Raw genomic sequence first — 107,937 nt, forward strand, 5'->3', positions numbered from 1 at the left:
GCCGCGGCAAAGAAAGTAAGTGCCGCCCCGCACAGGGGCAACGCTAATAGACCGAAAAGACAAGAAATGAAATGAAATGAAGAGGACCCCAAAAAACCCGCCGCGAGGCGCAAAAGCCCGAATGGGCAATAACAAGAGATAGCCCTCAATAACCCTTCTTTTCGACCCATCGCGCCGCAGGCAAATCAACAACAATCACCCTCACCAGCAATAAACGCAAGCAAAGCAAACCCAATGGCAACCACAACCGCAAATCAGCAAGCCGCGCCCGCCTCCCCGGGCCCTTGGAAGCGCATCATCCTGATCGCCCTCATCGCGATCGTCGCCGCAGGTGCAGCCGGCGCGGGGGTGTGGTTCTTCATGTCCAAACACGCGCCGTTCCCGGCACCCTCGGCGGATGCCACGCCGGCACTCGCTCCGGCCCCCCTGTTCTTCCCGCTCGAATCGATGACGGTCAACCTCCAGTCGGACGACGGCCAGCAACACTACCTCCGCGTCGGCCTCACCCTCAAGCTCGGCGACCTGAAAACCCAGCAGGAACTCACCGACCACATGCCGGAAGTCCGCAGCCGCATCCTGCTCGCGCTGTCGAATAAACACCCGGACGACCTCGCGCCCCTCGAAGGCAAGCGCGCGCTCGCCACCGAACTCAAGACGCTGATCGAACAGCCGACCGACAAGGGCGCCCCACCGGTCCACGTCCAGGACGTCCTGTTCACCGAATTCGTCGTGCAGTGACGCCCCAGTGAAACTGATCCGCGCTGCCATCATCAACCGCCACGGGACGCACGAGGAATAAGGAATGGGCCACGAAGAGTTCATGTCCCAGGAGGAGGTCGATGCCCTCCTCAAGGGCGTAACCGGCGAGTCCGACTCGGAAGCCGAGCAGACCGATCGTGTGGGCGTTCGCCCATACAACATCGCGACGCAGGAACGCATCGTACGCGGCCGGATGCCCGGCCTCGAAATCATCAACGACCGCTTCGCGCGTCTTCTGCGCGTCGGTATCTTCAACTTCATGCGGCGCTCGGCGGAAATCTCCGTCGGTCCGGTGAAAGTGCAGAAGTACAGCGAGTTCACCCGCAACCTGCCGATCCCGACCAACCTGAACCTGGTCCACGTGAAGCCGTTGCGCGGCACGTCGCTGTTCGTGTTCGATCCGAACCTCGTGTTCTTCGTGGTCGACAACCTGTTCGGCGGCGACGGGCGTTTTCACACCCGCGTCGAAGGCCGCGATTTCACGCAGACCGAACAGCGCATCATCAACAAGCTGCTCAACCTCGTGTTCGAGAACTACACGACGTCGTGGAAAAGCGTGCGTCCGCTGAACTTCGAATACGTGCGCTCGGAAATGCACACGCAGTTCGCCAACGTCGCCACGCCGAACGAAATCGTCATCGTCACGCAATTCTCGATCGAGTTCGGCTCGACCGGCGGCACGCTGCACATCTGCATGCCGTATTCGATGATCGAACCGATCCGCGACATTCTGTCGTCGCCGATCCAGGGCGAAGCGCTCGAAGTCGACCGTCGCTGGGTCCGCGTACTGTCGCAGCAAGTGCAGGCAGCCGAAGTGGAACTGACCGCCGATCTCGCGCAGGTGCCGGTCACGTTCGAACAGATCCTGAACATGCGCAAAGGCGATGTTCTGCCGATCAACATTCCGGAACACATCACGGCGAAAGTCGACGGCGTGCCGGTGATGGAATGCGGCTACGGAATTTTCAATGGTCAGTACGCGTTGCGGGTCCAGAAAATGGTCAGCGCAGCCGACACGATGAAGGAAGGTGGATATGAGTGACCTGAACGCAAAGACTGAGGCCGAACTGGCCGCTGCCGGCGAGCCGCAACTGGCCGCCGACGCAACCAGCGCCGAAGACGACGCGGCGATGGCCGACTGGGCCAGCGCGCTGGCCGAGCAGAACGACAACACGGAAGTCAGCGCGACCACGGCCGGCGTATTCCAGCCGCTGTCGAAAGTCGAACCGACCTCGACGCGCAACGACATCGACATGATCCTGGACATCCCCGTCCAGATGACCGTCGAACTCGGCCGCACCAAGATCGCGATCCGCAACCTGCTGCAACTCGCGCAAGGCTCGGTGGTGGAACTGGACGGCATGGCCGGCGAACCGATGGACGTGCTGGTCAACGGCTGTCTGATCGCGCAAGGTGAAGTGGTGGTGGTGAACGACAAGTTCGGGATCCGCCTGACCGACATCATCACGCCGTCCGAACGTATCCGGAAACTGAATCGATGAATCGCGTCGCCGCTCGCGCCGTACTGCGGTTTCATCACGCGTCGCGCGATGTTGTCAGGCGCACGGTATGCGCGGCGCTTGCGGCAACGGTTGCGTCCACGCTGGTGCTCGCGTCGTCAGCCGCGCACGCGGCCGACATGAACGCGGTCAATAACGCTGCGAAATTCGCATCGGGTGTCGGCGCCGGCACCGCCGTTCCGGCGCTCGGCGTCGGCGCGGTGTTGCAAACGGTCGTCGGCCTGCTGGTCGTGATCGGTCTGGTGTTCGGTTGCGCGTGGCTCGCGCGCCGCTTCGGTTTGCAGCCGGCCCATCGCGGCGGCCTCGTGAAGACGATCGGCGGCGCATCGCTCGGCGGCAAGGAGCGGGTCGCGGTGGTCGAAATCGGCGATACGTGGCTCGTGCTCGGCACGGCGCCCGGCAACGTCCGTCTGCTTCACACGATGCCGGCCGGTTCCGCCGCGCTCGACACGGCGACAGCGGGCACGCCGACATCGGCATCTCAGGCAGCGTCCACCGGTACCGCATTGCCCGGCACCTTCGGTCAGCGTTTTCGCGATGCAATGAAAGGCGAAATCGGCAAACGTTTCAACGGGCAAGGCGGCGGAGTACGGTAATGCAGTCCAGTTTTCAATCGACGCGCGCCTCGCGCTCCCTTCGCATGCCGGTCATGTTCCGCGGCGCATCGCAAGCGCTTGCGATACTGCGCCGCGTCGCCCGTATCGCACGCTCGGCCGCACCGCTCGCCGTCCCCGCGCTGATGCTCGCGCTGCCGACGCTCTCGTTCGCGCAAACCGCCGGCCTGCCGGCCTTCAACACGAGCCCGGGTCCGAACGGCGGCACCACGTATTCGCTGAGCGTGCAGACGATGCTGCTGCTCACGATGCTGTCGTTCCTGCCGGCGATGGTGCTGATGATGACGAGCTTCACGCGCATCATCATCGTGTTGTCGCTGTTGCGCCAGGCGCTCGGCACCACGACTACGCCGCCGAACCAGGTACTGGTCGGCCTCGCGCTGTTCCTCACGCTGTTCGTGATGTCGCCGGTGCTCGACAAAGCCTATAACGACGGCTACAAACCGTTCTCCGAAGGCTCGATGCCGATGGAAACGGCGGTCAACCGCGGCCTCGCGCCGTTCAAGACTTTCATGCTGCGCCAGACTCGCGAAAGCGATCTCGCGCTGTTCGCCCGCATCTCGCACGCCGCGCCGATGCAAGGTCCGGAAGACGTGCCGCTGTCGCTGCTGGTGCCGTCGTTTGTGACGAGCGAGCTGAAAACCGGCTTCCAGATCGGCTTCACGATCTTCATCCCGTTCCTGATCATCGACATGGTGGTGGCGAGCGTGCTGATGTCGATGGGGATGATGATGGTGTCGCCCGCCACCATCTCGCTGCCGTTCAAGCTGATGCTGTTCGTGCTGGTCGACGGCTGGCAATTGCTGCTCGGCTCGCTCGCGCAGAGCTTCGTCTAACCCGTAACGCTTGCCGGAACTTCGCCATGAATCAGGAATCCGTGATGACGCTCGCGCATCAGGCCATGTATGTCGGCCTGCAGCTCGCTGCCCCACTCCTGCTGGTCGCGCTGGTGGTCGGTCTGCTGGTGAGCCTGTTCCAGGCCGCCACGCAGATCAACGAAACCACGCTGTCGTTCATTCCGAAGCTGCTCGCGATCGCCATCACGATGGTGGTCGCCGGCCCGTGGATGCTCACGACCATGCTCGACTATCTGCGCCAGACGCTCACCAACATCCCGACGCTCGTCAACTGAGCGCCGCCGCGCGTCCCGCACCACCGCTCACGCCATGTTTTCCGTCACCTACGCGCAACTGAACGGCTGGCTCACCGCGTTCCTGTGGCCGTTCGTGCGAATCCTCGCGTTGATCGCCACCGCGCCCGTGCTCGGCAACCGTTCGCTGCCGGTCCGCGTGAAAGTCGGCCTCGGCGCTTTCATCACGATCATCGTCGCGCCGACGCTCGGTGCAATGCCGCAGGTCACGGTGTTCTCTTCCGACGGCGTGTGGATCATCGCCAACCAGTTCCTGATCGGCATTGCGATGGGTCTGACGATGCAGATCGTGTTTCAGGCGATCAGCGCGACCGGCGATTTCGTCGGGCTGGGCATGGGCCTCGGCTTCGCGACTTTCTTCGACTCGCAGGCGGCCAGTTCGAGCCAGGTGCTCTCGAGCTACATGAACACGATTGCGATGCTGGTCTTTCTGGTGATCGACGGCCATCTGCAGATGATCAGCGCGCTGCTGGCCACGTTCCAGTCAGTGCCGATCTCGGCGAACGTGCTCGGCGCGCCGGGCTGGCGCACGCTGGCGAATTTCGGCGGCACGGTATTCTCGGCGGGTCTGCTGCTGGCGCTGCCGGTGGTCGCGGCGCTGCTGATCACCAATCTCGCGCTCGGTATTCTGAACCGCGCCGCGCCGCAGATCGGCGTGTTCCAGATCGGCTTTCCGCTCACCATGCTGATCGGCATGCTGCTTCTGCAACTGATGATCCCGAACATGATTCCGTTCTTCATGCGTCTGTTCGACATCGGCATCGATCAGATGGGACGGGTCGCGGCGGGCTTGCGGTAACGCGTTCAAAACAGGAAGGGCGCAAGCCGGCTCACACCGGCTTGCGCCCTTCTCACGTTTTCCGGCTTTGTCGCCTAGTTCAGGTACTGGAACAGCGAGATGTTCTGAATCTTCGCGAACGCCTGCTGCGCCGCTTGCAGCGAGTTCTGCTCGAGCGTGTACTGGCTGATCGTCTTGATCATATCGGTCTGCGTCAGATTCGCGAGGTTGTTCGTATTCTGCAGCGTGTTAGTGCCGGTGACCGTCTGGATCGCCTGCACTTCCTGCTCACGTCCGCCCACCGCCGCCTGCGCGGTCGTCACGTTGTTCATCGTGTTTTCGAGCTGGGTCATGCTGGTGGTCAACGCGCTCTGATAGGTGGCCGTCGACGCACCGCCCGACAGCGGCGATTGCAGCGTGTTGATCAACTGGGTCAGGTTGGCGAACACGTCCATGCTGCCTTGCGTGGCCGGCGTCACCGAGAAGCTGTCGCCCGCATTCGGCGCGCCGCTGATGCTGACCGACTGGCCGCCGAGCGTGATCGACGAGCCGGCCGTGAACGGCTGCGGTCCGCTGGTCGTCACCGCACCGGTCGCCGGATTGGTCTGGCTGACCGTGTAAGTGGTCGACGACGTGAAGTTGATCGAGTACTTGTCCGCGTTGGTCGGATCGGTCGGGTTATTCAGGCTCACGGTGCTGATCACACCGGTGCCGGTGTTGCCGGCGGCGCCGGCCGGAACCGAACTGGTGCCGATCGGCGCGACGCTGCCGAAGATCGCGAGGCCGTTATCGCCGCTCTGGATGGTGCGCGTATCGCTGATTTGCACGCCCGGCGTACCGGTGTCGCCCGAATAGGTCACCACGCCGGCCGAATTCGTCGTGTACGGCTGCGCGGTGCTTTGATAACCGGCGAACAGGTAGTTGCCCTGCGGATCGGTGGCGTTCGCGAGCGTCAACAACTGGCTGCGCAGGCTTTGCAACTGCGTCGCGAGCGCGCCGCGGTCGCCGTCGTTCAACGAGCCGTCGCCGGCGCGCAGCACCGTCGTGTGAATCGTGTTCAGCACGTCGTTGACGCTGCCGAGCGTCGAGTCTTCCTGTTGCAGCGAAGCGAGCGCGGTGGTCTGGTTGCTCGTGTATTGCGCGAGGGTGGTTCCCGTCGAGCTCAACTGCACGGCCTGCGCCGCGCCGAGCGGATTGTCCGACGGCGTGGAAAGGCTCACGCCGCTCGAAATTTCGGCATACAACTGCGACAACTGAGCTTGCTGATCGCTCATCGTCGCGACGTTCTGGGTGAAGTACTGCGAGGTGGAGATTCGCATCGTCAATGCCTCACTGGAAGATGCCGAGTATCGTCTGGAACATGGTCTGCGCGGCCTGAATGACCTTGCTGTTCGCCTGATACAACTGTTGGTACTGAAGCAGATTGGCTGCTTCCTCGTTGATGTTCACACCCGACACCGACTGCTGCGCGGTGGTAATCTGCGTCACCAGCGAAGTCTGCGCGGTGCTCGCGGTCTGCACCTGGTTGGTCTGGTTGCCGATCTGGTTGACGTAGTTCGCGTAGGCGCCCGTCAACGTCACCGTGCCGCCCGCCAGCACCTTCGCGCTCGACAGATTCGACAACGCCAAAGCGTTGCGGCCATCGTTGCTCGCGCCGGTATTCGGGCCGATCGTGAATTTGTCACCGGCTGCGGGTGCGTTGCTGATCGTCACCGTGACGCCGTTCATGCTGCCGGCCGCGGTGTTGTTGATCGTCAGCGTCGCGCCGTTGGCCGCCGAATACGGAATGACAGGCGTGGTGCCGGTGTCGTAGGTGGTGGTGGTCGGCGGCGTGCCGGAGGTCACCGTCACCGTCGAGCCCGCCGGGAAACCGGTCAGGCCCGTGCCGTTGTACGACAGCGTGGTGGTCGCATTCGGCATCGTGTAGCCGGCCGTCACCGTGCCTTGCGTGATCGTGCCCGTGCCGGTGTTGCTCGACGCAGCCGCGCCGAGCACCGGAGCCGCGGCGGCGATCGCCGAAGGGTCGGTGGTCGCGGTGGCGAAGCTGTTCAGCGCGCCGCGCGTCGGCTCGACCGTGAACGAGTCGCCGGGACGCATCGTGCCGGTCGTCGAAAAATTCAGGCCGTTGATCGGCTGGCTCAGACTGGTGGCCGAGCCCACCACGCTACCCGTCGAGTTGTCGGTCAGCGTGTAGTTGGTGCCGTTGTAGGCCAGCGTGTAGTCGCCGGTGGTCGGTTGCGACGGATTCGCGAACGACACGTTCAGCGACGCATTGCCGGTGTTGCCGGTATTCGCGTAGACCGTCGGGCTGCCCACTGAAAATAGCGCGCCACCCTGCGCACCGGCGAGCGTGATACCGAGCCCGTTTTGCGCGTTGACCTGCGCGGCGAAGCTCACGGCGATCGCGCCGAGTTGCGCTTCGCCCGGATCGAGTGTCTGGCTGCGGAACGTCAGCAGGCCGCCGAGCGTGCCGCCGTTGATCTTGCTGTCGGGCAGGTTCTGCGGTGCGGCCGCCGGGTTAGCACCGGCCTGGCCGAGATACTGCACGGACAATTCGCTGGTGTCGCCGGACGAGGGCGCCGTGCCCAGGTTGAAGCTGTTCGTCGACGAAACGAGCGGCTGGCCGTTGCTCATGAACACGCTATAGCTGCCGTTGGTGTTCACGACATTCACGCCGACCAGTTGCGACAGATTCGACACCGCGAGGTCGCGCTGGTCGAGCAACTGGTTCGGCGGCTGGCCTTGTGCGCTCGCCTGAGTGATCTGGCCGTTCAACTGTGCGATCTGCTGCGTGTAGCTGTTGATCTGCGAAACGGTGTTGCCGAGCTGTGTGTTCACGCTCTGGCGCAACGCGTCGTATTGCTGGCCCGCGGCGTTGATCTGGTTCACGAGCGTCTGCGCACCGCTCATCGCGGTCTGGCGAGTGGCCAGGTTCGACGCGTTGTTGGCGACGTTCTGCAGACCGGTGAAATAGCTGGTGATCGCGCTGCCGACACCCGCGGTCGGCTGGCCGATCAGGTTGTTCAGTTGCGAGATCAGCGAGTTGTACGTCGACAGCGAACTGCCCGAGCTCTGCGCGTTGTTCAGCTCGGTCGTCAGATACTGGCTGTACTGGCGCGTCACGGTCGTGGTCGAGACGCCCTGCGGCAGATAACCGGAACCCGTGTACTGGCCGCCTGCTTCCGCGTAGACCGGCGTTTCGAGTGTATAGCCCGGCGTCGACGCGTTGCTGATGTTCTGGCCGGTCGTATTGAGCCCCCACTGGGCTGCGTTCAGTCCACTGAGGCCAAGATTAATGAGGTTGCTCGACATGCGTCATCCTGAAGGGCGACAGCGTAGCCATGCCGCCGCGTTACTTGAACTTCCTGTTTAACGGCCCTCAAGGGAAAAAATTGAGGGCGGCTTCGACGCGGATTGCTCAGCGCACCAGCGAGCGCCGTTTCATTTCGAGTTGCGTAATCAGCCGTTGCAGCGTGTTTTCCGCGCTGCCGGGCAGCGTCAGAAAACGGAAGCCGAGCTGATAACGCTGCGTGCCGTTCGGCAACGCGGTGGAACGGTGCGACACCAGTTGCAGATCGAGCGACAGCTTGCCGAGCGAGCCGAGCGACAGTTCGCAATCCAGCAGCCTCGTGCCCATCGGCAGTTCGGCCACGCGCTCGTCCGCAGTGCGCATGCCGACGCCGCCGAGCGACAGATCGTGCACTTCGAAGCGGAACGTGTCGCCTTCAGGGAAACGGCCGATGCACATGTACGGATCGAGGATCGGCGCGTCGACGCGAAAATACTCGCGACGCTGCACGTAAAAGAGCACCTCGGGGAAGTCCGCCTCGAACGCGGGCAGTCCTTCGAAACGGGTTTCGCGCGGCGTGTCGGTGGCGAACTCGACGCGCACGCCGTCCGGCGCGGCATGGAACTGGCAGCGCGGCGCCGACAGCAAGCCTTTGTTCTGTTCGGAGAGCGCGCCCCAATCGAACGTGAAGGTGCGTGCGCGTACGTCGACATCCAGCAGGCGCGTGACAAGCTGGCCGCCCGCGTATTGAACGGTGAGGAAATCACCTCGATTCACGAGGTTGCGCAACTGAACGCCGATTTCGAGCGGATTGCGACGACCAAAATCATGACCGCTCTCGTCTTGCGCGGCGTGCAGCTCGCCGGGCGCTTCGGTCTGCGCGTTCGACTGGTTAGTATCCATGGGCTTGCCGGTATGCATGTTCTTGCGGGCGCGTGCCCAGGGCTCCTGCCGAAGCCTTCGCGCGGTCTTGAAACCAGACCGCGGCACGCGCATTCAACCGGACATTACAGCGCTTTCCGGTATCGGGTCTAACTGATTAGCGGCAGCCGCCCGCCAAAATTTAGGGGCCGGTAATGAAATATTTCCCGCAAACGTTAAACGCCGATAAATCCGTGCGCTGAAATCCGCGTGACCGGTTGATTCACAGATCGTACGCGTACTGCACACTATGCGGCTCGACCGGCTGCCCGCAGGCAGCCGGCCTCGTCCGTCTTGTTATGCACCTGGCCCCGTCGCGTGCATGCTTTTCAAGCGGATTAAATCAACTGCGTAAATCGAACTGCTGAATCGAACCGCCGTGCGCATTAACTGCGGTTCAACCCATTTTCTGCATGATCGACATCAGTTTCTTCGCGTAATGCGGGTCGGTCGCATAACCGGCGCGCTGCATGCCGGTGGCGAAGCCGTTCACGTCATGCGCCGAATTGATCACCTGCGCGTAACGCGGATTGCCCTTGAGCAGACTCGCGTAATCCGTCATCGCTTCCTGATACGAGTCGTACGCGCGGAATTTTTCGACCACGCGCTGCGGTTTGCCGTTGATGTACTCGGTGGTGACGGTCGACACCGTCTTGCCCGTCCAGTCGCCGGTCGCCTTGATGCCGAACACGTTGTGGCTGGTCGAACCGTCGCCCTTCTTGATCTCGCTCTTGCCCCAACCCGATTCGAGCGCGGCCTGGCCGATGATGAAGCGCGCCGGAATGCCGGTCGCCGCGCTCGCGGCCTGGGCCGGCTCGGCGAGTTTGTCGACGAATGCGTCGACCTTCGGCGAACTGCCGTCGCCCTTCAACGGCGGCGTGAGCGCGCTGTTGGCCGAGTATCCCTTGCCCATCGCCAACTGGCCGTTCGCCTGCGCGTTGCCGTAAGCCTTCGCGAGCGCGTTCAGCGCGGCGGTCTGGCCTTCATCGCCGCCGCTGCCGCCGCCCAATGCGTTGGCCATGCCGGCGAGACCGCCTGCACCGCCCGCACCGCCGACCTGCATGCCCTGATTGCGCATCAGTTGCTTGATCATCGCATCGGCCACGCCGATACCCTTCTGCGACATCTGCTGCGACAACTGCTGATCCATCATCGACGTGAAGGTCGCGCTGTCGTGCGAGTCGAACGGACCGTCCTGCGGCGTCGCATCGCGCATGCTCTTCAGCATCATCTGCGTGAACACCGCGTCGAATTGCTGCGCGGCCATCTTCATGCCTGCTTGCGGCGAAGCCTTCACCTGCGCGCTCAGCTTGCCGAAGCCCTGAACGTCGAGCGCGAAGCGCTGCGTCAGGTCGTTCGCCATGCTGGCGGCATTGGCGGAGTTCGTGGAATTGGTCGTATCCGAATTCATCTGTTGTCTTCCTTAGATGATTTCCAGGTCGGCGCGCAAAGCACCCGCCGCTTTCATGGCCTGCAGGATCGACATCAGATCCGCGGGCGTCGCACCGAGGGCGTTGAGCGCCTTCACCACGTCGGCGAGATTCGCGCCGGCGCTCACCAGCTTCAGCGCGCCGTTGTCCTGCTTCAACTGGATCTGCGACTGGCGCGCCGCCACTGTCTGACCGTTCGAGAACGCACCCGGCTGGCTCACCACCGGTTGCGTGTTGATCACCACGGAAAGATTGCCGTGCGCGACCGCGCAGTTCTGCAACGTGACCATCTGGTTCATCACGATCGAGCCGGTGCGCGCGTTCAGGATCACCTTCGCGGCGGCCTGGGCCGGCTTCACGTCGAGGTTCTGCAATTGCGCCATGAACGCGACCTGCTGTTCCGGATCGGACGGCGCGTGCAGTTGAACCGTGCGGCCGTCGAGCGCCACCGCGGTGCCGCTGCCGAATGCGTTGTTGACCGCGGCAACGACGCGCTGCGTGGTGTCGTAGTCCATGTCGTTCAGATCGAGCTGCATCGTGCCCGCTTGCGACACCGAGGTCGGCACCGCGCGTTCGACGATCGCACCGCCGGTGATACGGCCCGCGGCCAGCGAGTTCACCTGCACCTTGCTGCCGTTCGCGCTCGCGCCGGCGCCGCCCACTGCGAGGTTGCCCTGGCCGAGCGCATACACCTGGCCGTCGGCGCCCTTCAGCGGCGTGAGCAGCAGCGTGCCGCCGCGCAGACTCTTGGCATTGCCGAGCGACGACACGGTCACGTCGATCGCTTCGCCGGGACGCGCGAACGGCGGCAACACCGCCGTCACCATCACCGCGGCGACGTTCTTCAACTGGATGTTCGACAGCGACGACTGCTGGTTGGTCGAGCCCGCCGCCTGGTTGTTGATCGAGATGCCGAGGTTCGCCAGCATGTTGGCGAGCGTCTGCGTAGTGAACGGTGTCTGCGTGGTCTGGTCGCCGGTGCCGTCGAGTCCGACGACGAGGCCATAGCCGATCAGCGGATTGTCGCGCACGCCCTGGATCTGCACGAGGTCCTTCAGACGCTCGGCATGCGCGGGCGTTGCCGCCGGCAGCGCGGCACACGCGAGCGCGACGACAGCCAGCGCGCGGCCGAACTGCGCGACGCGTCGAAGCAGCGCGAACGAGCGGGGGCGGATGCGGAAAAGAACGGTACGCATGATCACCACGGCGACACGTTGAGGAAGAACCGCTGCAACCAGCCCATGTTCTCGGCCTCGTTGAGATAGCCCTTCGCGGAGTATTCGATTTTTGCGTCGGCCACCTGGGTCGAGTAGACCGCGTTCAGGTTAGAGATCGTGTTCGGATTCACGACGCCGGAGAAACGCACGAATTCGTCGCCCTGGTTGATCAGCATCTGCTTTTCGCCGCTCACCATCAGGTTGCCGTTCGGCAGCACGCCCGTCACCGTGACGGTGATCGTGCCGTTGAAAGTGTTCGACGCATTCGCGCCGCCGGTGCCGTTGAATACGTTCGCGCCGGTCGCGCTCAGATTGGCCTTGCCGAACAGGCCGCCGAGGAAGCCCGCGGTCGGCACGTTGAAATTGGTGCTGCCCGAGCGATTGGCGTTGGCGCCCGACGACTTCGTCGCGTTGACGTTTTCCTGAATCACGATCGTCAGAATGTCGCCGACATTGCGCGGCCGCTGGTCTTCGAACAGCGGCCGGCCGGCATAGCCCGGGTTGAAGATCGAACCCGGCGATTGCGCTTGCGGCGGCATCGGCGGCAGCGCCGTCATCGGCTGCTGCGTGATCGGCTGCTTCGGCGCGAGGCCGCAGCCACCCAGGGCCGCGAGCAGCGTGAGCTGCACGAGCGCCTGAGCGGTGCGCGAATGAACCGGATTGCGAGTGAATTGCGACATCTTGATTACCGCCTTAGAAAACGCCGGGCCGCCCCAAGTTTTCGCGCCCCCTCTGGGAGCTGGCGCGAAGCCACAGGTTGGGGGGCCGTCTTATTGCCCAGGCCCTACGCTTTAAACCTGCATCTGCGTGAGGGTCTGCAACATCTGGTCGGAGGTCGTCACGGCCTTGCTGTTGATTTCGTACGCGCGCTGCGTCTGGATCATGTTCACCAGTTCCTGCACCACGTTCACATTCGATGCTTCCACGTAACCCTGATTCAGCGAGCCGGCGCCGTTCAGACCGGGCTGCGAGACGTTCGGCGCACCCGACGAAGCCGTTTCCGAGAACAGGTTTTCGCCCTTCGCATCCAGACCGGCCGGGTTGATGAAGGTGGCGAGCTGCATCGAGCCGAGCTGCTGGCTGTTGGTCGAACCGGCGACGGTGATCGACACCGTGCCGTCGCTGCCGATGGTCAGCGAGGTCGCGTTGTTCGGCAGCGTGATCGCCGGAATCACCTGATAGCCGCTCGACGTGACGAGCTGGCCCTGCGCGTTGGTCTGGAACGAACCGTCGCGGGTATAGGCGGTCGTGCCGTCGGGCAGTTGCACCTGGAAAAAGCCCTGGCCGTTGATCGCGACGTCTTTCGAGTTGCCGGTCTGCGTCAGGCTGCCCTGGGTGTACAGGCGCTCGGTCGCCACCTGCTGCACGCCGGTGCCGAGCTGGATACCCGACGGCAGTTCGGTTTGCTGCGTCGAATTCGCGCCCGGCTGACGGACGGTCTGATACAGCAGATCCTCGAACACCGCGCGCGAGCCCTTGAAGCCGTTGGTGCTGACGTTCGCGAGGTTGTTCGAAATCACGTCCATCTGCGCCTGTTGCGCATTCATGCCGGTGGCGGCGATGTAGAGCGAGCGATTCACTATTGTTCTCCTTGGTACCCGGGCGAAACCCGAAGCAACCGTTAGCTAAAGCTGAGCAGCTGGTTGGCGGACTGATCGTTCTTGTCGGCGTTTTCCAGCAGCTTGGTCTGCATCTGGAACTGCCGCGCATTGGTGATCATCGCGACCATTGCGCTGACCGGATTCACGTTGCTGCCTTCGAGCGAAGCCGGCGCCAGTGTGACGGTCGGATCGGCGTCGGCGGCATTGCCGTCGGCGGTGCGAAAGAGGCCGTCGTCGCCGCGCGTCATGGTTTGCGGATCCGGATTCACCAGCTTCAACTGATCGACGGTCACCACGGCCGTCGGCGGATCCCCAGGTGTCAGCGCGGACACCGTGCCGTCCTTGCCGATCGTGATCTCCGCGCCCGGCGGCACCGAAACCGGACCGCCGTTGCCGAGCACCACCTGATTGGTGGCGTTCACCAGTTGACCGTTTTCGTCGATGTGCAGATTGCCGGCGCGCGTGTAGGCCTCGTTGCCGTCGGCGGTTTGCACCGACAGCCAGCCCGGCCCTTCGATCGCCACGTCGAGCGGGTTGCCCGTCTGCTGGATCGGCCCCGGCGTGTAATCCGCGCCGGGCGTCGACGACAGCACGAAGGTACGCGTGGTGTTGTCGTTGATCGTGCTGCCGTCGCCGAACGACATCGGCACCGCACGGAAAGTCGCGAGTTGCGCGCGAAATCCGGTGGTCGATGCATTCGCCAGATTGTTGGCGACGATAGCCTGCTGTTCGAGCGCTTGCGCGCTGCCCGACATCGCGGTGTAGATCAGCCGATCCATGATGGGTTAGTCCCGGTCGCTTACAGGTTGATCAGGGTCTGGTCGACGGTCTGCTGGGTCTTGATCGTCTGCGCGTTCGCCTGATAGTTGCGTTGCGCGGTGATCAGATTCACCAGCTCGCTCGTCAGATCGACGTTCGAGTTTTCCACCGCGCCGCCTTGCAGCACGCCGTGGTTGGTCGAGCCCGGCGCCGAAATCTGCGCGACGCCCGAAGCCGAGGTCTGCTGGAATTCGTTGTTGCCGAGGTTCACGAGACCGTTCTGGTTCGAGAAGTTCGCGAGCACGATCTGACCGAGCGCGGCGGTTTGCTGATTCGAGTAGTTGCCGGTCAGCGTGCCGTCGGCGCCGATCGTGAAGCTCGTCAGCGTGCCGGCTGCGTAGCCGTCGGGCTGCAGCGAGTTCACGCCGTCCTTGCCGCCGTACTGCGTCGTGCCGGCGATGTTCAGCGTCAGGTTCTGCGGCGTCGACGAACCGTCGGTGGTCGGGATCGAGAAGTTGAAGGCGAACGGCGTGGTGGTCGCGACACCGGCGGCGTCGGTCGTGCTGAGCAGCGTGCCCGACGAGTTGAAGTTCGCGTGGCCGACCAGTTGCGCGGTGCCGGTCGACGTGCCCGCGTACACGTTCCACGTGCCGGCGGCCGTCTTCGCGAAATACATGTTGACCGTCTGCGAGCCGCCGAGCGTGTCGTAGACCGTCGTGCTGGTCGAGTAGTTGTACGTCGTCGAGCTGTTCTGGTTGAACGCCACGGGCGTCGGCGCGATCGTGTAGCTGTCGCCCGCGAGCGGCGTGCCGTTGAACGTGATCGTCTGGCCGTTGCCGAGCGAGATCGCCGTGCCGGCCGTATAAGGTGCGGCGGCGGTAGTCGTGCCGAGCGTGTTGTCCCTCACCGTGTAGGTGGGCGGCGTGGCCGTCGCGTTGAACGCCACGGTGTAGTTGTCGTTGTTCGTGCCCGACGCGGTGTTCGTGATGGTCGCGCCGGTGGTCGTCAGACCGCTGGGCGTCAGCGCGGAAGTCACGGTCGGCGTGCCGAGCATCAGCGCGTCCTGCGCGTTCAGGTTCAGGCCGGCGGCGATCTTGGTGGTGGCCTGCGGCGCGATGTTCGCGGTCGGCACGGTCAGCGGCACGGTTTGCGCGGTGTTGATGACGCCCGCGCTGTTCGCCGCATAGCCCATCAGTTGCAGGCCTTGCGCGTTGGTGATGAAACCGTTCTTGTCGAGCTGGAACACGCCGTTGCGCGAGTACACCAGCGAGCCGTTGTCCGACAGCTGGAAGAAGCCGTTGCCGTTGATCGCGACGTCGAGTGCCTGGTTGGTGGTGGTGATCGTGCCTTGCGAGAATTGCTGCTGCACTTCGGAGAGCTTCGTGCCGATGCCGACCTGATTGCCCACCGCGGTGGCCACCGAATTCGCGTACATGTCCGCGAATTGCGCCGCGCCGCTCTTGAAGCCAACCGTGTTCGCGTTGGCAATGTTGTTGCCGATCACGTCGAGATCGCTCGACGACGCCGACAAACCGCTCAAACCTTGCTGGTAACCCATGACGGTCTCCGTATCTGGAAAGTCGTAATTGACTGAATCTGAATCAGAGGATGGCGGCGACGCTGGTCAGGCCGACCGTCGTACCGTTCGACAACACGAGACCCGGCGTCCCGTTGGGCTGCATGACGACGCTTTGCACCGTGGCGCCCGCGAGCGTGGTCGCGGTGGCCTGCTGGCCGTTGATCGTGCCCACCGCGCTGACCGTGTAGGTGCCGTCGGGCAGCGGGTTGCCGGCGGAGTCGGTCGGCGTCCAGCCCACCGGAATCGTGCCGGCCGACTGCTTGCCCAAGTCCATCGTGCTGACGATCGTTCCCGCCGAGTTCTTCACGACCACCTGCAGATCGCTCACCGAGTTGGCAAGCTGCACACCGAACGCGCCGGCCTTGCCGCTCGCGACCGACACCGTGCTGCCCGGCGCGAGTACGGTCGAGCCGATCAGCAGCGCGGCCTGCGACTGCTGGCCCGCCGACATCTGCGTGGCGAGCGAGCTGAGCGTGGTGTTCAACTGGCTGATGCCCGACACCGTGTTGATCTGCGCCAGCTGCGAGGTCATCTGCGAGCTGTCCATCGGATTGGTCGGATCCTGGTTCTTCAACTGAGCGACCAGCAGTTGCAGGAAGGTGTTCTGCAGATCGGTCGCCGACGTGCCGGACGCGCTGCTGCTCGTCGAACTCGTGGAGCCCGATGCACTCTTCGTGCCGTTCATCGTATCGAGCAGCGTTTGCGAGACGTTCGTCCCGTTGCTGCCGATGGTGGTGTTGGTGGTCAAGGAGCTCTCCTCAAGATCCGATCGTGAGCGTTTTAAGCATCAGGGTTTTAGCGGTGTTCAAGGTCTCGACGTTGGCCTGGTACGAGCGCGAGGCCGAGATCATGTTGACCATTTCCTGCACCGGGTCGACGTTGGGCAGCGTCACGTAGCCGTCCGGATTGGCCGCGGGATTGCCGGGGTCGTACGCGGTCTTCATCGGCGTCGGGTCGTCGACCACGCCGGTGACCTGCACGCCGCCGATCTGCTGGCCCGAGCCCGAACGCGCGCCGCCGAGCGGGCTCACCGCGAACACGACCTGCTTGGCCTTGTACGGCTGACCGTCAGGGCCCGTCGTGCTGTCCGCGTTGGCGAGGTTGGACGCCGTCACGTTGAGCCGTTGCGACTGCGCGGACATCGCGGAGCCGGCAACACCGAAAATGTTCATTAAAGATGGCATGGTTTCCTGATTTCTCCCGTGTCGATCGGGGTCGGCGCCTGAGTGCCAACCCCCGATCCCATGCAACGCCTTTGTCCCGGCTCGAGCCGGCCCAAGTTAAGTCCCGTAGCGATTGTTCCTGCGTACTGCCTGTCTCTTGCGTGTCTCTTGCGTGCCTGTGCGCGGCGCCGGCTATTACGAGCCCGACTGGATTGCCGCCAGCATCGTTTTGATCTGCCCCGACACCATCGTCATGCCCGCTTCGAAGTGCACGGTGTTGTCCGCGAACTGCACGCGCTCGGTGTCGATGTCGACCGTGTTGCCGTCGAGCGCCGGTTGCGTCGGAATGCGGTACTGCAGGTTGCCGTAGTTGTCGGGCGTGCCGCCTGTCGGCGTCAGCGTCGTCTTGCCGGACATATGTCCGGGCGACGTCGACACCATCGACATGCCGCTCGTCACGCCGGCCGGTTGCGTCATCGCGAGCGGCGCGCTGTTCGACGCGCCGGTACCCACGGTGCCGCCGGTTTTCTTCAGCGCGCCGGCGAGCGACGAAGCGAAGTCGACATCGCGCGCCTTGTACCCGGGGGTATCGGCGTTGGCGATGTTCGACGACAGCAGTTCCTGACGGTAAGCGCGCACGTCGAGCGCTTCACGGCCAAAGGCGAAATCGGCATCGAGTTTGTCCAGCATGGAAATCTCCGGAGTAGGTTCCCGAGGCTTCCCGTGTGCGTCTCTCATGAGACTCGCGCAAAACGGGAAGACCTTTTTGCATGAGGTGCATCTTATGGGCCGAACGCAAGCGGCAATCGGACGAATAACCGGGAAAGGGGGCTTCTATTCAACGTTTGCGCAAAGGGGGCGCTCACTAGAATGCAAGGCGTACTGATGCATTCGACGGAGAAACACCATGGACCACCCCACTTCCGATCTGACGCACCGCGCGCCTCGCGCGGCGGCGGCGCATCGCGTGGGTGCGCTCGCCATGCGGCGCGGCGCGCGCCGGGCGTCCCGGCTGCTGGTTCGCTTGATCGTGAACGTGGCGGTTTGGGTCGCGGGCGGTATCGTGCTGCTGCCGCCCGTCGCGAAGGCTCAGGACGCCGGCGGTCCGATCGTGATCCCGGGTCCGGGCGAAAAGAATCCGGCGGCGCTGGCCGATCTCGCCCAACAGTTGGAAGCCGCGCCGCCGAAGCGCGTCGGCAACGCCGCGACGCTGGCCGCCGCGACCGCGCAGTCGCTGGGCCGCGGCCCGGCTTCGCGCGACACCGATCAGTTCACGCGTGCGGCCAATACGAGCGGCTCGATCGTGATTCCCGGCTCGGACGAAGCCCCCGCCGCGCCGGCGATGATCCGCACCAACTTCAAGCCGGACGCCAACGGCGTGGTGACGATTCCCGCACCCGGCAGCGCGACTGCGGCGGGTGGCGTAGCACGGGTGAACCTCGTGCCGGGCTCGCGTCAGGCGGTGCCGGTCGTGGTGACGCCCGCGCCGCAGCAGAACACCGCCGGGCAAGCGGCGCGCTCGCAGCCGGTGGCTGCCAATGCGCCCGCCAATGTGGCCGCCAGCGCGGCCGCCAGCGGCGTCAACGGTGTCGAAACGGCTTCCAGTGGCGCATCTGCGGCCGGCTTCGACAGTCTCGCGTCGCGCGGTGAACCGCCGCAGTTGGGTGCAAACGGCAAGCCCATTGCGAACCCGGCGGTCGCGGCGCCGAAAGCCGCGACCAGCGCCACCGCAGCGATGCCCACTTCCGCGCCGATGCCGATGCCCGCCACGATCGGCCGCGCTCAGGCGACACGGCCTGTCCCCGCCGCCATCGCGCAACAGAACCTGCGCCCCGCGCCGGTGGCAGCACCCGCCACGCTTCCCGGCCAGCAGGACGCCGAAGCGATCCGCGGCGCGGCGCTCGCCTTCCTGCAACAGCAATCCACCGGCCTGCCCGGCAAGGTCGAAATCACCGTCGCGCCGGCGTTCCCGCGCGGCCTCGCAGCCTGCACGATGCTCGAGCCGTTCATGCCGACCGGCGCCCGCCTGTGGGGGCGCACGACCGTCGGCGTGCGCTGTGCCGGCGAGCGGCCGTGGACCATCTATCTGCAAGCGCGCATCTCGTTGCACGCCACCTACTACCTGGCCGCCCGCGCGATGGCGCCGGGCGAAGTGCTGAGCGCCGCCGACCTCGTCGCGCGCGAAGGCGATCTGGCCGGCTTGCCGCAGGCGATCGTCACGGACCCGTCGCAGGCGATCGGCTCGGTGTCGATGGTGCGCATCGCGGGCGGGATGCCGCTGCGCGTCGACATGCTGAAGAGCGCGTCGTCGGTGTCGATCGGCCAGACGGTGCGCGTCGTCGCGGCCGGCAACGGCTTCTCGATCTCGGCCGAAGGCAGCGCGATGAACAACGCGTCGCCGGGCCAGCAGGTGCGCGTCAAGACCGCCAACGGCCAGATCATCTCTGGCATCGTCAAGGACGGTTCGACGGTGGAGATCCAGTTATGAGCCGGCTCGGCGCGCGGCTCGCCGATGTGCCGGAACGAGTGCCCAAGGGGCCGGATCGTCTTGAAAGACAAGGCAAAACCTCGAGCGATTACGCTAAAGTTTTGATCACCGGTTGCCGTTATCAGGATCAAATCGTTCAGGAAGCCAATCGTGAAAGTCGATTCCACAACCAATTCGAATCTGCCGGCGTTGAAAGACGCCTTGTCCCGCCCGCAAGCCAGCGACGCGGCGGCCGGGAACAACAACGCGCAGTCCGCGAGCACGAGCTCGACGGCCACCACCAGCGGTTCGGGCGACGCCAGCGTCAGCCTGTCGGGTCTGTCGCAGCATCTGCGCAGCCTCGCGGCGTCGGGCTCGGCCGATATCGACACGGCGCACGTCGAGTCGATCAAGCAGGCCATCAAGAACGGCTCGCTGACGATCGACTCCGGCAAGATCGCCGACGGCGTGCTGAACACGGCGCGCGAACTGTTGCAAAGCAAAACCTCGTCGACCGGCAACTGATCGACACATCGAAGTACGGTGAATTGCCGGGCGGCATTCGACCAACCCGGCTCGCGGATTGCGCGCGAGCCGTCGTGCTCAGCGAGTTGTTGAGATGAAAAACGCCCTGCTTGCCACCCTCATCGAAGAACATACGGCCGTCGAGGCGTTCGCCTCGATTCTGGCGCTCGAAACCAGGGCGCTGACCGCGTTGTCGCCGCTGGAACAATTGCCGCCGATCGTCGAGAAGAAAACCGAACTGATCGGTGTGCTCGCCAATCTCGAGACCGCGCGCGACGCGCAACTGGCCGAGATGGGGCTGCCGTCCGGCTGGTCCGGTATGGAGCTGGCGGCCAGCGCCGACGCGCGGCTCTCCGAACAGTGGTCGCTGCTGCAGAAGGCCGCTGAGCGTGCGCGGCGCACCAATACCAGCAACGGCGAACTGATCCGCATCCGGATGGACTACAACCAGCGCGCGCTGACGGCGCTGCAGGTTGCCGTGCCGCAAAAGGCCGGTTTCTACGGACCGGACGGCCGGATTCCGGCGCAAGCGACGGTGTGAGCGGTTTCAGGCTTCGATTCAGCTTCGTTTAGCTAGCGGTACAAAGCTCGCCGATCGTTTTCCCTGTTGCCAAACATAAAGGGCTCGTCTTCGACCGACGAGCCCTTTTGCTTTTCGACCATCCCCACATCGCCCTCTTTCGCCCCGTTGGCCATTCGGCCAGGTGGCGCAAATTGCCGCGCCGCGTTGAAATCACCGATTCCCCCCACTGAGGTTCCTCGCCGCTCTGGACAGCTTCCACGCTACCCGGAGCGAGCAAACGGCGAGGTCTTACCCACTAGCGAGGTTGTGTAATCGTGTGTATGATTCGAGGAATACGCAATGAACAGTACCGAGGTCGTCAAACTCATTCAAGCGGATGGCTGGCGGTTGATCCGGACATCGGGCAGTCACCATCATTTCCGCCACGCGTCAAAAGCCGGTCTCGTGACCATCCCGCATCCGAAAAAGGATCTTCCGCCCGGCACGCTGAACAGCATCCTGAAACAGGCAGGCCTGAAATGAAAAATCTGATTTTCCCCATCGCCATCGAACCGGGTGACTCGCAGCACGCGTTCGGTGTAGTGGTGCCCGATATTCCGGGCTGCCATTCGGCGGGCGATTCGTTGGAACAAGCCTACGCGAACGCGAAGGAGGCAATCGAGGCGCATCTGGACACGCTGCTCGATGAAGGACTGCCGATCCCCGAGCGTCTCACGCTTGAAGAACACCGGCGCAATCCGGACTACGCGGGCTTTGTCTGGGGGTTCGTCACCACCCGCAACATCCCGGCGTTGAAGAAAGCCGTGCGCATCAACATCTCGTTGCCCGAGGCGCTCGTGCACGATATCGACGCTTACGCGCAGGCGCGCGGCATGTCGCGTTCGGCGTTTCTCGCGCTGGCCGCCGAGCATGCAATGGCGGACGCATAAAGCGGGCTTGAAATAGCGCGGGCGCGCCGCCGCCCGAACCTCAACGCAGTTGAACCGCTCGCCGCAACCTCAGGTCGCCTCGGCGTTCGCCCAGGCCATTTCGCGCAAACGCGTGCGCAAGCGGGCCACGGCCTGGCTGTGCAACTGGCACACCCGCGATTCACTCACTTCCATCACCGCGCCGATTTCTCGCAGATTCATTCCGCGCTCGTAGTAGAGCGACATCAGCAGCTTCTCGCGTTCCGGCAAGCGGTCGATCGCTTCCACCAGCGCCGAGCGCAGGCTGTCGTCGAGTAGCGCGGACAGCGGGTCCGAATGATCGACGCAGTAACGGTCGAGAAACGGTTCGTCGTCCGCGGAACGGTCGAAGTCTTCGTAGTAGATCAACTGGCTGCCGTGCAGGTCCTGCAGCATCGACTGATATTCGTCGAGCGGCATTTGCAGATGCTCGGCGATCTCGGTTTCGCTCGCGGAGCGGCCCAGGTTCTGCTCGACCTTGTGCACCGCCGTTTCCACCTCGCGCGAGGTGCGCCGCAAGCTGCGCGGCAACCAGTCGTTGCTGCGCAATTCGTCGAGCATCGCGCCGCGAATCCGCTGGCTCGCGTAGGTCTCGAATTGCGCGCCCTGGTCTTCCTTATAGCGGCCGGCCGCATCCAGCAGCCCGATCATGCCGGCCTGGATCAGATCGTCGAGATCGACGCTCGCCGGCATCTTGGCGACAAGCTGCAAGCCGAGGCGACGCACCAGCGGTGCATACTTGGTCAGAACATCGGCTTGGGAAATCTTTCCCTGAGCGTTATACATCGTGCTCCCCTTGTCTTCGTGCCGCCTCTCAGGCGTGCTGCGCAGACGGTTGGTCGGCGTGTTGCGCCGCTGTAACTGTCGCAGGCGCCATCCAGCGCGTTTGCGACGACATCGCTGGCCGCATCGGCCAGTACTGCAACTCGGCGGCAAGGTGCCGGAAGTCTCGCGCGGCCGGTGTCGACGGAAACGCGTCGACGACACACCGCGACAACTCCTGCGCCCGCGCCGTCCGCACATCGGCGGCAATACAACCGGCGTCTTCCAGCGCCACCGCCAGATAGCGCCCCGCCACGCCGGCCAGGTTGGCAAACGCGGTATGCGCGTCTTCCACGCTGAGCACGTGATTCACCAGCACGCGGAACTGCGCGAGCGCGTGTGCATAGTGCAGGCGCTTCATGCACGCGTAGGCGTCGGTGATCGCCTGCGCGGCCACGCGCGTGACGATCATCACGTCGTGCGCCAGTATCGCGAGCGGCGACAAATGGCCTTGCGGGTCCAGTTGCGCATCGATCAGCACGATGTCGGCCGAGCCGTGCAACAGCACATCCAACTGCGCGGACGAGTGACCTTCGCGATCACTGCGCGAGGCCGTCAGCACGGAAAAGCCGAGCGCGTGACGCGCGGCGGCGTCGTCGAGGTGCATCTCGCCGCGCACCACCGCTGCGATATTGCCGGCGCCGCGCAAGCCGCCGAGCGCCGCGCCCACCGAGCGCGCGCCGAGGCATTCGTCGATCACCAGCACGTCCTTGCCCTGCTGCGCGAGCGCCGCCGCGAGATTCACCACGGTCGTCGTGCAGCCGACGCTCGCCGTGCCGCCCGTCACCGCAATCACACGCGAGCCGCTCTTCGCGAGCAGCCGCCGCAGTCCTTCCGCCTGATCGGAGATGAGCTTATCCAAAGCGCACCTCGTGCAATTCGGCCGTCGAACGCGCGGACAGCGCGGATAGCAACGCCGGAATGTCGTCGTCGTGCGGCACGAACGGCGAGTTGTCGCGCGGAATGCAGAACGCGCTCTTGATCAGGAATTTCCTCGTCGCGACATACAGGTTCTCGGGCACTTTCTGACCGGTCGACACGTAGTGCACCGGCAGCTTGTAGCGGATCACCGTATCGAGCACGCCGCCCAGATTGGTCGCTTCGTCGAGCTTGGTCAGGATGCAGCCGGCGAGCGGCTGCTGATCCGGCGCGCGCTGGTAGGCCTGCACGACTTCGTTCAACGTGTCGCCGTGGCTGGTCGCGTTGAGCAGCAACAGGCGTTGCACCGGCTGACCGGCGCGGCACAGCATCGCGATCTGCTCGGACACGAGACGGTCGCGCTGGCTCATGCCGATCGTGTCGATCAGCACGATGTGCTTGTTGCGCAATTCGGAGAGCGCGAGTTGCAGGTCGGCGCTGTCTTTCACCGCGTGCACCGACACGCCGAGAATCTTGCCGAAGATGCGCAGTTGTTCGTGGCCGCCGATCCGGTAGCTGTCGGTGGTGAGCAGCGCCACCTTGCTTGCGCCAAAGCGCATCACGCAGCGCGCGGCGAGCTTCGCGGTGGTCGTGGTCTTGCCGACGCCCGTCGGGCCCATCAGCGCGAACACGCCGCCGCGCTCCATCAGCGCGTCTTCGTCTTCCATGACCGGCAGGTTCGACTCGAGCACCGAGCGCACCCAGTCCATCCCGCCGTCCAGGTTTTCGACTTCGGCGGGCAGGTTGTCGACCATCATCTGCACGAGCTGCGCGGAGAAGCCTGCCGCGAACAGATGCTTGGTGAGCGCCGCGCGCGCCGGGTTGCGGCGCTGGCGGTCGCCCCACATGAGACCGGCGAAGTGTTCTTCCATCATGCCGCGCATCGACGACAGTTCGCTCATCACGGTGTCGTTGACCACCTGCTCCATGCGCGCCTTGATCGCTTCGGCGACCGAAGCCGGCGTGCGGCTGTCGTCGCCGACGGGTTGCGCCGCGGCATTCTTCAGCGCGGAGCGGCGGGCAGCGACCTGCGCGGCTTCGCGGGCCCATTCGGGTTTGTCGGCGGCAAACGCTGCGTGCGACGCTTGCATGCCGGGCTCGACAGCGGCGCCGAGGCCCTTGGCCATCGCGGCGGCCGGCGTCATCGCGGCAGCGCGCGCGCTGTACGCGCCCTGTTCCTGCTGTTCCGCGGCGATCCGGCGAGCATGGTCGATCAGCCACGGATTCGATTCGGCCATCGTGCGCGGCGTGTCGGCTTTCGCGGCCAGCGCGGCAGAGCCGGCCGGCACGCCTGCCGCCTTCAGCAGATCGGCACGCAGGTCGTCGGTCAGGCGGGTTGCGGCGGCGCGGGCGCTGGGCTGGTTGAGCTTGATCGGTTGCGATGCGGACGGTGCAGCGGATCCGGCTGCTTGCGCCCTGGACACGCCCGGCGATGCGGCTTTCGGTGCGGCGCCCTTGGCGGCCTTTGCTGCGCTCGACGGCGCGGCCGGGACGAGGGCGTCGTCGGCGTCGTCGGCATAGGTGGAATGGCTGCTCAGGTTTTCCGCGCCGGCTTCCGGGCTCGCGCCGAACACTGACGAAAACACATCCGGCATCCCGCTCGCATAAGGATTCGCGTGCATCGAGGGCAACGCGCGCGGTGCGGCGGACGAAGCGGACGTCGTGTGGGCGGCCAGTCCATTCGTCGACGCGAGCGCGCCGTTGCGCGGCACCTTCGGCGAGATCGCCGCCAGCTCGCTATCGGCCAGTGCGACGATCTCGACGCTGCCGTCATCCATCGTGCGATTGGACAGGACGACTGCGTCCGCGCCCAGCGCTTCACGGACGAGACGCAAAGCATCACGACTGGTAGCACCGACAAATTTACGAATGTTCAAGCTGGACCCCCGATGAGGTAAACGGACTAACGGACCGGCAACATACCGCTTCCCATTGAGACCATTATTGCGAAACCCTTCGAGTGACGATCGATGGATAAAGACGGGTAAAGGCGGGCAATTCGGGCGATGGACACGCCCTTCGATTCACACGCACGGCGGTTTGAAACAGACCGCAGTGCGGCGCCGAGCGGCGTCTTCACGCGGGCGGCATGTACTCCGCCAGTCGCTCCCAGCAGGGAAAATCACGCGCCGGAATGAAAACCGGCGCTCGAAAAGCGCCGGTTTTCATTCCGCGGGTCAACGGCCGCCAGCCGGAGTTGGCCACCCGCGTCAGCCGTGCGAGCCGATCAGGTTCACCACCTTGATGTTGCGGGTGTCCGGCACTTCGGCATACGACAGCACCTTCAACTGCGGCAGGCTGCGCCGCAGGAAGCGCGCGAGCATCGGCCGCAGCGCGTGCTGCACCAGCAACACCGGGGAGAGCCCGAGGTTCTGCTGGCGGGTCATCGCCTTCTGCGTCTCGGTGAGCAGCGTATGCGCGAGGCCCGGTTCGAGACCCGGATTCGCGCCGGTGGAAAGCGCCTGCGACAGCACGCGTTCGAGATTCGAATCGAGGCCCATCACCTGCATGTCGCCGGTGCCGGGGAACCATTGCTGCGTAATCGCGCGGCCGAGCGAGAGCCGCACGGCGGCCGTGAGATCGTGCGCGTCGGTGATCTTCGGCGTGTGTTCGGACAGCGCTTCGAGAATCGTGCGCATGTCGCGGATCGGCACGCCTTCTTCCAGCAGGTTTTGCAACACCTTTTGCAGCGTGGTGAGCGGCAGCGACTTCGGCACCAGATCGTCGACCAGCGACGGCGTGTCCTTCTGCATCCGCTCCAGCAGCGCCTGCACTTCGCGGCGGCCGAGCAGCTCGGACGCGTGCGTGACCACCAGATGGTTCAGGTGCGTCGCCACCACGGTGCTCGAATCGACCACCGTGTAGCCATACACCTGCGCCTGCTCGCGCAGATTCGTATCGATCCAGATCGCCGGCAGCCCGAACGCCGGATCTTGCGTCGGCACGCCCGGCAGCGCGGCGGACACCTGTCCCGGGTTGATCGCGAGCCACTGGCCCGGATACGCCTCGCCGACGCCCACTTCGACGCCCTTCAGCGCGATCCGGTAGCCGTTCGGCCGCAATTCGAGGTTGTCGCGGATATGGATCACCGGCGGCAGGAAGCCGATTTCCTGCGCGAACTTCTTGCGGATGCTCTTGATCCGCTTGAGCAGTTCGCCGTCCGAGTTCTTGTCGACGAGCGGAATCAGCCGGTAGCCGACCTCGAGGCCGAGCGTGTCGATCATCGTCACGTCGTCCCAGCTGGCTTCGGTGTTCTCGACCGGTGTCATCGCGGCCGGTGCGACGTCGACCAGCGCGGTGGTGTTCTTGCGGTCCTCGGCGCGTTTTTTCATCGTGCGGCCGAGCTGGATCAGACCGCCGCCGAGAATCAGAAACGCGAAATGCGGCATGCCCGGAATCAGGCCCATCAGCACGAGAATGCAGCCGGTAATCACCAGCACGCGCGGGTTCGTGAACAGCTGCCCGGTCAATTGCGTGCCGATGTCTTCGTTGGTGGCCACGCGCGACACGATCACACCCGCGGCCGTCGAGATCACCAGCGACGGGATCTGCGCGACGAGACCGTCGCCGATCGTCAGGAGCGTATAGGTCTTGCCCGCGGACGCGAAGTCCATCCCGTGCTGCACGATCCCGACGATCAGCCCGCCGACGATGTTGATCACCATGATCAGCAAGCCGGCGATCGCATCGCCGCGCACGAACTTGCTGGCACCGTCCATCGAACCGTAGAACTCGGCTTCCTGGGAGACTTCCAGACGGCGCTTGCGAGCCTGTTCTTCGTTGATGAGGCCGGCGTTCAGGTCGGCGTCGATCGCCATCTGCTTGCCGGGCATCGCGTCGAGCGTAAAGCGCGCGGACACTTCCGCGATCCGCCCCGCGCCCTTGGTGATCACCATGAAGTTGATGACCATCAAGATAACGAACACGACGATACCGACCGCGAAGTTGCCGCCCACGAGGAAGTGGCCGAACGACTCGATCACCTGGCCGGCCGCGTCCGGGCCGGTGTGGCCTTCGAGCAGCACGACCCGCGTGGACGCCACGTTCAGCGACAGGCGCAGCAACGTCGAGAACAGCAGCACGCTCGGGAACGCGGCGAAGTCGAGCGGCTTCATCGTGTACATGCTGACGAGCAGCACCATCACCGAAAGCGCGATGTTGAAGGTGAACAGCAGATCCAGCAGGAACGGCGGCAACGGCAAGATCATCATGCCGAGGATCATGCAGATCAGCACCGGCCCGGCGAGGGCGCGCAAATTGGTGCCGCTCAAGGCATCCGGCCGTCGGGACAGGAATCCGGCGCGAGCGTTCATGCGGAGGCTCCTGAAGCGTCGTCGTTAGCAGAGTTTGCGGCGGGGTTCAGCGTGTCGGCGGCTTCCTCGTTCGCCTCTTCATCCGATACGCCGCCCTTGTCGAGTTCCGCGGGCACGTCGAAGTCGGTCGGCGTGACCGGCTTTTCGCCGCCCTCGGTCTTGAAGCGTCGCAACTGATACACCCACGCGAGCACTTCGGCGACCGCGCCATACAGCGGCCCCGGAATCTCGCGGTTCAATTCGACGTTGTGATACAGCGCTCGCGCGAGCGGCGGCGCTTCCAGTAACGGCACGTTGTTCTCGGCGGCGATCTCGCGAATCCGCGCGGCCACCAGGTTCACGCCCTTGGCGACCACCTTCGGCGCGCGCATCTCGCCGTCGGTGTACTGCAGCGCGACTGCGAAGTGCGTCGGGTTGGTCACCACCACGTCGGCCTTCGGCACGTTGGTCATCATCCGGCGGCGGGCAATCGCCCGTTGCTGCGCGCGAATCCGGCCTTTCACGTGCGGATCGCCTTCGCTTTCGCGGTGTTCGCGCTTCACTTCTTCCTTCGTCATGCGCAGTTTCTTGTGGAACTGCCAGAGCTGATACGGCACGTCCAGCGCCGCGATCACGAACATGCCCGCCACCGTCATCCCGCAGCAGACCGCGATCAGATGCACGGTGTTGGCGAGCGCCAGATGCAGCGGCTGGGTCGCGAGCGCGAGAACCTCCTCGCGGCGATTCCAGATCGCCGTCCCGCCGATGAGACCCACCACCAGCGTCTTCGCGAGCGACATGCCGAGCTGGATCGGCCCGTTGATCGAAAAAATCTTGCCGAGGCCGGTGATCGGGTTGAGCCGGTTGAACTTCGGCTCGAGGCCTTTCGCGGACAATTGCCAGCCGCCCAGCGCCAGCGGCGAGAGCAGCGCGGCGGCGCCGGTAAACGCGAGAATCGGCAGCAGCGCGTAGAGGCCTTCGCGGCCCGCGGCGCCCGCGCCGATCAGCATGCGCCGGGTTTCGAACACGCTCGCGTGATCGAACGTGAACGACGCGCGCAACATCTGCTGCAAATGCTCGCCGATGCTGCTGGACATCCCCCACACGCCGAAGAATCCCGCGCTCAGCAGCGCAAACGTCGACAGCTCCCGCGAACGCACGATCTGCCCTTCCTCGCGCGCCTTCTGCAGGCGCCGGGGGGTGGCTGATTCGGTTTTTTCGAGGTCGCTGTCCTCTGCCACAAAAGCTCTCCATCCGGTGGGACGAGGCACGGCGCCTCTTTCCAGTGAGAGCGATTATTCCCGCTCGATGCAAGCGCTGATCGGCGGATAAGGGCGGAGAAAGGGGGGTATTTCGAGGGATGGAACAGGCGGCCCCGCACCTCGATGCGGGCCGCCGGCTGGCCGCGGCGCGGCTCAGCCGGCGTGCGCGCGGCTAATACCCGACGAACGGCGCCGGGCCGCCGGTCGCCGTCTGGTCGAGGCCGTAATAGACGTACCGGCCATAGAAGAACGGCAGGCCGAGATCGAAGCTGCTGTTGCCGCCGATCTGCCCGGCCAGATCGTTGAACGCGTAGTTGCCCGCGTTGCTGAACAGCGTCGCCGCGCTCAGGATGCCGATGCTGGCGGTAGCTTTCGCCCCGTTCAGTCCCACCAGATTGACGTTGCGGGTCTGCGCCGACGACGGGCAGTAAAAGCCCGGGTAATTGCTGCCGCACAGCGCGAGCGAACTGTCGGCGAAGAAATAGCCGTTCGAGCCCGAATCCAGAAACGCCTGCACTGTCGTGCCGTTATAGACGCTGTTGTTCAGATCGCCATAAGCATCGGTGGTGAAGGTCTGCGCGGCCGCGAGCTGATTGTTCGCCTGCGTGCCGATCCCGAACACCAGTGTGCCGACCGCGGACGGCGAACCGGTATTCGACACCGGCGGCATCTGCACGATCACACCGTTGTTGTCGACCGGGAAATGCGCGACCGGATTGGCGACCTGCTGTGCGAGAGGCACCGCGGTACGCGTGCAGGACGTGCCGCCCGGGCACGCGAAGTAGTTGCTGTACGTGGCAGCGGTTGCCGCGTTCGCACAGGTCGCACCGCAGTCGGTCGGCGACGTGCCGATGCCGAGAATACCGTTCGCGCCCAGATCGCTCACCGTGTTCTCCGCCGAGCCGCTGCCGCAACCGCGCGCGGGCACGGAGCTCGCGGACAGATCGCCGATGATCTGCAACGGGATGGCCGCCGTCGTCGTCTCGCCGCCGATCGACACACTGGCGTTGCGCACCGTGCCCCACGTGTAGCCGTCCGCGAAGGTCGCGCACTCGGCGAGCTGCGCGCCGCCCGTGCCGATCGTGTTGATCGGCAGCGCATTGATCAGCGAGCTGCTCAGCACGGAGCTGACCACCCGCAGCCCGAACGAGCCGGTATCCACCTGGATGTTGTTGATGGTCTGACAGTTCGCGGCCGAGCCCGGCGCGCAGATCGTTACGCTCACCGTCGGAATATTGATCACGCCCTGCACGCCCGGGCCGACCGTGATCGGCACCGTGTTGGCGGCGTTCGCGGCGATCGGCTGCTGGGTCGGGCTCGCGGGTAGCGAACCGCCGTTCAGGCCGCCCGAACTGGAGTTGTTGTCACCGCCGCCGCCACCGCCGCAAGCCGCCACCGCGGATACCAACGCCACGGCCGCTGCGGCCTGCATCCAGCCCTTGAGCTTCAAAGCAATACGCATGGTTCGCATCGTTCTGTCCTCGCGTTACTGGATGTCGGAACCGCTGACGCCGGCGGGCAACGCGGGCGGCAGCCAGGCCTGGCCGTTGAAGGCGCCCATGTGGCCGCCCGAGCGCACCACGAGGCTCGTCTGATCGACCGCAACCGGGCCACGGCCGCCGCCGCGCGCCGCGCGCACGGCTTTCACGCCGGCCACGTATTGCGGGAAGTAACTGCCGAGCAGGTCGTTCAGATCCGGCATTTGCGGACCGCGCCACGCAATGCCGAATACCGAGCCGTCCGCGGCCAGATATTCGCGCACCACGGTGCCGTTGCCGAACGTGGTCTCACGCACGGTGAAAGACGAGGAACTGGAAGAAGAGAGTGAAGCGGTGGCAGAAGCTGAAGAAGCGGCGCTGGACGCGGAACGCGCAACGCCTTGCACGACGCGTGAAGAAACCGACGCGTCGGCCGGGGGTGTCATTGGGGCGCCGCCTAGCGCCGCATGAGCGGCTGGCACGGCGATAAGCGAACAGGGCAAGGCAAACGCCGTGATGCACACGGCGCGGCGTAAACGACTCCGCATAGCAAGGCTCCTCCCGTGAAGCTGCTGCCGCCCGGTGCGCACGTCGTGCGAACCGGCCGCATGTAGGCAGATCATACGACACCGCTTTCGTCACACGGAGGAAGGCTTCTTCAACGTGTCATCGCCCTGTGCCGACCGCTCACCGGAAAGCCGCGCCGCTGCTGGTGCCCGTAGTATGCCTGTGCTTTCATGACGAAAGGAAGCGGCCACGCGCGGGCGCGTGGCTTGCTATGTGTCTGCCTTTGTACTTCCGCTCTGGAGGATTGCCGCGCACCTGGCGAGCCAGTGCCCGCGGCTCATACCCGCTTTATGCCCGCTTCAAAAACCCAGGCTCGCCAGCAGATCATCGACCTGCGACTGGTCCTGCACCACGTCCGTCTTGCCTTCCGGATTGATCTGCGGACCATTGAGCAGACCTTCCGGGCTGCCGGTCGACGACGGCTCCGCCGCCAACGCCGCCGCATTCGCCGCGAACTGCTGACGCCGCTCGAGCGCGATGTTCTCGACCAGCACGCCGAGCAACTGCTGCTCGATCAGGTACACGACGTCCGTGATCTTCTTGATGACCTGGCCGGTCAGATCCTGGAAGTCCTGCGCCAGCATGATTTCCATCAGTTGCGTATTGGTCGCGGTAGTCGCTTCGGGCACGCCGCTCAGGAACGTGCGCGTGTCCTTGATCACCGCGCGCACTTCCTCGCGCTCGATCGGCGCCTCGTACCACTTTTCCCAGCGCGCATCGAGCTCAGCCGCGTCCTGCTGCAACTGCGTCTGGATCGGCTTCGCGATGTCGATCGCCGACAGCACGCGCTCCGCCGCCTGCTCGGTCATGTTCGCGATGTACTTCAGACGATCGCGAGCGTCGGGCACGGCTTCCGCCGCACGCTCGACATGTTTGTCGAGCCCAAGCTCCCGCATCGAGTCGCGCAGCGTGCGCGTCAGTTGTCCAATGCGGGCGAGAATGCGGTCGGACGCGAAGTCGCCGCTATCGTTACCCGCTTCGGCGCCTTGCGCGTCGGTCGGCAGATTCACATCAGCTCCCAGTCTTGGCCATCTTCTCGAGAATCTTATTGAGCTTCTCGTCGAGCGTCGCGGCCGTAAACGGCTTGACGACATAACCGCTCGCGCCGGCCTGGGCCGCCGCGATGATGTTTTCCTTCTTCGATTCGGCCGTCACCATCAGCACCGGCAGGTGCGTCAGGTGCGCGTCGGCGCGGATTTCCTTGAGCATGGCCAGACCGTCGAGGTTCGGCATGTTCCAGTCGGAAATCACGAAGTCGTAAGTACCGCCACGCAGACGCGCAAGACCGGCCTGGCCGTCTTCCGCTTCGTCGACGTTCGAGTAGCCGAGCTCCTTGAGGAGGTTGCGGACGATCCGGCGCATCGTCGGAAAGTCGTCAACCACCAGAATCTTCATTCCCTTATCCATTTCATTCCCTTTGCTTGATCCATGATGCGGCGCATGACCGCCAGTTCAGTCCAACCAGTGTCGACCGGCGTTCTTACTCCGGTCCCGTGCCTGGCGCTCGCCGTCGGGCCCGCGCATCATACCCGCTGTACGCGATCACCCATCGACGACAGACGCGCCATCACACGCCGGCTCATTTCCGGCAGCGACGCAATTTCGTCCGCGGCACCCAGCGCGATCGCTTCGCGCGGCATGCCGAACACGATACAGCTCGCTTCGTCCTGCGCGAGGGTGTACGCCCCCGCTTTCTTCATATCCAGCAGTCCGGCGGCGCCGTCGCGCCCCATTCCTGTCAGGATCACACCGACCGCGTTCTTGCCCGCATGCTGCGCGGCCGAACGGAACAGCACGTCGACCGAAGGACGGTGCCGGTTCACCGGCGGCTCGTCCGACAGGTGAGCAATATAGTTCGCGCCGCTGCGGGCCAGCAACAGGTGAGCGTGGCCGGGCGCGATATACGCGTGTCCCGGCAGCACGCGTTCGCCGTGCTCTGCCTCTTTAACGGTAATCCGGCACAAACCATTGAGGCGTTGCGCAAAAGATTTTGTAAAACCGGGCGGCATGTGCTGCGCGATCAGCACGGCGGGCGCATCCGGCGGCAGCGGCACCAGCACTTCGCGGATCGCTTCGGTGCCGCCTGTCGACGCGCCGACGATGATCAGCTTCTCGGTACTGAGCAGCGGATTGTTGAACAGCGGGGCGGCGGCAGGCGCATGCGCCGCCTGCGTCGCCGCGTGCTGCACCGGCGCGGCCTGGCGCACGCGCGCGCGGGCCGCGGCGCGGACCTTGTCGGCGAGCTTTTCCGAGTAGTCGAGCATGCCGTCGCGAATGCCGACCTTCGGCTTCGTGACGAAATCGACCGCGCCGAGTTCCAGCGCGCGCAGCGTGATTTCATTGCCGCGCTCGGTCAGCGAGGACACCATCACGACCGGCATCGGCCGCAGGCGCATCAGCTTCTCGAGGAAGTCGAGACCGTCCATGCGCGGCATTTCGACGTCGAGCGTCAACACGTCCGGGTTGTGCTGCTTGATGAGATCGCGCGCGACCAGCGGGTCGGGTGCGGTCGCCACGACGGTCATGTCCGGCTGGCCGTTGATGATCTCCGTCATCAGGCTGCGGATCAGCGCCGAATCGTCGACGCACAGTACTTTGATCTTTTGCACAGCGCTCACGCCTCCTCTGTAGTTCTGGCGTTGTTTGAATTGATTGGGCGCGTGCCTGCGCCGTTCGAAAACAATTCGACCTTGGGTCTTGCGGCAGACGAAGAAAACAGCTCGACCTTCGGACGCGCGGCGGCCGGCGTGGCAAACAGTTCGACCCGTTTGCGCGCCGCCGCGAGCCGCTCGGCGCGCGCTTCCGCGCTTTGCCGCACGAGCGCCTGTTCGCGTTCGGCCACGCCCGCTTCCTGCTGCAAACGCAACTTCTTCACCATCACCTGGCCGGTGCGCGGCATGAAGGCGACCTTGCGTGGATGATTGCCCTGCAAGTCCTCGGCGACGATGCGAATCTTTTCGAGCGCCAGATAGCGGCGTACGAATTCCGAATTGCGGTCGCCGATGTTCATCGTCGTCATGCCGGCCAGCACCGCGCCGCCGCCGAACACCTTCGCTTCGAAGCGTTCGCGCCGGCCACCGGCCTTGATCAGTTCGTTGATCAGCATTTCCATCGCGTACGCGCCGTAGCGCATCGAATCCGACGCGGCCTGGCCGACGTCGGCGCCGTCGTCCGGCAGCATGAAGTGGTTCATCCCGCCGATGCCCGCGGTGCGGTCCTGAATACACGCCGCGACGCACGAGCCGAGCACGGTGACGAGGACCATGTCTTCGCTGGTGGTGTAGAACTCGTTCGGCAACAGCTTCACGCCGGGGCGCTGGAAGTGGTTGTCGAAATAAAGATTGGTCGCGATCGGCAGACGGGTGCTCATACGGTCACCCCGCCGGTCGTCGCATGACCCGTGCTGCTCGTGCTACCCACGCTGCCCGCCGCACGTGCCGGCGCGCTCGCCGTGTCGCGCGTGAGTTCGTAGACGGTCTGGCCGCGCAGCTTGAACGCCTGCGTCACATAGGTGAAGTTTTCCGAATGACCGGCGAACAGCAGGCCGCCCGATTTCATCAACGGCTCGAAGCGCGCGAGCACCTGCGCCTGCGTCGGCTTGTCGAAGTAGATCATCACGTTGCGGCAGAAGATCGCGTCGAACTGCGAGCGCAACTGGTAATCGCGGTCGGTCAGATTCAGTTGCTCGAAGCGCACCATCGCGCGCACTTCCGGGCGCACCTTGACCATGCCGGCATGCGCGCCGGTGCCCTTCAGGAAGAAGCGCTTCAGGCGCTCGGGCGACAGATGCTTCACCTGGTCGAACTGGTACATGCCGGCTTCGGCTTTGGCCAGCACCTGCGTGTCGATATCGGTGGCGAGCACCGTGGCCTGACGCGCGGCGCTGTCGCCGAGCGCTTCGATCAGCGTCATCGCGATCGAATACGGCTCCTCGCCGGTCGAGGCCGCCGAGCACCACACCGAAACCGGCTGCGCGCGGCGCGGCACGAACCCGGCGAGAATCGGGAAGTGATGCGCTTCGCGGAAAAACGCGGTCAGGTTGGTGGTCAGCGCATTGGTGAAGGCTTCCCACTCGGCCGGATCGTTTTCCGCTTCGAGCAGATCGAGGTACTGCTTGAACGTGTCGAGTCCGCGCGCTCGCAGACGGCGCGCAAGCCGGCTATACGCCATATCGCGCTTATGATCCGACAGCGAGATGCCCGCGCTGCGGTGGATCAGATCGCGGATACGAGCGAAATCCGCCGACGTGAATTCGAAATCCCGTCCTTGCTCGCCGGCTTTGACCGGCTCCGCCCTGTCAGGGCGTTGTTGTGCGCGCGTTGCCATCATCAGAGTTCCTGCCTGCAATACGAGCCATCCCGCTTTTCGCCGACGTAACCGCCATCGGCGAAAGGGATTTTTTTCGCGGGGCCGCGCTGTTGCGCGAGTACCGCTAACACGCAGTCGGCCCGCGACACGCGTTGCAAGCGTGCTTCGATGATTCGCCCCACGCGGAGCGAGATGCCGAATGACTGCATGTTGTCTGTGCCGCGTTCCTAGAACGTTTCCCAGTCCGAATCCGATCCCGCCGACGCCACGCTTGTCGCGGCCGGGCGTGCTGCGGGTTCGGATGCCGCGCGAGCGGACTTCGGTTTCAGCGCCGGCTCGACGCGTGCGGCGCGCGCTTCAGCCGCTTTTGGGGGCTGAAGCGCGGCCGGACTTTCTGCCGCCGCTGTGTTCGATGCCGCGTTCGATGCGGCTTGCGCGGCCGGATGCGCTGCGGTGTGAGCCGACGCCGCCTTGAGCGCCGGCGCTTTCCCGCCGCCGCTCCTGCGCACCGCGCTCGCATTGACGCGAGCGCTGCCATCGCCGTCGCCGGCCGCCACCTTCCACACGCCCACCACCGCCTGCAACTGCCGCGTCTGCTCTTCGAGCGACGCCGCCGCTGCCGCTGCCTGTTCGACCAGCGCGGCGTTCTGCTGCGTGACTTCGTCCATCTGCACGACCGCGCGATTCACCTGTTCGATGCCGCCCGACTGTTCTTCCGACGCCGCGCTGATCTCGCCCATGATGTCGGTCACGCGGCGCACCGCCTGCACGATCTCTTCCATCGTGGTACCCGCGCGGCCGACCAGCGCCGAGCCGCTTTGCACCTTGTCGACCGAGTCGCCGATCAATCCCTTGATTTCCTTCGCGGCGCTGGCGCTGCGCTGCGCGAGGCTGCGCACTTCGCCCGCGACCACCGCGAAGCCGCGACCCTGCTCACCGGCCCGCGCCGCTTCCACTGCGGCGTTCAGCGCCAGAATATTGGTCTGGAACGCAATCCCTTCGATCACGCCGATGATGTCGACGACCTTGTTCGAGCTGGCCGCGATGTCCTGCATCGTCGTGACGACTTCGCCGACCACCGAGCCGCCGCGCGTCGCGATGTCCGACGCGTTGACGGCCAGCTGGCTCGCCTGACGTGCGTTCTCTGCGTTCTGCCGCACGGTGCCGGTCAACTGCTCCATGCTCGACGCGGTTTCCTGCAACGAAGCGGCCTGTTGCTCGGTGCGTTGCGACAGATCGGTATTGCCCATTGCGATTTCGCGCGCGCCGGTGTCGATCGATTCGGTGCTGCTGTGAACCGCCCTCACCATCGTCGACATGCTGTCCTGCATCCGCTTGATGCCGGCGAAGAGCCGCCCGATCTCGTTGCGGCTGAACACGTCGACTCGCGCGGACAGATCGCCCGAAGCGATCCGCTCGAAGCACGCGGTCGCGTCGGCGAGCGGCTGCACGATCAGGCCGCGCAGCGCGAAGCGGATCCCCACTACCATCAGCAATGCGAGCGCGGTGACGGCCATGATCAGCGTGGTCATCGTCGAGATCTGCGCTTGCGCGCGCGCCTGCTGATCCACCGCGTTTTGCTGCAACGCGTTGACGACACCCGTGGCGGCGGTGTCGTACGCGATGAACATCGGGCTGATCTTCGTATCGGCGATTGCGTGATACGCGGCCATGTCGTTCGCGGTCAGCGCCGCGAACTCCGGATCCACGCCGTCGTGCATCAGGCTGGCCCGTTTGGCGACGACGTCGTCGAGCAGCGCCTGATCGATGCCGGTCTTCGGCGCGTCCTGATAGAGCTGCCAGCTCTGGTTGCCCTTCGTCAGCAGTTCCTGCGCGCGGTTGATCGCTTTCTTCGCTTCGTCCGCGTTGCCCGCGGCCGACAGCGTGTTGAAGCGGTCAATCGCGAGACGGGAACGCAACAGGTACGCAGACGCGTCGTCGAGCGCATGAATGGCGACCAGATCGCCACGCGAGAGCCGGTCGAGCGACCGGCTTGCGCCGTTCAAGGCGGTTAGACCAAGAGAGCCGACCACGACGGTCAGCGCCACCAGAATGACCCCCACCACCGTCAGCGATGTGCGAATCGACCACCTGCTCAGCATCTCGACGCTCCCTGTTACGAACCGACGTGCTACCTGTTGCTGCCCGTTTGCTGCCCGTTTGCTGCCCGTTTTTTACTACCTGCCCACTACCCGAACGAAGCGTGCCGTTACGCGGCGAGCGATTCGATCAGCGCCATTTCCCGGCTGGTCATCAGCTTTTCGATGTCCATCAGGATCAGCATGCGGCCGTCGACGGTGCCCAGACCCGTGAGGTACTCGGTCGTGAGGGTCGCGCCGAATTCCGGCGCCGGCATGATTTGGTCGGTGGCGAGCGTGAGCACGTCCGACACGCCGTCCACCACCATCCCGACCACGCGATGCGCGACGTTCAGGATGATCACGACGGTCTGGTGGTCGTATTCGACGCGGCCCAGATGGAATTTGATGCGCATGTCCACGATCGGCACGATGATGCCGCGCAGATTGATCACGCCTTTGATGAACTCGGGTGCATTGGCGATCCGCGTCACGTTGTCGTAGCCGCGGATTTCCTGCACTTTGAGAATATCGATGCCGTACTCTTCGGCGCCGAGCGTGAAGACGAGGAATTCCTGACCGCCGGCGTCTGCCTGCTGCGCGTCACGGCGGCCATTCGTGCCGCTCGCGTTAGCGCTCGCGTTCGCGACGCCCGAATTGATGGATTGGACTTCTGCCACGTTAGCCCCCAAACGGTTGGGATGAGTTGAGTTGAGTAAGCGTTGCCTGTACTACGTTCGCTGCGTTCATCATGCGAGGCTCATTGCGCCGTGCGCGTTGCGCGTCTCGCGGTTCAGCGCCGCCACGTCCACGATCAGCGCGACACTGCCGTCGCCGAGAATGGTCGCGGCGGAAATGCCGTGCACCTTGCGGTAGTTCGTTTCCAGATTCTTCACGACCACCTGCTGCTGTCCCACCAGCTCGTCGATCAGCATCGCAAAGCGGCGCCCTTCGGTTTGCATGATGGTGACGATGCCTTGCGTCGGTTCCCGCTTGGCGTCTTCGACGTTGAACACTTCGTGCAATGCGACGAGCGGCAGATATTCGCCGCGCACGCGCACCACGCGTTCGCCGTTGGCCACGGTGTAGATGTCTTCGGCGCGCGGTTGCAGCGACTCCATCACGAAGTTCAGCGGCAGAATGAAGATCTCGTTGCCGACCTTCACCGACATGCCGTCGAGAATCGCCAGCGTAAGCGGCAACACGATGCGCGTGGTGCTGCCCTTGCCGGCGTGCGACGTGATTTCCACGTGGCCGCCCATCGACTGGATGTTGCGCTTCACCACGTCCATGCCGACGCCGCGTCCCGAGACGTCCGTGACCTGCTCCGCCGTCGAGAAGCCCGGCAGGAAAATCAGGTTCCAGACTTCGTCGTCGGTCATGCTTTCGCTGACCTGCATGCCCTGCTTGGCCGCCTTCGCGAGAATCTTGTCGCGGCGCAGGCCCGCGCCGTCGTCGCTCACTTCGATGACGATGTTGCCGCCGTGGTGAGCCGCCGAAAGCACCAGTTGGCCGGTCGAATCCTTACCCGCCGCGCGCCGCGCTTCCACGGTTTCGATGCCGTGGTCGAGACTGTTGCGCACCAGGTGGGTCAACGGATCGATGATCCGTTCGATCAGGCTCTTGTCGAGTTCGGTCGCCTGACCGAACGTGACGAGTTCCACTTCCTTGCCGAGTTTCGCCGCCAGATCGCGCACCAGACGCGGGAAGCGGCTGAACACGTAATCCATCGGCATCATGCGGATCGACATCACCGCTTCCTGCAGATCGCGCGCGTTGCGTTCGAGCTGCGCCATCCCGTTGAACAGGCGATCGTGCAGCGCCGGATCGAAGGTGCTGGTGGTCTCGGCGAGCATCGCCTGCGTGATCACCAGTTCGCCGACCAGGTTGATCAACTGATCGACCTTTTCGACGCCGACGCGAATCGAGCTGCCTTCCGCGCCGCCGGCCGCCGCGGCCGGACGTGCGGCCTTGCGGTCCTGTTCGGCCGCGGCGGGTTGGGCCGCTGTGCCCGCGCTCGCCGCGGCAGGCGCCGCTGCGGCCGCAGCGGGTGCCGCGGCCGGTGCGTCGAACAAACCGTGCGTGTGCGCGGGGGCCGCAGTGTGGGCCGCCTGCGCCGACGATGCTGCCTGCCCCGCCGGTTCCGCGTGTGCTGCCTGCGCCGGCGACGAAACCTCAGCGTCCGGCGTTCCAGGTTCGCCTTGCTGGGAGTCGTCCGCCGGTGCGGTGCCGCGGCCGATCACGATCTGACTTTCGTCGATCACGAAACAGCATACGGCGATGATGTCGTCGGAGGTCACATCGGTCTGGAGCCACAGCGTCAGATCGCCGCCGCTCTTGACCTGCCCGACAATATTCCCCAGGTTGCCGAGCTCTTCGGCCAGCAGTTCCTGGTCCTTCTCACCCACGCCCCGTAGCGTAATTTTCAGATGGGGGCCGGCGCCATCCGCGTCGCCGGCTCCTGCGGCTTGCCCGGTCTGTGCCGGTTCGCCGTCGTTCCATTCACCCGTCGCGTCCTGCACCGCCTGGTCGACGACGTGTTCCGGCGGCGTGCCGTTCCCGGCCGCCGCCTCTGTTGCGGGTGCGGCCGGTGTTGCCGGTGCGGCCGGTGCCGCGGGCGCGGCGGCTTGCGCCGGCACACCGCCCTGGCGGCTTTCCGCATGCAACTGTTCGAGCTTCGCGCAGATCGCCTTCGCGACCGCGGCGTCCGGCTCGGCGCTCGCGCGGTAGTCGGCGAGCTGGCCCGACAACACGTCCTTGGTTTCGAGGAACGTGTCGATCATGTCCTTGCGCAGCACGAGTTCGTTGTTGCGCGCGCGGTCGAGCAGCGATTCGAGAATGTGGGTGGTTTCCGTCAGTGCGGTAAAACCGAACGTCGCCGCGCCGCCCTTGATCGAGTGCGCCGCGCGGAAAATCGCCGCGAGGTCCTCGGGGTCCGGGTGTGCGATGTCGAGATTGAGCAGCAACTGCTCCATCTGTGCGAGCAGTTCGTCCGCTTCGTCGAAAAACGTCTGATAGAACTGAGTGATGTCGAGTGTCATGCCTGGGTCACCGCGAGAGTTCCTGTCTAGGCCGGGGCTGCCGTGCCGCTGCTTCGAGAGCTTCTAAAACTGGTTTAAGGGTGGCGCTTACGCGTGGTCCGGTTCGGCCAGCGCCGCCACCAGTTCGGTCAACATGTCGGGGTCGAGTGGCTTTTCGATCCAGCCGGTCGCCCCCGCGGCCCGCGCCGCCTCCTTGAACGGCTCGCCCGATTCCGTCGTGAGGACGAGGATGGGCGTGACCTGATAAGCCGGGTTGGTGCGCAGTGCCGCGATCAGATCGAGACCGGTCTTGCCCGGCATGTGCTGATCGGTCAACACCAGATCGAACGACATCGCGAGCGCGTTCTCGAGCCCTTCGTTGCCGTCCGCCGCGAGCGTCACCTCATAGCCGGCTGTCGTCAGCGTGGCGGCGAGAATTTGCCGCATCGCCGCCGAATCGTCGATTGCCAGGATGTGCCTGATCATAAAAACCTCGCTGCACTCACGCTATGGACCGCCGGACCGTGCGCGCCCGGGAGGCGCCTGCACCGGCCGGGCGGCCGCTATCTGTTACTGGGCCGCCGGCGCCGCCGCCGGCAACTTCGGTGCAACCGTCGCCGGTTGCCCAATCTTTTGCAGCAACGGCTTGGAGCCGGCTGCGTCGTCCGACAAGGTGGTCGTCGTGGAGTCGTCGTGATCGAGCGCGTCCTCGGACTTCTTGTTCAATACGATGATGCTGATGCGGCGATTCTCCGGATCCATCGGGTCCGCCTTGTTCAGGTTCTGCGTCGACGCAAGGCCGAGCACGCGCATCACCTTCGCTTCGTCCATGCCGCCGCCGATCAGCTCCCGGCGCGACGCATTGGCGCGGTCCGCGGACAGTTCCCAATTGCTGTAGCCCTTCTCGCCGCCCGCGTATTGCGCGGCGTCGGTGTGGCCTTGCACGATGATCCGGTTCGGCACGTCGTTCAGCGTGTGGCCGATCTCGCGCAGGATGTCGCGCATGTACGGTTCGACCACGTCTTTCGCGGTGGCGAACATCGGCCGCTTCTGCGAGTCGACGATTTCGATGCGCAAGCCGGTCAGCGTCGAATCGATGCGGATCTGCTGCTTGAACTGGCGCAACACCGGGTTCGCCTCGATCGCGGCCATCAGCTTGACCTGCAGGTCGTGCAGACGCACCTGTTCGCGCCGCTCCAGCTCGCCCTGCGACTGTTTGGACGAATCGTCGTCGTTGTGCGCGACCGTGTGTTCGGCGCGGGTGATCGAACCGTCGGTGGTGCGCGTCACGCCTTGCTGGTCGGTCGAGATGTCGCGGCCGCCGCCATTGATGATGCTCGAATCCTGCGCGCTGCGATCGCCGCCCCACAGCGTGACCTTCAACGGCTGGTTGAAGTAGTCGGCGATGCCCTTCAACTGCACAGTGGAAGCCGAACTCAGCAGCCACATCAGCAGGAAGAACGCCATCATCGCGGTCATGAAGTCCGCGTACGCGAGCTTCCAGGCGCCACCGTGGTGGTTGCCCTTTTTCGGCGCGACGCGCTTGACGACAATGGCGCGGTCTTTATCCTTGCTCATCGATTCGATCCCCGGCGCCGCTTACTTGGCCTTCACACGGCGCACGTGCTCTTCCAGCTCGGCGAACGACGGGCGTTCGGTCGAAAAGAGCACCTTGCGGCCGAATTCGACGGCAATCGCCGGCGCGTAACCATTCAGGCTGGCCAGAATCGTCACCTTGATGCACTGGAACATCTTGGTCGACTCGGTCACGCGCTGTTCGGCGACGCTCGCGAGCGGGCTGATCAGCCCGTACGAAAGCAGAATCCCGAGGAAGGTGCCGACCAGCGCCTGGGCGATCATCTCGCCGAGAATCGCGGGCGGCTTGTCGGCGGAGGCCATGGTGTGCACCACGCCCATCACCGCGGCCACGATCCCGAACGCCGGCATCGCGTCGCCGACCTTGGTCAGCGCGTGCGCGGGCGCCTCGCCTTCCTGGTGGTGCGTCTCGATCTCCTCGTCCATCAGGCTTTCGATCTCGAACGCGTTCATGTTGCCGCCCACCATCAGGCGCAGGTAGTCGGTCAGGAATTCGACGATGTGCTTGTCGGCGAGGATCTTCGGATACTGGGTGAAGATCGGGCTCTTAGACGGATCGTCGATATCCGCCTCCAGCGTCAGCGTGCCTTCTTTACGCGCCTTGGCCAGCAGGACGTAGAGGAGCGCCATCAGCTCCATGTAGACGTCCTTGTTGTACTTCGCGCCCTTGAACAGGGTCGGAATGACGCGCAGTGTCGCCTTGATCGTCTTCATTCCGTTGCCGAGAATGAACGCACCGACCCCGGCGCCCACGATCATCAGCACTTCGACGGGTTGCAACAGCGCGCCAAGATGGCCGCCTTCCAGCGCGTAACCGCCGAAAACGGACAAAAGCGTCACGAGTGTTCCCACGAAAATCAGCACTGCCGAGCCCTCACAAAGAAGCGACGGTGACCGTCGTTAATCTGGTTTACGGCAACGGAGCAGAAAACTTTGGTGGAAAAGCGGCTCGTCGCTCCGGTGTAAACCAGAGGCTGGGGAATCCCGCTTCGCGCGCAGCGAACGGGCCGGGAGGCCCGAGCCGTAAGGATGCGGGCCGCGGCCCACGAGGCAGCGGCCACGCCGCGTGTCAAACCTCTAGCGCGGCAAGACTCTCGCGGGCGCGAGCGTCGGCGAATTTCTTTGTCTTACCGGCACGCGAAGGCGGCTGGCAGAGTCCGCAGATGAACGCGTGCTGCGGATCGTGCGCGTGTGCGACAAAATGTCCGCCGCAGCGGCAGCAGGCGGTCAATTGCAGCATGCCGGAGTCGAAAAAGCGCACCAGCGTCCACGCGCGGGTGAGGCTCAGCACGGGCTCGTCGTCGTGCAACTGGACATGTTCCAGATAGAGCCGGTAGCTCTTCACGATCGACTGGATCGTCGCGCAGCCGCCGTGGTCGGCCATGAAACGGTAGATGTTGTAGAACAGCGAGGAGTGAAAGTTCGGCTGCCAGGTCATGAACCAGTCGGTCGAAAAAGGCAGCATGCCCTTGGGCGGCGACACCCCTTTCAGTTCCTTGTACAGCTTGATGAGCCGGTCGCGCGACAGGCTGGTTTCTGCTTCCAGCAATTGCAGACGCGCGCCGAGTTCGATCAGTTCGATGGCGAGAGTGATTTCCCTGACTTCCAGCACAACACTTTTATAGGCCATCTATTCGCGATTCCCACGTCCTGAGCGCTTGATTGAATGTCGAGCTGCAACCGGCCATCAGTTGAGTTGCTCGACCGGCTGGCTTGCCATCAGGATCGCGGAATGCGCCTGGGCCACGGCGCTGGATTTGCCTTTGTCCGCCAGAGCGGACAGCACGGCATGGTCATCGAAACGGAAGCGGCACAACACCTGATTGGACGCGGCCAGTTTGACGGTCTGCGCCAACGACAGATTGGCGAGCACATCGGCTAGCTGGTCCGAAATCCCCATGCGAAACATGCCCATCGGCTTGTCTTCACGCAGCAGACGCTGCGCGAGCAGAAGATAAGACAGGTTGACTTCTCTTATCTCATTGAGCATTTCGCTTGTCGCGCTCATGATTCCCCCGGGTGTATCTGGCTGGTCAGGCCGTTACGGAAACGTTTGCTCGAACGCGCGCACTCAAACCGCACGAATCGGCTCGTTTCTGGTCTTGCGAGCATTGTGTCGAAAGGGGGAGCGGACGAAAATCGGACAGACACCCAGCCTGTTTGACGGATTAATCCGTCATTCGTGTAGGAGTTTTTCCTACACGATGGCTGCGAAGGGTCGATTAGTTGGGGCCGATGTGTCGTGCAATTCGCGTTTTGCGATGCACCTGGAGTATTTTTTCGGCCTGAAGCGGCTCCAGCCGGTGAGCTCCGGAAGACAGGCTGAGCGCACCTTGAGCGGTGAGCGCGAATTATAAGACGTTTTCACTTCTGCGTAATGTGCGCGTTGTAGACGCGCTCCTCGGCCATCCGGGCCCACGCCTTGCTCACGCCTTTTGCGCTCTCTCGCGCGTTTGAAAATCCCGCGACATGCCGTTCGTACGTGGCGGGAGCGTGCATTAACCGACCTGTAACACCCGATGTTTCGCGCTGTAACAACATTAAGCGTTTGAAAAATAACTCGAATTAGCTCGGCCGATCCCGATAATGAGCCTAAGGGATAACCCGATGCAGTTCGAAAACACCCCCGGGCGGCGGCTTACCGCGCCCAACCGTCCGTCAGGCTATTCGCCTCCGCTCCATTCGAGCGCTGCTGTGCGAAGCCGCTGAATCAGGAGAAAACGCATGCGAATCGCACAAATTGCGCCGTTGTACGAAGCTGTTCCGCCGAAACTTTACGGTGGCACCGAACGCGTCGTGTCGTATCTGACCGAAGCGCTGGTCGACCTCGGTCACGACGTCACGCTGTTTGCGAGCGGCGACTCGGTCACCTCTGCGAACCTCGACGCGTGCTGGCCGCGTGCGCTGCGCCTCGATCCGACGATCCGCGACGCGCTCGCCCCGCACGTGCTGATGATGGAAAAGGTGCGCAAGGTCGCGCATGAATTCGACGTACTGCACTTCCACCTCGACTACATGCCTTTCCCGCTGTTCACCACGATGGACACTCCGTTCGTGACGACGCTGCACGGCCGTCTCGACTTGCCGGAGCTGCAACCGGTGTTCGACGCGTTCTCGAACGTGCCGGTGGTATCGATCTCCGATTCGCAGCGCGCGCCGCTGCCGCAGGCAAACTGGCTGAACACGATCTACCACGGTCTGCCGGATCAGTTGCTGACGCCGCAGGCGCACAAGAAGCCGGAATATCTGGCGTTCCTCGGTCGTATCTGCCCGGAAAAGCGCGTCGATACAGCTATCAAGATCGCTGCACAAAGCGGTCTGCCGCTGAAGATCGCCGCCAAGGTGGACAAGGTCGACCAGGAATACTTCAAGCGCGAGATCGAGCCGTTGCTTTCGATGGCGCACGTGGAGTTCGTCGGCGAGATCAATGAGGCGCAGAAGCCCGAGTTTCTGTCGGGCGCGAAGGCGCTGCTGTTCCCGATCGACTGGTCGGAGCCGTTCGGCCTCGTGATGATCGAGTCGATGGCGTGCGGTACGCCGGTCATCGCGTTCAATCGCGGTTCGGTGCCGGAAGTGATCGATCACGGCGTGACGGGCTATATCGTCGAAGACGTCCAAGGCGCGGTGGCCGCGCTCCAGCGCCTGGACGAACTGTCGCGCACCGAGATTCGCGCGCAGTTCGAACGCCGCTTCAGTTCGAAGACGATGGCGCAGAATTACGTGGACGGTTATTCGGCATTGATCGAAGCGACGCGCCGCCCGATATTGCGTCAGGTTGCAGTAGGCTGAACGGAATTGATCGGCTAAAGCGCCAACAGCCAAAAATGGCGGAAGTGGCGAACGTTTTTTTCGTCTCGCCCTTTCGCTGCATGCAACGCGTTTGACGAAAATTTCCGATTCATACACGAATTCACAACAAATTGGCCTTGTGAATCGTTTGCGCGAACGGCATGTCTCGCTTAACGTCCTTGCACTACAGAAAAGCCGCCTGCGGAAGGCGGCTTTTCTATTGGCGGACTGGATGCGCTTCCATCGCGGATTGACGCTACGCGAATAAGCGCCCGAATACCGTTAAACCTTCAGTTGCCTTTCGCCAGGAAAAGGCTATTCATTCACGCGGCGGCAATCAGATAGCGTTCGCGATTCTTGCCGACAATCCACTTGGGCGGTTTGCCACGCCCGCTCCACGTATTGCCGGATTTCGGATCCTGGTACTTGGCCGGCAGCGGCGCCTTCTTGGGCGGGCGCCCGCGCTTGGCGGCCACCGCAAATCCGAGATCTTGTGCACTCAGACCGTATTCGGCGATCTTTTGGCGGATGTCAGCGACTACATTGTCGACTTCAGTGCGCCGCGCTTCTTCTGCTTGTGCCTGCAATTTGGCGATCTGAGCCTTGAGGTCTGCATATTGAGACATTTGGTTCTCCCGTTTTCTAGAACTCCATTCGCTCGCAGACTAACTGTAATTATAAAAATTCGCAATGGCCAATAATACCGATTCAGGCAAATATCCTCAGATAATTATTAAGTGTCTATGAATTGTAAAACCGGAGTTTTTTATCGAGATGTAATTGGAAAGACCGCCTGCGCATTTGACAAATTTGACAGCCGCTTTGTCCGCGTTTGCCTGGAATTGCGTGCTGGAGCGCATACGTCCGAGTTGCATTGCGCATGCTGTCCCGAGTGCCGGCTTTTTAGGATTACCAATCATGCTGCTGCAAAACGTCTCGTTGCCGAAGGGTCGCCTGTGGCCGCTGCTAGAATCCTCCGACTTCCCAGGCTCGCACAGGTATTCCCAATGAACCGTTTCCGCAGATTCCTTCGTGGCGTAGCGCTCTCGATCGGTGGCCTGGGTGGCCTGTGCTTCGCCGCAGCGGCGCTACCTGCGGCGCACGCAGCGGACGGCAACATTGAAACGCTAGTCTTCGTGCGCCATGGCGAAAAGCCCGCGCAGGGTTTCGGGCAGCTCAACTGCCAGGGGCTGAACCGCGCGCTGGCGCTGCCAGCGGTAATCGCCGCGAAATTCGGCAAGCCAGACGCGATCTACGCGCCCGATCCAGGCCAGCAGAAAGACGACGGCGGGCATCCCTATTACTACATCCGGCCGCTTGCGACGATCGAGCCGACCGCGATCCAGTTCCAGATGCCGGTGCAAACGCCTTACGGCTTCGCGCAGATCGATCAGCTCGGCTCGGCACTCGTCGCGCCGGCCAACCGTAACAAGCTGATCGTCGTCGCGTGGGAGCACAAGCTGATCGTGAAGATGGTGCGGCAGATGATGAGCGCACACGGCGGCAATGCGGCCGATGTACCCAAATGGCAAAGCGACGACTTCGACAGCATTTATATCGTTCGTCTCGACTGGCAAAACGGCACCGCGCGTGTGAGTTTTCAGCATGACCGGCAGGGCTTGAACGGACGCGCCACCGATTGCCCTTGCGCGCAATTGCCGGGCGCTGCAGCGGCGGCATCGGGTACGGCGTCCGGCGCTTCTGGAAGCCGGGCTGATTAAACGGGTAATACAGATGTAAGCCGCGATTACCCAGCGGCCGCGGATATTTCCGCGACGGCGCTCAGTGCGTGGTGATCCTACGGTAACGATCACCTCCAAAGCCTTGCGTGGTAAGGATTCGCGCCGACCTCTCAACCGCCGCGGTGGCTTGGCTCTACGCCTCGCTCGACTCCGCGCCCCTGCGACGATACTTTCAGTCCGTAACATCTGGTCGCAGTTGGGCGCGGCCGGATTGCGTAGATTGATCCTGTGCGACACACATACGTCGCTTCACAGGAGAACAACATGAAACGCATCGTCACTCATTTGCTGGTTGCTGCCGGACTCGCGGCGGGCGCATGCGGCGTCGCGCAAGCACATACGGATCTGAACATCGGCCTGTCGCTCGGCGCACCGGTCTACGCCAGTCCGGCGCCTGTCTATGCGGCCCCGCAGCCGGTCTACTACGGCAACGGCTGGGACCATCGCGGCTACTATCATCGCGACGACCATCGCTACGATCGCGGCTGGTATCACAACGATCGCCGCTGGGGTCACGACGACCGCGGCTACCAGGGCGACCGCCGGGGCGGCTGGCACGGTTGATCGTGACGCAGCTTCGCCCTGCTGACCGGCCCGCATCCGCCAACGTGGATGCGGGCCGGTTTGTTCAGGCCGTCAGTTCGTCGTCGAAAGAAAAGAGCTTGCGCAGATGATGCGCGACACCGGCTTCGAAGTTGTTGCCGATACGCGGCACGTTCGGCAGCCGCGTGATGAGATCGGGGTTCGCGTTGTTCATCATGAACGGATGGCCGGCGGTTTCCAGCAGGTCGATGTCGTTCATGTTGTCGCCGAAGGCCACGCATTGCGCCGCGTCCACACCGAGCCGTGCAAGCACGATCTGCAACGCGCGCCCTTTCGACACGTTCGCGGTCATGACTTCAAGGCAGTCCGGCAGCGAATAGGTGACGTAAAGCGCGTCGCCGAATTCACGCTCGAGATTCGCCGCGACCTGCGCGAGGTCGGCCGGCTCGCCGATGTAAAGCGCCTTCGCGATATCGACGCCGTCGTGGCCCTGCAGATCCGTCACCGCGTAGGTGAAGCCGGAATCCTGGTGAAACGCGAGCAGGTGCGGCGCCTCGCGGTCGATGAGCCACGCCTGGTCGGCGAACAGGTTCACGATCACGCGCCCATGAGCACCGACGATTTCCGGCTGCACGAGGCGTTGCACGATCGCGGGCGGCAGGTCGTCCGCGTGGATCACCGTGTTGTCCGGCGCGTGAATGCGCGCGCCATTCGACGTGATCAGATACGGGTTGATGCCGAGCACGTCACGAATGCCGGCGACGTCGCAATAGTGCCGCCCGGTCGCGATGATGAAATGCAGCCCGTCGCTTTCGAGTTTGCGCACGGTGGCGATCGTGAACGGGTCCACCTGGTGATCCGCGTTGAGCAATGTGCCGTCGAGATCCGTGGCGATGACTTTGTACATGGTGTGGGCGGCCGGGCAGCGTCAAAGCGCGTATTTTACCGTTGCCCGACGCGATCGCAGGACTGCGCCCGTCCATCCGCCGATTTTTATCCGGCAATACGAGCCGCTTCGCGTTGTGCGAGCTGCAGTCCGCCATGCGCCGAGTCGGCCAGCGGCTCGCGCAAGCGCGGCTGATAAACCTGCGGCACGTATTCGCGCAACGGCGTGCCGAGGCCGCCGCACAATGCGACCGGCAGCGTCGCCGACGGGTCGAGCGCGGCGATCATCTTGCCCACTTCGACGCCGGCCTCGCCGAGCAGACGCGCCGCGAACGGATGCGCGCGCTGCGCGATGACGATGGGTGCGAGCCGCGCGTAGGCAGTCTGATTCGCTTCGCAAAGCCAGACCACGAGGCCGTCGCGGTCATCCGCGCCGATATGGGCGAGCAGCGCGTCCACCAGTTCGTCGCGAGGCACGCGGCCGTCGAGCGCCTGTTGCGCATGTACGATCGCTCGCAGGCCGAGCCAGGCGCCGCTCGCTTCGTCGCCGGATGGATAACCGTAGCCGCTGGCAGTGCGGCATTCGCCGTCGCCGTCGAGCACGGCGGCGACGCTCCCTGTGCCGAGCGCGACGACCACCCCGTAAGCGCCCCCGTGCGCACCCAACAGTGTGGTGTACGCGTCGGTCTCTGCCACGAGGCCGGCTACCGCGGGCGCCTTGGCGTGAAATTCGGCGAGCCAGTCGCGATTATTGACGCCCGCCAACCCGCAACCGAGCACGCAACGCGACCAGTCGAGCGTCAAGCCAGCGAGCGCGAACGCATCACGGCAGCCCGCCTCGATAGACTGCCACGCTCGCTCGATGCCGAGGCCGAGCCCCGACGGTCCGCTCGCGGCCTGCGCCAGTTCGCGTCCCAGCGCGTCGCCTAGTACGACACGGGTACCGCTGCCGCCGCCGTCAATGCCGATCAGAAAGAGGTCTTGGTTCATCGAATCGAGTGGGTTCGGGTAGTGAATAACGCATAGCGTGGCAGGTCGGATTTGATTGCGCAATCGGCCGAACGGCTAGCTTGCGGCGAACAGGCATTCCGCTATGCTGGCGGGCGACATCACAACACAGGAGCATGACGTGACACAGCGATGCAACTGGGCATCGAGCGAAGCGCTCGCACAGTATCACGACACCGAGTGGGGCGTGCCCTCGCGCGACGATCGGCATCTGTTCGAGCTGCTGGTGCTGGAAGGCGCGCAGGCGGGTTTGTCGTGGTCGACGATTCTCAACAAGCGGGCCGGCTATCGTCGCGCTTTCGCCGACTTCGACATCGACACGGTGGCGCGCTTCACGCCGAAACATGTCGATGCACTGGTGCTCGACGAAAGCATCGTGCGACACCGCGGCAAGATCGAGTCCGCGGTCACCAATGCGCGGGCGGTGCAGCAGATCCAGGCCGAACACGGGTCGCTGGCCAACTTCGTGTGGTCGTTCGTCGATCAGACGCCGATCCAGAACGACTGGGCATCGTACAAACAGGCGCCGGCGTCGACGGAAATTTCGGACGCGCTCAGCAAAGCGCTGAAACGCTACGGCTGCAAGTTCGTCGGCTCGACGATCTGCTATGCGTTCATGCAGGCGGTGGGCATGGTGAACGATCACGAGACCAATTGCACGTGTCGGGCGAAATGCGCGGCACTCGGCAAGAAAGGGCGAAATCGCAAGGCGGGTTGATGCGGGAAAGGTGGAACGCGAGCGGCAGCTATCGGGAAAAGTACTCTCTACGGCTTTCGCGCGCGAGGTTCGTTATATAGCGGTATCGAGTGTAGACAGCCGCGTCGCGGCTGCGGCGAGCGGAGCCGATCACCGGACAATGTCAAACCCGTGAATTGAAGGCTATTCGCCGCCTTAGTCCGGGTTTCGTCAAATGGCGCCGGCCGGATACTGCAAGTCATGCGCTCGAACAACACAAACAACGAATAGCCGCTACGTAACGCATGGGAGACCAACCATGAAAAGCCTTAGCTTCCTGACGCATCAGGAGATTTTCGACCTGGCCGTCGGCCACCTGCTCGACCAGAAACGCGCGGCGCTGCTGCCGCGCGGCGGCGGCGCTTACCGTGGATACTGCGGCGGCTACCCGGTCGGCAACTTCATCCCCCCACGCGACTACCTGAGCGCGATGGAAGGCGTTCCAGTGCGCTATATCGGCAAAACTTCGACCGAAGTGCCGGCCTATATGGACGTGGGTGTTGCGGCACTAAAGCGGGCGCTATTGCGAGCGCGCATCAACGTATACAACCCGGCTACCGTCACGCTGCTCAGTTGTCTGCAAAACGTGCATGACGTATTCGGCACCTGGGAATGGCCTGAGCGATTGGGCTCGATCGCCGGGCAATTCAACTTGTCTGCCGAGCGGTTGAAAACCGCGGCGTAAAGGATTTGAAGAAGCTTGCAGGGACAGCCGCGCGAGCGGCCGTGAGGCACCCTCCGAGCGCCGAAGCCCAATTCCGCAAAGGCCAAAGCAAAAATCCAAACCCCAATAGCAAAACGGCGATGTGGCTTCTTTCGAAGCTCACACCGCCGTTCGGCGTGCTAGGCGCTCAATGCAGCGCGAAAAAACGTGCTTAGTGCAGCTTTTTCGGCAGCATCTGGCTGCGCAGGCGCTTGTGCAGGCGCTTCACAGCAGCAGCCTTCTTGCGCTTACGTGCCGTGGTCGGCTTTTCGTACGATTGGCGCTCACGCAGTTCAGCGATCAGGCCATTCTTTTCGATTGCGCGACGAAAGCGGCGAATCGCCACTTCGAACGGCTCGTTTTCTTTCAGAAGAATCGTCGTCATGTAATTCCTAACTCAATCACTTGATAGGGGTAAATTGCGTGGCGGATACCGCTCACGCGCCGGCCCTCCGGTCGTTTCGATTCATGGCCAGTAACAGGCAAACGCGGGTAGAAACCCGGCCAAACCACAAATGAAACGAGAGGCATAACGGCCACGGAGGCCGGAAAAGAGAGGTGGGGAGTTCACCGCGGAACGCGGACAGACGTAACGCATATGCCGCGTCTGCTGCCGTTTCGCCAACCTTTCATCAACAGAAAAACACTGACGAAACAGGCAAAGATCTCAATTCACTCCCGATGATATCAGGAAACTCTCCATCCTACCAGGGGTTTAGAGATTGCGCCAGGCCTCGCGCAATCAGGCGCTGGCGTCGTCCAGTTCACGAACGTCGGCGCCGGTAAGCATCAGATGGACTGCGGCCGCGAGGCTCTCGAGCTGGTCGACCGAGGTCGCGCTCGCAATCGGGGCCGTAACGCTGGGCCGCGCGATCAGCCACGCCAGCGCAACGGTGGCAGGCGTGCTGCCATGCCGCCTGGCGACCTGGTCGAGTGCGTCGAGGATCCGCAGGCCGCGTGCGTTCAGGTATTTCTCGACCCGGCTGCCGCGCGCCTTGTTCGCAAGATCGGCGTGCGAGCGGTATTTGCCGGACAGAAAGCCGCTTGCAAGACTGTAGTACACCACTACGCCGAGCTGATTGGCGAGCGCGACCGGTTCGATGTCGCGCTCATAGTCGGCCCTGTCGTACAGGTTGTATTCCGGTTGCAGCAACTGATATTCGGGCAGCCCGTGCTGGCGGGACACCGCGAGCGCTTCCTCGACCCGCGCGCCGCTATAGTTCGACGCGCCGATCACCCGCACCTTGCCCGCTTCGATCAGCTTCTGATACGCGCCGAGCGTTTCGGCCAGTGGCGTCGCGGTATCGTCGTCGTGGGAAAAGTAGACGTCGATGTAATCGGTTTGAAGGCGGCGCAACGAATCTTCCACCGCGGCCTGAATGTTCGCCGCCGACAGCCCCTTGCGCTGCGGATGCTTCGACACCTTGGTGGCGAGCACGATCCGGTCGCGCTTGCCGCTGCGCGCGAACCACTTGCCGATGATGGTCTCCGACTCTCCGCCCTCGTTGCCGGGCACCCACGCCGAGTAAACATCGGCGGTATCGATGAAGTCGAGCCCGGCGTCGACGAATGCATCCAGAATCGAAAACGACGTGGCTTCATCGGCGGTCCAGCCGAAAACATTACCGCCGAACATTAGCGGCGCAACCTCAATTTCCGAACGTCCAATTCTGCGTTTTTGCATGATTTCACCAGGGTTTGTCACAGAGAAAAAAGAGAATACGCCGTCTTTTGAATACCCGCCTCGCCGTCGCCGAACCAGGCTGCATGCGGCTTGCGGACGGGCGGCGCGCCACCGGCCAAGGAAAACAATTGGGTCCCTATTGCATAAAGTTCCTCAAGTTTTTTTTAGTCGGGCCGTCAACCTTCACTGAGGCGGCCAGCAATGAACGAGTGCTTCCGCCGATGCCAACGTGGCGTATTGGGCTCAAGGCTTATTTAGGAGATTTTCCATGCTCGGAATCAATAGCAACATCAACTCGCTGGTTGCACAGCAAAACCTCAATGGCTCGCAAAGCGCCCTCTCGCAAGCCATCACGCGCCTGTCGTCGGGCAAGCGTATCAACAGCGCAGCCGACGACGCAGCAGGTCTCGCGATCTCGACGCGTATGCAAACGCAGATCAACGGCCTGAACCAGGGCGTTTCGAACGCGAACGACGGCGTCTCGCTGATTCAAACGGCATCGAGCGCACTGCAATCGCTGACCGCAAGCCTGCAACGTATCAGCCAGCTCGCATCGCAAGCTGCGAACGGCACGATGTCGGCAAGCGACCAGGCCGCACTGCAGAAGGAAGTTTCGGCGCAGATCTCGGAAGTGAACCGTATCGCGTCGCAAACGCAATACAACGGCACGAACATTCTGGACGGCTCGGCAGGCAGCCTGACGTTCCAGGTCGGCGCGAACGTCGGTCAGACGATCAGCCTGGACCTGAGCCAATCGATGTCGGCAGCCAAGATCGGCGGCGGCCTGGTGTCGACGGGTCAAACGGTGGGTCAGATCGCGGTCAGCCTCGATTCGACCGGCACGTACACCAGCACGGGCGCGGCAATCACGAACGTCAACGTGCTGTCGGACGGCAAGGGCGGTTACACCTTCACCGACCAGAACAACCAGGCGATCTCGTCGGGCGCAGTGGCGAACATCTTCTCGGCCGGTACGGCATCGGGTTCGGGCACGGCAGTCACCAACCTGACGTTGAACGCAACGCTGGCGACGGCAATGGGCGCGACCGCTTCGGGCGTCGCAACCGCGTCGGTCGCTCAGATCAACGCGATCAACAACCCGCCGACGGTTTCGGGCCTCGACATCAGCACGGTCACCGGCGCGAACCAGGCACTCGTGTCGATCGCGAACGCACTGCAAACGGTCAACACGCTGCAAGCTGGCCTCGGCGCTGCACAAAACCGCTTCACCGCAATCTCGACCTCGCAACAAGCTGAGTCGACCGACCTGTCGTCGGCACAATCGCAAATCACGGACGCCAACTTCGCACAAGAAACGGCTAACCTGAGCAAGGCGCAAGTGCTGCAACAAGCTGGTATCTCGGTGTTGGCGCAAGCTAACTCGAACCCGCAGCAAGTTCTGAAGCTCCTGCAGTAAGAGCTGACGCTGTAACGGCGAAGCGCCGCGCGCGAGTGCGGCGCTTCGCCGGGTTGCAAGCGACGGGAGGCATGCCTCCCGCTGTGCATTTCCGTCCCAGACTGATGTAGCATCGCGCACCATCCAATACAGATTTCCAGACGCCCGGAGCCTCTGCAATGTCCTCAATCTCAAGCTCGTCTTCCGCCGCCAGCAACAGCGCCGCACAACAGGCCGCGCAGTCGATCATCGCCGGCTCGACCGGCAATTCGTCGCTCGACGTATCGAGCCTCGTCTCGGCACTGGTGAACTCGAAGATCGCGGGACAGGCCTCGGCTCTGACGGCACAACAAACCAAGGACACCACCACGCTGTCCGCCTTCGGCGCACTGAGCTCCGCGCTGAGCGCGTTGCAGTCGAGCGTCGCAGGCCTTGCGACTGGCAGCACGCTGTCGACCTTCGCGGCCACCGCGAGCGGCACCGGCATCACCGCCACCGCGGGCACGGGCGCGGTGGCGAACAGCTACGCCATCAGCGTGTCGCAGATCGCGAGCGCGCAGTCCTTGTCGTCGGCCGCGTTCGGCGCCACTACGCAACTCGGCACCGGCACGCTGACGATCGGCATCGGCGGCAAGTCGATGAACATCAGCGTCGACAGCAGCAACAACACGCTGGCCGGCATCGCGTCGGCGATCAACGCGAGCAACAGCAATCCCGGCGTGACGGCCACGGTCGTCACCGGCACAGACGGCGCCCACCTGGTGCTGCGCTCGTCGAACACCGGCGCGGCCAACACGATCAACGTGTCGACCAGCAACGTCACGGGCGACAACGGTCTGTCGAGCCTCGGCGTGACCTCGACCCCGAGCACGACCGGCGGCGCGTCGACCATCGTCTCCGCTAACTCGAGCAACGCGTGGACGCAGAGCGCTTCAGCCGAAGACGCGTCCTTCACGGTCGGCGGCATTGCCGCGACCAGCGCCAGCAATTCGGTCACGACCGCAATCGCGGGGGTGACGATGAATCTGACGTCCGCCGCGGTCGGCACCACGCAAACGCTGACCATCGCCGCGGACACCACCGCGGAAACCACCGCGATCAACAACTTCGTCAGCCTGTACAACACCGTCGTCACGACGATGAGCTCGCTGAGTTCCTTTACCGCCGGCGCCTCGTCGCAAGGTCCGCTGATCGGCGATTCGACGCTGCAGACGATCAAGAACGATCTCGCGTCGATCGTCGGCGGCGCGGTCGGCAAGGGCAGCACCGCCACCACGCTGGCGTCCATCGGGATCAACCTGAAAGACGATCCGGCCGACGGCACGCTGGTCGTCACGGCCAGCACGCTGAGCACGGCTTTGACGGCGAACCCGGCGACCGTCGCATCGCTGTTCAACACGACGAACGGCATCGGCGAGCAGTTGAACACCGCGATCACGAACTTCACGCAGACCGGCGGCATCATCGATACGCGCAATCAGGCGTTGAATGCCGATCTGAAGAGCGTCGCGGCACAGCAAAGCACGCTCGCGCTCTACCAGACGCAGTTGACGAACCAGTACCAGGCGCAATTCACCGCGCTGGACACGTTGATGGCGACGATGAACAACAACTCGCAGTATCTGACGGCCCTGTTCGGCGGCACCAACAGCGCGGGCGCGCTGGCCACCAACAAATAACCGAAGGAGTCGTCCGATATGAACCAGACGGAATTGGTCGAGCGCCTGCTGGCGATCACGCGCGAAATCGAACAGGCCGCGTCGCTGGCCGACTGGCAGGAAGCAGCGCGCCTCACCGAGGAACGCTCGCCCCTGCTGATGACGCTCAGCGCCGATCAGGAACCGGCTGCGCTCGAGATGATCCGCCGGATCCAGGCGATCGACGCCGCGTTGCTCGCCGACGCGGAAGTCACGCAAAACGAGTTGCATATCGAGTTCGAAGCAGCGATCGGACGCACGAAGGCCGCCAGTGAATATCAGCGTATGGCCCGCCTGTAAGCGACCCGACCTGCTTGCGGCCGTCCACTGGAAACCCGCCGGAACGCCGCACCAACCAACAATAAGAACTACGTGCCGAAGTAAGGCGCGCTCGTTCCCTCGGCCCGCCTCGTGCGGGCTTTTTTCTTGCCTGGCGGGCTCCGGCGGCCCGCTCCATACGCTAAACAGGCGGCCTTTTTACCGTCATCTCCGCGCATCGGAAACACGTGCGTCGTCGCACAATTTCCTCATAGATCATTCCGCGCTGAGACCATGACTCTCCTTTCCGAGCAGCCGCAGGCTGAAAACCTGACGCCCGAACAACAACTCGAGCAGGACATCGCGCTCGTGTTGCAAACCGCGCTGGACCATCACCACAAGGGCGAATTCGACGACGCCGAAGCGCTGTATCGGATCATTCTCGAATCGCTGCCGAACCACGCCGACGTGCAATACAACCTCGGCGTGCTGCTCACGCAGACCGCCCGCGCGGCGGACGGCGTGGCGTTTTTTCAGCAGTGCATCGGCATCAAACCGAACAACGGCCAGTACTGGGTCGGCTATATCAACGCGCTGATCGAAGCGGACCAGACCGCCGCAGCGTGGCTGGCGGTGGAATTGGCGCAGAAATTCGGCGTCAAAGGGAAGGCTGTCGACGGACTGATCGTGCGGCTGGCGAATCCGGGCAAGATCGTCACGATGACGCCGGTGGCAGTCGACACGCCGACGCCGGAAACCGGCACCGCTGCATCGGATGCATCCGACTCGCCGGCGCCGCAAGCCGCCACCCCCACCGCCGCGAAAACCAGTATCGCCGCCGGACGGCGGGTGAGCCAGCAGGAAACCACGCGTTTTACTTCGCTGTACAACCGCGGCCAGATCGCGGAAGCGGTCAAGCTCGCCCGTTCGCTCACGCAACGCTTTCCGCTCGACGGCAACACATGGCGTTGGCTCGGCATTTCACTGCACCGTCTGGGCCGCTACGACGATGCACTCGCGCCTTTGCAGAAAGCGGCCGAACTGCTGCCGGAAGAACTGGAATGCCGCGCGGTGCTAGGCGATACGTTCCGGCTCAAAGGCATGTTCAAGGACGCCACGGCAGCCTGCCGTGAAGCCCTTGCAATCAATCCGGACTATGCCGAAGCGCAGCGTATCCTCGGTATGACGCTGGTTCATCAGGGGCAGGTGGCGGAAGGTCTCGCGGCCGCGCGGCGCGCGATCGAACTCGCGCCAGACGACTCCAACGCGCACAGCACGCTCGGCGTGCTGCAACTGGACCTGGGCCTGGTTGCCGAAGCCGAGCAAAACTTCCGCGTTGCCGTCGAGAAAAACCCGAAAGACGCGATCGCCGCGGACAACCTGCTCTTCGCGCTGAGTCACAATCCCGACGTCAGTCACGACACGATCTTCGCCGAGCACCTGAAGTTCGCGCAGCATCACGAAGCGCCGGTTCGCTCGCAGTGGCCGAATCACGTCAACAAACGCACACCCGGCCGCAAGCTGAAAATCGGACTCGCCTCCGGCGACCTGTTCCGTCACGCGGTGGCGTCTTACCTGCTGCCCGTTCTCGAGCAACTGGCGCAGGATAAGAGCCTGTCGCTGCATGTGTACAGCAACCACATCCTTGAAGACGAGTTCACGCACCGGCTGCGCGCTTGCGTCGACGAATGGCACCAGATCACGGGCATGCCGGACGCGCATCTCGCGAACCGGATCCGCGATGACCGGATCGACATCCTGATCGATCTGTCGGGGCACACCGGACGCAACCGTCTTCTGACGTTCGCCCGCAAACCTGCGCCGGTTCAGGTGAGCTGGATCGGCTATCCGGCGACCACCGGTCTCAGCGCGATGGATTACTACTTCGCGGACCGGTTCTCGGTGCCTTTCGGCGAGGCCGAAGCGCAGTTCACCGAAAAAATCGTGCATCTGCCGGCCACCGCGCCGTTCAAGCCGGAAGAGGCCGCGCCGCCGGTCAATATCCTGCCGGCGATGCACAACGGCTACGTCACGTTCGGCAGCTTCAACCGGCTCAACAAACTGCGCCGCGACGTGATCGCGCTGTGGGCGGAGTTGCTGCGCGCGGTTCCGTTGTCGCGGATGTCGCTGGGCGCCATTGCGAACGACGAAGACGAACGGCTTCTGACCGGCTGGTTCGCTGACGAAGGCATCGCGTCCGAGCGCCTGATTTTCCGCCGGCGCTCGTCCATTCCGGTCTACCTGCAACAGCATTTCCAGGTCGACATCTGCCTCGACACGTTCCCATACACCGGCTCGACAACAGTGTTGAATTCGCTGTGGATGGGCGTGCCGACCCTCACCATGGCAGGCGACACCGTGCCGGGCAGAGCCGCTACCGCGTGGCTGTCGCACGCCGGCCTTGAGGCTTTTGTCGCGAAGGACAAGCAGGATTTCGTCGCAAAGGGTGTCGCGTTCGCGACGGATCTTGACGCGCTCGCAAGCCTGCGCAACAGCCTGCGCGAGCGCTGCGCGAATTCGGCCGCGTTCCGGCCGGACATGGTCGCCGCCGGCGTGTCGCGCGCGCTGCGAATCATGTGGCAACGCTGGTGCGACGGTCAGGCGCCTACTTCACTCGACGTATCGAGCGACGTAGCCGCCCACGCCGAACCATCGCCGTCGACAGAAACGGAGAACACGAAATGAACGCTGCCATACCGCTTCGCGCGATTCAGCCGCAAACCGAAGAACGGATCTACGTCACCCAGCCGCACCTTGCGCCGCTGGAAGAGTTCCTTCCGTATCTGCAGCAGATCTGGGACAGCAAGATCCTGACCAATGGCGGCCCGTTTCACCACCAGCTCGAAGCCGCATTGTGCGAATACCTCGGCGTGCGCCATCTCGCGCTGTTTTCCAACGGCACGCTCGCGCTGGTCACCGCGTTGCAGGCGCTGCGCATCACCGGTGAAGTGATCACGACGCCCTATTCGTTCGTCGCGACCGCGCACTCGCTGCTGTGGAACGGCATCAAGCCGGTGTTCGTCGACGTCGAACCGCATACGCTGAATCTCGATCCCGCGAAGATCGAAGCGGCCATCACGCCGCAAACCACGGCGATCATGCCCGTGCATTGCTACGGCAATCCGTGCGAAGTCGAAGCGATCCAGAAGATCGCCGACAACTACAACCTGAAGATAATCTACGATGCCGCGCATGCGTTCGGCGTGCAAACGGCCACGGGCAGCGTGCTCGAACACGGCGACCTCTCCGTGCTCAGCTTTCACGCCACCAAGGTCTTCAATACGTTCGAAGGCGGCGCGATCATCTGCCAGGACGCGAAAACCAAGCAACGCATCGACCACCTGAAGAACTTCGGCCACGTGGACGAAGTGACGGTCGTGGCGCCTGGCATCAACGGCAAGATGAGCGAGATCAATGCCGCGTTCGGCCTGCTGCAATTGCAGCATATCGACGAAGCACTGGCACGCCGCAAGGCAATCGACGCGACTTATCGCGCGCTGCTCAGCGACGTGCCCGGTATCCGTTGCCTGCCGCTCGGCAATCAAACAGCGGCCAATCACGCGTATTTTCCGATCCTCGTGGAACCGGAATATTCGATGAGCCGCGACGCGCTGTTTCAGAAGCTGCGCGACCACGAAATCTGGGCACGCCGTTATTTCTATCCGCTGATTTCGGAATTCCCGATGTACCGCGGGCTGCCGTCCGCGAACCGCAGCAATCTGCCGGTCGCGGCGGACGCTTCGTCGAAAGTGTTGTGCCTGCCGATCTATCCGGCGTTGTCGGACAGCAATATTGAACGGATCGTGAGCATCGTCAAAGGTCGCTGATTGTGAAGCTCGCCATCATGCAGCCGTATCTGTTTCCCTATCTGGGCTACTTTCAGTTGGTCGCGGCTGTCGATAAGTTCGTCTTTTACGACGACGTGAATTACATCAAGAACGGCTGGATCAACCGGAACCGGATCCTGCTCGGCGACAGCGTGCGCTACTTCACCGTACCGCTTGCCGGCGCAAGCCCGTCGCGCAAGATCAACGAAGTCGACGTGCAGCCGCGCGAGCAGTGGCTGCGAAAAATGCTCGAAGCGATTCGCCACGGCTATGCGAAGGCGCCCCACTATGCGCGCGTGAGCGAACTGATCGGCGACGTTCTGAATTCCACGACCACCAATGTCGCCACGCTGGCCTCGCGCAGCGTGATCGAAACCGCGCGATATCTGCAGATCGGCACGGACTTCGTGCCGTCGTCGACGCAATACAGAAACGCCGCGTTGAACGGCGTGGATCGCGTGCTCGATATCTGTACGAAGGAATGCGCGGACGCTTATGTGAACTTGCCCGGCGGTCAGGCGCTGTACGAGCGCAAGGATTTCGCCGCGCGTGGCGTCGAGCTGAGCTTCATTGAACCGAACCTGGGCGCCTATCGCCAGTTCGGCGACACATTTCATCCGGGCCTCTCGATCGTCGATGCGCTGATGTTCAACAGCGCCGATCAGGTCAAAGCGATGCTGACGGAACCGGTGCAAGCATGAACGCAGACGCTATCGGCGGCTATCTCGAACTGGAACTGTCACGCGACCGTACCGAGTTGCACCGTGACGCACTGCGCTTTCAGTCGGCGCGCGCCGCGTTGCTCGCGCTATTGCGTGCATGCCGGCCCAGCGCGATCTGGATGCCCTGGTATCTATGCGAGAGCATGGTCGAACCGGTCTTGATGGCCGGCATTCCGATCAGGCGATATGAGATCGATGCGCAGCTACGCGTAAAGTCCGTCACGCTCGCGGACGGCGAATGGCTGCTGTACGTGAACTACTTCGGCATTTCCGGCCGGAGCGTCGACGACGTGCTCGCGCGTTTTCCACGCGACCGTGTCGTGATCGACAACGCGCAGGCTTTTTTTGCGGCGCCGCGCGAGTGCGCAGCCACCGTCTACTCTCCGCGGAAATTTGTCGGCGTGCCGGATGGCGGATATCTGGTCACGAATCGCGCAGTGCCTGAACCCGCTGAAATCGACCTCACCTCGTCACAACGCTTTGCGCATTTGCTGCAACGAATCGATGCAGGCGCCGAGTCCGGCTACGCGGACTACACCACCGCCGAGGAAAGTTTGAAGCGCCAGGAGCCGAAGCGCATGTCGAGGCTCACGCAACGGATCCTGAGCAGCATCGATTACGCGGATGTTCGCGCGAGACGCGTCGCCCATTTTGCCTACCTTCACGAGAAGCTGGGCCACGACAACGCGTTTCCTGTCGAACCGGCCGACGACAACGTGCCGCTTTGCTATCCGTATCTGAACAACGCCGGCCATCTGCAAGCGAAACTGATCTCGAAGCGCATTTATACGCCGAGATACTGGCCCGAAATCGCTGCTGGCGAATCGGTGCCCGAATTCGAAGCGCAACTGGCGCGCACAACGCTCTTCCTGCCGTGCGACCAACGACTCTCATTGACACAACTGGACGAGATCGCAGAACTCGTCCTCGCCCGGTGACATCATCCATGAACACGCTTCTTACTCACCACGAAAACGAACTCGCGACGCAGGGCTGGACGGTCGTGCCGAACCTGATCGAGTCCGAACTCATCGACACGCTGAACGACGCACTCGTGCCGTCGCTCGCACTGCGCGACCGGATCCGCGTGAGCAACGGCGTGATGGAGAACTGCGAAGGCACGTCGCATCATCTGCTGGCTGACGCTCCCTGCTATGTCGAGCTGCTGTCCCGTTTCGAGAAAATGGACCCGCTGATGAAAGGCTTTTTCGAAGGCAACTACATTCTCAATTCGTACGGCGGCATCATCAACGGGTTCGATCTGAAGACCTATGCGCACAATGTGCACCGGGACATCCGGTTTCATTCGAGCACCAAGCGCTTCATGCTGAACACGCTCGTGATGCTCGACGATTTCACCGAGGACAACGGCGCGACGTACATCCTCTCCGGTTCGCATCATCGGGTCGACAGACCCGCCGACGACGATTTTTTCCCGCACGCCGCGCGTGTCACCGGTCAACGCGGTTCGCTGTTGCTGTTCGACTCGCGGATCTGGCATGCCGCCGGTTCAAATCGGACGCAGTTGCCACGAAGGGCGTTGACACTCACGTTCACCGTTCCCTCGTTCAAACAGCAGGCCGACTATCCGCGGCTCTTCGGCTACGGCAACGCGAAAGAATGCAGCCCCTACCTGCGGCAGGCGATCGGCTTCAACGCCCGAGTGCCCGCCTCGCTCGAGGAATTTTATGTTCCGCTCGAGCAGCGCACCTATCAACGTGGACAGGACTGACATCGTGAGCCGAGACTACAACGCCGAAGCCAAAGATCACGCGGATCGCCAATACAACTACGGCTTCGACTACCTGATGCATGACTACATGCTCAAGACCTTCGCGCCGTTCTTTGTGGCGGGCAAGACGCTCGAGCTGGGTTGCTTCGAAGGCAACTTCACTAAAAAACTGCTGCAGCGGTTCGCGACCGTCGAAGTGGTCGAAGCGTCGTCGGACTGCATCGCGATCGCCGCGAACAATGTGGGTGACGCCGTCAGGTTTCATCACTCGACCTTCGAGACATTCGAACCCGGCGAGCGCTACGACAACATTTTCCTGATCCATACACTCGAACATCTCGACCATTCCGTTCAGGTGCTGGGCCGCATTCGCCAGTGGCTTTCCGGGCGCGGCCGCCTGTTCGTCGCGACACCGAATGCACGCGCCGCGTCGCGGCAGATCGCGGTCGGCATGGGACTGATCAAACATGCGGCGGCGGTTACCGAGGCAGAGGCCGCACACGGTCATCGTGCGACCTATTCGCTCGATACGCTGACCGCAGATTTGCGCGCGGCCCATTTGCGACCGGTCACGCACGGCGGCGTGGTGTTCAAAGGTCTGGCGAACTTCCAGATGGACGCGGCACTGGCGGCGGGCATCATCACGAAAGAGTATCTCGACGGTTGCTTCGAACTCGGGCGCGTGTACCCGGACCTGTGTTCGAGCATCTACGTGATCTGCGAACGCGGCGACGATCTTTAAAAAAGAGCCTGTGGATATGAACAAGAAGGTCAGGGTCCTGGTCTTTCCCTGCGGTTCGGAAAACGCGGCCGAGATTCATCAGGCACTTCGCTACTCGTTGCACGTCGAGTTGTTCGGTGCGTCTAGCGTGGATGATCACGGCCGCTTCCGGTTCGAGCGTTACACCGGCGGTCTGCCGAAGATCAGCGACCCGCAGTTCGATGCCGTGTTCTCGCGACTTCTCACCGATCTCGACATCGATATGGTGTTCGCGACCCACGACACGGTGCTCGACTATCTTGCGACGCGCGCGCAGCAAATGGGCGTTGCCCTCGTGAACGGAGCGCCTGAAAGCGCGGCGATCGCGCGCCGCAAAAGCGAGACTTACCGGCTCTTCGCGGATTCGACGTGGACGCCGCGGGTGTTCTCATCGGTCGAAGAAGTGTCCGACTGGCCGATCATCGTCAAACCCGATCTGGGCCAGGGCGGTCAGGGTGTGACGCTTGTCCACACGCCGCAGCAAGCTCGCGAGGTTTTGAAGAATACGGACCACCCGATTCTGGTGGAGTACCTGCCCGGCGACGAAATAACCGTCGACTGTTTCAGCGACAGAAAACGGCGGCTCGTCTGGGCTGGCCCGCGCACGCGCGAGCGCGTGCGTGCGGGAATCACCATGCGTTCGCGCCTGCTGAAGCTGACGCCGGAAATCGACGGCATTGCGCGAGAAATCAATAACCGCGTGCGCATGCGCGGGCCGTGGTTCTTCCAGCTCAAAGCCGACCGGAACGGCCAATGGAAGCTGCTCGAAATTTCCTGCCGCGTGGCCGGCACGATGGTCGCGCAGCGCGCGGCCGGCATCAATCTGCCTTTGATGGCAGTTCAGGACTTTCTTGAGCGCGACCTGATTGCGCTGCCCAGTCCGCACGTCACGCTAGTGGAGCGCAATATCGCCACGCGCGCGTCGCTCGATTTCGAATACGACACCGTGTTCGTCGATCTCGACGACACGTTGATTCTGAACGGATTCGCCGTCCCTCAAACGATGGCGTTCCTGTATCAATCGCTCGCGGCCGGCAAGAAGATCAACCTGATTACCCGCCACAAGTTCGACGTCGCGCAAACGCTCGCGAACGCGCGCATCGACATCGGCCTGTTCGACAGGATCATCGTCGTGGCCGACGGCGAGTCGAAGGCCGACCACATGACACCGACCTCGATCTTTATCGACAATCACTTTCCCGAACGGATGGACGTCGCGAAGCGACTTCCGATTCCCGTGCTGGATGTGGATATGGTCGAATTTTTCATTCGCTAAAAGGATGTTAGGTGCATTGAACAGTCAGCGACGCCTACAAGCGTGAGCAGGCGAAGGCAACGAAATGCAGACCTGCCTTTCGCTTTGTAACGAAACACGAGGTACTAAGAAAGTTCTTCGGAAGACCGGGCAATTGCCCGGTCGCAATACGGATTCGGATTAGAGGTTCTTCAGGCCGGCGCAGGGCAAGCCGCGCCTTGAAAAACCATAACGTAAGTAGAGTGCCTATCCCACGACAGCGGAGTTTGAGGAGTACTCCATTCGGCGTATTCGCCCGACATAGTCGTGGCAGTTGTCAATTGTCCCATGCCGATCGTCGCCAGCGTAATGGAACCGACTGGGACGTTGCCATACCATTGAACCAGACTGCCGTTCTGGAACCAGTCGCCGTTCCATGCGTGTTGCGTGGTCGAATACCAGGTATTACCGGGCTGGAGGCAAACCATCTGGGTCGTAAAAGGCGTACCGCCTGGTTCATGATAAGTACTAACTTGCCAATAGCCGACCGGCGAGGTCGTGTCAGCAAAAGTGGCACTTGCGCAAGTCATTCCGATTGCGAGGGCAATTGTCAGTTTCGTCAGTATTTTCATTCGTTAATCTTCTGTTGGAGTGTCGCCCGATATGCATCGTTTGACTAGTCGAAGTGGCGAAGTCCTCATAGCGGCTACCCACTTCAACGAAGCGTAGTACGAGACACTGATCGACAAAGGATCAAATAGCGGGGAAGAACCCCATGTATTCGGTGAAGTTAATTAGCTTCAATGTCTGTTATCGTCGCAAAGTGTGGGCGTCAGTTCGGAATGACAATTCCTTCCGTGCGGTGAAGACAGCGCCACTAATACATCCGTAAAGCGTCACTCTTCATCCGAAACCTCTGTCGGGTTTGGCCGGCGTTCTGTCATTCCGCCAAAGTACCAAGTCTGGCAAAAAGTGCCCACCTCAGTCTAAAGAGCCGCCCTCATGGAAAAAACATCACCCGATTTCCTGCGCGTGCTGCGCGCGGAGCGCCAGGATCTGCTCAATCGCATGAGGCAAACGCGCTTCGAGTCGCTGAAAGAAGGCTGTAGCCATTCACAGATCATTCCGTTTGCGAGCTACTCGCCGTGGCTGGATGACGAGCCGTTTCAGGCCATCTACGGAATCGTCAAGGCATGCACGATGGTCGATATCTACCGGTGCTACGAACTGTGGCGGCTGGCCCAGCAATGCCGCGGAGTTGCGGGCGACATCGTCGAGATCGGCGTCTGGCGTGGAGGCACCGCAGCGTTGATCGCGCACGCGTTGCCCGAGAAAACAGCGCATCTGTTCGATACGTTCAGCGGCGTCGCGAAGTGCGATCCCGAGTTCGACACGCTGTATTCCGGCGGCGAGCACGCCGATACGGACGTGCAGATCGTCAGGGATCTGTTCTCTGCGGCCCGCGCGCGGTGCGATATTCACAGCGGTATTTTCCCCGACGACACGCTGGCGGCGCTGCCTGCGAAGGTGTGCCTCGCGCACATCGACGTCGACTCGTATCACTCGGTCAAACAGTCTTTCGAAGCGATCTGGCCGAACGTGCAGCCGAACGGAATCGTCGTGTTCGACGACTATGCGATCTTCGGCTGCGAAGGTGCGAATCAGGCGATCAACGAAATCGTCGCACGCCATCAGGACGGCCTGTTCATTCACAACCTGAATGGACACGCGTTGCTGATCAAGCGAGCGCCCGCCTGAGCGAATTGCCGGTGAATACCGGCGCGCGCCGATGCTCGCGCCGGTATTCACCTCACCGCCTGAACCGCCCGCCCCCACCTCCCCCAAACCGCCGTCCCTGAAACTGCTGGAACTGCCCGCTCGCCCGCGCATTGCCCAGATCGTGCCCCTGGCGCAGCGAGTCGAGCCGCTGCGTCTGACTCGCGTTCGGCTGTACCGGTTGCCAGCCGTCCGCACTGTGCTCCTGCCAGCCGCCGCCCTGCTGATGCCGGTACACATTCCCGTCGCTGCCCGCATACACGTTGCCGTTATTCCACGCGACAGCCTTGCCGGTGTCCCGATTGCCGACGACGCCCCTGGTGCCCGCTTCGTGATCGCCTGAATACGCGTTGCCGGTCACGCCGGCTTCGGCCGCACCGTATCTACCGGTCTGCGCGTTGTAACCCGCGCGCTGCCGTCCGGCCGCGTAATCGCCAGTGCCCTCGTTGCTGGCCACGCCGCCGCGCGCAGCGCCTGAGCGTCCCGTTGCGGGATTGCTGAACGAGCCTTGCCGTCCCGCTGCGTAGTTGCCGTTGTACGCGTTCTCGACCGCGCCGCGGCTCGCCTGGAAGTGCCCGCCCGTGTACGGATTGAAACCGGATGCGGCCGTGCCGGTCCAGCTATTGCCGGTCCAGCCGTTCCAGCCATTCGCATGGGTCACCGTGCCCTGCCCCCAGCGGCCGTAGATATTCGCCTGGTTGACGTTCGCGTATTGCCAGCTCCACGGGCCGCCGCCCCAATACGGTCCCCAGTAGGGCGACGCCGCGCCCCACGTCGCGCCGATCGCAAAGCCGAATGCAAAGCCCACCGTCGTGCCGAGCGCGAAACCCGCGCCATAGCCATACGTGGCCGGATAGCCGTAGTACACGTCGCCGACGTACGGCGCGTACACATAGCCGGTGCCGTACACCACGGTGCCGTCCGGGTTGACCACCACGCCGAGGTAACCCGGCGTATAGCCGACCACCACCGTATCCGGCGTCGCCGAATAAACGTGCACGTAGGTCACGTAATGCACGGGCGACGCCGCCGGGATCGTGTAGATCGCGGGCGGCACGGTATCGGCGACGCGCCACGGTCCGCCCGGCGCGCTCGCGGTGAACCAGATGCCGTTCGCGACCGCAAAGAATTGCGATGCGCCGGTCTGGATCACCGGCGTCGCCGTGTTCACCGCATACGACAGCGAAGTACCTGCAATGCCGACGAACTTCGGTACGCCGTCGTAGACCACCTTCAGCGTTGCGGTTTTGCGCGACACGGTGGCCGTCTGCGGAATGGTCGCGGCAATCGCGGCCTCTTTCGCCTGCGGCGTGCCGGGCACGGAGACGAGCGCGTTCGCGTGCGGGTCGTCCGCGGCGATCTTCGCGAAATCGGCGGGCAAACTCTTGCCGTCGACGAACGTCCACGGTCCGCTCAATGCCGCCGCGCTGAACCAGCGGCCGGACAGCAGCAGGTAATAACGGTCGTCGCGCGGCTCGACGAAGAGCGCGTGATCGGCATTGGACACGGCGAGCAGATCGACGCCCCGCACTGGTTGCAGCGCCGGCTTGCCGTTCGTCACCACGAGTTCGGCCGGCTGCGCGGCGACCACGACGTCGGGCGCCTGCGCAGGTCGCTTGCCATCGGCGGGCAGCAGCGGATCGGACTTCAGATTGGCTTGCGCGCTCTTTGCTGCGCTCACCAGCGCTTGCGACGGCGTCGCGTCCGGATGCCACGGACCGTCGAGCGACGGCGCTTCGTACCAGTACCCCGCAGCGTTCAGATGCAACGTGCCGTTCTGATCCTTGAGCAGCATCGCGCGCGTGTTGATCAGCCGTTGATAGGGCGTGCCGCCGAGCGCGCGCCAGTTCGCGTCGCCGTCGACAAGTACCAGCAGCGTCGGTCGTTCGGCGAAGATGATGTTGGGCACGTCGTTCTGCACGGCGAGGCCGGGCGCGCCGCCTTCGTGCGTGCTGGCATAGCTCGCCTGCAACTGTTCGAGCGAGGTGGTAAGTCCGTCTTTCGGAATCCGCGCCTGCAGCGCCGTTTTTACCTCGGCGGCGGCAGCGGGCGTGGCGGGCATGTCCACCTGATCGATCACGATGTCGAGCAGTTGCACGGTCGCGCTGGTCTTATCGACTTCGGCCCGTGCGACGAAATGCGCGACGCCGTAGTTCGGCGTCGCACCCTGCGCGCCGACGGCGAACGCCGCGCGGCCTTCGATATGGTTGCCTTGCCACACTTCCACCTGCGGCTGATACAGCTCGATGCGCTGTTGCGCGCTATCGAAGTCGCGTGGCCACACGGTCGGCAGCGGCTCGGCCGCGGGCCGCACGGCGGCAGCCGCGAGCGCCTGCGCGGGCGTCGCCAACGTCAGCGTCAGCGACGTGCAAACGCCGGCGAGCAACAGCAAAGATCGCTTGATGGAAGTTCTCATGACGCGCGACTCCTCCGTCGAAATCGGTAATTCGAGACCGTCGACGCGGCCGGCCCGCCCCCCCCGCAGGCAAACCGGCCGCGCATTTGCGCAACGCGGATCGTTACGGCGTCACGATGTTGAACATCGGATTGAAGCTATCCAGCATGCCGAACAACTCCGCCACCTTCTGCTGATCGCCGGCTACCTTTGCGTTGCCCGACTGCGTTTGCTTGTCGAGCGTCTGGCCGCCCATCAGCAGCGATGCGAAGTCGTCCTTGCTCGCGGTGAGCGTGGCGTCGGCGTTCGGCAGCGTCGCGTTCGGCGTGTAGATCAGCACCGAATTGCGCAACTCGATTGCGTACTTCTCGCCGTTGCCGAGATCCCAGTTAATCGTGGTGTGCTTGCCGCTCGCCTTCGGACCGTTCAGGCGAATGCCCATGTAGTCGAGCAACAGCGACGGGCTCATCGCGGCGACCGCATCCGGCGTCACCGTATTCACACCCGGCACCTTCGGCACGCCGTTGCGCAGTTCGAATGCGCTCATCAGATACTCGTTGCGCCACGTCGGATTCTCGGTCTGATAGCCGAGCTGTTCGAGCGCATCGGCTTCGAGATTGCGCGCCACCTTGTTGTCCGGATCGGCGAACACGACCTTGTTCAGCGCGGTCGCGACCCAGCGGTAATTGCCCTGCGCGAAGTCCTGTTTCGCTTTCGCGATCACCGCATCCGCGCCGCCCATGTAGCGTACGAATTCCTTCGACTCCTGCTCCGGCGGCAGCGGATGCAGGTTCGCGGGGTTCGAGTCGTACCAGCCGAGATAGCGTTGGTACACGGCCTTCGAATCGTGATTCACCGAGCCGTAATAGCCGCGGTTGTACCACTTCTTGCCGATCGTATCGGGCACCTGGATCTGCTCGCCGATCTCGGTCATCGTGTAGCCCTCGTTCGCGAGGCGCAACGACTGATCGTGGATGTACTTGAACATGTCGCGCGTGCCGGCGATATAGCTGACCACGCGCTCCTGGCCCCATGTCGGCCATTGATGCTGCGAGATCACGACGTCGGTCCTGTCGCCGTAACGCACGATCGCCTCGTTAAGCACCTTCCACCAGTTCGATGCGTCGCGCACCTGGGCGCCGCGCAGCGTGTACAGGTTGTGCAGCGTATGCGTCGTGTCTTCGGCGGTATCGAGCACCTTGAATTGCGGCATATAGATCAGCATTTCCGACGGCGCTTCCGTGCCGGGCGCCATCTGGAATTCGAACTGCACGCCGCCAATCGTGCGCGTCTCGCCGGTTTTGCTGATCGTGTCGGTCGGCGCGATCAGGCCGAGCGTGCCGAACGACGTGGTCTTGCCGAGGCCCGCATCGACCTGGCCGCGCGGGCTCGGCGGCAGGAATGCGCCGTACTGATAGAGCGTGCGTCGGCCCATCGCATTGCCGGCGAACACGTTTTCGCTGACGGCTTCGGCGAGGAAGCCTTCCGGCGCGATGATTTTCACCTTGCCGCTCTTCACGTCCGCTTCATCGACCACGCCCTTCACGCCGCCGTAGTGGTCTGCGTGACTATGCGTGTAGATCACTGCGAGCACCGGCTTCTTCGGACGATGCTGGTAGTACAGATCGAGCGCGGCGCGTGCGGCCTCCCTCGTCACCAGCACGTCGATGATGATGATGCCGTCGTCGCCTTCGACGATCGTCATGTTCGCGAGATCGAGGCCACGCACCTGGTACACGTGATCGGTGACCTTGAACAGGCCGTTGTACATGTTGAGCTGCGCGTTGCGCCACAAGCTTGGGTTCACCGTATCCGGCGCCGTGCCTTGCAGGAACTTGTACTTGTTCAGGTCCCAGCTGGTGCCGCCGTCATCGGTTTTGATGACGCCGTTCGGGATCGTCGCGATGAAGCCGCGTTGCGCGTCTTCAAAGTCCTGCTTGTCGCTGAACGGCAGTTGTTGATAAACCGCCGCGTTGTCGCGCTTCGTGAAGTCGGTGGCGTCCTTGTTCGGCACCGGGGTTTGGGATAACGCTGCGTGTGTCGTACAGAGCGCAGCAACAGCGAGCGCGACAGCGGTGAATCGCTGACCGTATTTTTGTTTTTCCATCGTCATTTCCTCAAATCAACACAACGTCGGCAAAGCGCTGCCGACCCAAAAAACACTTCTCAATCACAGCTTGTTTCGATGCGGCCACGCGTGCCGGTCGCGAGGCACTACTGGAAGGTCGCGCTCACCGACAACTCCACCGCGTTGCCCTTCGGCCGGTTGCTGACGTTGAACTCGTTGACCCAGCGCAACGACGCGGACACCGGCGTTTTCTGCACCTTCCCCGACCACGTGACCATCGGACCGATGCCGACCGAATGGCCCTGATTGCCACCGGACACGTCGGCCAGGCCGCCGCTGTCGTGACCGAGCTGCTGGATATAGCCGCCCACCACGCCCACGCCCCAGCCGTTGCCGAAGCGCTTGAGCGCGAGCAGATCGAGCACGCTGACCGGCGCGTTGTGATAGTGCGTGTCGTTATTGGGCGTGTAGAAACCGACGCCGTAGTTCAACGACAACTCGATCTCTTCTTTCGGAAAGAGCTTCGTATAGGCGACTGTCGGCGTGAAGGTCCACGTGTTCTGGCCGGCGTTCGCGAGCCGGCTCGAACTGTAGGCGCCGGTCGGCGCGTAGATCTGCACGCTGAAGGCGATGTGGTCGGTTTTGGTCAGGTGATAACCGGCGACGACCGGCGTGAAGAACAGGTCGGCGAACTGCGTGCCGTGGTCGTTCGGCAAGCGGCCGTGAAACGACGAGATATCGGTGTACTGGAGCGGCACGCCGAACGCCGACGCGAAGTTCCAGCCGCCCACCGTGATGCCCCACGTCTTCACCGCACTGAGGATCGTGTACACCGCGGTCACGTCGACGCCCGCCGTGATCGTCCCGGCGATCGGAATGCTCTTGCTCGCGCCGAGCGAGCCTTCGTAGTAGATCGTGGTCGCCGACACGATCCAGTCGCTGGTGGGCGGTACGACGCCCGCATACGGCGTGATCTGCTGGCCGGTGATCGGTCTGCCGATGCCACCTTCGGTCGCGAGCGCCTGCTGTGTCAGGCCGAGGGCGGCCGTGGTAAGAAGCGCGCCGATACTCAACCTGATGGCAAGCGTGCTGCTTGCGAATGAAAGGTCTGGGCGATTCATAGTGATCCTTATAAATAGTGCGCAATGGACTCATGCGCGGCGGAATCGTCGGCACGTTGCGCCGTAGTGCTTGGCTCGCGCTACGGCGCAATGTTCTTACGGCTCCCGCTTCACCGGCGGCGGCGTCCAGCTGCCGTCGAGCGCCGCCTGTTGCGGCCAATAGGCGCGCACGTACAGCGAAAACGCCTCATTGGCCGGCGCGGGCAGCCAGTTCGCGAGTTTGTCTTCGCCGGGGCTCGTGTTCTGCACGTAGATCGTCAGCGACCCGTCGGCGTTGAATTTGAGCCCCTTGTTCTTCGTACCGAGCGAATAACGGTTCTGCGCGTTCGGTGAGAAAAAGTGGTGCGAGTTATACAGAGTGAGCGACCAGAAGCCTTTGACCGGGGGCAACTGATCAGGAGAAAAGGTCACCGTGTAACGCGCATTGCCATCCAGACGCTGCCCGGATGCATCGGCGTCGGCGTAGAAATACTTGGTCTCGTTCGGCTTGTTCACGAAGATGTTCGACTTCGCCACCGCCGTGCGCGTGAAGTAGTCGGTGCCGAACGCCGCGCCGTTGCTGATCGTGTTCCAGTTGGCGGGCAAGCGCTTGCCGAACGTGTTGAAGTCGAAGAGCGGCGTGACCAGTTCGCGGTCGGCCTTGCCGGCTTCGTCGACGATCGCGGCCTTGAGCGCCGGGTCTTGCCGCGCCGCCGCGAGCACCGCGCGCGCCTGCGCGTACAGTGCTTCCTCGCCGCGTTGCGGCGGAGCGGCGTCGAGCACCGTCGGCAGTTCGTCCCAGAAACGCTTCGGATCGACCCAGCGGATTTCCTCCGCGTTGTCACCCGCCGAGCCGAAACTCGGCAGCTTCGACCAGTCCGTTTCCTTCACCTGGCCGTCGTATTCCGCAAGCGGATACAGGCCGATTTTGGCGATCACCGACTGCACCGCCGCGCGATCTTCCGGCGTGTCGTCCATGAAGACGCGCGGAATGAAACTGCCGACGCCCGTCGGCGAACGGAACACCTGGCGAATGCCCTTCGGCACCTGGCCGTGCCAGTCGGGACCGGCCAGCAAGTAGAAGCCCGGCCGCGTGCCGTACATCTTGCCGAGGCTCGCGAAGCCGTCGGTGCGCAGATCGACCGCCTGATACACCCAGAAGCGTTTGCCGAAGTCCGGCACCTGCACGACCACCGGCGTCTGGTTCAGATCGAGGATCGCGGAGCCGTACACGACATCCTGATTCGGGCACGCGACAAAACGCTCCTGCGGCTGGATATAGTCGCGCAGCATCGACAGATGATTGGGCGGCGCGACCGGCACGATGCCGCCGTTCAGGCCCGGCTGCGGCACCTGCTTCATCGCCAGCAGGCGGCCGTAGACGTTCACGAGCGGCCACGCCCAGAAGTAGGTCTGGCGCGCGACGAGGCGCGCGTACTCCTCCGAGATCGCGTAGCCGGCGACGGGGCCGGGTACCGACGCGGTGGCGGCTGTCGCGTGCGCGGGCTGGTTCTTTGCGAGGATCGGCGCGGCGACTGAAGCCAGTACCGCTGCCGTGACCCATGTCGCAGTTTTCTTGTGCATGTCGTTGTCCGGTTCGTCATTCATACGCGGCTCGGCGCTACTATTTGCCGAACGTCATGTTCAGGCCCGCGAAGATCGTGAACTTCGGCACGCCGGCGCCGGAATGCGCGACCGAGTACTGCGGTTCGATAAACGCGTTGTAGATCGTCGAGCCGCCCTTCCACGCCTTGCCGGCACCGAGGCCGACCGGGATGTAGTAGCTGCCGTGCTGCAAATCGAATGTCCAGATGCCGGTCGAGCGGATGTACCAGCCACCGGGCAGATTGAAAATGCCGAACGGTTGCGCGGTCAGCGACTGCGTGGTGGGCCGGCTGCTTTGTCCGGCGAACGAGTGTTGCCACTGCACCAGCGCGCCGAGCAGGCGCGCCCTGGTCGCACTCACCGCGACAGCGGCGAGACCCGCTTGCCACTTGCCGGTGCCGAGACTCGGATCGGTGGCGGTCGGCAGTGTCACAAGCGGGCCGACGCCGACCTGCACGTCGCCCTGCGACAGCAGAAAAATGTCGAACAGGTTGATGTCGCCCAGGCCGGTGTTGTAGCCGCCGCTCGGGTCGGGCCGCGTGCTGACCGGCACGGTGGCGCGGAAGATCTCCGGCACGCCGATCAGACCGTTCGGGGCAATCGGCACGGTGGGGCGCAACAGCAGGTCGTTCGTGTGGGCGCTCGCGCCGAATACGCTCGGCGTGAAGTAGTTCTGCACGTTGAACGACGCGGCTGGATTGAGCGGGTTATTGCTTTTGTTGGCTTCGTCGGCGGATGCCTGGGAAAATGCCGGAGATGACACGACCGCGGCGACGCCGAATGACGCCGCCCAAAAGATTCGCTGGATAACCATTTTCTCGCCTCGGCTACAGGTGGCCAATTAAAAAGCGAGCGCATGCCTTTGCAAATCAGCAAATAAACACAAAGAAACATCGCTCCGCTTTTTGATTAAAGCGATTCGTTTTTCAGGCACGAATTAGCCCTTCCGGAGCCGCCAGCGATCCGGATTTCTTTGAGGCGAATAAAGCGCGACTAGCTTCGACTAAGTCGAAAACGCAATGCGATCAGACAATGCGACCGGACACAGGGCTTGCATGGACGCTCCTTCAGTCAAGCAGGGACGCCGCACCAAACGAGGCATGCGGAGATGAAAAACCACGATAGGAAACTACGGTGAAACAATACTAGCAAACGTTTCTCAAAATTACAGAGATAAATTTGTAACGACACCGAAAGCTAGTTGTTTTCCGCCGCCATCGAATCGCAGGGTTAATTCATCAGGCATTGTTTAACGATTGTTGAGTGCGCCGGCTATACCCGGGCATGGAAAAAATTAACGAGCTTTATATGTCGGTGCCGATATCGGGCATTGAATTCCAGTGTCGGAAAAGCCACAAAAAGATGCTGCAACAAGCGTCGCCGCCCTTTAGACTTTCGCTCGCATTGAATCGCCCCACCATTAATGAGGATTTCATGATTCGCACGATGTACCGGTATGGCATCGCTTTGACCGTCGTGGTTCTCGCCGCTTGCACCATCATCCCGCGCCAGGAGGCGAACGGGTCGCGCGCCGATCCGGCCAGCGGCGCCGCGCTGGCGTCGTGGAACGACACGGCGAGCAAACGTTCGATCGTCGACTTCGTCACCCTGGTGACCACGCCGGAATCGAAGGACTTCATCGCGCGCGCGGATCGCATCGCCGTATTCGACAACGACGGCACGCTGTGGCCCGAGCAACCCGCGTCGGTACAACTGGTGTTCGCGTTGCAGCGCGTGAAGACGGTGGCTTCGCGGCATCCCGAATGGAAGCGGCAGGAGCCGTTCCGCTCGATCCTGAAAGGCAATCTGAAGAGCGTCGCGGCAAGCGGCGACGCCGGGTCGATGCGCGTGCTGGCCGCGGCGCATGCCGGCATGACCAGCGATCAATTCGCCGCGCTCGTGCACGAGTGGTTCGACTCGGCCAGCGACCCGCGTTTCAACCGCCCGTACACCGATCTCGCCTATCAGCCGATGCTGGAATTGCTCGCCTACCTGCGCGCTCACGGCTTCAAGACGTATCTCGTGACCGGCAACGACGTCGAGTTCGTGCGCGATCTCGCGCAACGTGTGTACGGCATTCCACCCGAGCAGGTGATCGGCAGCACCGTCAGATACAGGTACGGCCAGACGAACGGCGCGACTTCGTTGACGCGTCTCGCGCAGGTCGACACGCTCGTCGACGGCGCGGCGAAACCGCTCGCCATCGATCGCGTGATCGGGCGGCGGCCGGTGATCGCGTTCGGCAACGCCGACGGCGACGTGCCGATGCTCGAATGGACTTCCACGGGCGACGGCCCGCGCTTCGCCGCGCTGCTGCATCACACGGACGCGGAGCGCGAATATGCGTACGACCGCACGGCGAAAAGCGGCAAGCTCGACAAGGGTCTGGACGAAGCCGGCACGAAAGGCTGGCTCGTCGTCGATATGAAGAACGACTGGAAGACGGTGTTCAAGGCGGATAGCGCTGCGGCGGCTGCATCTGCCGTTGCAACGCAGGCCAGATAGCATGGACTGCACGAAAGGCCGCGCGGGCGCGGCCTTTCGTGCGTTGCTTCAGGCGTTCGAACCGAGGCCGCTCCCGCCGCTCCCGCCACTCATCGCAAGCTCAGCGGCTCAGCGTAATCACCAGATACATCGCATACAACACGCCGCACACCAGCAGCGCCCACACCGGCAACCCGCGTTCGCGCACGTTGATGCGCAGCCATGCCGCGGCGGCAAGCGTGATGACGATGCCGGTCACCACTTCGATGCGCGGCGTCCACGGCGTCAGCAAAATGCCGATCGCGGGCAGCAACGTCCCCTGAAACACCATCGCGCCGGTGATGTTGCCGAACGCGAGCGTGTCCTTGCCGCGACGGATCCACAAGATGCTGTTGACCTTCTCCGGCAACTCGGTGGCGATCGGAATGATCAGCAGCGACAGCAGCAGCGGCGAAACGCCCAGCGCCTGCGACACGCCCCGCACGCCGTGGATGAACCCTTCCGCGCCCCACACCAGCAACGCGACGGCCAGCGTCAGTTGCAATGCGATCGTCACGAGGTTGGTCGGCAGACCGACACGCGAGAGCAGCATCCTGCCGGGCGCTTCGGTGCCGTGACCGGCGTCGACGAGCTGGTCCGACGCGCGGAACGTCATCACCACATACGTGACGTACACGCCCACCAATGCAACGCTGAACGCCGCGCGCACGATCATCTGTTCGTGCGGCACGTACATCGCGGCGGCCGCCAGCACGAAGGCGCACAGAAAGTAATTCAGATCGCGTGTGAAACCGGTGCGTTCGGGCGTGACCCAGCCTTTCGCGCCACGTGAGCCAAGGATCGCGAGCGTCATCAGAAAAGTGGAAAGGGTGGAGAGCATCAGCGGCGCGCCGAGAATCGCGCCGACGCCGATCTCCTGATTGACCGCGCTGTCGGCGGTGCCACCTGCAATCGCGAGCAAAGGCACGAGCGTTTCCGGCAACGCGGTGCCGACCGCGGCGAACAGCGAGCCGGTGACGCCCTCAGAGATTTTCAGACGCTCGCCGAGATGTTCCAGCGCGTTGGTGAACAACTCGGCCGCCAACAGAATGACGAGCAGCATGACGGCGAGTTCGAACAGCAGACCGGTCATGCGCGGCTCCCGGCGAACGTGGAAAGCAGGCGGCGCAATGCGGGGTGCGAAAAGGGACGAGGCGGGGAGAAAGACGAGGTACGACGATGTTTCACAGCACAACTCCGCGGTCGGACGACGATGACGAACCAATGACGCACCGCCACTCGTCCGACCAGAACGAAGCAGTACGCCAATGGTCTCGCCAAACCGACCCGGTCGAACGCGCCATGGCCTGCAGGCCAAGTATGTTGACGCGCTCTCCTTCAATGGGTGAAGGAAGGCTACTCCCCAGTGACGGGGGCGATTCTAACGGCGCGCGCAGCTTTCAACAAGCTTTAAACGATGACGACCGGCCAGCGCGCCGCTGGTAAGATCGCTCACCGTCCATGACAGCAATGGGTCTTCAAATGAGTTATCAGAATCGCCAGTGGTTTTACGTGAAGCGGCCCGATGGACGCGTCAGCGACGAACACTACGAGTTGCGCGAAAGTGAAATCGACGACGAACTCGCGTCGAACGAGGTGTTGATCCGGGCGCATATCGTCAGCGTCGATCCGTATATCCGCATCCAGCAGCACGAACGCAATACGTATGACGTGCCGCATCCGCTTGGAATCGTGCAGCGCGCGGGGGTGGTGGGTGAAGTGGTGGCGTCGGCGAGTCCGCATTTCAAGGCCGGCGACTGGGTGTCCGCGTATAGCGGCTGGCAGTTGTATGCCAAATGCCATCACAGCGAACTGACCAGACTCGATCCCGACGCCGCGCCGGTGTCGACCGCGCTGGGTGTGCTCGGCATGCCGGGCCGCACCGCGTGGTTCGGTTTGATGGAAGCGGGCAGGCCGCGCCCTGGCGATACGCTGGTCGTGTCGGGCGCGGCAGGCGCTGTCGGCTCGCTGGTTGCGCAGTTCGGCAAACGGGCGGGCTGCCGCGTTATCGGTATCGCGGGTGGGCCGAACAAATGCGCGTTTCTGACCGACACGCTGAAGCTCGACGGCGCGGTCGATTATCGCGCGCATCGGACGCTCGAGGAGTTGCAAGCGGCGCTTCAGGCGGCGACGGATGGTGTCGATGTGTACTTCGATAACGTCGGCGGCATGGTCACTGACGCGGTGATTCCGCTCATCAAACGGCGCGCGCGGATCGTGATTTGTGGCGCGATCGCGCAATACGACGGCGGTTTGGACACGCCGGATCTGGCACCGCGCTTCCTGCAGCACATGCTGTTTCAGCGCGCGACGATCCAGGGAATTCTGGCGCGCGATTTCGTGCATCGAATGGACGAGATGCTGCGGACTGTGTCGCCATGGGTGAAGAACGGGGAAATCGTTTATCAGGAGACTTATGTGGATGGGTTCGAGGCGCTGCCGCAGGCTTTGAATAGTCTGTTTGAAGGAAAGAATCTGGGGAAGTTGCTGGTGCGGGTGTGAGCGGGAGATAAGGGCGAGCAGTCTTGAAAATGCTTGTCCATAGAAACCGGGTTGCGTGGGACGGACGGGGAACCGAGAGCGCCTCCTGCCAACTCGGAGCACCTTCCCGCAGTGCTTTCTGCGCGGCACATGAAGTACCGCACAACCGGGAGATAAACCGCGGCCGGCTGAAGCTCGCGCACCCGAAAGTCGCAGTAACGGTTCGATACGACGCTGAGATAATCGAGCGTTTCAGAGCAAGCGGCAAAGGTTGGCAAACGTGTATGAACGACGCGCTGCGCGACACGCTCAAGACGCACCAAGCACGAGGCGCTGAAGGATCTGGGAAGATGGGAAACGCTGGAGCAGAGAAACCGCTGAAAGCCTTGCGGCTATTGGTGCGCCCGGCTGGGATCGAACCAGCAACCCCTGCCTTCGGAGGGCAGTACTCTATCCATTGAGCTACGGGCGCTTCAACACGAAAGCGCGGCAACCAGAATGGATGCGGCGCCAAAGCGAGACCGGAAGGATACCCGGTTTCGACTAAACCGTCCACCGGACGGCCTGCCAGCCCGTTTCCAGCGCTTCGCGGGCCGCGCAAAGCGCCTGTCACGATGCGGGTAAACGCCTGCTGAACACCGCGCCGCGGGCCTCGCCGCCGTCGAAATCTTGCGTCTATAATCGTCCGTGGCTGATAAAGAACAAGAAGTTGCCGTCACGCTGTACCGCTCACATTCCCACGGAGACGAGACAAGCATGAGCGAAGCACCACACGGAGCCCCAATCAAAACCCCCGGGCAGCTCATTGCCGCGATCATTGCCAGTTTTGCGGTACCGATCGTCATCATCGTTCTGCTAGTGATCTACGTCGATAATTCGACCCGCACAGGCGCCGGCACAGACAGTCTTTCCGAAGCCGAGGTCACCGCCCGCATCAAACCGCTCGCCCAGGTCGACATTCGCGACGCCAATGCGCCGCGCGTCTACAAATCCGGCGAAGAGGTCTATAAAGCGGTCTGCTCGGCGTGTCACGCGTCGGGCGCCGCAGGCGCGCCGAAATTCACCAATACCGCCGACTGGGCGCCGCGCATCTCGCAAGGCTTCGACACGCTGTGGCACACGGCGCTCGCCGGCAAAGGCGCCATGCCGCCGCGCGGCGGCACCAGCCCGGACGACTATAGCGACTTCGAAATCGCCCGTGCGGTGGTTTACATGGCGAACAACTCGGGCGCGAGCTTCCCTGAACCGGCACAGCCGGCCGCGGGCGCTGCCGCCGCTTCGGGCGCGACTGCGGCAGCGACGGCAGGCGCTTCAGACGCGGGTGCCACGCAGGCCGCGGCTGCTCTTGCGGCGATGGCAAGCGTGCCGCAAGCTGCAGCGCCGGCAGCCGCTGGAACGCAAAGCGCGGATGCATCGCAAGCGGGCAAGGCGTTGTACACGCAGGTTTGCCAGGCGTGTCATGCAGCCGGCGTGCTGAACGCACCGAAATTCGGCGACAAGGAAGCCTGGGCGCCGCGCCTCAAAGAACCGATGGACACTGTCTACAACTACGCGCTGCACGGCAAGGGCGCGATGCCGCCGAAAGGCGGGTCGAATGCATCCGACGCCGACGTGAAGGCCGCCGTCGATTACATGGTGAGTTCGGTGAAATAAGCGGTTCGCGCCTGACCATTCACGCAATGCAAAAAATCCCTGCTCCGTGGCAACACGGCACAGGGATTTTTTCATGTGCGGCATTTTTGCCGGCTGGACGGCTTCGCCGATTAAACGCGTGCTCAGGTTTCGGCTGACTTCGCCGGCAAACTGAATGCTTCGGCAAAGGCGAGCGCCGGCGTGCCGTGAGCAAGCTCGCTGAAATGCGCGCGCAATTCAGCAGCCGCGAGCCACGGATAGCTCAAGCCGCTCTGCAAGGCCACAAGCAACGCACCGTCAGCGTCCGGCACGACATCCATCCGCGCGATGTGAATGTGAAAAGCCGTCACCATCGGCGTGGCATCGAACGTCCAGCGATAGGTGCCGTGACCGACACGCAGCGCGCCCGTCGCCCGCTCCCGCATCACCACGAGCCAGGGCAATGCGTCGATCACGCCGTTATCCACGGCAAGCGCATCGTCGATGTAATAGGTACGGCACTTCTCATACTGCGCACCGAAATCGCTGACGAGCGTTTTCGCAATCGCGTCCGCGCCGACCGTGCGCGCCGGAAAAGCGATATTCGACGTTGCCAGCGAAATGGTGAGCGCTGCATCCGGCGCGAAGGCCTCGGCGATACGCCCGGCGCGTGTGTTGTCTTTCGCATCGATATAGGTTTCGAGCGCGCGGCGATATGGTGCGAGCGGCGGCGTGGTCATGCGAACAGTCTCCGATTGACGCTCCCGCTCCGCGAGCGACGAGCCGCGCCACTGTAGCGCGGGCTGTCGGAAAAAACGCCGATGAACCTGACAGGCCAAGGGTCTTGATGTGCGTAAGTCATCGCAGCCACCACGAACCGCAGCGGCCAAAAACTCCCCCAATCAAGGCTTCTGCAACAACGCCTTCAGACTCGCGAGCCGGTCTTTCGGCGACATCGGCGCCTCTTCCGGCGTCGGCGGCGGTGCATCGTCGAGCAGCATCTCGGGGATGAAACGCGACGGCTCGCACACCACCGTTTCGCGCGCCCGCTTGCGCTTCTTGCACCAGTTCAGATGCAAGCTGCGCTGCGCACGCGTAATCGCGACGTACATCAGCCGGCGCTCTTCCTCGATGCGCGCGTCGTCGATCGGTTCGTCGTCGGGACCACCGCGGTGCGGCATGATGCCTTCTTCGACGCCCACCAGAAACACGTGCGGATATTCGAGCCCTTTCGACGCATGCACCGTAGAAAGCCGCACGGCATCGGGATCTTCTTCACGGCCTTCGAGCATCGACATCAGCGCGACCGTCTGGATCAGGCCGAGCAGATTCTTGCCGGTGTCGCCGAAACCGTCGGCGGTGTCGAAGCCGGTCGCTTCACTATTCTCCGAACCCGCCGCAGGTTCGGCCTTGGTCCCTTTGCGCTTCAACCATTCGATGAACTCCAGCACGTTCTGCCACTTCGCCTGCGCCTGGCGCTCGTCGAATGCGTCGTACAGATAGGCTTCGTAGTGAATCGCGTCCATCAGTTCGTCGAGCAGCGTGCCGGCGGCATCTTTCTCCGCGCGCTCGGTGAGGCGCTGCATGAAGTCGCAGAACACGCGCATCGGTTCGATCTGACGCGGCGACAAACGCGCCTCGATCCCGCCCATATACACCGCCTCGAACAGCGACACCTTCGCCTGGCCCGCGAACGAACCGAGCGCCTCGAGCGTGGTATTGCCGACGCCGCGCCGCGGCGTGGTGATCGCGCGGATGAACGCGGGGTCGTCGTTCGCGTTCGCGATCAGGCGCAGATAGGCGCAGATGTCCTTGATCTCGGCTTTGTCGAAGAACGACTGGCCGCCCGACAGCACATACGGAATTCGTTCGCGGCGCAGCACCTGTTCGAAAATGCGCGCCTGAAAATTGCCGCGATACAGGATCGCGTAATCGCGGAAATTCGTGCGCCGCTCGAACTTGTGCGCGGACAGTCGGAACACCACGGATTCGGCTTCGTGCTCTTCGTCGTTGCAAGGCGTGACGGTGATCGTGTCGCCCATCCCGTGCTCCGACCACAGCTTCTTTTCGAATAGCTTCGGGTTGTTCGCGATCACGTTGTTCGCCGCGGTGAGAATGCGCACCGTCGAGCGGTAGTTCTGCTCCAGCTTGATCAGATGCAGCTTCGGAAAATCCTTGCTGAGCTGGCCGAGATTCTCGAGCGTGGCGCCGCGCCAGCCGTAGATCGCCTGGTCGTCGTCGCCGACGGCCGTGAATGCCGCGCGCTTGCCGGCCAGCAGTTTCACCAGTTCGTACTGGCACGCGTTGGTGTCCTGATACTCGTCGATCAGCAGGTAGCGCAGCTTGTTCTGCCAGCGGTCGCGCACCTGCTCGTTCTTCTCGAAGAGCTCAGCGGGCAGACGGATCAGATCGTCGAAATCGACCGCCTGATACGCATGCAGCGTCGCCACGTAATTGCGGTAGACGATGGCGGCCTGATGTTCGTCTTCGTTCGCGGCAATCGCGATCGCCTGCTCCGGCATGATCATGCCGTTTTTCCACAGCGAGATGATCGACTGGATCTTGCGGATGAAGCCCTTATCCGTCGACCCGACCTGCTCCTGGATCATGCCGAAGCAGTCGTCCGAATCCATGATCGAGAACTGCGGTTTCAGGCCGACGTGTTCCGCTTCCTGACGCAGAATCTGCACGCCGAGCGAGTGGAACGTACACACCGTCAACTGATTGACGGGCACCTTGCGGCCTTCCTTGCCGGGCGTGGTGAGCGTCTTGCCTTCGAGCAGTTTGCCGACGCGCTCGCGCATTTCCAGCGCGGCCTTGTTCGTGAACGTGACGGCGGCGATGTGGCGCGGCTCGAAACCCTTGGCCTCGATCAGGTGCGCGATTTTCTGCGTGATCACGCGTGTCTTGCCGCTACCGGCGCCGGCGAGCACGAGACACGGACCGTCGAGATAACGGACCGCTTCACTTTGAGCGGGGTTCAGGCCTGCGGACATCGTCTGTGGATGGTGAATGCGGTTGGTGCAGCGGTGAAGCAGCGGTTGAAGGCGGCGGTCGAGGGCGTTGGGCACGAATTCGCGCGACCGAGACGCCCGGGGGCATGCTGCGCGGTGCCGGGAGCAAACGGTGCCGCCTGACGCGCCAGCCGTTCCGACTCGTCGCGTTCCGCGCGAGAGGAGCGATGTTAACATGGATAAAAGCGATGGCTGATAGACGAACGCGCGCGGCCCGAATGCTGCGAGCGGTGGCCGATCGGCACTCCCGCGCACGCGGCGTCTAATCTCCAGGCGCGACCCGATAATAGACACCGCCGACAGCCTGCCGCCGCGACATGCCACAATTGCGCTGTTGCGCGCCGCCGCCGCGGTGGCCACGCGGCGCGCCGTTTTTGCAGGAAGACACGCATGTCCGCATCGCTGAAAATTGGATTGATGGGTTACGGTTTCGCCGGCGCGACGTTTCACGCACCGGTGATCGAACACTGCGGCCGCGCGAGTGTGGCCGCGATTGCGACCAGCAAGCCCGAAAACGCGCTGGCCGACTATCCGCACGCGAAGGTCGTGGCCGATCTCGACGCACTGCTCGCGCTCGAGGAACTCGACTGCATCGTCATCGCGACCCCCAACGACACGCACTTCGACCTCGCGCGCCGCACGCTGGAAGCGGGCAAGCATGTGGTGGTCGACAAGCCGGTCACGCTCACCGCAGCCGACGCGCACACGCTGGCCAACATCGCGCTGGCGCGCAGCAAGCTGTTTATCCCGTTTCACAACCGTCGCTGGGACGGCGATTTTCTGACCGTGCGGGATCTGCTGGCCGGCGGCGAACTGGGCCGCGTCACGCAATACGAATCGCACTTCGACCGTTTCCGGCCGGAAGTCCGCCAGCGGTGGCGCGAAGAGGCTTCGCGCGGCGGCGGCCTGCTGTTCGATCTCGGACCGCACCTGATCGACCAGGCACTGGCGCTATTCGGCGCACCGGAAACCGTGTCGGCCACGGTTCGCACCCATCGCGACCAGGCGAGCGCGCCGGACTACGTGCACATCCAGTTGGGCTACGGCGCATTCGAGGTGGTGCTGCACGCCAGCGCATTGACCGCACTGGTCGCGCCGAGATTCACGATTCACGGCACGCGCGGCAGCTATGTGAAGTACGGGCTCGACACGCAGGAAGACCAGTTGAAAGCCGGACTGCGGCCGGGCGACGAAGGCTTTGGCGCGGGCAACGCGGCCGGCGCGCTGCGCCTGCTCGACGGCGCTCAGGAAGTCGAGCGCGAACTGCCGACTCGCGACGGCGATTACACCGGCTTCTATATCGCGGTGGCCGAGGCGATCCAGAACGGCGTGAAGTTTCCGGTCAGCGCACAGGACGCCGTCGACGTGATGACGATCATCGAACTGGCCGCGCGTAGTTCGGACGAAGGCATCCGCCTGCCGTTCGAACGCATTCGCTGAGTCGCTGAGTCGCCAAGTCGTTCAGATGCGCGGCGTGGAATGTCGGACTGAGCACGCGTTAGCTAACAAGTCCTGACATTCCCAACACGTACATAACGTTACAAATAACGGTGCCGCTGTGGTCAGCGGGAACCGCCGTTGACCCGTTGCTACGCAGTAGCACTACAAAACGACAACGACCTCCCGGAGAGTCCATGCCACGTATCATCCCCACGCTCACCGCATGCGCCTTGCTCAGTTCGCTCGCCGCCTGCGTGGTGGCGCCTCCGCCGGCACCGCCGCGTCCCAATCCGCAGCAGATCGCGGATCAACGCCTTCATCAGGTCGACGGCCGCGTCGATAACCTGCATCACCGCATCGACAATCACGTCAACCAAGGCTATTACCCGCCCCCGCAAGGCGGCGCGCTGCATCATCGCCTCGACGTGATCCGCCAGGAAGCTCACGACATGGCCGCGCAACACGGCGGCGGCCTGTCCGGCGACGAACAGCGTGTGCTGAATCAGGAACTCGACAACGCGGCGCACGCGATCGGCGAATAAGCGCGTCCGTTCTCACCGGCAATGCAGCGAAAAAAGCGCGGGCAGCACGTCCCGCGCTTTTTTTGACATGTGAATGGTCGCGGCGCCCACTCCCATGCGCGTCGCGGGCCTTTATTTGACAAGCCTCCGGCCGTCGCGTACATTCGCCGCACGCGTCGGGAGAGCGTGCTGGCCGCAGAAAATCGCAGGCCGCGCCGCCGAAGGGGCACACCCGCAAACTCTCAGGCAAAAGGACCGACCGCGTCGAAAAACCCGCGTCCACGCAACATCGCGACACCGGTTTTTCGCACTCTGGAGAGCGGCAGTAGCCGTCTGCGTTACGTCATTGCAGTAACGAACAGACCCGGCAAGCTGCCCACCGAAGGGGCGCGCGTTTCACCGTGATTCGGCAAGCCGGTCGCGGTGGCGCAATCTCTCAGGTATCGAGGACAGAGGGGTCATGCAGAATTAATCGCTCGCAGGCGCTTTTCGCCGCGAGGGATCGAGCCGCATGGCCTTTTTGTTTCCGTCGAGATTGCCTGAGGCCCTGATGACCGAACTCAAACACACCCCGCTCAACGCCACCCATCGTGCGCTCAATGCCCGCATGGTCGATTTCGGCGGCTGGGACATGCCTGTCAACTACGGCTCGCAAATCGACGAACATCGCGCCGTGCGCACCGACGCCGGCATGTTCGACGTGTCGCACATGTGCATGGTCGATTTCACCGGCGAAAGCGTGCGCGCCTTCTTCGAATACGCGCTCGCCAACAACGTCGCCAAACTGCAAACGCCGGGCCGCGCGCTCTATTCCTGTCTGCTGAACCCGAACGGCGGCGTGATCGACGATCTGATCGTCTATTACTTCGGCGAAGATCACTTCCGCGTGGTCGTCAACGCCGGCACCGCCGACAAAGACATCGCGTGGTTCGGCCAGCTCAATACCGAAGGCCGCTTCGGCCTGACCATCACGCCGCGCCGCGATTACGCGATCGTCGCGGTGCAGGGCCCGAATGCACGCGACAAGGTCTGGCAAACCGTGCCGGCCGTGCGCGCCGCCACCGAAGCGTTGAAGCCCTTCAACGCCACCCGCATCGAAGACACGCCGTTCGGCGAACTGACCGTCGCCCGCACCGGCTACACCGGCGAAGACGGCTTCGAAATCATCGTCCCGGCCGCTCATGTGATCGCGCTGTGGAATGCGCTGCAAGAACAAGGCGTGCGCCCGGCCGGTCTCGGCGCGCGCGATACGCTGCGCCTCGAAGCCGGCATGAATCTGTACGGCCAGGACATGGACGACACCGTATCCCCGCTGGACGCCGGCCTTGCGTGGACCGTCGATCTGAGTTCGCCCCGCGCGTTCGTCGGCAAAGACACGCTCGTGGCTGACGGCTCGCGCGCTTCGTTCGTCGGCCTGATCCTGCTGAAGGACAACGGCAAGGCAGCAGGCGTGCTGCGTGCTCACCAGAAAGTCGTCACGCCGCACGGCGAAGGCGAAATCACCAGCGGCACGTTTTCGCCGACCATGCAGGAATCGATCGCGTTTGCGCGCGTGCCGAAAGGCGTGCAGCCGGGCGACACCGTTCACGTCCAGATTCGTGACAAAAACCTTCCTGCAAGCGTGGTAAAACTGCCGTTCGTGCGCAACGGCAAAGTGCTCGCGGTTTAGGCAGCCGGCGCGCGCGTCACCACTTTTAAGTTCATACCGAATCACACCGCATAGGAGCATCCGATGAGCATCCCGGCCGATCTGAAATACACCGAATCGCACGAGTGGGTCCGCACCGAAGCGGACGGCACGCTGACGGTCGGCATCACCGACCATGCGCAGGAAGCGCTCGGCGACATCGTCTTCTTCGAAGTCCAGGAACTGGGCAAGACCGTCGCCGTCGGCGACACCGTCGCCGTCATCGAATCGGTGAAAGCCGCTTCCGATATCTACGCGCCGGTCTCGGGCGAAATCATCGAAGCGAACAGCGCCGTGACCGACACGCCGGACGGCGTCAACAGCGCGCCGTATGAAAACTGGCTCTTCAGGATCAAGCCGTCGGCAGATGCAACGCACGACCGGCTGATCGACGCCGACGCGTACTCGAAGTCGATCGGCGCCTGATTCACCTTTACGTTTAACCCGACAGGCGCGGCACTCCGGATCTCAACAACGGACCGCCGCGCCGGCAGGAACACCTCATGAAGCTCGAACACCCGGATCGTCTGATGAACCGCACTCCTCTCTCGCTCGCCGCGCTCGAAGTGCACGACGCCTTCGCCGAACGGCACATCGGCCCGGATTCGGCCGACCAGCAGGCGATGCTCGAAGCCCTCGGCTTCGCGTCGCGCGCCGCGCTGATCGACGCGGTCATTCCGAAGACGATCCGCCGCGCCGAGACGCTGCCGCTCGGCCCGTTCACGCAACCGAAGAGCGAAGCCGAAGCGCTCGCCGCGCTGCGCGAACTCGCGGACAAAAACGAGGTGTTCCGCTCGTATATCGGGCAGGGCTACTACAACGCGCACACCCCGACGGTGATCCTGCGCAACGTGCTGGAAAATCCGGCGTGGTACACCGCGTACACGCCTTACCAGCCGGAAATCTCGCAGGGTCGTCTGGAAGCGTTGCTGAACTTCCAGCAGATGATCGTCGACCTGACCGGTCTTGCGATCTCGAATGCTTCGCTGCTCGACGAAGCCACCGCCGCCGCGGAAGCGATGACGCTGCTGCAACGCGTGGGCAAGCCGAAGTCGAATGTGTTCTTCGTCGCCGACGACGTGCTGCCGCAAACCATCGAAGTGGTGAAGACGCGCGCCACGCCGGTCGGCATCGAAGTGAAAGTGGGCCCGACCGCGGAAGCCGCAAACGCGAATGCGTTCGGCGTGCTGCTGCAATACCCGGGCGTGAACGGCGACGTGCGCGACTACCGCGCGCTCGCTGAAGCGATTCATGCCGCGGGCGGCCACGTGGTGGTCGCCGCCGATCTGCTCGCGCTGACCGTGCTCACGCCGCCGGGCGAATGGGGCGCGGACGTGGCGATCGGCAATACGCAGCGTTTCGGCGTGCCGGTCGGCTTCGGCGGTCCGCATGCGGCTTATCTCGCCGTGCGCGACGAATTCAAGCGGCAGATGCCGGGGCGTCTGGTCGGCGTGACCGTCGACGCGCAGGGCAACCCCGCGCTGCGTCTCGCGCTGCAAACGCGTGAACAACATATCCGCCGCGAGAAAGCGACCTCGAACGTGTGTACCGCGCAAGCGCTGCTCGCGATCATGGCCAGCATGTACGCGGTGTATCACGGCCCGCGCGGTCTGAAGACGATCGCGCTGCGCGTGAACCGTATCGCCGCGTTGCTTGCCGAAGGCGCTAGACAGCTAGGCTATACGCTCGTCAACGAAACGTTCTTCGATACGCTCACGTTCGAAAGCGGCGCGCGGACCCAAGCCTTGCACGACGCCGCCAAAGCGAAGCGCATCAACCTGCGCCGCGTGAGCGACACGCAAGTCGGTCTGTCGATCGACGAAACCACGTCGCGCCGCGATCTGGCCGACCTGCTCGCGGTGTTCGCCGCCGCAGCCGGCGCGAAGGACGTGCCGCAAGTCGACGCGCTCGACGAAAAGCTCACGGCCGCCAACACCGCCTCGGTGCCGGCCGCGCTGGAGCGCACCAGCGCGTATCTCACGCATCACGTCTTCAACCGTCATCATTCGGAAACGGAAATGCTGCGCTATCTGCGCAGCCTGTCGGACAAGGACCTCGCGCTCGACCGCTCGATGATCCCGCTCGGCTCGTGCACGATGAAGCTGAACGCGACCTCGGAAATGCTGCCGGTCACGTGGCCCGAATTCGGTCAGATCCATCCGTTCGCGCCGGCTGAGCAAACCGTCGGCTACCGCGAAATGATCGATCAGCTCGAAGACATGCTGGTCGCGGCCACCGGCTACGCAGCCGTGTCGCTGCAACCGAATGCCGGTTCGCAAGGCGAGTACGCCGGTCTGCTGATCATCCACGCTTACCATGCGTCGCGCGGCGAAGCGCATCGCAACGTATGCCTGATTCCCGCTTCGGCGCACGGCACGAACCCGGCGTCGGCGCAAATGGCCGGCATGCAGGTCGTGGTGGTCGCGTGCGACGCGCAAGGCAACGTCGATATCGAAGACCTGAAGAAGAAAGCCGCGCAACACGCCGACAAACTCGCGGCGATCATGATCACGTATCCGTCCACGCACGGTGTGTTCGAGGCGAACGTCCGCGAAATCTGCGAGATCGTACATGCGCACGGCGGCCAGGTGTACGTGGACGGCGCGAACATGAACGCGATGGTCGGGCTGTGCGCGCCGGGTCAGTTCGGCGGCGACGTCTCGCACCTGAACCTGCACAAGACCTTCTGCATTCCGCACGGCGGCGGCGGACCGGGTGTCGGTCCGGTCGCGGTCGGCGCGCATCTCGCGCAGTTCCTGCCGAACCAGATTTCGTCGGGCTATGAGCGCGCACCGAACGGTATCGGTGCTGTGTCGGGCGCGCCGTACGGCTCCGCATCGATCCTGCCGATCTCGTGGATGTACATCGCGATGATGGGCGCGAAGAACCTCACCGCCGCCACCGAAACCGCGATTCTCAACGCGAACTACGTCGCGAACAAACTCGCGCCGCATTATCCGGTGCTGTATTCGGGCCCCGGCGGACTCGTCGCGCACGAGTGCATTCTCGATCTGCGTCCGATCAAGGAAACGAGCGGCATCACCGTCGACGACGTCGCGAAGCGCCTCGCCGACTACGGTTTCCATGCGCCGACCATGAGCTTCCCGGTGCCGGGCACGCTGATGGTCGAGCCGACCGAATCGGAATCGAAGGAAGAACTCGACCGTTTCATCGAAGCAATGATCGCGATCCGCGAGGAAATCCGCGCGGTGGAAGAAGGCCGCTCGGATCGCGAGGACAATCCGCTGAAGCACGCGCCGCACACCGCGGCGGTGGGGATCGCGAACGAGTGGAAGCATGCGTATGCGCGCGAAACCGCCGCGTATCCGCTGCCCACGCTGATCGCGAAGAAGTACTGGCCGCCGGTCGGCCGCGCGGACAACGTGTACGGCGACCGTAATCTGTTCTGCTCCTGCGTGCCGATCGCCGACTACGAGTGAAAGTGCTATCGCGCGGCGCCTGAGAAATGCATCGGCGGGCGTCGCGCGGGTCGGCGCCCCGTTCTCTCGCAGTTGTGTCGTTCATCGCCGCAAACCGCTAACATCACACACCGAATCAGCCTAACGAGGAGTTTCGCATGGCGCGAAAGGTGCGAATGATGCAAAGCCGGACCGGAACGACACAGGCCCGCAAGAGTTGGCAACACGCTTGCGCGCTCGCGCTGGCCGGCGCGGCGCTGCTGCTGCCGCTGCGCGAGGCGCGAGCCGCGATGAATTTTTGTGCGGCACCTGCGCTGCAAACGAGCGAGCGCACCAACGCCGATCCTGGCGTGAAGTTGCTCGTGAGCAATGTGCAAGCGCATCTGAACGATCAGCCGCATGCGCTGGCGAAGCTGCATACCGAGGGCACGCTGCCGCACGAGGGCATTCGCGATCAAAGCATCGAAGCGGAACGCGATCTCGATCTGTTGCGCGACGCCGCGCTCGCCTGGCGCGCAACCAGCGACGATCGTTATCTGAAGCTGGTGGACCGTTTGCTGTACGCGTGGGTCACGATCTATCAGCCGAGCTTCAATCCGATCGACGAAACGCATTTCGACGGCCTGATCCTCGCGTACGACATGACCGCGAGCGCGTTACCGGTGAAAACGCGCAACGCTTCGATGGCGTTCCTGACGAAGCTCGCGAACGGCTACATCGCGCAGATCGACGCGCAGCCGCGGCCGCTCAAGGGAACCTTCAAGAACAACTGGCAAAGCCACCGGATCAAGCTGATCGCCATGGCCGCGTTCACGCTCGACAACCGCAAGATGATCAACGCCGCGCAGCGTCTGTTCGACGAACATCTTGCCGACAATATTCAGCCGGACGGCGTGACGTTCGATTTCGGCGAGCGCGACGCGCTGCATTACGTGACCTACGATCTGCAGCCGCTCGTGACCTCCGCGCTGGCCGCGCGCCGCCACAACCGCAACTGGTTGCCGGAGAAGGGCGCGAACGGCGCGTCGCTGCAAGGCGCGCTCAACTGGCTGATTCCGTACGCGGACGGCAGCAAGACGCATGAGGAATTCGTCCGCTCGACGGTTCCGTTCGATGCCAAACGCCGCGAAGCCGGCGAGCCCGGCTATTCGGGTCAGTGGGATCCGAAGTCCGCGGCAGAACTGTTTCACCTGGCGGCGCGTCTCGACGGACGCTATACGCCGATCGCGCTGCAGCTCTCACCGACGCCGCCGGCATGGCTCGCCGTGTGTTTGCCGCTGCCGGCGCGCTAACCCAACTTCAATCAGCAGGAGCAGTAATGGCAGTCAGCGTGTTCGACCTCTTCAAAATCGGCATTGGTCCGTCCAGTTCGCATACGGTCGGACCGATGCGCGCGGCGCTGATGTTCGCGCAAGGGCTTGAACGCGATGGGCTGCTTGCTGCGACCGCATCGGTGAAAGTCGATCTGTACGGCTCGCTTGGCGCGACCGGCAAAGGCCACGGCACCGACCGCGGCGTGATGCTCGGCCTGATGGGCGACGCGCCCGATACCGTCGATCCGGACACGATCGCGCAACGGCTCGAAGCCGTGCGCGTATCGCGCAAGCTCGCGCTGCTCGGCACGCACGAGGTGCCGTTCGTGCAGAAGGAGCACATTTCGTTTTACCGCCAGGCGCTCGCCGAGCATCCGAATGGTTTGACGCTGCGCGCGTTCGACGCCGAGGGCAAGGCCTTGCGCGAGTCGACGTATCTGTCGGTGGGCGGCGGTTTTGTGGTGACGGCCGGCGCGCCGAATACGAAGGTGCTGAGCGCCGTCGATCAATTGCCGTACTCGTTTCGCAGCGGCAACGAACTGCTCGCGCTGTGCGAATCGACCGGCAAGAGCGTCGCGCAGTTGATGTGGGAAAACGAACGCGCGTGGCACACCGAAGAGGAAACGCGAACCGGTCTGCTGAAGATCTGGGACGTGATGCAATCGTGCGTATCGCGTGGTTGCGGGATCAACAATCCGGATGCCGACGGCAATCTGCCCGGGCCGTTTCAGGTGAAGCGCCGCGCGCCGCAGCTGTATCGGTCGCTATTGAATCATCCGGAGCGGGCGCTGAGCGATCCGCTGTCGATGATCGACTGGATCAACCTGTACGCGATCGCGGTGAACGAAGAGAACGCATCCGGTGGCCGCGTGGTCACCGCGCCGACCAACGGCGCGGCCGGCATCATTCCGGCAGTGCTGCATTACTACGTGCGCTTCATGCCCGGCGCGAACGAGCAGGGCGTGATCGACTTCCTGCTGACCGCTGCGGCAATCGGCATTCTATACAAGCTGAACGCGTCGATTTCGGGCGCGGAAGTGGGCTGCCAGGGTGAAGTGGGCGTCGCGTGTTCGATGGCTGCGGGTGCGCTGGCTGCCGTGATGGGCGGCACGCCGAAGCAGGTGGAGAACGCGGCCGAGATCGGCATGGAACACAACCTCGGGCTCACCTGCGACCCGGTCGGCGGAATGGTGCAGATCCCGTGCATCGAGCGCAACGCGATGGGCTCGGTCAAGGCGGTCAATGCCGCGCGCATGGCGCTGCGCGGCGACGGCACGCATTACGTGTCGCTCGATTCGGTGATCAAGACGATGATGCAAACCGGCGCGGATATGAAGACGAAGTACAAGGAGACGTCGCGCGGCGGGTTGGCGGTGAATATCGTCGAGTGTTGATGCACGTGTTTGCGATTGCGTGACGACGACGCGGGCTACGGCCCGCGTTTTCGTTTCTGCGGTGCGCTGCGCCGTGACACGGCTCGCGCGCTCGGCGTAAGCTGTCGAAGCGCTCATCGGCATCGGCGTGTGTCACAAACCGATGTGGCCCGCCCTATTGCCCCTATTGCACGACCGCACCCATCGCCCTGCCTGGAGGCCTCATCGCAATGTCGCTCGCTTCTTCTTCCACCACCCAAACCACCGGCGCGCGTCTCGTCGTCGATGCGTTGCTGACGCAGGGTGTCGAACGTGTTTTTTGCGTGCCCGGCGAGAGTTTTCTCGCGGTGCTCGATTCTCTGCACGACGAAACCGCGCGCATCCAGACCATCGTCTGTCGGCACGAAGCGGCCGCGGCCAACATGGCTGAGGCGGTCGGCAAATTGACCGGGCGTCCGGGTGTGGCGATCGTCACGCGTGGGCCGGGTGCGACGCATGCGTCGATCGGCGTACACACCGCGTTTCAGGACTCGACGCCGATGATTCTGCTGATCGGCCAGTGTGCGCGCGAGCATCTGGATCGCGAGGCCTTCCAGGAAATCGACTACCGCCGGATGTTCGGCCAGATGGCGAAGTGGGTCGCGCAGATCGACGATCCGAAGCGCATTCCCGAGTACTTGAGCCACGCGTTTCATACCGCGACGTCGGGGCGGCCGGGGCCGGTCGTGTTGTCGTTGCCGGAAGACGTGTTGAGTGACGCGTGCGAATGGGTAGCCAGTGCGCCGCGCTATCAGCGCGTGGCGGCGTCACCGTCTGCCGGGCAGATCGAACAGTTACGCGCGTTGCTGGAAGGCGCGCAACGGCCGATGGTGATCGCGGGCGGCAGCGGTTGGACACCCGATGCTTGCGCGGACCTGCAGCGCTTTGTCGAGAGCTGGCAATTGCCAGTGGGCCTCGCGTTCCGCTTCCAGGACACGCTCGACAACGAGCATCCGAACTATGCGGGCGATGTGGGTCTCGGCATCAATCCGACGCTCGCTCAACGCATTCGCGATGCGGATTTGCTTCTCACGTTCGGCCCGCGGCTAGGTGAAGCGACAACGAACGGCTACACACTGCTCGATATTCCGAAGACGAAGCAAACGCTTGTGCATGTGCATCAGGGGGCGGAGGAACTCGGTCGTGTGTATGCCGCCGATCTGCCGATTGTGTCCGGGATGCCTGAACTGGCAGCGCTGCTTGCTGCGTTGAAGCCGTTATCGGGTGAGCTGGCATGGAGTGGCACGGCTGCGGAGGCACATCAGGCGTATCTCGACTGGCGCAAGCCGCGCCAGATTCCAGGCGACGTGCAAATGGGCGAAGTGATCCAGCAGTTGCGCGCACAGCTTCCCGCCGATGCGATCCTCACGAATGGCGCGGGCAACTACGCGACGTGGCTGCATCGGCATTTCTCGTATCGGCATTTCCGTTCACAACTCGCGCCGACCAGCGGCGCGATGGGCTATGGCGTGCCGGCGGCGATCGCGGCGAAGTCGCTGTATCCGCAACGGGCTGTCGTCGCGTTAGCCGGCGATGGCTGCTTCATGATGTCCGCGCAGGAACTCGCGACGGCGATGCAGTATGACCTGCACGTGATTTTTATCGTCGTGAACAACAGCCAGTTCGGCACGATCCGGATGCACCAGGAACGGCATTATCCTGGGCGGGTGCATGGCACCGGGCTTACGAATCCGGATTTTGCGGCGTTCGCGCGGTCGTTTGGCGCGCATGGGGAAACGGTCGAGCGGACGGACGATTTTTTGCCGGCGTTGCAGCGGGCTATTGAGGCCCAATGCGCGGCTGTGATCGAGATTCGGATGCCGCAGGAGGCGAGTACGCCGGGGGCGACGCTTGAGCAGATTCGGGAACAGGGAAGGAAGTTGCGGGGAACTGCGTAAAGAAACCCCGCAAAAGCGGGGCTTCCTGACATCAAGCGAGCAGCAAAACCTTACTTCCCGCCCACGCTCTGCAACGTCGTCCACTTCCCATCGACGACCTTATACAGCGTAATCCCGCCGTTCTTCAGATCGCCCTTCGCGTCATACGCGAGGTTCGCCGAAGTCACCGCCGGCATCGACGTCTTCGCGAGCACCGGCAGGTACTTCGCCGGATCGGTCGAGTTCGCCTTCTTCATCGCGTCGAACAGTGCCATCGCGCCGTCGTAAGCGTACGGCGAGTACGTTTGCACGTCTTCGTTGAAACGCTTCTTGTATTTCGCGACGTAGTCCTTGCCGCCCGGCATTTCTTCCAGCGGCAGGCCGGCGAGCGAGGCCACCGTGCCGTTCGCCGCGTCACCCGCGATCTGCAGGAACGTCGGCGTGTGGACCATTTCGCCGCCCATCAGCGGCGCCTTGATGCCCAGTGCCTTCATCTGCTTGACCATCGGTGCCGCTTGCGAATCCGCGCCGCCGTAATAGATCAGGTCCGGTTGCACCGACTTCAGCTTGGTCAGGATCGACTTGAAGTCGACTGCCTTGTCGTTCGTGTATTCACGATCGACGATCTGGCCGCCCGCTGCCTTCGCCGCCTTCTCGAACTGATCGGCCAGACCCTGGCCGTAGGCCGTGCGGTCGTCGACGATCGCGATCTTCTTCACGCCCAGCGTCTTCACCGCGAACGTGCCGGCGACCGACCCTTGCTGCGTGTCCGACGTCATCATGCGGAAAGTCGTCTTGAAGCCTTGCTGCGTGTATTCAGGCGCCGTCGCCATCGCGATCTGGGGGATGCCCGCGTTCGCGTAAATGCGCGAAGCCGGGATCGTGGTGCCCGAGTTGAAGTGGCCGAGCATGCCCTTGATGCCGTCATCCACCAGCTTTTGTGCAACGGTCGTGCCGGTGCGCGGGTCAGCCTGGTCGTCGGCCGAATCCAGTACGAAACGGATCTGCTTGCCGCCGATCACCGGCTTGGTCGCGTTGATGTCTTCCACCGCCAGCGTGATGCCGTTCTGGAAGTCCTTGCCGTAGTGCGCCTGCGCACCCGTCATCGGACCGGCGAAACCGATCTTCACGTCTTCCGTCGATTGAGCGTTGGCCGTCCCCGCCAGCGACATCGCTGCAACCAGCGCTGCGCCTGCCAGCTGTTTCATCTTGTGTTGCATAGCTTCTCCTTGTACCAGGTGTGGATGGAGCGGTTTTTCGGGGTCGCCGGTACCGCTTCCGTTTTATTGAATTGACCGTCGAGGTTCGCTCAGCCGATCGTCATCAAATTTGCATTGCCTCCAGCTGCTGCCGTATTCACGCTGACCGAGCGTTCCGTCAACAGACGCTCGAGCGCGTAATCCTCGTCGCCGCTTTCCAGCGCGCGAGCCGCGACGCCCTGCACCGAAACAATCGGTCCCGTGCGTTTGGCGACGTCCTTCACCAGCGCGAGCAGTTCGTCGCTATCGCCTTCGAAAAGCACCGCGTCGAACGGCGTGTCGGCGCTCTTCTTCACGCTCGCATACGACTTCAACGCGGCGGGCAGTTGAGACACCAATTGTTCCCCTGCCGCGCCGTCGAACAATGCGCGATTTCCCGTAGCCAGCGCCGCCGCGAACTGCACGCGTGCACCGCTAGCCGTCGACGCGACGCACAGCACCGTGCCGCGCGCGCCCAACGTGTATGTATTGCGCTCGCCGGTGGGCCCAGACAATACCGCAGTTGCGCCCGCAAGCACATGCGACAGATAACCGTCGACGCGTGCAGCCAACACCGCTTGCTGCTCGCCGATCAACCAGTCGCGGTAAGCCGTCAGCGCAGCGGACGGATTGTCGCTGTTTTGCGACGCTTGCGGCACATCGGCAACCAGTGCATCGGCCAGCGACTTCGGCAAACCGGCCGGCCGCGTGGCCAGCAGACGTTGCAGATACAACGCGCCGCCCGCCTTCGGTCCGGTGCCCGACAAACCTTCACCGCCGAACGGCTGCACCCCGACCACCGCGCCGATCACATTGCGGTTCACATAAATATTGCCGACGTGCGCGCGGCCGATCACATGCGCGATCGTCTCGTCGATCCGCGTATGGATGCCGAGCGTCAAACCGTAGCCGGTCGCGCGAATCTGTTCGAGCAGGCGGTCGAGCTGGCTGCGGCGATAACGCACTACGTGCAGCACCGGACCGAACACTTCGCGCTTCAATTCGTCGATGCTGTCGAGTTCGATCAGCGTCGGCGGCACGAAGGTGCCTTGCGCGCAGCCTTCCGGCATCGGCAGTTGCTCGACCTTGCGGCCTTTCTCGCGCATCGCCGCGACGTGCGCGTCGATACCGCGTTTCGCGTCGACGTCGATCACCGGGCCGACGTCGATCGACAACCGGTCCGGATTGCCCACCGCGAGTTCGCGCATCGCACCGGTCAGCATTTCCAGCGTGCGGTCCGCCACATCGTCTTGCAGACAGAGAACGCGCAGCGCGGAACACCGTTGACCGGCGGAGTCGAACGACGATTGCAGCACGTCCGCCACCACCTGTTCGGCGAGCGCCGACGAGTCGACGATCATCGCGTTCTGTCCGCCGGTTTCGGCGATCAGCGGAATCGGCTTGCCTTCCGGGTCGAGGCGGTTGGACAAGGTCTTGTTGATCAGACGCGCGACTTCGGTCGAACCGGTGAACATCACTGCACGCGTACGCGGATCGGCCACCAACGCGGCGCCGACCGTTTCGCCGTTGCCCGGCAGCAGTTGCACGGCGCCCGCCGGCACGCCGGCTTCGCGCAGAATCCGCACGGCTTGCGCGGCGATCAGCGGCGTTTGCTCGGCCGGCTTCGCGAGCACGGTGTTGCCGGCGGCCAGCGCCGCGGCCACCTGGCCCATGAAAATCGCCAGCGGGAAATTCCACGGGCTGATACACACGACCGGACCAAGCGGACGGTGCGTGTCGTTCGAAAACTCGTTGCGGATTTGCGTCGAGTAATAGCGCAGGAAGTCGATCGCCTCGCGGATTTCGGCAACCGCATTCGCGAGCGACTTGCCGGCTTCACGCACCACGAGGCCCATCAGCGTATGCATCTGCGCTTCGAGCAGATCGGCGGCACGTGCGAGGCAATCGGCGCGGGCGTCGACCGGCGTCGCTTGCCAGATCGGCGCGGCGGCCACGGCGTGCGCCAGGGCGGCGCTCACGTGCTCCGGCGTCGCGTCGACCACCGTGCCGACGAGGTCGCGCTGATCGGCCGGGTTGCGCACGTCGCGAGCGACGCCCACAGCGATCTCGTTGTCCTCCAGCATCGGCGCGGCGCGCCACGGATGATGCGCGCTCGCCAGCAACGCCGACGACAGCGACGCCAGCCGATGCTCGTTCGACAGATCGAGGCCCATCGAATTGAGCCGCTCGTTGCCGTACAGATTGCGCGGCAGCGGAATCTTCGCGTGCGGCGCGCCGAGCGGAACGATCTTCGACGCTTCGTCGACCGGGTCGGCGATCAGGTCTTTGATCGCGACGGTTTCATCGGCGATGCGGTTCACGAACGACGTGTTCGCGCCGTTCTCCAGCAGACGGCGCACGAGGTACGCGAGCAGCGTTTCATGCGTGCCGACCGGCGCGTACACGCGGCACGGACGATTCAGCTTTCCAGCGGACAGCGGGCCGGTGACTTCCTCGTACAGCGGCTCGCCCATCCCGTGCAGGCACTGGAACTCGTACTGGCCGGGATAGTAGTTATTGCCCGCGAGGTGATAGATCGCCGACAGCGTGTGCGCGTTGTGCGTGGCGAACTGCGGATAGACGGCATCCGGTGCGCCGAGCAGCTTCTTCGCGCAGGCGAGGTAGGACACGTCGGTGTAGATCTTGCGCGTGTAGACCGGATAGCCTTCGAGGCCGTCCACTTGCGCGCGCTTGATTTCGGTATCCCAGTACGCGCCCTTCACGAGGCGCACCATGATCCGGTGACGGCTGCGGCGCGCCAGATCGATGATGTATTCGATCACGAACGGGCAACGCTTCTGATACGCCTGCACCACGAAACCGATGCCGTTCCAGCCGGCCAGCTCCGGATCGAAACACAGCGCTTCGAGCAGATCGAGCGAGATTTCGAGGCGGTCGGCTTCTTCCGCGTCGATGTTCAGGCCGATGTCGTAGCGGCGCGCGAGGATCGCCAGCGAACGCACGCGCGGCAGCAGTTCACTCATCGTGCGTTCCTGCTGCGAACGCGAATAGCGTGCGTGCAGCGCCGAGAGTTTGATCGAGATGCCCGGGCCTTCGTAGATGCCGCGACCGCCCGCCGCCTTGCCGATCGCGTGGATCGCCTGTTCGTACGACGCGTAGTAGCGCTGCGCGTCGGCCTCGGTAGTGGCCGCTTCGCCCAGCATGTCGTACGAGTAGCGGAAACCGCGTGCTTCGTATTTGCGGCTGTTGGCCAGCGCTTCGGAAATGTTCTCGCCCGTGACGAACTGCTCGCCCATCAGGCGCATCGCCATGTCCACGCCCTTGCGGATCAGCGGCTCGCCGCCCTTGCCGATCAGGCGCGTCAACGCCGACGACAAACCGGTTTCGCTATTGGTCGTCACCAGCTTGCCGGTGATCATCAAGCCCCAGGTCGCGGCATTGACGAACAGCGACGGCGCCTGGCCAACGTGCGATTTCCAGTCGCCCTTGCTGATCTTGTCGCGGATCAGCGCGTCGCGCGTCGCGCGATCGGGAATGCGCAGCAGCGCTTCGGCGAGGCACATCAGCGCGACGCCCTCCTGGCTCGACAGCGAAAACTCGTGGATCAGACCTTCGACGCCACCACCCGTGCTCTTGCCGCGCAGCGTTTCGACCAGCTTGCCGGCCATGGCCTGCACGTCGCCTGCGAGGTTCGCCGGCAAGCGCGCCTGACCCAGCAGGAACGGCACGCATTCCGGCTCGGGACGGCGATACGCCGCGGTAATCGCCGCGCGCAGCACCGATTGCGGCTGCACGTTTTGCGCGAACTCGAGGAACGGATGCGATGCGCCGTCTTCCTCGTGCTCGACCGTGGCGCCGTCGGCCAGATCGGCCGAACCGGTTGCGCCCGACAACTCAGGCGGCAATTGACCGTGCTCGATCTTTTCGAGGTACGCAAAAATCGCCTGCTTGATCAGCCAGTGCGGAGTGCGTTCGAGGCGGGTGGCGGCGTCTTTCAGCCGGGAACGCAGGAGGTCGTCGACCTTGACGCCAAGGGTGGTGCTAGCCATGTTTCCTTCTTCGGGATGCCAACTGAAAGCGCTGGGAAAGACTAAAAGTTGGCGAATCGTACGCCTCCAAATAAAAAGGTGCAACCATGCGTCGGGCATGGTTGCACCTATTCAAACCCCTTGTGCGGCGGGGGTTGCCGACTGACGACGTCGCACCGGCCGGCAACGGTTGCGCCTGGTGCTTTCCCTGGGCATGTTTCTTTTCGCTTTTACCCTCATCGAATCGCGCGGCGCGCCGTTATACAGATCATGGCGGTACGCGGCCACTCGGCACGCATAAAAAACGGTACGGGGTTTAGAGGACGAGCGAAATGGAAAAGTGGTTGGTGGTATTGGGCATCTGGGCGATGTGCGCGACCTGCGCGGTGCTGTTCATTCGCGGTGCGACGGGTGGGGCGGACAAGCGCGCCGCCGCCAGAAGGCAACCGCGCGCGGCATCGCGCGCATCGAGCGGCGACACGCGCGCCGCGCTGAACGATTGATGACCGGCTGCGGCTCGCACCGGCGTTGACGCGTAGTCGATCCGGCGAGGCCGCCAGATAACCGGCAATGAAGGAAAGTGTGCCGCCCGGCTCAGCCAGGCGGCAGCGGACACGCGCGCGTCAGTGTGACGGAATCGGCTGGAAGCGCACGCAGGTGTCGTCGGGGGAAACGAGCTGATCGTGCAGGCGACACAGCCGGCTTGCCGCCACGCTCGCTCCGAAGCCCGAACTGAACACGGTGAGGCCCGGAATGCTCTGCTCCAGTGAATGCCGATCGTCGGCGCGATACCGGCAGCTCGCGCAGCGCGGCTCGCACGCGGTGTCGCGTGCGTCCGCGATCGTGGCGACCCGCGCAGCGGCGCTCGTCACGAGCCCTGCCCCAGACTATTCCAGTACGGTGCGAACACGTGCGCGGACAGCGCGTAGCCGATGGCGATATTGACCACCACGCCCGCCGTGAAAGCCAGGAACGGCTTCAGACCGGTCGCCGTCAGCGAACGCAGGCGCGTGGTCAAACCGATGCTCAGAAAACAGAACGTGAACGCCCACGTGCGTAACGCGGTGATCGGCGCGACGAATTCCGGCGTGACGACCTTGCGGTAGTCGGCGAGCGAATAGTGGCTCGCGATCCACGTGACCAGCGCAGAAGCGATCACGAAACCGATCACGAACTTCGGAAAGCGCGCCCAGATTTCACCGGCGTTCGGTTTGGCCTTGACGCCGCTGTCCTGCGATTCCCAACGGGTGGTCGCGACAATCGCCAGCACGAATGCCCAGATGCCGATCCAGATGTCGCGGCCGACTACCTTCATCAGCGTGAACGCCTGCAACGACGCGTCAGGTGCGCCGGCAATCGCGCCACCCGCATGTTTCGCGAGATCGCCATAGGCTTGCGCGGCGGCGATGCCCGCGGCATCGGCGAATTCCGACGTGCCGATCCACGCGCCGGCCACCGCCGTCGACAAACCCAGCGAGCGCGACGCGAACGGCAGCACGAAGATCATCACGATCGCCCACAGCACCACCAGCGTGATCGCCACGGATGCCTGCTCGCGCTTCGCGCGCACCGCGCCGGCAATCGCGATCGCTGCCGAAACGCCGCACACCGCGCCGCCGACGCCGAGCACCGCGGCAAAACGCCGGTCGAGTCCCAACGCCTTGCCGGCGAGAAAGATCACAAAGAAGGTCACGAGCGACACGATCGTCGCCTGCCCGACCGCCACCGGCCCCGCCCACACCAGCAACGTGAACGGCAGCGTCGCGCCGAGCAGCACGATACCGACCTTGATGTAAAACTCGACGCGCAAACCCGCCGAGAACCATTCAGGCAAGCGGAACACGTTCGAGATCACGAGCCCGAGCGCCAGCGCGACGAGCGGCGGCTCCAGGTTGTACTTCGACGCATTCACCCACGCGCCCACCGTGAAGATCAGCGCCGACACGATGAACAGGATCAGAAACGCGCCGAGAAAAGCGCTGACGCGCTGCTTCAACGCGGCGAGGCTGATACCGAATAGCACGGCAAATCCGACGAACAGCGCGACATAGTTCGGCAGATGTTTGCCGAGATCCTGCGCAGCCTGTCCGACGCTCGACCATCTGGCCGGCGCAACCGCCAGCCACTTGATGCTGCTGCCCGACGCAAACAGCGCCCAGGCGATCACGATCACCAGCAGGCCGACCCATACGGCCCACCAGTCTTCCGTTGAAAAGAGACCGCCGCCGTGCGTGCTGTGTCCACTACGCCGTTCGCAGGGGGCGGCCCCGCCCGGCAGTGTCTGATTGGTATCGCTCATCGCAAAGCCCCGAAGAAGTTGAGTTGCATCGGCGCGGGAATATTGGTTTTTTGCCTGGAGATGCGCCGATTCGGCGAAATATAGGCGAGCGCGATCGCAAAACGAAACGACCATTCGCTCTATGAATATGACCGAAAGAAGTAACGCCGACGCGCGGCGCCGAGGGCGTCACATGTCGAGCGGGTCGACTTCGACGTTCCAGCGCAGCACGCCCTTCAGCGCGCGCAGTACGGGTTGCCAGGCATGCAAGGTGGCTTGCAGCGCCCCGCGCGACTGGCTCTCGATCAGCGATTGCGCGCGGTGCACGTGCATCACCTTGACGATGGTGAGCGGCACGGCGTCGTAGACGGTCACGCGTGCGGCGGCCGGAATCTCCGCGAGCGCCGCGGCGGCCTGTTGCAGGAAGGTGAGCGCGGCTTCCAGCGTGCGGCCCTCGGCGCGCAGCAACGCCTGATAGACGAACGGCGGCAGATGCGCGTCGCGCCGCTCGGCAAGCGTCGAATTGGCAAAGCCGACGTAGTCGTGCCGGCCCAGCGCGTGATACAGCGCGTGCCGCGGATAACGCGTCTGCACCAGCACTTCGCCCGGCAATCCGGCCCGCCCGGCGCGGCCGCTCACTTGCATCAGTTGCGCGAAGAGGCGCTCGCTTGCGCGGAAGTCGTGCGAGAACAATGCGGTATCGGCATTCAGCACGCCGACCAGCGACACGCGCTGGAAGTCGTGCCCCTTCGCGATCATCTGAGTGCCGACGAGGATGTCCACTTCGCCGGCGTGGACGTCGGAGAACAGCGCCTGCGCGCTGCCCTTGCGGCGCGTGCTGTCGGCGTCGATGCGCAGCACGCGCGCGCCGGGCACCGCGCTCGCGAGCGTTTCCTCGACCCGTTGCGTGCCGCGTCCCATCGGCGCGATATCGACGTTGCCGCACTCCGGGCACGAACGCGGAATGCGCGCCTCCCAGCCGCAATGGTGGCAGCGCAGCGCACGCTCGGGCTTGTGCAGCACGACGTAGGCGCTGCAACGCGGACAGCCGGCGACCCAACCGCACGCGTCGCACGAGAGTTGCGGCGCGTAACCGCGCCGGTTCAGGAACACGAGGCTTTGCTCGCCGCGCTCGAGTCTCGCCTTCAACGCGGCGATCAACGGCCCCGACAAGCCTTCCACCGAGGCGCGCCCGCGCCGCCGTTCTTCCTCGAGGTCGATCAGCCTGACGGTCGGCAGCACAGCCTCGGCAACCGCGCGACGCGACAGCGTAAGCCGCTTGTAGCGCCCCTGATCCGCCTGCCACCAGCTCTCCAGCGACGGCGTGGCCGAGCCGAGCACGACCGGCAGACCGAGTTGCTTCGCGCGATAGATCGCCAGATCGCGCGCGGAGTAACGCAAGCCTTCCTGCTGCTTGTAGGCCGGATCGTGCTCCTCGTCGACGACGATGATCGCCAGCTTCGGCAGCGACGCAAGCACCGCCAGCCGTGTGCCGAGAACGATGCGCGCGCGGCCGGTATGCGCGGCGAACCAGTTGCGCGCGCGTTCGCCTTCCGCGAGACCGCTGTGCAGCGTGACGATCGCGGCGCCTTCCAGCGCGGCGAAGCGCGCGCGGAAAGCCGCTTCGAACTGCGGCGTCAGATTGATTTCGGGGACCAGCACCAGCGCCTGCGCGTCGGGCCGCGCGGCGAGAATCTCGGCGAGCGCGCGGAGATAAACCTCGGTTTTGCCGCTGCCGGTCACGCCGTGCAGCAGGAATGGCGCAAAGCCATCGGCGTCGCGGATCGCTTCGACCGCGGCGGCCTGTTCGTCGGTCAGCGTGGGCAACTTCGGCGCGGGCGTATCTGCGGCATTGGCCGCGCCGACGACCGCCGCGGCTTCGATCACTTCGAGCTCGACCCAGCCTTCGGCGCGCCATGCGTCGAACGTCGCGACGGCTTTCGGATGGAGCGCGCGGGCGTCGGCGGGCAGCAGAAAATCGGTCTCGGCGAGCGCTTGCGCGAGTTTCCTCAACGCGCTCGCGCGGGCCGGCAACGCGTCCGGCAGCGCGGCGCGGCCCGCGGACGTCAGCGTGTAGCGCTCTTCTGGCGCGAACAGCCGCGTCCAGCGGGACGCGTCACGCAACGCTTGCGGCAGAGCGGGCAACGCGACCTCGCCAAGTCCGCGCTGATAGTAGTCAGCGGCGAACGCAACCAGCTTCAACCATTCCGCCGACACGGGCGGGCACGCGGCGCACACGCTTTCCACCGAACGCAGACGATCGGGCGGCACATCACTGTGAGCCGTGACTTCGCAGACGAGACCCACTACGTGCCGCTTGCCGAATGGCACGCTCACCAGCATGCCGGGCACAACCGGCTCAGGCGCGTCGTACCGATAGTCGAACAGAGTCGGCAGCGGATGATCCAACGCGACACGGACGAACATGTCGCTCACGCAACGGTGGAAATCAGATGAATCGGTGCGGCAAGAGGCCGCGTCGACGCGCGCCCCGGGCAGACGACAAACCGCTCGAAGTTAAAGTAAAACTTCAATTTCGGCGCTAAGTTTTGGATTCGGCTGAACAATTGCAATCGGTCCGCGTGCCTGTGGATAACTTTGTTAAGAACTTCGTCCGAATTGGCCGCAAAGCACGCAGCGACGGCCTTCTGTGGGGTTTCGCACATTCGCCCGCAATCCTCGGAAACCCTTGCCAGACAAGGCTTAGATCAAATACGCCGGGACTGCGCAAGGGCTACGCTCCGACGAAAGCTTCTACCGCGCCGCAGCGTGATAAATGTGCATAAGTCAAGTCTTGACAATCCGGGGAGTGCCATCCGGCGGCCCCTGGACTGTAATTTTCCCCTTAGACCGAGAGCCCACTTCGCCGCGTTGCAGCAAAAATGGCAACGGTTACGGTGTCATTTCGGTGCGTGAGCGCCGCTACGAATCGCGCGGCTATGGCGATGCACTTCGTCGACCAGCTCCGCAACATTCTCGGGCGGCGTGAACTGCGAAATACCGTGGCCGAGGTTGAAAACGTGGCCGGGATGATTGCCGAAGCTGTCGAGCACAGCCCGCGCTTCCATCCGGATCGACGCCGGCGGCGCAAACAGCACCGACGGATCGATATTGCCTTGCAGCGCCACCTTCGCGCCGACACGTTCGCGCGCCTGGCTCAAATTCACCGTCCAGTCGAGACCGACTGCGTCGACCCCGATATCGGCAATTTCATCGAGCCACAGACCGCCGCCCTTCGTGAACGTGATGACGGGCACTTTTTCGCCGTCGTGCTCGCGCTTCAACAAGCTCACGACCTGCTGGATGTAGTGCAGCGAAAAGCGTTGGTAGACGCCGTCCGCCAGCGCGCCGCCCCATGTGTCGAAGATCATCACGGCCTGGGCGCCCGCTTCGATCTGCGCGTTCAGATAGGCCGCGACGGCCTTCGCGTTGATCTCGAGAATCCGATGCATCAGGTCGGGCCGCGCGTACAGCATCGATTTGACGGTACGGAAATCCGACGACCCCGCGCCTTCGACCATGTAGCACGCGAGTGTCCACGGGCTGCCGGAAAAGCCGATCAGCGGCACACGTTGACGGCCTTGCGCGTCGGTGAGCGCGGTGCGGATTTCGCGCACGGCGTCGGTCACGTAGCGCAGCGTGGCGTCGATGTCCGGCACCGTGAGGCGCGCTACATCGTCTTCCGTGCGAACCGGGCGGGCGAATTTCGGCCCCTCGCCGGCGACGAACTCAAGGCCGAGGCCCATTGCGTCGGGCACGGTGAGGATGTCGGAGAAAAGTATCGCGGCGTCGAGCGGGTAGCGCTCGAGCGGTTGCAGCGTGACTTCGGTTGCGTACGCGGGATTCTTCGCGAGGCCGAGAAAACTGCCCGCGCGACCACGCGTGGCGTTGTATTCCGGCAGGTAGCGGCCAGCCTGTCGCATCAGCCAGATCGGCGTGTAGTCGGTCGGCTGGCGCAGCAGTGCGCGCAGGAAAGTGTCGTTCAGGAGTTTATGGGCCACGTTGCGTACGACTGAGGGCAAAAGGGCATTTTACCGGAGCGAGGCTCACCGCATTGCCGTTGATGCGGGCAATAACTGCGAGCCGGTTTGCCGTCCGCGTTATTTCGCTGCCAGCTCGAGCAGGATTCTGGCGCCGCGCTACCTGGCTGAACGACTAATGTTCAAGCGCAAATCGCCCGACTATGATCGGGCGGCCTGACCAAAAAATCACATAACAAAGGAGACTTCATGAATAAATCAGTACGTGCGTTGCTCGGCGCTTTGCTCGGTGTCACGGCCAGTGTTTTGATGCTCGGAGGCGCGGCCTACGGGCAGTCCAGCGCCATTCCCGCTGCCACCGCTGCGCCTTCGCGGCTCGACGAAGTCCTCTCGCGCGGCACGCTACGCGCCTGCACGACCGGTGACTACAAGCCGTACTCGTTCTATAAGCCGGACGGTCAGTTCGAAGGGATCGACATCGACATGACCGAGTCGCTCGCGAAATCGCTCGGCGTGAAGGCCGAGTTCATCAAGACCTCGTGGTCGAATCTGATGAACGATTTCGTCGCCAAATGCGATATCGCGGTGGGCGGCGTTTCGCCGACACTGGAACGCCAGAAGCGCGCGTTCTTCACGCAGGCCTATATGGTGGACGGCAAAACGCCGATCGTTCGCTGCGACGACGTCAACAAATATCAGACCGTCGCGCAAATCGACCAACCGGCCACGCGGGTGATCGTCAATCCGGGCGGTACCAACGAGCGGTTCGCGAAGCAATATTTCCAGCACGCGAATGTCACGGTGTATCCGGACAATGTGACGATCTTCAAGCAGATCCTCGCAGGCAAAGCCGATGTGATGGTGACGGACGCGTCGGAAACCTTATTGCAGCAGAAGCTGAATCCCGGCCTGTGCTCGGTTCATCCGGAGAAACCGTTTCAGTTCGGCGAAAAAGCCTGGCTGCTGCCGCGCGGCGACGTGGTGTTCCAGCAATATGTCGACCAATGGCTGCATATGGCACGCGGAACGGGTGAGTATCAGGCCATTTCGGATAGATGGCTGAAATAGCGGCATGCTCGCGAGTTTCCTTCTGATCGCAGAATGGGGGTTTGACAGACATGCCGGTTACGGCGGCGGGCGATCATTCATGTAACCTCCGCGCGTGACGGTGCCGGACGGAAATCGAACGATCGTGCCGGCTGCCGCTTTCGTGTTCTGCGGCGTGGAGGTGATATTTCCGCGTGTCACATGTTGCGTTGCATCACTCGTATTGAACGTGACGCGTCATCCTGAATACACATGACAAATGACATGTAACACGGGCGCTCGCTTCCGAAAAAGATGAATGTGCAACCATTTCATGCGGAATAGACTGAACAAATTACGCGGCGCTATGCGTCGCGAATAGCATCAATCAGGCGTATGAAATTGCCCCACAGTCATCGGTAATTTTTACGTTTAAAACGATTTAATTTGGCAATTAGTCCCGCAACGCCTTATCTGGCGGGCGTTACAACCTGAAACACTTTGTTACCGCGCTCATAGGTTAATTCGCCCACAATGCCTCGACGGTTTCAACACGGATGTGGCTGGGTGTGTGGTGTGAGCGGATACGATGCACTTGCCGGTCGGCGTAATGCCGAAGCCCTGTGAAGGGGCATCCCTGCTGGGGCCGTAGTCGACGCTGGGGCGTCGTCTCAGTTGGTTCCTACTTTGGTCTCCTCGCGCTAACCCCGTAGCGTGTGGTTTTTAGCGGGCTCCAGGCCCGCTTTTTTTTCGTCTGGTCAAACGTTTGCGCGCCCGTCGCACGGGGCTTTTGGCTCTGCGACGGTTCAGGCGGCAAACGGGTTTCCGCAAGCAAAAACGGCGTGGCGCCGCGCGGGGGGGGGGGGCCCCGGGGGGGGGGGGGTT

The 107,937-nt window shown here is 63.4% G+C and carries 93 protein-coding genes, 1 tRNA gene, 1 pseudogene and 3 riboswitches; of the genes and pseudogenes, 42 read left to right on the forward strand and 53 right to left on the reverse strand.

What is annotated here, in order from left to right; all coding sequences use genetic code 11:
- Positions 1 to 234 precede the first annotated feature (234 nt).
- The 7 genes from fliL to fliR all read left to right on the forward strand — a co-directional run bounded on the left by fliL (position 235) and on the right by fliR (position 4,842).
- A complete protein-coding gene (gene fliL / locus PQQ51_RS24050; protein WP_408499360.1) occupies positions 235 to 738 on the forward strand; it encodes a flagellar basal body-associated protein FliL in 504 nt (167 codons plus the stop codon).
- 64 nt (positions 739 to 802) lie between these two features.
- On the forward strand, positions 803 to 1,801 hold the full coding sequence (fliM, locus tag PQQ51_RS24055; RefSeq protein WP_408499361.1) for a flagellar motor switch protein FliM: 999 nt from the start codon (positions 803 to 805) through the stop codon (positions 1,799 to 1,801).
- Complete coding sequence (fliN, locus tag PQQ51_RS24060; RefSeq protein WP_408499362.1) at positions 1,794 to 2,261, forward strand: flagellar motor switch protein FliN; 468 nt, start codon at positions 1,794 to 1,796, stop codon at positions 2,259 to 2,261. The genes fliM and fliN overlap by 8 nt, the downstream gene beginning before the upstream one ends.
- Entirely contained in the window at positions 2,258 to 2,875 is a 618-nt protein-coding gene (gene fliO / locus PQQ51_RS24065) for a flagellar biosynthetic protein FliO (RefSeq protein WP_408499363.1), read from the forward strand. Before fliN ends, fliO begins: the two co-directional genes overlap by 4 nt.
- Before the next feature lie 53 nt (positions 2,876 to 2,928).
- Positions 2,929 to 3,729 carry a flagellar type III secretion system pore protein FliP gene (gene fliP, locus PQQ51_RS24070; RefSeq protein ID WP_408499455.1) on the forward strand — a complete coding sequence of 267 codons (801 nt, stop codon included), beginning with the start codon at positions 2,929 to 2,931 and terminating at the stop codon, positions 3,727 to 3,729.
- A 26-nt stretch (positions 3,730 to 3,755) separates the two neighbouring features.
- On the forward strand, positions 3,756 to 4,025 hold the full coding sequence (fliQ, locus tag PQQ51_RS24075; RefSeq protein WP_408499365.1) for a flagellar biosynthesis protein FliQ: 270 nt from the start codon (positions 3,756 to 3,758) through the stop codon (positions 4,023 to 4,025).
- A 34-nt stretch (positions 4,026 to 4,059) separates the two neighbouring features.
- Positions 4,060 to 4,842: a flagellar biosynthetic protein FliR gene (gene fliR / locus PQQ51_RS24080; RefSeq protein WP_408499366.1), complete on the forward strand. Its 783-nt coding sequence runs from the start codon at positions 4,060 to 4,062 to the stop codon at positions 4,840 to 4,842.
- Between the two features lie 74 nt (positions 4,843 to 4,916).
- On the opposite strand, the gene flgL is transcribed toward fliR, so the two are convergent.
- From flgL to flgB, 12 genes are all read right to left on the reverse strand, one after another.
- On the reverse strand, positions 4,917 to 6,140 hold the full coding sequence (flgL, locus tag PQQ51_RS24085) for a flagellar hook-associated protein FlgL (RefSeq protein WP_408499367.1): 1,224 nt from the start codon (positions 6,138 to 6,140) through the stop codon (positions 4,917 to 4,919).
- Positions 6,141 to 6,150: 10 nt separating this feature from the next.
- Positions 6,151 to 8,133 (reverse strand): flagellar hook-associated protein FlgK, encoded by a 1,983-nt coding sequence (gene flgK, locus PQQ51_RS24090; protein ID WP_408499368.1) that lies wholly within the window; start codon positions 8,131 to 8,133, stop codon positions 6,151 to 6,153.
- 106 nt (positions 8,134 to 8,239) lie between these two features.
- On the reverse strand, positions 8,240 to 9,013 hold the full coding sequence (locus PQQ51_RS24095; protein ID WP_408499369.1) for a flagellar brake protein: 774 nt from the start codon (positions 9,011 to 9,013) through the stop codon (positions 8,240 to 8,242).
- Positions 9,014 to 9,428: 415 nt separating this feature from the next.
- A complete protein-coding gene (gene flgJ, locus PQQ51_RS24100; RefSeq protein WP_408499370.1) occupies positions 9,429 to 10,442 on the reverse strand; it encodes a flagellar assembly peptidoglycan hydrolase FlgJ in 1,014 nt (337 codons plus the stop codon).
- A 12-nt stretch (positions 10,443 to 10,454) separates the two neighbouring features.
- Entirely contained in the window at positions 10,455 to 11,657 is a 1,203-nt protein-coding gene (locus tag PQQ51_RS24105; RefSeq protein ID WP_408499371.1) for a flagellar basal body P-ring protein FlgI, read from the reverse strand.
- A 2-nt stretch (positions 11,658 to 11,659) separates the two neighbouring features.
- Positions 11,660 to 12,358 carry a flagellar basal body L-ring protein FlgH gene (gene flgH, locus PQQ51_RS24110; RefSeq protein ID WP_408499372.1) on the reverse strand — a complete coding sequence of 233 codons (699 nt, stop codon included), beginning with the start codon at positions 12,356 to 12,358 and terminating at the stop codon, positions 11,660 to 11,662.
- Between the two features lie 111 nt (positions 12,359 to 12,469).
- On the reverse strand, positions 12,470 to 13,258 hold the full coding sequence (gene flgG, locus PQQ51_RS24115; protein ID WP_408499373.1) for a flagellar basal-body rod protein FlgG: 789 nt from the start codon (positions 13,256 to 13,258) through the stop codon (positions 12,470 to 12,472).
- Between the two features lie 41 nt (positions 13,259 to 13,299).
- Complete coding sequence (gene flgF, locus PQQ51_RS24120) at positions 13,300 to 14,058, reverse strand: flagellar basal-body rod protein FlgF (RefSeq protein ID WP_408499374.1); 759 nt, start codon at positions 14,056 to 14,058, stop codon at positions 13,300 to 13,302.
- 20 nt (positions 14,059 to 14,078) lie between these two features.
- On the reverse strand, positions 14,079 to 15,596 hold the full coding sequence (locus tag PQQ51_RS24125; protein WP_408499375.1) for a flagellar hook-basal body complex protein: 1,518 nt from the start codon (positions 15,594 to 15,596) through the stop codon (positions 14,079 to 14,081).
- A 43-nt stretch (positions 15,597 to 15,639) separates the two neighbouring features.
- Entirely contained in the window at positions 15,640 to 16,365 is a 726-nt protein-coding gene (locus PQQ51_RS24130) for a flagellar hook assembly protein FlgD (RefSeq protein WP_408499376.1), read from the reverse strand.
- 10 nt (positions 16,366 to 16,375) lie between these two features.
- The gene (gene flgC / locus PQQ51_RS24135) at positions 16,376 to 16,801 is read right to left on the reverse strand and encodes a flagellar basal body rod protein FlgC (RefSeq protein ID WP_408499377.1); all 426 of its coding nucleotides are present in this window, start codon (positions 16,799 to 16,801) and stop codon (positions 16,376 to 16,378) included.
- Positions 16,802 to 16,975: 174 nt separating this feature from the next.
- Complete coding sequence (flgB, locus tag PQQ51_RS24140; protein WP_408499378.1) at positions 16,976 to 17,470, reverse strand: flagellar basal body rod protein FlgB; 495 nt, start codon at positions 17,468 to 17,470, stop codon at positions 16,976 to 16,978.
- Between the two features lie 217 nt (positions 17,471 to 17,687).
- On the opposite strand from flgB, the gene flgA reads away from it, so the two are divergent.
- From flgA to PQQ51_RS24165, 5 genes are all read left to right on the forward strand, one after another.
- Positions 17,688 to 19,268 carry a flagellar basal body P-ring formation chaperone FlgA gene (gene flgA, locus PQQ51_RS24145; protein ID WP_408499379.1) on the forward strand — a complete coding sequence of 527 codons (1,581 nt, stop codon included), beginning with the start codon at positions 17,688 to 17,690 and terminating at the stop codon, positions 19,266 to 19,268.
- A gap of 150 nt (positions 19,269 to 19,418) precedes the next feature.
- Positions 19,419 to 19,772, forward strand: coding sequence for a flagellar biosynthesis anti-sigma factor FlgM (gene flgM / locus PQQ51_RS24150; RefSeq protein ID WP_408499380.1), 354 nt, complete (start codon positions 19,419 to 19,421; stop codon positions 19,770 to 19,772).
- Between the two features lie 94 nt (positions 19,773 to 19,866).
- Positions 19,867 to 20,313: a flagellar protein FlgN gene (locus PQQ51_RS24155; protein ID WP_408499381.1), complete on the forward strand. Its 447-nt coding sequence runs from the start codon at positions 19,867 to 19,869 to the stop codon at positions 20,311 to 20,313.
- A gap of 321 nt (positions 20,314 to 20,634) precedes the next feature.
- Complete coding sequence (locus PQQ51_RS24160) at positions 20,635 to 20,817, forward strand: type II toxin-antitoxin system HicA family toxin (protein ID WP_408499382.1); 183 nt, start codon at positions 20,635 to 20,637, stop codon at positions 20,815 to 20,817.
- Complete coding sequence (locus PQQ51_RS24165) at positions 20,814 to 21,224, forward strand: type II toxin-antitoxin system HicB family antitoxin (RefSeq protein ID WP_408499383.1); 411 nt, start codon at positions 20,814 to 20,816, stop codon at positions 21,222 to 21,224. The genes PQQ51_RS24160 and PQQ51_RS24165 overlap by 4 nt, the downstream gene beginning before the upstream one ends.
- Positions 21,225 to 21,293: 69 nt before the next feature.
- Here PQQ51_RS24165 and PQQ51_RS24170 read toward each other — a convergent pair whose 3' ends face one another.
- The 20 genes from PQQ51_RS24170 to flhD form a co-directional block, all read right to left on the reverse strand.
- Positions 21,294 to 22,028 (reverse strand): RNA polymerase sigma factor FliA, encoded by a 735-nt coding sequence (locus PQQ51_RS24170; protein ID WP_408499384.1) that lies wholly within the window; start codon positions 22,026 to 22,028, stop codon positions 21,294 to 21,296.
- 28 nt (positions 22,029 to 22,056) lie between these two features.
- Positions 22,057 to 22,926 (reverse strand): MinD/ParA family ATP-binding protein, encoded by an 870-nt coding sequence (locus PQQ51_RS24175; RefSeq protein ID WP_408499385.1) that lies wholly within the window; start codon positions 22,924 to 22,926, stop codon positions 22,057 to 22,059.
- Positions 22,919 to 24,859, reverse strand: coding sequence for a flagellar biosynthesis GTPase FlhF (gene flhF / locus PQQ51_RS24180; RefSeq protein ID WP_408499386.1), 1,941 nt, complete (start codon positions 24,857 to 24,859; stop codon positions 22,919 to 22,921). The genes PQQ51_RS24175 and flhF overlap by 8 nt, the downstream gene beginning before the upstream one ends.
- A 333-nt stretch (positions 24,860 to 25,192) precedes the next feature.
- A complete protein-coding gene (flhA, locus tag PQQ51_RS24185; RefSeq protein WP_408499387.1) occupies positions 25,193 to 27,295 on the reverse strand; it encodes a flagellar biosynthesis protein FlhA in 2,103 nt (700 codons plus the stop codon).
- The gene (flhB, locus tag PQQ51_RS24190) at positions 27,292 to 28,515 is read right to left on the reverse strand and encodes a flagellar biosynthesis protein FlhB (protein ID WP_408499388.1); all 1,224 of its coding nucleotides are present in this window, start codon (positions 28,513 to 28,515) and stop codon (positions 27,292 to 27,294) included. The genes flhA and flhB overlap by 4 nt, the downstream gene beginning before the upstream one ends.
- A gap of 193 nt (positions 28,516 to 28,708) precedes the next feature.
- Complete coding sequence (locus PQQ51_RS24195; RefSeq protein WP_408499389.1) at positions 28,709 to 30,007, reverse strand: DUF3443 domain-containing protein; 1,299 nt, start codon at positions 30,005 to 30,007, stop codon at positions 28,709 to 28,711.
- A 15-nt stretch (positions 30,008 to 30,022) separates the two neighbouring features.
- On the reverse strand, positions 30,023 to 30,562 hold the full coding sequence (locus PQQ51_RS24200; protein ID WP_408499390.1) for a DUF2844 domain-containing protein: 540 nt from the start codon (positions 30,560 to 30,562) through the stop codon (positions 30,023 to 30,025).
- Positions 30,563 to 30,880: 318 nt separating this feature from the next.
- Positions 30,881 to 31,591: a protein phosphatase CheZ gene (gene cheZ, locus PQQ51_RS24205; RefSeq protein ID WP_408499391.1), complete on the reverse strand. Its 711-nt coding sequence runs from the start codon at positions 31,589 to 31,591 to the stop codon at positions 30,881 to 30,883.
- 1 nt (position 31,592) lies between these two features.
- On the reverse strand, positions 31,593 to 31,988 hold the full coding sequence (cheY, locus tag PQQ51_RS24210) for a chemotaxis response regulator CheY (RefSeq protein ID WP_408499392.1): 396 nt from the start codon (positions 31,986 to 31,988) through the stop codon (positions 31,593 to 31,595).
- A gap of 116 nt (positions 31,989 to 32,104) precedes the next feature.
- The gene (gene cheB / locus PQQ51_RS24215) at positions 32,105 to 33,190 is read right to left on the reverse strand and encodes a protein-glutamate methylesterase/protein-glutamine glutaminase (protein WP_408499393.1); all 1,086 of its coding nucleotides are present in this window, start codon (positions 33,188 to 33,190) and stop codon (positions 32,105 to 32,107) included.
- Between the two features lie 5 nt (positions 33,191 to 33,195).
- Entirely contained in the window at positions 33,196 to 33,951 is a 756-nt protein-coding gene (gene cheD / locus PQQ51_RS24220; RefSeq protein WP_408499394.1) for a chemoreceptor glutamine deamidase CheD, read from the reverse strand.
- On the reverse strand, positions 33,948 to 34,910 hold the full coding sequence (locus PQQ51_RS24225) for a CheR family methyltransferase (RefSeq protein ID WP_408499395.1): 963 nt from the start codon (positions 34,908 to 34,910) through the stop codon (positions 33,948 to 33,950). Before PQQ51_RS24225 ends, cheD begins: the two co-directional genes overlap by 4 nt.
- Before the next feature lie 206 nt (positions 34,911 to 35,116).
- On the reverse strand, positions 35,117 to 36,991 hold the full coding sequence (locus tag PQQ51_RS24230) for a methyl-accepting chemotaxis protein (protein ID WP_408499396.1): 1,875 nt from the start codon (positions 36,989 to 36,991) through the stop codon (positions 35,117 to 35,119).
- 107 nt (positions 36,992 to 37,098) lie between these two features.
- Positions 37,099 to 37,647, reverse strand: a complete 549-nt coding sequence (gene cheW / locus PQQ51_RS24235) for a chemotaxis protein CheW (RefSeq protein WP_408499397.1) — start codon at positions 37,645 to 37,647, stop codon at positions 37,099 to 37,101.
- A gap of 69 nt (positions 37,648 to 37,716) precedes the next feature.
- Positions 37,717 to 40,008, reverse strand: a complete 2,292-nt coding sequence (gene cheA, locus PQQ51_RS24240; RefSeq protein ID WP_408499398.1) for a chemotaxis protein CheA — start codon at positions 40,006 to 40,008, stop codon at positions 37,717 to 37,719.
- An 87-nt stretch (positions 40,009 to 40,095) separates the two neighbouring features.
- The gene (locus PQQ51_RS24245; RefSeq protein WP_408499400.1) at positions 40,096 to 40,473 is read right to left on the reverse strand and encodes a response regulator; all 378 of its coding nucleotides are present in this window, start codon (positions 40,471 to 40,473) and stop codon (positions 40,096 to 40,098) included.
- An 84-nt stretch (positions 40,474 to 40,557) separates the two neighbouring features.
- Positions 40,558 to 41,565, reverse strand: a complete 1,008-nt coding sequence (gene motB, locus PQQ51_RS24250; protein WP_408499401.1) for a flagellar motor protein MotB — start codon at positions 41,563 to 41,565, stop codon at positions 40,558 to 40,560.
- A gap of 21 nt (positions 41,566 to 41,586) precedes the next feature.
- Positions 41,587 to 42,447, reverse strand: coding sequence for a flagellar motor stator protein MotA (motA, locus tag PQQ51_RS24255; protein WP_408499402.1), 861 nt, complete (start codon positions 42,445 to 42,447; stop codon positions 41,587 to 41,589).
- A gap of 205 nt (positions 42,448 to 42,652) precedes the next feature.
- Positions 42,653 to 43,213, reverse strand: coding sequence for a flagellar transcriptional regulator FlhC (flhC, locus tag PQQ51_RS24260; protein ID WP_408499403.1), 561 nt, complete (start codon positions 43,211 to 43,213; stop codon positions 42,653 to 42,655).
- A 57-nt stretch (positions 43,214 to 43,270) separates the two neighbouring features.
- Positions 43,271 to 43,591 (reverse strand): flagellar transcriptional regulator FlhD, encoded by a 321-nt coding sequence (gene flhD / locus PQQ51_RS24265; RefSeq protein ID WP_408499404.1) that lies wholly within the window; start codon positions 43,589 to 43,591, stop codon positions 43,271 to 43,273.
- A 716-nt stretch (positions 43,592 to 44,307) separates the two neighbouring features.
- On the opposite strand from flhD, the gene PQQ51_RS24270 reads away from it, so the two are divergent.
- The gene (locus PQQ51_RS24270; protein ID WP_408499405.1) at positions 44,308 to 45,372 is read left to right on the forward strand and encodes a glycosyltransferase family 4 protein; all 1,065 of its coding nucleotides are present in this window, start codon (positions 44,308 to 44,310) and stop codon (positions 45,370 to 45,372) included.
- Positions 45,373 to 45,695: 323 nt separating this feature from the next.
- Here the strand turns inward: PQQ51_RS24270 and PQQ51_RS24275 are convergent, their stop codons facing one another.
- Positions 45,696 to 45,998, reverse strand: coding sequence for an H-NS histone family protein (locus PQQ51_RS24275; protein WP_408499406.1), 303 nt, complete (start codon positions 45,996 to 45,998; stop codon positions 45,696 to 45,698).
- Positions 45,999 to 46,379: 381 nt separating this feature from the next.
- On the opposite strand from PQQ51_RS24275, the gene PQQ51_RS24280 reads away from it, so the two are divergent.
- Together PQQ51_RS24280 and PQQ51_RS24285 are read left to right on the forward strand one after the other, a co-directional pair.
- Positions 46,380 to 47,093 (forward strand): histidine phosphatase family protein, encoded by a 714-nt coding sequence (locus PQQ51_RS24280; RefSeq protein WP_408499407.1) that lies wholly within the window; start codon positions 46,380 to 46,382, stop codon positions 47,091 to 47,093.
- Between the two features lie 285 nt (positions 47,094 to 47,378).
- Positions 47,379 to 47,678: a PXPV repeat protein gene (locus PQQ51_RS24285; RefSeq protein WP_408499408.1), complete on the forward strand. Its 300-nt coding sequence runs from the start codon at positions 47,379 to 47,381 to the stop codon at positions 47,676 to 47,678.
- Between the two features lie 64 nt (positions 47,679 to 47,742).
- On the opposite strand, the gene PQQ51_RS24290 is transcribed toward PQQ51_RS24285, so the two are convergent.
- Together PQQ51_RS24290 and PQQ51_RS24295 are read right to left on the reverse strand one after the other, a co-directional pair.
- Complete coding sequence (locus PQQ51_RS24290; RefSeq protein ID WP_408499409.1) at positions 47,743 to 48,564, reverse strand: Cof-type HAD-IIB family hydrolase; 822 nt, start codon at positions 48,562 to 48,564, stop codon at positions 47,743 to 47,745.
- Positions 48,565 to 48,650: 86 nt separating this feature from the next.
- Positions 48,651 to 49,532, reverse strand: a complete 882-nt coding sequence (locus tag PQQ51_RS24295; RefSeq protein WP_408499410.1) for a glucosamine kinase nucleotide-binding domain-containing protein — start codon at positions 49,530 to 49,532, stop codon at positions 48,651 to 48,653.
- A 103-nt stretch (positions 49,533 to 49,635) separates the two neighbouring features.
- Here PQQ51_RS24295 and PQQ51_RS24300 point away from each other — a divergent pair, with 103 nt between their 5' ends.
- Together PQQ51_RS24300 and PQQ51_RS24305 are read left to right on the forward strand one after the other, a co-directional pair.
- Entirely contained in the window at positions 49,636 to 50,268 is a 633-nt protein-coding gene (locus PQQ51_RS24300; protein ID WP_408499411.1) for a DNA-3-methyladenine glycosylase I, read from the forward strand.
- Positions 50,269 to 50,545: 277 nt separating this feature from the next.
- Positions 50,546 to 50,971 (forward strand): hypothetical protein, encoded by a 426-nt coding sequence (locus PQQ51_RS24305; RefSeq protein ID WP_408499413.1) that lies wholly within the window; start codon positions 50,546 to 50,548, stop codon positions 50,969 to 50,971.
- A gap of 190 nt (positions 50,972 to 51,161) precedes the next feature.
- On the opposite strand, the gene rpsU is transcribed toward PQQ51_RS24305, so the two are convergent.
- Positions 51,162 to 51,374: a 30S ribosomal protein S21 gene (gene rpsU, locus PQQ51_RS24310; RefSeq protein ID WP_006050883.1), complete on the reverse strand. Its 213-nt coding sequence runs from the start codon at positions 51,372 to 51,374 to the stop codon at positions 51,162 to 51,164.
- A gap of 357 nt (positions 51,375 to 51,731) precedes the next feature.
- A complete protein-coding gene (locus tag PQQ51_RS24315; protein ID WP_408499414.1) occupies positions 51,732 to 52,673 on the reverse strand; it encodes an aldo/keto reductase in 942 nt (313 codons plus the stop codon).
- A gap of 268 nt (positions 52,674 to 52,941) precedes the next feature.
- Here PQQ51_RS24315 and PQQ51_RS24320 point away from each other — a divergent pair, with 268 nt between their 5' ends.
- From PQQ51_RS24320 to PQQ51_RS24365, 10 genes are all read left to right on the forward strand, one after another.
- Entirely contained in the window at positions 52,942 to 54,090 is a 1,149-nt protein-coding gene (locus tag PQQ51_RS24320) for a flagellin (protein ID WP_408499415.1), read from the forward strand.
- Positions 54,091 to 54,248: 158 nt separating this feature from the next.
- Positions 54,249 to 55,748, forward strand: a complete 1,500-nt coding sequence (gene fliD, locus PQQ51_RS24325; protein WP_408499416.1) for a flagellar filament capping protein FliD — start codon at positions 54,249 to 54,251, stop codon at positions 55,746 to 55,748.
- Positions 55,749 to 55,766: 18 nt separating this feature from the next.
- Entirely contained in the window at positions 55,767 to 56,066 is a 300-nt protein-coding gene (gene fliT, locus PQQ51_RS24330; RefSeq protein WP_408499417.1) for a flagellar protein FliT, read from the forward strand.
- 252 nt (positions 56,067 to 56,318) lie between these two features.
- Complete coding sequence (locus tag PQQ51_RS24335; protein WP_408499418.1) at positions 56,319 to 58,709, forward strand: tetratricopeptide repeat protein; 2,391 nt, start codon at positions 56,319 to 56,321, stop codon at positions 58,707 to 58,709.
- On the forward strand, positions 58,706 to 59,851 hold the full coding sequence (locus PQQ51_RS24340; protein ID WP_408499419.1) for a DegT/DnrJ/EryC1/StrS family aminotransferase: 1,146 nt from the start codon (positions 58,706 to 58,708) through the stop codon (positions 59,849 to 59,851). The genes PQQ51_RS24335 and PQQ51_RS24340 overlap by 4 nt, the downstream gene beginning before the upstream one ends.
- A 2-nt stretch (positions 59,852 to 59,853) precedes the next feature.
- Entirely contained in the window at positions 59,854 to 60,552 is a 699-nt protein-coding gene (locus PQQ51_RS24345) for a WbqC family protein (RefSeq protein WP_408499420.1), read from the forward strand.
- Positions 60,549 to 61,511 carry a hypothetical protein gene (locus tag PQQ51_RS24350; protein WP_408499421.1) on the forward strand — a complete coding sequence of 321 codons (963 nt, stop codon included), beginning with the start codon at positions 60,549 to 60,551 and terminating at the stop codon, positions 61,509 to 61,511. Before PQQ51_RS24345 ends, PQQ51_RS24350 begins: the two co-directional genes overlap by 4 nt.
- An 8-nt stretch (positions 61,512 to 61,519) precedes the next feature.
- On the forward strand, positions 61,520 to 62,305 hold the full coding sequence (locus PQQ51_RS24355) for a phytanoyl-CoA dioxygenase family protein (RefSeq protein ID WP_408499422.1): 786 nt from the start codon (positions 61,520 to 61,522) through the stop codon (positions 62,303 to 62,305).
- A 4-nt stretch (positions 62,306 to 62,309) separates the two neighbouring features.
- Positions 62,310 to 63,047, forward strand: a complete 738-nt coding sequence (locus PQQ51_RS24360) for a class I SAM-dependent methyltransferase (RefSeq protein WP_408499423.1) — start codon at positions 62,310 to 62,312, stop codon at positions 63,045 to 63,047.
- A gap of 16 nt (positions 63,048 to 63,063) precedes the next feature.
- Positions 63,064 to 64,341, forward strand: coding sequence for an ATP-grasp domain-containing protein (locus PQQ51_RS24365; protein ID WP_408499424.1), 1,278 nt, complete (start codon positions 63,064 to 63,066; stop codon positions 64,339 to 64,341).
- Positions 64,342 to 64,511: 170 nt separating this feature from the next.
- On the opposite strand, the gene PQQ51_RS24370 is transcribed toward PQQ51_RS24365, so the two are convergent.
- Positions 64,512 to 64,931, reverse strand: coding sequence for a hypothetical protein (locus tag PQQ51_RS24370; protein WP_408499425.1), 420 nt, complete (start codon positions 64,929 to 64,931; stop codon positions 64,512 to 64,514).
- Between the two features lie 370 nt (positions 64,932 to 65,301).
- Between PQQ51_RS24370 and PQQ51_RS24375 the strand changes: the two genes are divergently transcribed.
- The gene (locus PQQ51_RS24375) at positions 65,302 to 66,057 is read left to right on the forward strand and encodes a TylF/MycF/NovP-related O-methyltransferase (protein ID WP_408499426.1); all 756 of its coding nucleotides are present in this window, start codon (positions 65,302 to 65,304) and stop codon (positions 66,055 to 66,057) included.
- A gap of 52 nt (positions 66,058 to 66,109) precedes the next feature.
- Here the strand turns inward: PQQ51_RS24375 and PQQ51_RS24380 are convergent, their stop codons facing one another.
- The 5 genes from PQQ51_RS24380 to PQQ51_RS24400 all read right to left on the reverse strand — a co-directional run bounded on the left by PQQ51_RS24380 (position 66,110) and on the right by PQQ51_RS24400 (position 74,006).
- Entirely contained in the window at positions 66,110 to 68,491 is a 2,382-nt protein-coding gene (locus tag PQQ51_RS24380) for a carbohydrate-binding family V/XII (protein WP_408499427.1), read from the reverse strand.
- Positions 68,492 to 68,594: 103 nt separating this feature from the next.
- Positions 68,595 to 70,577, reverse strand: coding sequence for an alkyl/aryl-sulfatase (locus tag PQQ51_RS24385; RefSeq protein WP_408499428.1), 1,983 nt, complete (start codon positions 70,575 to 70,577; stop codon positions 68,595 to 68,597).
- Between the two features lie 107 nt (positions 70,578 to 70,684).
- Complete coding sequence (locus tag PQQ51_RS24390) at positions 70,685 to 71,659, reverse strand: SphA family protein (RefSeq protein ID WP_408499429.1); 975 nt, start codon at positions 71,657 to 71,659, stop codon at positions 70,685 to 70,687.
- A 96-nt stretch (positions 71,660 to 71,755) separates the two neighbouring features.
- Positions 71,756 to 73,246, reverse strand: coding sequence for a DUF1254 domain-containing protein (locus PQQ51_RS24395; protein ID WP_408499430.1), 1,491 nt, complete (start codon positions 73,244 to 73,246; stop codon positions 71,756 to 71,758).
- A 16-nt stretch (positions 73,247 to 73,262) separates the two neighbouring features.
- Entirely contained in the window at positions 73,263 to 74,006 is a 744-nt protein-coding gene (locus PQQ51_RS24400; protein ID WP_408499431.1) for a hypothetical protein, read from the reverse strand.
- Between the two features lie 671 nt (positions 74,007 to 74,677).
- Between PQQ51_RS24400 and PQQ51_RS24405 the strand changes: the two genes are divergently transcribed.
- The gene (locus PQQ51_RS24405) at positions 74,678 to 75,748 is read left to right on the forward strand and encodes an HAD family hydrolase (RefSeq protein ID WP_408499432.1); all 1,071 of its coding nucleotides are present in this window, start codon (positions 74,678 to 74,680) and stop codon (positions 75,746 to 75,748) included.
- Between the two features lie 100 nt (positions 75,749 to 75,848).
- Here the strand turns inward: PQQ51_RS24405 and PQQ51_RS24410 are convergent, their stop codons facing one another.
- Entirely contained in the window at positions 75,849 to 76,859 is a 1,011-nt protein-coding gene (locus tag PQQ51_RS24410) for a sodium:calcium antiporter (protein WP_408499433.1), read from the reverse strand.
- Between the two features lie 112 nt (positions 76,860 to 76,971).
- Positions 76,972 to 77,143, reverse strand: a riboswitch (yybP-ykoY riboswitch).
- A gap of 105 nt (positions 77,144 to 77,248) precedes the next feature.
- Between PQQ51_RS24410 and PQQ51_RS24415 the strand changes: the two genes are divergently transcribed.
- Both PQQ51_RS24415 and PQQ51_RS24420 read left to right on the forward strand, forming a co-directional pair.
- Positions 77,249 to 78,268 (forward strand): NADP-dependent oxidoreductase, encoded by a 1,020-nt coding sequence (locus PQQ51_RS24415; RefSeq protein ID WP_408499434.1) that lies wholly within the window; start codon positions 77,249 to 77,251, stop codon positions 78,266 to 78,268.
- Between the two features lie 29 nt (positions 78,269 to 78,297).
- Positions 78,298 to 78,540: pseudogene (locus PQQ51_RS24420) on the forward strand (BrnA antitoxin family protein); the annotation flags it as partial.
- 103 nt (positions 78,541 to 78,643) lie between these two features.
- Here the strand turns inward: PQQ51_RS24420 and PQQ51_RS24425 are convergent.
- Positions 78,644 to 78,719, reverse strand: a tRNA-Arg gene (locus tag PQQ51_RS24425).
- A 284-nt stretch (positions 78,720 to 79,003) separates the two neighbouring features.
- Here PQQ51_RS24425 and PQQ51_RS24430 point away from each other — a divergent pair.
- Complete coding sequence (locus PQQ51_RS24430; RefSeq protein ID WP_408499435.1) at positions 79,004 to 79,900, forward strand: c-type cytochrome; 897 nt, start codon at positions 79,004 to 79,006, stop codon at positions 79,898 to 79,900.
- A 122-nt stretch (positions 79,901 to 80,022) separates the two neighbouring features.
- On the opposite strand, the gene PQQ51_RS24435 is transcribed toward PQQ51_RS24430, so the two are convergent.
- Both PQQ51_RS24435 and PQQ51_RS24440 read right to left on the reverse strand, forming a co-directional pair.
- Positions 80,023 to 80,598 (reverse strand): hypothetical protein, encoded by a 576-nt coding sequence (locus PQQ51_RS24435; protein WP_408499436.1) that lies wholly within the window; start codon positions 80,596 to 80,598, stop codon positions 80,023 to 80,025.
- A 162-nt stretch (positions 80,599 to 80,760) separates the two neighbouring features.
- Positions 80,761 to 82,854 carry a UvrD-helicase domain-containing protein gene (locus PQQ51_RS24440; RefSeq protein ID WP_408499437.1) on the reverse strand — a complete coding sequence of 698 codons (2,094 nt, stop codon included), beginning with the start codon at positions 82,852 to 82,854 and terminating at the stop codon, positions 80,761 to 80,763.
- A gap of 408 nt (positions 82,855 to 83,262) precedes the next feature.
- On the opposite strand from PQQ51_RS24440, the gene PQQ51_RS24445 reads away from it, so the two are divergent.
- From PQQ51_RS24445 to PQQ51_RS24480, 8 genes are all read left to right on the forward strand, one after another.
- Positions 83,263 to 84,312 carry an oxidoreductase gene (locus tag PQQ51_RS24445; RefSeq protein WP_408499438.1) on the forward strand — a complete coding sequence of 350 codons (1,050 nt, stop codon included), beginning with the start codon at positions 83,263 to 83,265 and terminating at the stop codon, positions 84,310 to 84,312.
- 194 nt (positions 84,313 to 84,506) lie between these two features.
- The gene (locus tag PQQ51_RS24450) at positions 84,507 to 84,854 is read left to right on the forward strand and encodes a hypothetical protein (protein WP_408499440.1); all 348 of its coding nucleotides are present in this window, start codon (positions 84,507 to 84,509) and stop codon (positions 84,852 to 84,854) included.
- Between the two features lie 146 nt (positions 84,855 to 85,000).
- Positions 85,001 to 85,101, forward strand: a riboswitch (glycine riboswitch).
- Between the two features lie 34 nt (positions 85,102 to 85,135).
- Positions 85,136 to 85,296, forward strand: a riboswitch (glycine riboswitch).
- 87 nt (positions 85,297 to 85,383) lie between these two features.
- Positions 85,384 to 86,502 (forward strand): glycine cleavage system aminomethyltransferase GcvT, encoded by a 1,119-nt coding sequence (gcvT, locus tag PQQ51_RS24455; protein WP_408499441.1) that lies wholly within the window; start codon positions 85,384 to 85,386, stop codon positions 86,500 to 86,502.
- A gap of 63 nt (positions 86,503 to 86,565) precedes the next feature.
- The gene (gene gcvH, locus PQQ51_RS24460) at positions 86,566 to 86,946 is read left to right on the forward strand and encodes a glycine cleavage system protein GcvH (RefSeq protein WP_408499442.1); all 381 of its coding nucleotides are present in this window, start codon (positions 86,566 to 86,568) and stop codon (positions 86,944 to 86,946) included.
- Positions 86,947 to 87,023: 77 nt separating this feature from the next.
- The gene (gene gcvP, locus PQQ51_RS24465; protein ID WP_408499443.1) at positions 87,024 to 89,960 is read left to right on the forward strand and encodes an aminomethyl-transferring glycine dehydrogenase; all 2,937 of its coding nucleotides are present in this window, start codon (positions 87,024 to 87,026) and stop codon (positions 89,958 to 89,960) included.
- A 137-nt stretch (positions 89,961 to 90,097) separates the two neighbouring features.
- Positions 90,098 to 91,231, forward strand: coding sequence for an alginate lyase family protein (locus tag PQQ51_RS24470; RefSeq protein ID WP_408499444.1), 1,134 nt, complete (start codon positions 90,098 to 90,100; stop codon positions 91,229 to 91,231).
- A gap of 26 nt (positions 91,232 to 91,257) precedes the next feature.
- On the forward strand, positions 91,258 to 92,646 hold the full coding sequence (locus PQQ51_RS24475; RefSeq protein ID WP_408499445.1) for an L-serine ammonia-lyase: 1,389 nt from the start codon (positions 91,258 to 91,260) through the stop codon (positions 92,644 to 92,646).
- A 209-nt stretch (positions 92,647 to 92,855) separates the two neighbouring features.
- Positions 92,856 to 94,562, forward strand: coding sequence for a thiamine pyrophosphate-binding protein (locus PQQ51_RS24480; protein WP_408499446.1), 1,707 nt, complete (start codon positions 92,856 to 92,858; stop codon positions 94,560 to 94,562).
- A gap of 50 nt (positions 94,563 to 94,612) precedes the next feature.
- On the opposite strand, the gene PQQ51_RS24485 is transcribed toward PQQ51_RS24480, so the two are convergent.
- Entirely contained in the window at positions 94,613 to 95,761 is a 1,149-nt protein-coding gene (locus PQQ51_RS24485) for a branched-chain amino acid ABC transporter substrate-binding protein (protein WP_408499447.1), read from the reverse strand.
- Between the two features lie 89 nt (positions 95,762 to 95,850).
- Positions 95,851 to 99,789 (reverse strand): trifunctional transcriptional regulator/proline dehydrogenase/L-glutamate gamma-semialdehyde dehydrogenase, encoded by a 3,939-nt coding sequence (gene putA / locus PQQ51_RS24490; RefSeq protein ID WP_408499448.1) that lies wholly within the window; start codon positions 99,787 to 99,789, stop codon positions 95,851 to 95,853.
- Positions 99,790 to 100,100: 311 nt separating this feature from the next.
- On the opposite strand from putA, the gene PQQ51_RS24495 reads away from it, so the two are divergent.
- Positions 100,101 to 100,271 (forward strand): hypothetical protein, encoded by a 171-nt coding sequence (locus PQQ51_RS24495; protein WP_408499449.1) that lies wholly within the window; start codon positions 100,101 to 100,103, stop codon positions 100,269 to 100,271.
- Positions 100,272 to 100,391: 120 nt separating this feature from the next.
- On the opposite strand, the gene PQQ51_RS24500 is transcribed toward PQQ51_RS24495, so the two are convergent.
- From PQQ51_RS24500 to hemE, 4 genes are all read right to left on the reverse strand, one after another.
- Positions 100,392 to 100,640 carry a hypothetical protein gene (locus tag PQQ51_RS24500; protein WP_408499450.1) on the reverse strand — a complete coding sequence of 83 codons (249 nt, stop codon included), beginning with the start codon at positions 100,638 to 100,640 and terminating at the stop codon, positions 100,392 to 100,394.
- Complete coding sequence (locus PQQ51_RS24505; RefSeq protein WP_408499451.1) at positions 100,637 to 102,067, reverse strand: YeiH family protein; 1,431 nt, start codon at positions 102,065 to 102,067, stop codon at positions 100,637 to 100,639. The genes PQQ51_RS24500 and PQQ51_RS24505 overlap by 4 nt, the downstream gene beginning before the upstream one ends.
- Before the next feature lie 168 nt (positions 102,068 to 102,235).
- A complete protein-coding gene (locus PQQ51_RS24510) occupies positions 102,236 to 104,473 on the reverse strand; it encodes a primosomal protein N' (RefSeq protein WP_408499452.1) in 2,238 nt (745 codons plus the stop codon).
- Between the two features lie 473 nt (positions 104,474 to 104,946).
- On the reverse strand, positions 104,947 to 106,047 hold the full coding sequence (gene hemE / locus PQQ51_RS24515) for a uroporphyrinogen decarboxylase (protein ID WP_408499453.1): 1,101 nt from the start codon (positions 106,045 to 106,047) through the stop codon (positions 104,947 to 104,949).
- Between the two features lie 228 nt (positions 106,048 to 106,275).
- Between hemE and PQQ51_RS24520 the strand changes: the two genes are divergently transcribed.
- Complete coding sequence (locus tag PQQ51_RS24520; protein ID WP_408499454.1) at positions 106,276 to 107,094, forward strand: transporter substrate-binding domain-containing protein; 819 nt, start codon at positions 106,276 to 106,278, stop codon at positions 107,092 to 107,094.
- Positions 107,095 to 107,937: the final 843 nt, after the last annotated feature.

The sequence above is a fragment of the Paraburkholderia xenovorans genome, from assembly GCF_046030735.1.
GTDB classification, from domain to species: Bacteria; Pseudomonadota; Gammaproteobacteria; order Burkholderiales; family Burkholderiaceae; genus Paraburkholderia; species Paraburkholderia xenovorans_A.

Bases quoted from the DNA above. Each gene is read 5' to 3' on its own strand.
- fliL (WP_408499360.1), top strand. From the start codon at position 235: ATGGCAACCACAACCGCAAATCAGCAAGCCGCGCCCGCCTCCCCGGGC.
- fliM (WP_408499361.1), top strand. From the start codon at position 803: ATGGGCCACGAAGAGTTCATGTCCCAGGAGGAGGTCGATGCCCTCCTC.
- fliN (WP_408499362.1), top strand. From the start codon at position 1,794: ATGAGTGACCTGAACGCAAAGACTGAGGCCGAACTGGCCGCTGCCGGC.
- fliO (WP_408499363.1), top strand. From the start codon at position 2,258: ATGAATCGCGTCGCCGCTCGCGCCGTACTGCGGTTTCATCACGCGTCG.
- fliP (WP_408499455.1), top strand. From the start codon at position 2,929: ATGTTCCGCGGCGCATCGCAAGCGCTTGCGATACTGCGCCGCGTCGCC.
- fliQ (WP_408499365.1), top strand. From the start codon at position 3,756: ATGAATCAGGAATCCGTGATGACGCTCGCGCATCAGGCCATGTATGTC.
- fliR (WP_408499366.1), top strand. From the start codon at position 4,060: ATGTTTTCCGTCACCTACGCGCAACTGAACGGCTGGCTCACCGCGTTC.
- flgL (WP_408499367.1), bottom strand. From the start codon at position 6,140: ATGCGAATCTCCACCTCGCAGTACTTCACCCAGAACGTCGCGACGATG.
- flgK (WP_408499368.1), bottom strand. From the start codon at position 8,133: ATGTCGAGCAACCTCATTAATCTTGGCCTCAGTGGACTGAACGCAGCC.
- PQQ51_RS24095 (WP_408499369.1), bottom strand. From the start codon at position 9,013: ATGGATACTAACCAGTCGAACGCGCAGACCGAAGCGCCCGGCGAGCTG.
- flgJ (WP_408499370.1), bottom strand. From the start codon at position 10,442: ATGAATTCGGATACGACCAATTCCACGAACTCCGCCAATGCCGCCAGC.
- PQQ51_RS24105 (WP_408499371.1), bottom strand. From the start codon at position 11,657: ATGCGTACCGTTCTTTTCCGCATCCGCCCCCGCTCGTTCGCGCTGCTT.
- flgH (WP_408499372.1), bottom strand. From the start codon at position 12,358: ATGTCGCAATTCACTCGCAATCCGGTTCATTCGCGCACCGCTCAGGCG.
- flgF (WP_408499374.1), bottom strand. From the start codon at position 14,058: ATGGATCGGCTGATCTACACCGCGATGTCGGGCAGCGCGCAAGCGCTC.
- PQQ51_RS24125 (WP_408499375.1), bottom strand. From the start codon at position 15,596: ATGGGTTACCAGCAAGGTTTGAGCGGTTTGTCGGCGTCGTCGAGCGAT.
- flgC (WP_408499377.1), bottom strand. From the start codon at position 16,801: ATGCCATCTTTAATGAACATTTTCGGTGTTGCCGGCTCCGCGATGTCC.
- flgB (WP_408499378.1), bottom strand. From the start codon at position 17,470: ATGCTGGACAAACTCGATGCCGATTTCGCCTTTGGCCGTGAAGCGCTC.
- flgA (WP_408499379.1), top strand. From the start codon at position 17,688: ATGGACCACCCCACTTCCGATCTGACGCACCGCGCGCCTCGCGCGGCG.
- PQQ51_RS24155 (WP_408499381.1), top strand. From the start codon at position 19,867: ATGAAAAACGCCCTGCTTGCCACCCTCATCGAAGAACATACGGCCGTC.
- PQQ51_RS24160 (WP_408499382.1), top strand. From the start codon at position 20,635: ATGAACAGTACCGAGGTCGTCAAACTCATTCAAGCGGATGGCTGGCGG.
- PQQ51_RS24165 (WP_408499383.1), top strand. From the start codon at position 20,814: ATGAAAAATCTGATTTTCCCCATCGCCATCGAACCGGGTGACTCGCAG.
- PQQ51_RS24170 (WP_408499384.1), bottom strand. From the start codon at position 22,028: ATGTATAACGCTCAGGGAAAGATTTCCCAAGCCGATGTTCTGACCAAG.
- flhA (WP_408499387.1), bottom strand. From the start codon at position 27,295: ATGAACGCTCGCGCCGGATTCCTGTCCCGACGGCCGGATGCCTTGAGC.
- PQQ51_RS24195 (WP_408499389.1), bottom strand. From the start codon at position 30,007: ATGCGAACCATGCGTATTGCTTTGAAGCTCAAGGGCTGGATGCAGGCC.
- PQQ51_RS24200 (WP_408499390.1), bottom strand. From the start codon at position 30,562: ATGCGGAGTCGTTTACGCCGCGCCGTGTGCATCACGGCGTTTGCCTTG.
- cheY (WP_408499392.1), bottom strand. From the start codon at position 31,988: ATGGATAAGGGAATGAAGATTCTGGTGGTTGACGACTTTCCGACGATG.
- cheD (WP_408499394.1), bottom strand. From the start codon at position 33,951: ATGAGCACCCGTCTGCCGATCGCGACCAATCTTTATTTCGACAACCAC.
- PQQ51_RS24225 (WP_408499395.1), bottom strand. From the start codon at position 34,910: ATGATGGCAACGCGCGCACAACAACGCCCTGACAGGGCGGAGCCGGTC.
- PQQ51_RS24230 (WP_408499396.1), bottom strand. From the start codon at position 36,991: ATGCTGAGCAGGTGGTCGATTCGCACATCGCTGACGGTGGTGGGGGTC.
- cheA (WP_408499398.1), bottom strand. From the start codon at position 40,008: ATGACACTCGACATCACTCAGTTCTATCAGACGTTTTTCGACGAAGCG.
- PQQ51_RS24245 (WP_408499400.1), bottom strand. From the start codon at position 40,473: ATGATCAGGCACATCCTGGCAATCGACGATTCGGCGGCGATGCGGCAA.
- motB (WP_408499401.1), bottom strand. From the start codon at position 41,565: ATGAGCAAGGATAAAGACCGCGCCATTGTCGTCAAGCGCGTCGCGCCG.
- flhC (WP_408499403.1), bottom strand. From the start codon at position 43,213: ATGGCCTATAAAAGTGTTGTGCTGGAAGTCAGGGAAATCACTCTCGCC.
- flhD (WP_408499404.1), bottom strand. From the start codon at position 43,591: ATGAGCGCGACAAGCGAAATGCTCAATGAGATAAGAGAAGTCAACCTG.
- PQQ51_RS24270 (WP_408499405.1), top strand. From the start codon at position 44,308: ATGCGAATCGCACAAATTGCGCCGTTGTACGAAGCTGTTCCGCCGAAA.
- PQQ51_RS24275 (WP_408499406.1), bottom strand. From the start codon at position 45,998: ATGTCTCAATATGCAGACCTCAAGGCTCAGATCGCCAAATTGCAGGCA.
- PQQ51_RS24280 (WP_408499407.1), top strand. From the start codon at position 46,380: ATGAACCGTTTCCGCAGATTCCTTCGTGGCGTAGCGCTCTCGATCGGT.
- PQQ51_RS24285 (WP_408499408.1), top strand. From the start codon at position 47,379: ATGAAACGCATCGTCACTCATTTGCTGGTTGCTGCCGGACTCGCGGCG.
- PQQ51_RS24290 (WP_408499409.1), bottom strand. From the start codon at position 48,564: ATGTACAAAGTCATCGCCACGGATCTCGACGGCACATTGCTCAACGCG.
- PQQ51_RS24295 (WP_408499410.1), bottom strand. From the start codon at position 49,532: ATGAACCAAGACCTCTTTCTGATCGGCATTGACGGCGGCGGCAGCGGT.
- PQQ51_RS24300 (WP_408499411.1), top strand. From the start codon at position 49,636: ATGCTGGCGGGCGACATCACAACACAGGAGCATGACGTGACACAGCGA.
- PQQ51_RS24305 (WP_408499413.1), top strand. From the start codon at position 50,546: ATGAAAAGCCTTAGCTTCCTGACGCATCAGGAGATTTTCGACCTGGCC.
- rpsU (WP_006050883.1), bottom strand. From the start codon at position 51,374: ATGACGACGATTCTTCTGAAAGAAAACGAGCCGTTCGAAGTGGCGATT.
- PQQ51_RS24315 (WP_408499414.1), bottom strand. From the start codon at position 52,673: ATGCAAAAACGCAGAATTGGACGTTCGGAAATTGAGGTTGCGCCGCTA.
- PQQ51_RS24320 (WP_408499415.1), top strand. From the start codon at position 52,942: ATGCTCGGAATCAATAGCAACATCAACTCGCTGGTTGCACAGCAAAAC.
- fliD (WP_408499416.1), top strand. From the start codon at position 54,249: ATGTCCTCAATCTCAAGCTCGTCTTCCGCCGCCAGCAACAGCGCCGCA.
- fliT (WP_408499417.1), top strand. From the start codon at position 55,767: ATGAACCAGACGGAATTGGTCGAGCGCCTGCTGGCGATCACGCGCGAA.
- PQQ51_RS24335 (WP_408499418.1), top strand. From the start codon at position 56,319: ATGACTCTCCTTTCCGAGCAGCCGCAGGCTGAAAACCTGACGCCCGAA.
- PQQ51_RS24340 (WP_408499419.1), top strand. From the start codon at position 58,706: ATGAACGCTGCCATACCGCTTCGCGCGATTCAGCCGCAAACCGAAGAA.
- PQQ51_RS24350 (WP_408499421.1), top strand. From the start codon at position 60,549: ATGAACGCAGACGCTATCGGCGGCTATCTCGAACTGGAACTGTCACGC.
- PQQ51_RS24355 (WP_408499422.1), top strand. From the start codon at position 61,520: ATGAACACGCTTCTTACTCACCACGAAAACGAACTCGCGACGCAGGGC.
- PQQ51_RS24365 (WP_408499424.1), top strand. From the start codon at position 63,064: ATGAACAAGAAGGTCAGGGTCCTGGTCTTTCCCTGCGGTTCGGAAAAC.
- PQQ51_RS24370 (WP_408499425.1), bottom strand. From the start codon at position 64,931: ATGAAAATACTGACGAAACTGACAATTGCCCTCGCAATCGGAATGACT.
- PQQ51_RS24375 (WP_408499426.1), top strand. From the start codon at position 65,302: ATGGAAAAAACATCACCCGATTTCCTGCGCGTGCTGCGCGCGGAGCGC.
- PQQ51_RS24380 (WP_408499427.1), bottom strand. From the start codon at position 68,491: ATGAGAACTTCCATCAAGCGATCTTTGCTGTTGCTCGCCGGCGTTTGC.
- PQQ51_RS24385 (WP_408499428.1), bottom strand. From the start codon at position 70,577: ATGGAAAAACAAAAATACGGTCAGCGATTCACCGCTGTCGCGCTCGCT.
- PQQ51_RS24390 (WP_408499429.1), bottom strand. From the start codon at position 71,659: ATGAATCGCCCAGACCTTTCATTCGCAAGCAGCACGCTTGCCATCAGG.
- PQQ51_RS24395 (WP_408499430.1), bottom strand. From the start codon at position 73,246: ATGAATGACGAACCGGACAACGACATGCACAAGAAAACTGCGACATGG.
- PQQ51_RS24405 (WP_408499432.1), top strand. From the start codon at position 74,678: ATGATTCGCACGATGTACCGGTATGGCATCGCTTTGACCGTCGTGGTT.
- PQQ51_RS24410 (WP_408499433.1), bottom strand. From the start codon at position 76,859: ATGACCGGTCTGCTGTTCGAACTCGCCGTCATGCTGCTCGTCATTCTG.
- PQQ51_RS24415 (WP_408499434.1), top strand. From the start codon at position 77,249: ATGAGTTATCAGAATCGCCAGTGGTTTTACGTGAAGCGGCCCGATGGA.
- PQQ51_RS24430 (WP_408499435.1), top strand. From the start codon at position 79,004: ATGAGCGAAGCACCACACGGAGCCCCAATCAAAACCCCCGGGCAGCTC.
- PQQ51_RS24435 (WP_408499436.1), bottom strand. From the start codon at position 80,598: ATGACCACGCCGCCGCTCGCACCATATCGCCGCGCGCTCGAAACCTAT.
- PQQ51_RS24440 (WP_408499437.1), bottom strand. From the start codon at position 82,854: ATGTCCGCAGGCCTGAACCCCGCTCAAAGTGAAGCGGTCCGTTATCTC.
- PQQ51_RS24445 (WP_408499438.1), top strand. From the start codon at position 83,263: ATGTCCGCATCGCTGAAAATTGGATTGATGGGTTACGGTTTCGCCGGC.
- PQQ51_RS24450 (WP_408499440.1), top strand. From the start codon at position 84,507: ATGCCACGTATCATCCCCACGCTCACCGCATGCGCCTTGCTCAGTTCG.
- gcvT (WP_408499441.1), top strand. From the start codon at position 85,384: ATGACCGAACTCAAACACACCCCGCTCAACGCCACCCATCGTGCGCTC.
- gcvH (WP_408499442.1), top strand. From the start codon at position 86,566: ATGAGCATCCCGGCCGATCTGAAATACACCGAATCGCACGAGTGGGTC.
- gcvP (WP_408499443.1), top strand. From the start codon at position 87,024: ATGAAGCTCGAACACCCGGATCGTCTGATGAACCGCACTCCTCTCTCG.
- PQQ51_RS24470 (WP_408499444.1), top strand. From the start codon at position 90,098: ATGGCGCGAAAGGTGCGAATGATGCAAAGCCGGACCGGAACGACACAG.
- PQQ51_RS24475 (WP_408499445.1), top strand. From the start codon at position 91,258: ATGGCAGTCAGCGTGTTCGACCTCTTCAAAATCGGCATTGGTCCGTCC.
- PQQ51_RS24480 (WP_408499446.1), top strand. From the start codon at position 92,856: ATGTCGCTCGCTTCTTCTTCCACCACCCAAACCACCGGCGCGCGTCTC.
- PQQ51_RS24485 (WP_408499447.1), bottom strand. From the start codon at position 95,761: ATGCAACACAAGATGAAACAGCTGGCAGGCGCAGCGCTGGTTGCAGCG.
- putA (WP_408499448.1), bottom strand. From the start codon at position 99,789: ATGGCTAGCACCACCCTTGGCGTCAAGGTCGACGACCTCCTGCGTTCC.
- PQQ51_RS24495 (WP_408499449.1), top strand. From the start codon at position 100,101: ATGGAAAAGTGGTTGGTGGTATTGGGCATCTGGGCGATGTGCGCGACC.
- PQQ51_RS24505 (WP_408499451.1), bottom strand. From the start codon at position 102,067: ATGAGCGATACCAATCAGACACTGCCGGGCGGGGCCGCCCCCTGCGAA.
- PQQ51_RS24510 (WP_408499452.1), bottom strand. From the start codon at position 104,473: ATGTTCGTCCGTGTCGCGTTGGATCATCCGCTGCCGACTCTGTTCGAC.
- PQQ51_RS24520 (WP_408499454.1), top strand. From the start codon at position 106,276: ATGAATAAATCAGTACGTGCGTTGCTCGGCGCTTTGCTCGGTGTCACG.